The sequence below is a fragment of the Candidatus Symbiopectobacterium sp. NZEC151 genome (assembly GCF_025962655.1).
Lineage (GTDB): Bacteria > Pseudomonadota > Gammaproteobacteria > Enterobacterales > Enterobacteriaceae > Symbiopectobacterium.
On record NZ_JAGFPE010000006.1, the window covers coordinates 57,672 to 173,014 of the forward strand.

The following is a 115,343-nucleotide window of genomic DNA, read 5'->3' on the forward strand; positions in this document are numbered from 1 at the left end:
CCCATCACTTCCACGATGGAAATACGTTGGTGAGAAGAAGAGGTATCGCGCAAGCGGTCGATGGCTTCCAGAACGGTTTCCAGCGCGGTGAAATACCCAATGGTGTAGTCGGTGCCCGCCACATCGTTATCGATGGTGCCCGGCAGACCGATACACGGGAAACCCATTTCAGTCAGGCGTTTGGCACCCATATAGGAACCGTCACCGCCGATCACCACCAGCGCATCAAGACCACGGTTTTTCATGTTCTGAACCGCGACTTCACGCACATGATCGTCGCGAAACTCGGGGAAGCGCGCCGACCCTAAAAAGGTGCCGCCGCGATTGATAACATCAGACACGCTGTAGCGGTCCAACTGCTCCATGCGATCCTGGTACAAGCCCTGATAGCCATCATAGATACCGTAGACTTCCAAACCTTCCGTCAGCGCCGCGCGTACTACGCCGCGAATCGCCGCATTCATGCCTGGCGCATCGCCACCGCTCGTCAATACTCCGATTTTCTTGATCATGACAACCTCTGGACTTGTAGATGTAGTTTTGCAGGATGTTTCTATCTGACGGATCGCCGTGGCGAATCGTCGCTCACCTTTTTAAGCATATTATAACAAATGTCCCGAGCTGAATTGATTCAGGTCAGGCAAAATAATGCCGCACAATCCATTTTCTATCACATTTCTCAAACAAATACAGGCTGGATCACACCTCAATCCGTCCGCGCTGTTCTTCAGGCACGGCCGAGGAAGGGTCTTGATGAATCAAAATATCGGCACCGGGAAAGCGCTCACGCAGCGCCCGTTCCAGAGCGTCCGCAACCTCATGTGCGCGAACCAGCGGCAGCGTGTCATCCATCTCCAGATGCAGTTGAATAAAACGGGTCGGCCCTGATCGGCGGGTGCGCAGTTGATGTGCGCCATGAATGCCCGGCCAGCCGCGAATCAGCGCAACAATGGCCTGCTGCTCCTCTTCTGGCAACGCGCGATCCAGCAACGATTGCACCGCGTCATAGCCGATGCGCAGCGCGCTGTAGAGAATATAAACCCCGATCCCCAACGCAAACAGGGCATCGGCGTAGGTGATGCCGCGCCAGCTTAAGACCAGCGCCACCAGAATGGCACCGTTCATAAATACATCGGACTGGTAGTGCAACGAATCGGCGCGTATCGCCTGACTCTGCGTCTTGCGTACTACCCAACGTTGAAAAGCCACCAGCAGCAGCGTTGACACCAGAGCAATCACCGTGATGACAATCCCCACCTCTGGGGCGTACAGCGGTTGCGGCGCACTCAGCCGTTGGAACCCGGTTAGAATCAGGAACAACGCGGAACCGGCAATGAACATGCTCTGCGCAATCGCGGCCAGAGACTCTGCTTTGCCATGACCGAAAGCATGCTCATCGTCCGCGGGTTGAAGGGCATAACGTACGGCCAGCAGGTTCACCAGCGACGCGCTGATATCCACCAGTGAATCCACCAACGAGGCCAGTAAACTGACCGAGCCGGTGTACCACCAGGCGAAGACTTTAATGATAAATAACAACAGCGCCACGGTTGTCGCAACCACTGCGGCGCGCGTTACCAAACGCGCATACTGCGAATCCATCACGCACCTCGCCTCAACAAAGCATCTTATCCGATCATGACATTACTTCATTACAGCATGGCTAAACACCAGCGCATAGCGCCGAAAAATGAACAGGCACCACAGCAGCGCAACGCCGCCCAGCGCAGCCCCGACGACACCAATCTCGTTCATGCCGACATGCGTAATGATCTGATTACCCAACAGCGCACCGCCGCCGATACCCACATTATAGATGCCAGAGAACAGTGCCATGGCAACATCCGTGGCATCCGAGGCCAGCGCCAGGACTTTTACCTGCATGCCGAGGCTCAGCGCCATGATGACGATGCCCCACAGCACGCAGACGATGGACAATCCCAATGGGTTTTTTGCCATCGGCAGCAACAGCGCCATGCACAACGGCAACGCCGCGATGCTGGCCACCAGAAATCCCGCTGGATAGCGGTTGCTGTAGCGACTGAAAAGCATGCTGCCGATGATACCGGCACCGCCAAAAATCAGCAGCAGTACGGTGGTGAAGTTTTCGCTTAATCCGGCAACCCGCTGCACGAAAGGTTCGATATAGCTGTAAGCGGTAAAATGGGCCGTCACCACCAGTACCGTCAGCGCATAAATGCACAGCAGCGCCGGACGTTTGAGCAACAATGGCAGACTTTTCAGCGAGCCAGAGTGGCTGCTGGGCAATGGCGGCAACAGTTTCATCAACACCAGCAGAATCGCGAAGGCCACCACGCCAATGCCGCTAAAGGTGACACGCCACCCCATGTATTGCCCGATCAGACGACCGAGCGGCAGGCCCAGCACCATTGCCAGCGCAGTGCCGGTTGCCAGCAGGCTCAGCGCCTGCGCTTTCTTGCCCGGAGGTGCCAGACGCACCGCCAACGAGGCCGTGATCGACCAGAAGATGGCATGCGCCAGCGCCACGCCGATACGCGCCGCCACCAGCACCGAGAAATTCCAGGCCAGACCGGAAATAATGTTACACACGGCAAACAGGATAAATACCTTGATCAGCAATCCCCGCCGTTCCATATCGCTGCACACCAGCATAAAGGGCAACGACATGGTGCCCACTACCCAGGCATAAATCGTGATAATCAACCCGACCTGTGCGGCGCTCATCGAAAAACTGACGGCAATATCGGACAACAGGGCAACGGGCGTAAATTCAGCGGTATTAAAAATAAAGGCCGCCATAGCGAGGCTGATAACACGAAACCATGCTATCGAACGGGATGAAAGGGTCATGGGCTGCACACTACCAGGTATCAACAACGTAGAAAGAAAATCGGCAGCGCGTCGCGCCAACCAAAATCTGCAAAGCAGATCACATTTTACGCTGAATCGAGGCGGGTTGTGGTACTTTTTTTAGGCAGTTAAGCGAAGAACAGCGTGGATTTTAGGTGTCACTTTATGTGCAATCACCGATCAACAGGATGAATTCACCGGTTTTATCCGGCGTTTCGCTCCCTAACACCCCACTGTTTTTGAAAGCCTTTTCCTAAAACACCGCAAAAAAAAAGCCCGTCATCATGACGGGCAAAAGACAGGGATGGTGTCTATGGCAAGGAAATCAACTTCTTACTACTCTCACTACACACTACTCACTACAGGGTTACTCAGGGATTCGGTTCACTGTTCTGCCCCCCACAGGGGGGACATGGATGCTTCAGCCTGGGATAACTGCTGCCGCATCTCGTTCATTCGTTGTTGATACCGCTGTTCGAGAACTAATTTTTGTTCTGAATTCAGCAATTTATACATCTGATTGCGCACACGTGTCATTTCTATCTGGCGCTCAACCTGCGCCTGCATCAACTGTGAAATCAGTTTTCTGACGGCCGCTTCATCAAATTCTTCTGCGGTCACCAAAGTGTGCATTTTTTCTATATCATTTAAGTGCAGCACGGGCGCGTCTTGCCTTGCTTGTTGCATCAGGTCACGCATGTGTTGACGCTGTTGTTCCGTGAGTTTCACACCGTCAAACAGACCGCGCTGACTGATGGCGTTTCGCAAGGCTGCATCGCCATGGTGCCAACCGGGCAGTGACGCACTATCGCTATCGGCTACTGATGCGTTGACAACACCGAACATCAGCAATGAAATGAGAGAGATTTTTATGCGCCGTAGCATCATCACCCTCCGGTATAATGCGCCAATCTGTGAATCAATGAACACAAGTCTAAACACCTTGCTGCAAACATGCGTCAGAGGATGTAAAACTACGTAAAGTCATGGAATACCGTCGATCTATGACGTATTTTGCCCCTGGAGGTAGCCTAATCATGAACAAGATTCTGTTAGTGGATGACGACAAAGAACTCACCGCTTTGTTGAAAGAGTTGCTCGAAATGGAAGGCTTTAACGTTGTCGTTGCCCACGATGGCGAACAGGCATTAAACGTATTGGACAGTACGGTAGATTTGCTGCTGTTGGACGTCATGATGCCGAAGAAAAACGGCATCGACACCTTGAAAGAAGTGCGGCAGCAACATCAGACGCCCGTCATCATGCTAACGGCACGCGGTAGCGAACTGGATCGCGTTCTGGGGCTGGAACTGGGGGCAGATGACTATCTGCCTAAACCGTTTAACGATCGTGAACTGGTGGCCCGCATTCGCGCCATTTTACGCCGCTCATCGTGGACCGAGCAGCAGCAGACCACCGATAACGGTTCGCCGACCGTTGAAGTGGACGGCCTGCGTCTCAATCCGGGGCGTCAGGAAGCGAGCTTCGACACCGAAGTGCTGGATCTTACCGGCACCGAGTTCACGCTACTCTACCTGCTGGCGCAGCGGCTGGGACAAGTGGTATCGCGCGAGCATCTCAGCCAGGAAGTGCTGGGTAAACGTCTGACGCCGTTCGATCGTGCGATAGACATGCACATTTCCAACCTGCGACGTAAACTGCCGGAACGTAAAGACGGGCAACCCTGGTTCAAGACGCTGCGCGGGCGCGGTTATTTAATGGTTTCAACAAGTTAAAATAGGTAGCTGCGGCATGATCGACAGTTTGACTTCGCGCATCTTCGCCATTTTCTGGCTGACTCTGGCGTTGGTACTGATGCTGGTGCTGATGTTACCCAAGCTGGACTCACGCCAGATGACGGCGCTGCTGGAAAATGAGTATCGTCAGGGCGTGATGCTGGAGCAGCATATCGAAGCCGATCTTGCCGCCGATCCCCCCAACGATCTGTTTTGGTGGCGACGCCTGTTTCGCGTGATCGAAAAATGGTCACCGCCGGGGCAACGTCTGGTTTTCGTCACGAGTGAAGGGCGCATTTTCGGTACGCTGCAAAAAACCGAAATGCAAATTGTGCGTAACTTTATCGGCCAGTCCGATAATGCCGACCATCCGCAGAAGAAAAATTACGGCCGGCTCGAGCTGCTCGGACCGTTTTCCGTGCGCGACGGTGAGGATAATTACCAGGTTTACCTGCTCCGCATGGCGAACAGCCCGCAGTCCGATTTTATCAATTTGCTGCTGGACCGCCCGCTGCTGTTACTGATCGTCACCATGCTGATCAGCACACCGCTGTTGCTTTGGCTGGCCTGGAGCCTGGCAAAACCCGCGCGGAAGCTGAAAATTGCTGCCGATGAAGTGGCGCAAGGCAACCTGCGCCAGCACCCCGAACTGGAAGCCGGGCCGCAAGAATTCCTCGCCACTGGCGTCAGCTTTAACCAAATGGTCAGCGCGCTGGAACGCATGGTTACTGCGCAACAACGCCTGCTTTCTGATATTTCCCATGAACTGCGCACGCCGTTGACACGCTTGCAATTGGCTACCGCGCTGCTGCGACGTCGCCAGGGTGAGAACAACGAGCTGAACCGCATTGAAACCGAAACGCAGCGGCTGGACAGCATGATCAACGATCTGTTGGTGTTATCGCGCAACCAGCACAAGAACGAGCTGGGGCGTGAATACATCCGAGCCGACGAGCTGTGGGGAGACGTGCTGGACGATGCCCGCTTTGAAGCCGAGCAAATGGGTAAAACGCTGGAAGTGCCTTATCCACCCGGCCCCTGGCCGCTGTTCGGTAACCGTTCCGCACTGGAAAGCGCCTTCGAAAACGTGGTGCGCAACGCCCTGCGTTACTCAAACACCCATATCAGCGTCGCCTTTGCCGTTGATAATCAAGGGCTCACCATTAACGTTGACGATGACGGCCCTGGCGTTAACCCTGAAGATCGCGAACAAATCTTTCGTCCGTTCTATCGCACCGATGAGGCGCGCGATCGGGCATCGGGTGGAACCGGGTTAGGGTTGGCAATTGTGGAGAATGCGATTACGCAACATAAAGGCTGGGTTAAAGCAGGAGATAGCCCGTTAGGAGGGCTGCGTCTGACCATCTGGCTGCCGCTGAACGAACGCTAAGCGCAGAATAACGACCTGGGGTACGGCGCGTTGCGCCGCCCCGCTAGCGCATGCGCTGAATCACTTGCAACAGTTCCGCTATCGCTTCTTCCCCACCATCTTCCAATACCGCCTTACGCACGCACCCGTTGGTGTGATCGGCCAGCAATTGATTGGCGACCGCATTAAGGGCGGAGCGCGCCGCAGAGATCTGATTAAGGATATCAACGCAATAACGGTCTTGTTCGATCATCTGACCGATACCGTTAACCTGACCGTTAATCCGGTTGAGCCGGTTCAGCAGCGCTTTTTTACGCGGCTGAACCACACGGCGCACGTCCGGTTCATCGGCAGAATTGGCCGCTTCAGTGGCAGCGGCACAAAACTCGCATTTACGCGACGACGTCAAAGCCGAGTCCTTCGACAGTGTCGCGGAAGACGTCTGGGTTGGCTTTTTCTGTCTCATTGTACTCCACGTTTACCAGACCGGTGTCCAGCGTGACCTGCACACCCTGAACCCCATTAAGCGCTTCCAGCGCGTTCTTGACCTTACTGGCGCAGCCGCCGCAGGACATACCTTGGACGTTGATTGTAGCATAGGACATAAAATACTCTCCATTTCACATTGTGTGACACCGGGCGGAGCCGGAAGGCTCAGGATATCAGTCGCGCCGGGTCGGTTTCCAATGACGTAACAGCAGTGAATTGCTCAGCACCGAAATCGAACTGAGCGCCATGGCACTCCCGGCAATAACCGGATTCAGTAACGACAACGCCGCCAGCGGAATGCCCAGCACGTTGTAGAAAAACGCAAAAAACAGATTCTGTTTTACCTTGCCGAGCGTCGCACGCGACAGGCTAATGGCATCCAGCAAGCTATCGAGGCGGTTACGCATCAGCACCACGTCCGCGGTATCCAGCGCGATGTCCGAGCCCGCGCCAATGGCGAAGCCCACATCTGCCGCCGCCAGCGCGGGGGCATCATTGATGCCGTCGCCCACCATACCGACACAGCGTCCACTGGCCTGAAGGCGCTGTATCTCCGCCGCCTTGTGCTCAGGCAACACCTGAGCCACCACGTTAGTGATCCCCACCTGTTTGGCAATCACCGCCGCCGCACGTGGGTTATCCCCGGTCAACATCATGACCTCGATGCCCTGGCCTTGCAGATCGGCAATCGCGGTGCGTGCATCGTCGCGCACCTTATCGGCCAGCGCAATGTACCCGAGCAGCAGCCCGGCGCGAGCCACGGCAATCACCGTTTTTCCCTGCGCTTCCAGTTTGGCAATCTGCGCCTGATCGAGCACGATGTCATTTTCAGCCAGGAAACGCGGTGACCCCAACAGCCAGTTTTCACCGGCCACCTCACCTGTTACCCCCCGGCCAATCACCGCCTGAAACCCACTCACCTCGACGGCTTCCACACCGGATTCCCGCGCATGCTGCACCAGCGCCTGCCCGAGGGGATGCTCGGAATGCTGCTCCAGAGAAAGCGCGACGCGCAGCAGTTCAGCGTCGGCCACCGCAGCCTCTGGCAGTACGTCACTGACCGAAGGCTTACCTTCCGTGATGGTGCCGGTCTTATCCAACACCAGCACCTGCAAACGCTGTACTTGCTCTAACGCATTGGCATTGCGGAACAAGATACCGGCCCGCGCCCCTTGCCCGGTACCCACCATGATCGCCGTCGGCGTCGCCAACCCGAGCGCACAAGGGCAGGCAATCACCAGCACCGCCACCGCGCTCACCAGGCTGGAGGCCAAATCACCGCTGATAAACCAGTGTGTCAACCAGGTAAGCAGCGCGATGGCTACCACCACCGGCACAAACACCGACGAGATTTTATCGGCCAACCGCTGCACTGCGGCTTTTGAGCCCTGTGCGTCTTCGACCATACGAATGATACGCGCCAGCGCCGTATTGCTCCCCACACCGGTGGCTTTGACACGCAGCATGCCGCTTTGGTTAAGCGTCGCGCCAAATACTTCGGCACCCACCGCTTTCACTACCGGGACACTCTCGCCGGTCAGCATCGATTCATTGACCTCCGAGAGGCCATCGAGAATGATGCCGTCAACAGGAACACTCTCACCGGGACGCACCACAAAGATATCGCCGCTGTGCAGGCTGGCCACATCGCGATCCTCAATCTCACCGTCCACTTCCACATGGGCGATGGGCGGTTGCAGGTTGAGCAGGCCTTCAATGGCAGCACCGGTTTTGGTTTTCGCTCTGCTTTCCAGCAGCTTACCCAACAGCACCAGCGTAATGATCGCGGCGCTGGCTTCAAAATAGAGATGACCGTGCGGCGTGGTCAGCAGCGTGAACAGGCTGAACAGATAGGCTACGCTGGTTCCCAGCGTGACCAGCACGTCCATATTGGAGGTGCCGCTACGTAACGCGCTCCAGGCGCGACGGTAGAAATGGCGTCCACTCCAGAACTGCACCGGCGTTGCCAGCAGTGCTTGCAGCCAGCCGGGCAGCAGATGCCCGCTGCCGAAAAACATTCCGCCCATTTCCGCCATCAGCGGCACAGTGAGCACGGCCGCAATCAGAAATTCTCGGCGTTCACGCTGCCACGCGCGTTCGCGCCGTGCACGTTCTTCGCCGCGCTGACCGCCTTCGACCACATGAGCCTGAAAGCCTCCCAGCTCAATCGCACGCACCATCTGTTCCGGGCTGACCACGCCGGGGCGATAGCGCACACTGGCTCGGCTGCTGGCAAACAGCACTGTCGCATGCACATCGGGCAGGGCTTCAAGTGCCGCCTGAATACGTTCAGCGCAGCGTTCACTGCTCATGCCGGAGAGTTCCAACGTCAGAGTCTGTTCAACCACGTCAAAACCGACTTTATGAATCGCCGCGACCACATCCTGCACCGAGCTGCTTTCCCCTTGCAGCCGGACACGCGCACGCTCGCTGGCGAAATTGACGTTAGCCTCCACCCCCGGCAAGCGGTTTAACACGCGTTCAAGGCGCACAGCACAGGCCGCGCAGGACATGCCGCTGATAGGAAGGTGCAATGAGAGAGGATCGCTACCATTAGTCATTTCGTTGTTATCCTTAGACTTTCCGTTAAAAGGCTTCGATATCTGCCTTGTCGGTGAGGGGATAACATACCCCTGAGTCAGTGAATTTTATACCCCACAAGGGTATTTTTATTAGCAAAACATAGCAAAAATTTAGATATGCATTAATTTCAATATGATAGGTAACATCATTCCAGTTTTCACAAAACCATATCCAAAAAAATCATTTTTAATACGCCGTTATCCTTTCTAGCATCAGATCGATTTTCAATATACCCCCTATGGGTTTATCAAATAAAAATGAGGGACATCGTGCTGACGGCTTGCACTGTAACCCCATGAATTCACACACAACAAATTTGGATAAGGGAAAACACATGACACGCTCAGCATCACGCTCTTGGCGGCAGCCTTACTCTCTTCGGTATCATCATTTTAGACTAAGCGCGGCGGCAGTTTTTGTCGCCAGCCTGACTTGCGGTATAGAAAACGCCTTTGCTGCGGATCCCATCACCACCGATACCCCCACCACGCAACCCGCAGACGCTGACAGCGAGGGGGCGAATCTGAGGGGAATTACCGTCTGGGGACAGGCGCGCACGGAAGATACAACCTCCTATACCGCGCAGGAAACTACCGTCGCCAGCAAGTTGCCGGTAGCGCTAAAGGATATTCCACAGTCCGTCTCTGTCGTTACCCGGCAGCGTATTGAAGATCAAAACCTCACTACGCTCGAAGATGCTCTGCAACAGGTTACCGGGGTAACGGTCACCCCCAACGGCACGGACACCAGCCAATATCGCTCGCGTGGCTACGCCTTGAACAGTTCGATCGATGGTGTGCCGGTTTATAGCGGCCTTAGCGGTTCGGAGCAGTTCGATCTCGCCATCTACGACCGTGTCGAAGTCCTGCGTGGCCCAACAGCACTGCTCAACGGCAGCGGCGACCCCGGCGGTACCGTCAACGTCGTCACCAAAAAACCGCGTGACCGTTTTGCCCTCAACGGCACGCTGAGCGCAGGCAGTTGGGACAACTATCGTAGCGAACTGGACGTCACCGGACCGCTGAACGAAAGCGGTACGCTACGCGGTCGCGCAGTGGGTATTTGGCAAGATCGCGATTTCTTCTATGACCGAACCCATCAGGAAAAAAAGGTGTTCTACGGCGTGCTGGAGTACGATCTGACGCCAGACACCACGCTCTCTGTCACTTTTGCCAATCAGCTTAACCACATTAAGGCCCCCTACTACGGTCTGCCCGCTTACACCACGGGTGCGCTGCTGGATGTCTCGCGCTCGCTCAATCCAACGCCTGACTGGGCCTGGAGCGACAGCCACACGCAGGAGTATGTTGCGGGTATCGAACAGCGCTTTGACAACGGCTGGACCGCCACCAGCAAATTCCGCTATCTCGACAAAGACAGCGGCTACAAAGACAGCTTCGTCTCCTCCGGCGTGGATCCGGAGACCCACACCGTCAGCTATTGGTACAACCGCCAGTTCGACAGTGAATACCGACGCTACGGTTTGGATCTCTACGCGGGTGGCCCTTTCCGACTGCTGGGCCGTGAGCATCAGGCACTGATCGGCTACAACTATGATGACTATGAGTATCAGTACGCGGGGTATAACCGGGCTGGCGCGCGGCAAACCGGCATCAGCCTGTTCGATCCGTCCGCAGTGCGTGAATACGATGTTACCCCCACCAACGGTAACCTGACGCGAACCATTCAAAGCGGCGTCTATGGTCAAACGCGCCTGCAACTGCTCGATCCGCTCACCTGGGTCGTTGGCGGTCGCGTCAGTAACTTCACCATTCGCAACCGTAGCATCAGCCCCTCCGCACCGACAGCCTGGTCCAAAGAGTCATCGGCCAACGGAGAGATCACCCCCTACACCGGTTTGATCTACGCCGTGACACCGCAGGTTTCCCTTTACGGCAGCTACTCTGAGATTTTTATCCCGCAAGATGCGCAACGTGCCGATGGCTCCGCACTTGACCCGCGTAAAGGCAAGCAATATGAAACCGGGGTGAAAGGCAGCTTCTTCGACGGCGCATTAAACGCCTCCGTCGCACTGTTCCAAATCAATGATATCAATCGCCCTATGGTCGATTTGAACAACCCGGATTCCTACATTGCCGCAGGGGAAGTGCGCAGCCGAGGGTGGGAGACCGAAGTGAGCGGCAGTCCGTTACCGGGGTGGGACATTACCGCAGGTTACACCTTCCTGCTGACCCGCTATCTCGAGGATGACACCGAATCCGGCACCTTCAGTCTGGGTGAGCCCAAACACAGCTTCAAGCTATGGAGCCACTACCGCTTAGCGGGCGGCCAGCTTGATGGACTCGGCATCGGCGGTGGATTGATCGCAACCAGCGCCTACAGCGGCGTGCGCGGCAATTCAGACGAGCGCTCTCAAGGAGGATATGCCTTGTTCAACGCCGCCATCAGTTACCCGATCAACAAGAACCTCACGGTATCGCTCAATGGCGAAAACCTGACTGACCGCAAGTACTACGCGAGCGTCGGCGGCCTGAATACCTATAACATCTATGGCGCACCGCGTAACTTCACGCTTTCGCTGCGCGCCAAATTTTAACGCTGACTGATGATGAGCAAACCCATGTCACCCGCCACGCTGCTGCTGCGCTACTGGCGCAGCGCGGAAAAATGGCGCGCCGCCGGATTGCTGGCGCTGATTATCACGCTGGAAATGGGCACGGTGTACGCCTCCGTGGAGATCAGCAACTGGCAGCGTCACTTTTTCGATGCGCTGGCGGATTTCCACTATGCCGCCATCAGCACGCTGATGTTCACCCTGGCGCTACTGATGGCACTTTCCGTGCTGAGCAAGGCCTTCAGCGTATGGTTTACCCAGTTGCTTACCCTGCACTGGCGCACCTGGCTGGTGGAGATCTTTTTGCAACGTTGGCTACAGCATCGCGCCTATCAACGGCTGGAAAGTCAGGCGCTGACGGATAACCCGGATCAGCGTATCGCAGAGGATTTATCCCTGTTGGCGGAAAAAAGCCTGTCGCTAGGGCTGGGACTGCTCAGCAATCTGGCGAACGCCGTCTCTTTTGCGGTGATCCTGTGGGGGCTGTCAGGGGCGCTATCGCTGTCACTGTGGGGACACGATATCCGTGTTCCCGGCTATATGCTGTGGGTCGCGATTGCCTATGCACTGCTCGGCTCGTGGATTATGGAGAAGGTTGGTGGGCCGCTGGTCGCACTCAGCTACCAGCGGCAGCGTTACGAGGCAGACTTTCGCTATCAGTTGGTCCGCGTGCGTGAACACGCGGAGCAAATCGCCTTTTATCGCGGTGAAAACGAGGAAGCGCGGCGCTTGCATGCCGCCTTCGCCGCCATTCGTCGCAACTGGCGCAGCCTGATGACCTACAGCAAACGCGTCGCGTTTACCGAGACGCTCTACATCGACGCCAGCAGCTTTGTGCCTTATCTGTTCGTTATCCCGCGTTACTTTGCCAAAGAAATTACCATTGGCGGCGTGATGCAGATGAGCGTTGGCTTTTCCCGGCTGCGCACCGCGCTCTCGTGGTTCCTGTTTAACTATCAGGATCTGGCATTGCTGCGCGCAGCGCTGCAACGGCTGTGTGATTTCGACGCGGCGCTGTGCCATTCACCACACAGTGATATTCAGACTACCCCTGCCGACGATGGCATTCTGCGTATTCGCGATTTGCACCTGCATCTGCCCGATGGCTCGACGCTCTGCACATTGCCCGATACCGACGTTCTGCCAGGGGAACGCTGGATGATTGTTGGAGGTTCTGGCAACGGCAAGAGCACGCTGCTCCGTGCACTGGCTGGACTCTGGCCATACGGCAGCGGCAGCATCGCGCTGCCCGGCGGAACCCGCCTGTTTCTCCCACAAAGAAGCTATCTTCCGGTGGGTACGCTACGTGAAGCGCTGTGCTACCCCACAGGGGTATTCGATGACGCCCACTGCCGGGAAGTGCTCAGGCAAGTAAGGCTTGAGCACCTCCTTGATGCGTTGGATCAGGTGCACCCGTGGGACAAATACCTGTCCGGTGGGGAACAGCAGCGTCTGGCCTTCGCAAGCATCCTGTTACAGCGTCCGGATTACGTTTTTCTGGATGAAGCGACATCCGCCCTCGATCGCGACAACGAAACCCATCTGTATCAGTTGCTGCACGATACGCTTCCGGCGACCACGGTGATCAGCGTGACGCACCATGCCCATCTGGCGCACTGGCATCACCATCAATTACAGGTGATTGCCCAGCCCAGAAACAGCGCGGGGCCGACATCGCCCTCAACCGTCGAAAACCCAACGCCGTTGCCGTCTGCCCAGGCCTGCCTGACGGCCACGACGCACACCATCGGGGAGCAATGATATGAACACGCTGACTGTGACGTTATCCGAGGGGACGCGCCTACGTATCGAGCAGGTTGTCACCGTCCTGCTGGCGGCCCTGCTACACGCGGGGGTGATTTATTACCTATCGGCGACATCGGCGGTGGTCATGCCGCCTTCGGCCGCGCCTGCGATCAGCGTGGAACTGGCACTCAGTGCCGAAACAGGCATAACCGCAGCGGCTCCACCCGCGCAACCGGCAGAAGCGACACCGCAAGAGAGTACGCCGCCACCCGAGCCGCAAACGCCCGCCGCTGTGCCACAGGAGGCACCCGCACCGGAAGCCGTGAAGCAGCCACCGGCGAAAAAACCGGTAGCCAAGGCACAGGCCCGCAAAGCGCCAAGCGCTGAACCACAGCAAACGGCCGAGCGGAGCAATGCAACACCGGGCAGTCATGCCAGCGCCAACACGGAAGCCCCGGCGTCCGCCAGCGCGTCAACGGCATCCGAAGGTGCCATTACGCCAGCGTCTGCCACTGCGGATCACCTGAATAACCCACCGCCGCAATACCCTGCTCTGGCGTTGAAGCGCAAATGGCAGGGCACGGTACAGCTACGGGTACAGGTGCTGGAATCCGGGCGGCCGGGTGAAATCCAGATAGCACGCAGCAGCGGGCGCGACATTCTCGATCAGGCGGCGGTGGCGGCAGTCCGGCAATGGTCATTCGTTGCGGCGCGCCGGGGAGGAACACCGATGGAGAGCTGGGCCAGCTTTCCGCTCAGTTTCAAACTGCAATAGTGCCAACCGGCACTCTTGTTAACCGGGGCTGCATGGCAACCTGGCTGCGCCCTGACAATAACACTATCGAGGTGACAAATGACTCTGCTCAACAACAGCGGGTATTCCATAGAAACGTTGACGATCTGGTTACTGATCGTCTTCTCCACCCTCACCTGGTCACTGGTGATCATCAAAAGCGTACAGTTTTCACGTCTGAAGCGGCGCGACCGGCACTTCCTGCACGCGTTCTGGCAAGCAAAAGCGCTGGCAGATGTCCATGGGGAATACCCCCAGCATATGGGCGCTGCCGCCAATGTCGCCCACGCCGGGCTCGCCTCACTGGCGGTTGATAGCCCCGCCAACAGTGGACTGGCGCAGTCCATCGATTTTCAAGACCGCTTCGAGCGCGCCCTGCGGCATCAAATTCAACGCGAGAGCCAACGGCTGGAAGCCGGTCTGGCCTTGATGGCATCCATTGGATCCATTTCGCCGTTTATCGGCCTGTTTGGCACCGTGTGGGGCATCATGGAAGCGTTGCAGAGTATCAGCCAGGCAGGCAGTGCCAGTCTGGAAACCGTCGCCGGTCCGGTCGGTTCTGCCTTACTGGCTACCGGGATTGGTATCGCCGTCGCGGTTCCTGCGGTACTGGGATACAACTACTTTTTGCGTCGGGTAAAAAACGCCGTCGCCCGTTTGGATAACTTCGCCCACGATTTTTACAATGTGGTGCAAAAGAACGGCTTCAGCCTGACACCCGCGACTCAGCTCGCATCACAGTCCTGACAGGAGCACTACCATGGCATTTTCTCCCCACTCTACATCGGAATTGCAAAGCGAAATCAATGTCACGCCTCTGGTGGATGTGATGCTGGTACTGCTGGTGGTGTTTATTGTCACCGCGCCGTTGCTCACCAACGCCGTGCCGGTCAATTTGCCGAAAACAGCGGCCACCGCACCGCCCGATACGCAGCAGCCGCTGGTGGTCAGTATCGATGATAACGGCCAGTTATTCGTTGCACAGACGCCGCTGCCCCTTGAACAGTTGGAATCGCGACTGCTCGCGGCGCGTAGCGAAAATGAACGCCTTCAAGTACAACTGCGCGCCAGTGAAACGGTAAATTATGGCCTGGTGGCAAAATCACTGGTCAGTATTGAGCGCGCGGGCATTAGCAAGGTGGCGATTGTGACGGCACGCTAACCCCTCAATATGCCTAACTGAGCATAAACAGAAGCCTGCCGAGACTCGATTTCAGTCATCTGCCTGTTGTGTTTTGCTGCCCCTCCAGTAGAGTGAGCGGTATTTCCGGCTATTCATCAGGGCAGTCAGTTTGAGCAAAGCGTGGTGCAACCGCTTTGCTCCTTGTCCGTCAAACAGGAAGTGATAATGAAAGGTGTTTCCTTATTGGCTGGCGCACTTGCACTGCTTTTCAGCGGCCAGGCGTTAAGTTCAGGTGATGACGTATGCGGATTCTCCGATGCCGAATGCGGCATTGCGGCGCTGCCTTATCTGGAGCCCAATAACGACACCCGCGTCAATCTGATCCTGCTGCAAAGCAGCCGCCACCATTTGGCCCTTCCGCTGCCACAGCCATTGCCCGATCAGACACGAACCCGCGTGAACCCTTTTACCGCCTATCGCGTCATGGGGCTGACCGCCAGTGAGACCAGCGAGGACGACACCACGGCGGACAGTCTGAATCAACCCTCACCGCTGACGGTCAAAGCCAAGCAGTTAGGCCTTCCTCCCGAGGTGCAAGCGCAGATGGATACGCTGGCGCCGGAGGAAAACGAGGGCCGCCATATTTCCAACGATGTCAGCGCGGTAGAGGCCTTTTTCGATGTGCTGCTGGCAGATACCCAACTCACCGCACCGCAGCGCATCCCGTTGGCGCAGGCCCGCATCAACATGCTCGCCTCCGCAACCACGTTAGACACCATGACCCGCGATCTCGCGACGCTGCCTGCGGACGGCCATGTCGGAGAGCTCAAGCAGTATTTGATCAACGCGGTGGCTTTCTATCAGGGCCTGTTTGAACAAGCCAACAGCGGCTTTCAGTCGCTAACCACGGCCAACCAGCCGTGGGTGGCCGAAACCGCGCGCTACATGTTGATTCGCGTGTCGCTGAATCAAGCGATGGAAAATGCGCTGGATGAATACAACATGTTCAATGTCGATAAGGCTGACAAGGAACAAGGACGACGCGCGGTCGAACGTATTGATGCCTATCTGCACGCCTATCCGAAGGGCCGTTATGCCGATTCTGCCCGTGGACTTTATCGGCGCGCCTACTGGGTGATCGGCGATGAAAATGCCCTGTCGGCCCGTTATCAGCGCGTGATTGCCGCGCAGAAAGATCTGGATGCGTTGCAGACGATCAATAACGAAATCGACAATAAGCTACTGGAAAGCGGCAGCTTTATTCAGACGCCAGACGCGCCGTTGCTGATGCTGGTGCAAGATCTGAAACGGCTGCGCAGCGACAAAGGCTGGATGCAGTGGCCCGCATTGTCAGAAGCCGAGCTGATCGCCCAGCAGGCGATGTTTGACGATGCCGGTATGCAGCAGCAGTATCGCTATCTGCACGCCGCTTTCCACTATTACCAACAGCGAGATGCGGTGTCCACGCTGGCGTTGATTCCGGAAGAGACGGGCAACGACCTGACGGACACTACCGATTTCAGCCTCCAGGTACTGCGCGGTTTGGCGCTGGAGGCCGAACACGGCTGGCAAGCGGCGGAAACGCACTGGCGGCATCTGTTAACGTTGAAAACCAACGAAACGCAGCAGCAGTATCTGCAACTGTCTCTGGCGGAAACGCTGGTCAAAGCAGGTCACCCTGAGGCTATTTTTGCGTCTGACAGCCCGGTTAACAATCTGCGTTTCCGCTCTGCGGTGCTGAAAACCTCTGCCAATGCCGACCTGCTGCGCCAGCAAACCGGCGAGCAGCAAACCCATGAAGAACGCGCCGTGGCACTGCATACGCTGCTGACCCAATCGCTGGTGCACCGTGACTATGCCGCCTACCTCAAAGACAGCGAGCTGTTGCGCACCATTGCACCGTTGAAAAGCGCAGAAAACGCCAGTTGGAATATGGAAGACCTCACCGCCTTCACCTGGGATGGCAGCGATACCGAAGAGGGGTATCAGTGCCCGGCGCTGACTACGGTGGTGTCTACGTTAAATAAACGGCCTAATGACGCCCACGCCACCAACTGTCTGGCGGAATTCTTTTTCCGTACCGGCAATGAAGTCGGGTTCGATTGGGGTGAAAGCAATCAGTTGGAAGCCTTGACCAACGCGCCCAGTCAATTCAACGGGAAAGCCTATTCCCGGCTGGATGCCTACCTGAAAGTGATTGCCGATCCGCAGGCACCGCCGGAAGACAAAAGCTACGCGCTTTATCGTGCTATCTACTGCTATGCGCCCAGCGGCATGAACGATTGCGGCACGCAAGAGATCAGCAAAACAACGCGCAAAGCCTGGTTTACCCAGTTGAAAACCGAATTCAAAGGCAGCCAATGGGCCACGCAGCTCAAATACTATTGGTAGTCGCCTGCGTTCTGTTCACGAACGTCGCCCATGCTGAACGCGTCAATGCCGCCCATTATCAGGATTTTTGGTTATGGGCGGCCGTCAAACCGCAGCCAGTGCTGCATCAGGCACACACGCTCTACCTGCATCAGGGGGAAATCGCCCGCCGTCACGGGAAAACCGTGTTTTTGCGCCAGGGACTGCCTGCCAGCGCGCTGCGGGTGGACAACCTGTGGCTCTCCTACCGCATTACCATGTTGGATCTCTCGGATAAACACCTCAACCGGATGCTGAAAGCGCAGGCGCGCTGGCGCGCATTGGGTAACCAGGTGAACGGTATCCAGATCGATTTTGATGCCCGCAGCTATCAGTTGGCTCGCTACGTGAAATTTCTGCAAACCCTACGCCAGCGCTTACCCGCCGATACACAGCTCAGCGTTACCGGGCTGCTGGACTGGGCCAAAACCGGGGACGTCGGCACGCTTAACCGGCTAGGCGGCGTTATTGATGAGTTGGTGGTGCAGACTTATCAGGGCCGATCGACGGTGACACGCTATGCGGAGTACCTACCCGCGCTGCTGAAACTGCAAATTCCCTTCCGTCTCGGCCTGGTACAGCACGGGCAATGGGACGAACGCTGGCAGCACCGTTTGGCCGCGTCGCCGTATTACCGTGGCAATGTGGTGTTTCTCGTCAACCCGCCGCCAGAAAGGGTCGTGTTCAGTAAATAGACACCCGTTAGCTGCCGCCGCCAAACCCGTTCTGCCGCCATGCTTCGTAGCTGATGATGGCAACCGCATTCGAGAGGTTAAGGCTACGATTGTTCGACTGCATGGGAATGCGAATACGCTGTTCCGGCGTAAAACCGTCACGAATCGCATCCGGTAATCCCGCGGTCTCCGAACCGAACAGCAGCACATCGCCCGGCTGATAGGCGGGTTGATCGTAAGGACGGCTGCCTTTGGTGGTGCAGGCAAAAATACGCTGACCGGCTACCGCAGCCAGAAAATCCTGGTAATTTTTATGGCGGCTGACATTCGCCAGATCGTGATAATCCAGCCCGGCGCGGCGCACCTTTTTCTCATCCAGATCGAAGCCCATCGGTTCAATCAGATGCAATTTGCAGCCATTATTGGCAACCAGACGGATGATATTACCGGTGTTTGGGGCAATTTGTGGCTCATAGAGCGCAATATGAAACATGAGAATAGGTCAACAAAAGCGGTTCAGGCCGCCAGTATATAACAAGCCACCCCTGCGCCCTAGGCAGGAATTCAGACAACATGCCGCGACGTTTTTCTACCAGACGCGTACACTGTATACAGGAGGTACGCATCATGACCCGTTATCTGATCCCGATATTTTGTCTGGCCCTGGTGTCGCTTGGCACGCAGGCCAATACCCAAAGGCTCACCACCCAGCAACAACAGCAAGAAAATGGCATTCCCAGCCAGCAGCGCATGCAACAGCAAATGCAGCAAAACCAGCAGTTGCAGCAACAACAGCTGAATCAGGACATTCAGCGCCGTAGCGAGCAGCAACAGCAGGAGTTGCGGCGTCAGCTCCAGCAAAATCAGCAGCGGACTCAGCAACAAAACCCGCCCCGCTACTGACCTGCTACAGACTCACCCCCATCAGCGCCAGAATCAGCGGCGTGGTTAGCGCCGCCAGCGCCGTTGATAACAGCAGGCTGGCGGCAATCGGGCCGCCCAGCACGTTAAACTGGCGCGACATCAGGTAGAGGTTAACGCCTACCGCCATCGAACCCAGCAGAACCACCACGCGGGTTTCCATCTCTGGCAGTCCGAGCATCACCGCCAGCCCCCAGATAACCAAAGGCTGCACCAGCAGTTTGAGCACACACACCACGGCGCTGATTTGCCAGCCATCGCGCACCCGATATTCTGCCAACCCCATGCCGAGTGAAATCAACGAGAGCGGCACCGCCGCCTGTGACAGCATCCCTACCGGCTGATCAACAAAGTCCGGCAGAGAGAATCCGGTCAGGCTGAACAGCGTGCCGGATAAGATGCCGATAATCAGCGGATTTTTCAGCACCCCGACCGCCGTTTTGCCAAATCCTTGCAGCGATAGCGCTCCGTTGCGCGCCCACTCCACCGACACGGTGACCAGCGTCCACAAAATCAGGCCGTTAAACACCAACACCAGCGCCACGGAAGGCACCGCTTCTTCGCCAAGAATGGTGGTGGCCAGCGGCAACCCCAGCATGACGTTGTTGGAAAAGATACCGCTTAGCGCAAAGACCGAGCCGGAGACGCCGTCCAGATCAAACACCTTGCGGGCAACGATACGGCCAATCACGAACACGATCAGGCAACTGCCGAAAAACGCGATCAGCAACCGGGCATCCACCGGAGGACGTTTGGAGAAATCACTCATCATGCGAAACAGCATGGCAGGCAGGGCAACCGAGAAGACAAAGCGGCTGACGCCATCGGTGAACGCAGTGGGCCATTTGGCAAACCGGATCAGGCTGTAGCCAAGAATAATCAATACAAACAGCGGTAGTGAAATCACCACCTGGTGCCAAAAGGAGAGTACAAAGGGGGGCATAGGGTAATCCTTCAATGCCTCACTCAGCAGCGCCAGATAGCCTGATTAATGTAAGCGCCCACTAACAAGTTCGGCCACATCAGGCAACCTCGCACATACGGAAAGGCGCGCTATAACCGGCTTATTAGACGAATTATTATCTCCCCTGAGCATCACTCAGGGGATGTGGGCGGATTTAGCCGGCGACAAATTCCGCGCCGATTAAATCTATCCGGTCTGTACAGATGCAGTCAACGCCCCAGGCCAGCAAATCGCGCGCGCGCGCCGGTGCGTTCACGGTATAGACCAAAATGCGCAGCCCAGCCGCTTTCAGCAGCGCCACCCGTTGTGCATCCAGCAGTTCATGGTTGAGATGAATGGAAACACAGCCGAGATCGCGCGTCAGACGCAGCCAATCTTCGTCCCACTCATCCAGCAACAGCCCGCGCGGCAACGCTGGCACCGCCTGCTGTGCGGCGGCCAGTGCTTCAACGGAGAAAGAGGAGAGCAGCGGCTCAATCGGATGGTCGCGCCACAACTGTGCCGCCGCCTGCGCGACGATACGCCCCGTCAGGGTTTCCTGCCCGGTCGTGGGTTTGATCTCGATATTGGCCGCTAAACCGTACTGCTTGCAACGCGCCGCCACTTCGGACAAAAGAGGTAAGCGCTCACCAACAAATTGTTTGTTGTACCACCCACCCGCATCCAGCCCGACCAGTTTATCCCACGGCAAATCGCCCGCCACGCCCCAGCCGTTGGTGGTTCTTTCCAGCGTATCATCATGCAGCAAAAAGATTTCGCCATCCTGAGAGAGCTTGGCATCAAACTCGATCATTTTATGCCCGTGATGCGCTCCCACGTCGATGGCGGCCAGCGTGTTCTCCGGTGCCAAGGCACCGCCGCCACGATGGGCGACAATCGCCGGATAAGGCCACTGTTTTTCCATTATTCCACCCGCAATCCGCTTTCAGTATCAAAGAAATGCCACGCCTGCGGCGGCAGGGCCAGCCACAAGGTGTCGCCGCGCGCCGGGCACTGTTCATGAGAAAGGCGCACTACCACCCGCTGTTCCCCCCATGCACCGTGCGCCAGGTTATCCGCGCCCAGCAGCTCGAGGGTGGTCAGCAATAGCGGTATGCCACCCGCCTCACGCGTGGTCAACTGAATATGCTCCGGTCTGACGCCCAGCGTCAATGCCCGCCCGCCCCACTCGGGTTTTGCCACCGGTAACGGTAGGACAAACTCCGCGCTGAACATAAACTGCGTGCCGTCATCGCTGATGCGCCCGGCCCACAGGTTCATGGCCGGAGAGCCGATGAAACTGGCGACGAACAGCGAGGCCGGACGGCGATAAATTTCCGTCGGCGGCCCAATCTGCTCGGCAATCCCTTTGTTCATCACAATCACGCGCTCTGCCAGCGTCATGGCTTCCACCTGATCGTGCGTGACATACAGGCTGGTGGTGCGCAGGCGCTGATGCAGTTGCTGAAGTTCAAGGCGCATCTGCACACGCAGTTTAGCATCCAGGTTGGAGAGCGGTTCATCGAACAAAAATACCGCGGGTTCACGCACGATAGCGCGGCCCATGGCGACCCGCTGACGCTGCCCGCCGGAGAGCTCGCGCGGTTTACGCTGCAACAGCGGAAGAAGCTCGAGAATACGCGCAGCATCTTCAACACGCTGGCGGATCTGCGACTTACCAAAGCCACGGATTTTCAGCCCATAGGCCATGTTGTCATAGACGCTCATGTGCGGGTACAGCGCATAGTTCTGGAACACCATGGCGATACCGCGATCTTTCGGCTCCCGCTCGGTCACCCGTTCGCCATCGATATAAATATCACCGCTGGTGGTGCGTTCCAATCCAGCCACCATGCGCAGCAGGGTTGATTTCCCGCAGCCAGAAGGCCCGACCATCACCACAAACTCACCATCCGCCACATCCAGATCGATGGGCTGAATCACCTGTGTTTTACCGTCATAGGATTTGGTGACGGCCTGAAGTTTTAAACCTGCCATATCGTCTTATTTCTCACTATCCACCAGACCACGCACAAACCAGCGCTGCATCAACAGCACCACCAACAGCGGCGGCAACAACGTCATCAACATCGCCGCCATCACGTGGTTCCATTGGGTGGCGACATCGCCAGAGGCGATCATGCTTTTCAACCCGGCCACTGCGGTGCCAAGGTTAACGTCGTTGACGATCAGCAGCGGCCAGAGATACTGGTTCCAGCCGTAAATAAAGGTAATCACAAACAGCGCCGCCAGATTGGTACGCGAGAGCGGCAACACCATATCGAAAAAGAAACGCATCGGGCTGGCACCATCAATGCGCGCCGCCTCCATCAACTCATCCGGCAGCGTCATAAAAAACTGCCGAAACAGAAAGGTGGCGGTAGCCGACGCCATCAGCGGCAGCGTCAAACCGGTCATGCTGTCCGTCATGTTCAAATGGGCGATCACTTCCACCGTCGGGAAAATACGCACTTCCACCGGTAGCATCAGCGTTAAAAAAATCATCCAGAAGAACAGAGAGCGGCACGGAAAACGAAAGTAGACAATCGCGTAAGCTGAGAGAATCGAGACGGTAATTTTGCCGAAGGTGATGGCTAATGCCATCACGGCGCTGTTGAACAGCATCTTGCCGAACGGCGCATTGTTCGAACCGGCACCGTGGTGCCAGACATACACCAGATTGTCCCACAGCTGCGTGCCGGGGATCAGCGTCATCGGCGTTTGAAACACCGCCTGATTGTCCAGCGTTGCCGCCACCACGGCGACATAGAGCGGAAACAGAATGGCAAGTACGCCGATTACCAGCATCAAGTGGCTGAAAATATCCAGCCCGCGACGATTTTCAATCATCGGTGCACCCCTTAGTAATTGACCTTGCGTTCCACAAAGCGGAACTGAAGGACTGTCAATCCGACCACCAGCAGCATCAACACCACCGACTGCGCCGCAGAGCTGGAGAGATCCAGACCGGCAAACCCTTCACGGTAGATTTTGAAAATCAGGGTGGTTGTAGCCTGCATCGGCCCACCCGCCGTGGCGGCATCGATAATCGGAAAGGTGTCGAAAAAGGCATAAACCAGATTGACCACCAGCAGAAAGAAGCTGACGGGCGAGATCAGCGGTAGCACCAGATTGAAGAAACGGCGCACCGGGCCTGCGCCATCAATGGCCGCCGCTTCCACCAGAGAGCGCGGGATGGACTGCAACGCCGCCAGGAAAAACAGAAAGTTATAGCTTATCTGCTTCCAGATGGACGCCAGCACCACCAGAAACAACGCCTGGCCGCTGTGAGTGGCGTGATTCCAGTCATAACCCCACTGGCTTAAGCCATAGGTGATTAATCCGCCGGGGCTGAACAAAAACATCCACAGCGCGGCCGCCACCACCGGAGCCACCGCGTAAGGCAGAATAAACAGGGTTTGGTAAAGGCGGCGACAGCGCAGCACATAGTCCACCAACGCCGCCAGCAGTAACGACACGCTCATGCCGCACACCGTTACCAGAGAACTGAACACCATGGTGGTATAGAAGGCGTCCAGATAGTAGCTGTCGCTCATCAGGTGGCGGAAGTTTTCGAGGCCGACAAACTCGCTGGAGAGCCCAAAGGGATCAAGGCGTTGCGTGGAATACAACAGCGCCTGACCGGCAGGCCAGATAAAGAAAATCACCGTGATAGCCAGTTGGGGAAACACTAACGCATAAGGTAACCAGCTACGGCCAAAGACAGGGCGGGATGAGGTCATGCCACATACTCAATCAAAGAAGGGGAAAACAGGGCGACAGATGTCGCCCTTGGTTGCTGACAAACCCTTTTCTGCATGTCCGTGTTTCCCGGCGAATCACGACGAGGGGCCATTATGGGGTACATCCATGTACCCCACCCTACGGGCCAGCGCACACGCTGTTCAAATTTGCTCCAGGCAAATTTGTCGGCGGCTTACGCCGCTACGACCCCATCGCCGTACTTCACCTAACAACGGACTTTGTCATCCGTCTGGAGACGACGAGAAAGTGTCTGCAACCTTACTTGGTGGACTGCTCGAAGCGACGCAACAGTACGTTGCCGCGCTCAACCGCCGTATCCAAGGCTTGCTGCGGCGTTTTCTTACCGGTCCAGACGCTTTCCAGCTCTTCATCCACGATGGTACGGATCTGCGGCATATTGCCTAAGCGCAGCCCTTTGGTGAACGCCAACGGCGGCTTGTTCAGCATTTGACGCGTCGCAATGTCCGCACCGGGGTTCTTCTCATAGAAACCCTGCTGTTTGGTCAGCTCATACGCGGCGGTGGTGATCGGCAGATAGCCGGTCTTCTGGTGCCATTCGGCGGCCATTTCCGGCTGCGCCAGGAACTGCATAAACTGCGCTACGCCTTTGTAAGTGGCATCGTCTTTGCCGCCCATCACCCACAGGCTGGCACCGCCGATAATGGCGTTCTGCGGCGCGTTCGGCACCTCAGCGTCATACGGCATCATTCCTACGCCATAGTTGAATTTGGCATGCGCGCGGATATTCGCCAACGAACCGGACGATGCGGTAGTAATGGCGCAATCACCGTTATAGAACTTCTCGGTCGACTCGTCCTTACGGCCGTAGTAGGTGAAGTCCCCTTTCTTGTTCATGTCCTGCAACAGCTGGATATGCTTGATTTGCGTCGGCTTGTTGAATTCCAGCACCGCATCCGTGCCGTCGAAGCCGTTATTCTTGCTGGCGATCGGCAACGCGTGCCAGGCGCTGAAGTTTTCAATCTGAATCCAGCCCTGCCAGCCGCTGGCGTAGCCGCACTTCATGCCCGCTGCGCGCAGCTTGGCCGTGTACTCCGCCATTTGCTGCCAGGTTTTCGGCGGTTGTTCCGGGTCCAGCCCGGCTTTTTTGAAGGCGTCTTTATTGTAGTAAAGCACCGGCGTTGAGCTGTTGAACGGCTGTGACAGCAGGTGTCCCGTTTTCGCGTCGGCGTAGTAACCGGAGACGGTCGGCACAAACACGCTCTCATCAAAGTCGATTCCGGCATCTTTAAATACCTGATACACCGGTTTGATCGCCTTGCTCGCCATCATGGTGGCGGTGCCCACTTCATACACCTGAAGGATGGCGGGCGCGTTACCGGTGCGGTAAGCCGCGATGCCCGCCGCCAGGCTCTGCTCATAGTTGCCTTTGTATACCGGCACAATTTTGACATCGGGGTGCGATTGGTTAAAACGCGTCGCCAGTGAATCCACCGTTTTTCCCAGTTCGCCTTCCATCGAATGCCAGAAAGGGATCTCGGTAACCGCGTGAGCGTTAGCGTGATACGCCAACGTCAGCGCCACCAGAACCGCCGCATTACGCAGCGTCCGTGTCTTAAGCGCGTTAAACATGCCTGTCTCCTGCCATAAAGGTGAGCACCTGTGCAAAGGGGTGCGTATCTTGGTCGAGGGGTAACATGGCACGGACGGATGACAGCAAGATAACCAAACGATGACACCCGCATGACACCCTGACCGTCACGCTCACGTAGCAGAATTACCGACAAGATTTGTGGCTCATATCGCGAATCGGGATAAATGTTTACCGGCAGGGTGCCGATACCAAAGTAATCATCTGTTTTTTTACTCATTACCGCGTGAAAACACACAGCGAACCTGCTTTACCGACAAACTCGAAAAAAAATGGGGAACCTATGCAGCGCATACGCAACATTAAGTTGGGAACATTACTCGGTAGTGGATTTGCTGCCGTGATCATTATCGGCGTGTTGGTGGCGGGCTTTGGCCGCATGCACCTCGCCGGTTTGGGCCAAACTACCGACGGCCTCGCCAAACAGCATCTGAATAACCTGTTTGTGTTACAGGAGCTGAAAGACAACCTGAACGTCACCATTAAAGCCACACTGCGCATGCTGCTGATGACAGACAAAAAAGAGCTGAGCGACAGCCAGGCATTGATCGAAAAAACCAGCGCGCAAAACGGCAAGTTAGTGGAAAAACTGGAAGCCAATCTGCACGCGAAAGAAGTGCGCGCCATTCTGAGCGAACTGCAACAAAACCGTGTTGCCTTTGCCAAACTCGGGCGTGAAGCCGTTGGTATGACCCTGACCGACCGTCAGGCGGAAGCGGCCATACTGGTTAAAGGCCAATTGGAACCGGTGCAAACCGCCATGTTTGGCAACCTCAACACCATGATCCAACTGCAAAAAGATCTCACCGCCCAGATAGCGACCAACGCCGTGGCTGAAGCGGAAGAGGATGGTAACAGTCTGCTGATCCTCGCGGCACTCTCCGCCCTGTTAGCCGCCGTTATCGCCTGGTTTATCACTCGCCATATTAAAAAGCTGCTGGGCGGCGAGCCGATCTACGCCATGCAGGTGGTGCAAGAGATTGCGCAGGGTAATCTGGCCGTTCCGGTAACGCTCGCCGACGCGGATAACAGCAGCCTGCTGGCCGCCATGAACCATATGCGCGACAGCCTGAGCAAACTGGTGATTCAGGTGCGTGAAAGCAGCGAGTCTATCTCGACCGGTGCCAGTGAAATCGCCGCAGGCAGCACCGATCTCAGCCAGCGTACCGAAGAGCAGGCTGCCAGCCTGCAACAAACGGCGGCCTCGATGGAGCAAATCAACCAGACGCTGCGGCAAAACACCGATACGGTACGCTCCGCCACCGAGCTTGCCAACACCGCCAGCAGCACCGCCGCCAAAGGTGGAGAGGCGGTGGGCAATATCGTGCGCACCATGACCGACATTCGCGACAGTTCCCACAAAATCAGCGACATTATCACCGTGATCGACGGGATTGCCTTCCAGACCAACATTCTGGCCCTGAACGCCGCGGTGGAAGCGGCGCGCGCCGGGGAGCAAGGCCGCGGCTTCGCCGTGGTGGCAGGCGAGGTTCGCTCGCTGGCACAGCGCTCGGCATCAGCGGCCAAAGAGATCAAAACCCTGATTCAAGACAGCGTTAGCCGCGTAGAAACCGGCTCGAAGCTGGTCACCGATGCCGGAGCAACCATCGATGAATTAGTACGTCAGTCGCGCCATGTGGCCGATATGATTGATGAGATTGGTGTCACCACCCGGGAGCAGGGTTCTGGCATCCACCAGATCAATGATGCTATCACCCAACTGGATCAGGTCACGCAACAAAACGCGGCGTTGGTGGAGGAATCCAGCGGGGCGGCGGAGAGCCTGAACGATCAGGCGCGCCATCTGGTCGAACTGATGAGCGCCTTTCAGGTAGAGGGTGGCGCATTCCAGTACCGCGCGTCACCACGTACCTCAGCAACCCCCATAGCGCTGGGATATAAATAACCGCACCACGCTGCGATGTCGCCCTCATCGGCGGCATCGCTCACCGCGACATACCAGAGAAAAAATACCGCCAACGTGATACTGAATCCCCCTTGCGCGAAAGCGTCATTCTTTTTTCTTAAGTCAAATTAAAGGAGTATTTGATTACATCAATAACAAAATCACAAAACAAAAAGAAAATAAATCGGTAACCTATCAGTCAGTATTATTCCCCTTATCTGCACACTTACCTCTTTTTAGCCGTTTATTTTTCCTTAAATATTCCTAATAATGGCGCGTTATTTCGCCCAACAAAAAAATAGCGTGCCCCACGGCCGCTATTTGCATAAAGCATCCCTCCCCCTATGGCGTAAATACGGCATTACAGAAATTCGCATCCCACAGGAAATTGTTTAATTAAGGAGCGTTATGCGCATTATAAAAACCATGAAGATCGGCACCCTATTAGTCGCGGGCTTTAGCGGCGTCATTATTATCGGTCTGTTGGTCGCCATTTTAGGCCGGTCACAACTGGTATCCCTGGGAAATAATATGGAGACGCTCTCCAGCGACTCACTGGCCAATCTGCTGCTGATTCAGGATGTGAAAAGCAGCTTTGACAGTGTCGCTCGTACTGTGCGCAACATCGCCCTACAGCCGGACCGGCAAAAAAGGTTGGAGGAAAAACAGCTTGTTGATGAGCGGATCGCCCACAACACCGCCGTTTTAGCTACGTTGGATAAAAACCTGTCGACGCCTGCGGCTCGACAATCGATGGAACAGCTTAACCAAGCGCGCCCGGCCTACATACAGGCGGTTAACGAGGCACTGGCCTTGGGTCTCTCCGACGATCCCGCTGAACATGCACGCGCCGGGGACACCATTCTCAATCGCATGGTGCCTACGCAAAAGCCGGTATTTACCGCGCTGGACAGCATGGTGGAGGTGCAGAAAACGCAGGCGTTGGCAACGACCCAGAGCGCTATCGCGCAGGCCGACCGCGGCGGAAATCTGATCCTGACGCTGGCTATCGTGGCGGCGCTGGTGGGAGCATTGGTCTCCTTTCTGGTCACCCGCACGCTACGCCAACAACTGGGCGGTGAGCTTGCCTATGCGACCCACATTGCACAGCAGGTTGCCCAAGGCAATCTGGCAGTGGAGATTACGCTGCGTGCCAACGATGACCGCAGTATGCTGGCCTCGATGAACGAGATGCGCAATAGCCTGAGCGACATGGTGGATCAGGTGCGTCAAAGCAGTGAGGCCATCGCAACAGGCTCCAGCCAGATTGCCGCAGGCAGTGCCGATCTCAGCCAACGCACGGAAGAGCAGGCCGCCAGCTTGCAACAAACCGCCGCCGCCATGGAACAGATTAGTCAAACGGTACGCCAAAACGGCGAGACCGTTCGCAACGCCACGCAATTAGCCAATCAGGCCAGCACTACGGCCGCTCAGGGCGGTGAAGCCGTCAACCATATTGTGTCTACCATGAAGGATATCGCCGCCAGTTCCAGCAAGATCGGCGATATTATCGGTGTCATTGATGGCATTGCCTTTCAGACCAATATTCTGGCGCTGAACGCTGCGGTAGAAGCGGCGCGCGCCGGTGAGCAAGGGCGCGGCTTCGCCGTGGTTGCCGGGGAAGTTCGCTCACTGGCGCAACGTTCAGCGTCTGCGGCCAAAGAGATCAAAACGCTGATTAACGACAGCGTTGAGAAGGTGGATAGCGGCTCGCAGCAGGTTGAGCATGCGGGCGCAACCATTGAGGCATCCGTGCGTCAGGCGCACAACGTCGCCAATCTGATTGCCGAAATAGGCGTTACCACGCAGGAACAGGAATCGGGCATCGCACAAATTCATGATGCGATTTCACAGCTCGATCAGGTGACACAGCAAAACGCCGCGTTGGTGGAAGAATCAGCCAGCGCCGCCGACAGCCTTAACGAGCAGTCGGCCAACCTGGTTGATTTGATGCGCGTATTTCGCTTGCGCGCAGACAATCAGGTACCACGCCAATCGTTACCGCCGCAGGCACCAATAAAAACCCGCGTAACACCGACGCCCAGGCTAACGCAGGGCGCACAGTGGGAACGTTTCTAACCTAATCACAGTGGCTCCCGACACGGTATGTCATGGCGGGAGCTTCGCACCAATGAAAAGTACGTTTTTTTGATAATTTATATTGTCGCTTACTAAGCAAAATTAAATGGGCCGTGAGCCCGTACACGGGAAAATATTTTCCTTAATACAGCACAATATCTTTCAGCATTAACCCAAGCTGATGCCCCATTCTATTATTTACCGATTTTTCTCACGCTTATCTTTTCAGCACATATCCATTAATAATCATGCACAAGACGCGCGTTAAGGACGCAGCCACACATCAGGACGCTTTACCCTAAATAATTCGAGTTGCAGGAAGGCGGCAAGTGAAGGAATCCCGATGAGCTTACTCAGGTAAGTGATTCGGGTGACAAATCTGCCGGGAGCAGATTTGAACGCCGCTTGCGGCGGCCTCGTAAGAGGTGAGGCCCAGGGATGGGCCGAATAACGGACGCAGCCAACGCACCTGCAACTTGAAGTATGACGGGTATATAAGGAATAGGGACACTTATGCGATTTATTAAAACGATGAAAGTCAGCACCATGTTGGGCTCGGGCTTTGCGTCAGTGATTATCATCAGCCTGTGCGTGGCCATTCTTGGTCGCTCTCAGTTGATATCACTGGGCAATGATATGGAACTGCTCGCCAACCGTTCACTCAATAATCTGTTACTCACTCAGGAATTAAAAACCGGATTCGATGCTGTCGCCCGCTCAGTGCGCAATATGGCGCTGTATCAGGATCGTGCACGTAAACAGGAAGAGAAGCAGGTGATTGATACCACGATTGCCCGCAATACCGAGCTTCTGGAGACGCTGAATGACAACTCCACGCTCCCTGCTGGAAAGGCGTTATTGGCGCAGTTGGCCAAAATTCGTCCCGCGTATATGAATGCGGTGAAAGAAGCGGTAGCCCGGGAGCTCAGCGATAACCCGGAAGAAAAAATGAAGCTGGACGAGATGCGGCGCGCACAGTTACCGGTGTTCAAAACGCTGGATGATATGATTGATCTGCAAAAAAATCAGGCGATCAAGCTGGCCCAGCAAGCCATCGCGCAGGCTAATAATGGCGGAAACCTGATGTTGATTCTGGCGCTGCTGGCAACGGGATTGGGTGCGCTGATTGCGTTTCTGATCGCTTATACCTTGAGAAAACAGCTGGGTGGCGAGCCGGCCTATGCAACCCTCATTACCCAGCAAGTCGCTCAAGGGGATTTAGCCGCAGCGATTGCCCTGCGCCCTAACGACAGCAGCAGCATGCTGGCCGCCATGAACACCATGCGCAACAGTCTGAGCGCCATGGTGGAGCAGGTACGGCAAAGCAGCGAATCCATCGCCACCGGCTCCAACGAAATTGCCATCGGCAGTACCGATCTGAGTCAGCGCACGGAAGAACAGGCGGCTAATTTGCAGCAAACCGCCGCCGCGATGGAAGAGATAAGCCAGGCGGTGCGTCAAAACGCCGATGCAGTGCACAGTGCCGCACAGCTCGCCAACCAGGCCAGCGCCACGGCGGAAAAAGGCGGAGAAGCCGTTAACCAGATCGTGGCAACCATGAAAGCCATTACCACCAGTTCAGGCCAAATCAGCGATATTATCGGCGTGATTGATGGCATTGCATTTCAAACCAACATTCTGGCGTTGAACGCCGCCGTCGAGGCCGCCCGTGCGGGCGAACAAGGTCGCGGCTTTGCCGTGGTTGCCGGTGAGGTTCGCTCGCTGGCGCAGCGCTCCGCTTCCGCCGCCAAAGAAATCAAAACGCTGATCCATAACAGCGTAGAAACTGTCAATGCCGGCTCTACGCTGGTTGAAGAGACGGGCAGCACCATTGCAGCGTTAGTGGCGCAGGCAAGTGAGGTCGCCCATTTGATCGCCACCATCGGGGGAACCACGCGGGAGCAGGAATCGGGCATTGAGCAAGTTCACAGCGCGATCAATCAGCTCGATCGCGTGACACAGCAGAACGCTGCGCTGGTCGAACAGTCGGCCAGCGCGGCCGGAAGCCTGAACGATCAGGCAGCCCAATTGGTATCACTGATGCAAATGTTCCGCATTGCCTCAAGCGATAAGGCATTAGCGCCCCACACCATGCCGCAGAGTCCCCCTTCAGGGCGTGCACTCCCGCTACCGCAGGGTAGCCGGGAGAACTGGACACACTTTTAGCGTGTCCACCACATCACCGGCTTTCATAAACAACGGCGGTGCGCGACACCCTACTGGAGATGGTCAGTCAGGAACTGCCGTATCTGGTTCGACAACTGTGCTGAGGCGCGGTGTAGCGTAGCAAGCAACCGCTGAAAAACCAGCCTAGAACAGTGGACTCCCACCGCCATCATTCCCGCGCAGGCGGGAATCTCTTGCCGAAGAAACGCATTTATCCTGGCAGAGATCCCCGGCTTGCGCCGAGGATGACGAGAAGTAAAGTGGCTTTATCAGCAATCTCAACCACTCAACTTAGAGCGCGCGTTTCAGGCGAGCAACCGCCTCGTGCATCTGCTCATCCGTTGCGGTGGCAAACGAGAAACGCAGCGTGGCGTAATCAGGACGTTCCGGGAAGAAGAACTCACCCGGTACGAACACCACGCCCTGTTCCAGCGTTTTCTCCAGCCACTGCGTGGTGTTGAACGGCTCGCGGAAGCGCGCCCACAGGAACATGCCACCTTTGGGCTGGTTGAAGGTGATCACATCACCCAGCTCTTGTTCAATCAGCGATCCCAGCAGTTCACCCTTGTGCTTGTAGGCTTCGCGGATCTTGTCGATTTGGGTCGGCAAACGCCCCGACGCCAGATAGTACTCGGCGATGGTTTGCGACAACGAACTGGCGTGCAAATCCGCTGCCTGCTTGATGGTCGCCACTTTATGCAGCAGCCACTGCGGCAGGATCGCCCAGCCGAGGCGCAGGCCCGGTGCCAAAATCTTCGAGAAGGTGGAGGTGTAGATCACCGCATCGTTGTGACCCAGCATCTCTTGTCCCAGTTGGAACAGCGTCGGGTTACGCTCGTCGGTGAAACGCAGCTCACCGTAGGGGTCATCTTCAATGATCACAAAGCCATAGCGATCGGCCAGCGTAATCAACTGGCGACGACGCGCTTCGTTCAGCACCACGCCGCTCGGGTTACCAAAGTTTGGTACCAGATACACCGCTTTGATGCGCTGGGTGTGCAGCAGGGTTTCCAGTTCGTCCACCACCATGCCGTCTTTGTCGGATGCAACCGACATCACGCGCGCTTCCGCCAGCTCCAGCGTTTGCAGTGCCGCCAGATAGGTCGGGCGTTCCACCACCACCACATCATTCGGGTCAATCAGCGAACGCATTACCAGATCCAGCGCCTGCTGTGAGCCTGCCGTGACCACCATGTCGTCGGCGTGAGTTTTCACACCGCGCAGGGCGCACAGTTCGGCGATACGCACACGCAGCGTATCACTGCCTTCCGTCAAACCGTATTGAAACGCGTTTTTCGGCTGCTCGGTAATCGCACGCTGGGTCGCCTGGTTTAATCCTTCAAAATCGAACAAGGCATCTGAAGGAATTCCCCCAGCCAGAGAAATCACATGATCCATCTTGCTGTGTTTCAACAATTCCCGAATCGCCGAGCTTTTCAGCCTCGCCATACGCTGAGACAGTAATCCTTCCGTTGCCATTTTCATTCTCTTGATTCATCAGATAACACGATGGGCCAGACAACGCTGGCCCACCCAGACACTACGATTGTCGCGCAATAATGGCCGTTCAGACAGGGTTATCCACCGAGATAGGCAGAACGCACAGCCTCATTTGCCAGCAAGGCGGCACCGGTATCTTCCAATACTACCCGACCATTCTCCAGCACATAACCACGATCCGCCAATTTCAGCGCCTGATTCGCATTCTGCTCGACCAGGAAGATGGTCATCCCTTCTTCGCGCAGTTGAGCGATAGTATCAAAAATCTGCAAAATAATAATCGGTGCCAGCCCCAGAGAGGGCTCATCCAGCAGTAGCAAACGCGGTTGGCTCATCAAGGCGCGTCCGATAGCCAGCATCTGCTGCTCACCGCCGGACATGGTGCCGGAGCGCTGCGCACGGCGCTCATACAAACGCGGGAACAGATCGTATACCCGCGCAATGCGCGACTGATACTGCTCCTTGTCGGCAAAGAAGCCGCCCATTGCCAGATTCTCTTCCACTGTCATGCGCGAAAACACGCGGCGGCCTTCTGGCACAATGGCGATGGCTTCACGCATAATCTGCGCCGTCTGCCACTGGGTGATGTCTTTTCCATCATAAATGATGGAGCCCGCCGTCGCGCGCGGATCGCCGCACAGGGTGCCGAGCAGCGTGGTTTTTCCCGCGCCGTTGGCCCCAATCAGCGTCACGATTTCACCCTGTTCGATGTGCAGACTGACGTCATGCAGCGCCTGGATTTTTCCGTAGTGCGCCGAAACCTGATTAAATGACAACATAGTGCTTATCCTTCCCCGAGATACGCGCGGATCACGTCCGGGTTATTGCGAATTTCAACCGGTGTTCCCTGCGCCAGCGGCGTTCCCTGATTCACCACGTAGATGCGGTCGGAAATGCCCATCACCAGCTTCATATCGTGCTCGATCAGCAGCACCGACACCTGGTGACGATCGCGCAGTTCAGCAATCAGGTGATCCAGCTCTTCGGTCTCTTTCGGGTTCAGCCCGGCGGCGGGTTCATCCAGCATCAACACGTCCGGGCGCGTCATCATGCAGCGTACAATCTCAAGACGGCGCTGCTGACCGTAAGCCAGATTACCCGCCTGACGGTTTGCCAAATCAAGCAGACCAACGCGCTCCAGCCACATGGCACCCAGTTCCTGCGCTTCGGCTTCCGCGCGACGGAAACCCGGCGTTTTCAGCAGACCGGCAAACACGCCGCTTTTCAGGTGTTGATGTTGTGCCACCAGCAGGTTTTCAATCACCGTCATTTCGCGGAACAGACGCACATGCTGGAAGGTACGCACCACGCCCATGCGGGCAATCTGCTGTCCCGGCAGCCCTTCCAGATGGCGATCGCGCAGCATAATGGTGCCGCCAGTCGGACGATAAAAACCGGTCAGACAGTTAAATACCGTGGTTTTACCTGCGCCGTTCGGCCCAATCAGAGAAACGATTTCGCCCTGATTCAGGTCCAGTTCTACATTGTTGACCGCCAGCAGGCCGCCAAAGCGCATGGTCAGGCCACGAACCGACAATAAGGGTTGGGTACTCATGCCTGTTCTTCCTTCTTCTCAACCTTCAGCTTCATCTCCGGGCGCTTCATCGGCAACAGCCCTTGCGGACGCCAAATCATCATCAGCACCATCAAAGCACCCAGCAGCAGCATGCTGTACTCGTTCAGATCGCGCATCAACTCACGCGATACCACCAGCAGGATAGCCGCGAGGATCACTGCGAACTGAGAGCCCATACCGCCCAGCACCACAATGGCGAGCACGAACGCGGATTCAGCAAAGGTAAAGGATTCCGGACTGACAAACCCCTGACGCGCGGCAAACAGCGTGCCGGCAAAACCGGCAAACGCCGCACTGATGGTAAACGCCGTCAGTTTGATACGGGTTGGGCTCAATCCTAACGAACGACAGGCAATCTCATCGTCACGCAGCGCTTCCCAGGCGCGTCCCAGCGGCATACGCAGTAAGCGGTTGATGACAAACAGGGTGGCGATAACCAGCAGCAGCGCCACCAGATAGAGGAAAATGATGCGATCGCTGGGGTCATACTTCAGGCCAAACGTTTCGTGGAAGGTGCCCCAACCGCCTTCGCTGACGCGGCGGCTGAACTCCAGCCCAAAGAAAGTGGGTTTGGGAATCTGGCTGATGCCGTTCGGGCCACCGGTGAACTCAGTGTTGTTGAGCAGCAGGATACGCACAATTTCACCGAAACCGAGCGTCACAATCGCCAGATAGTCTCCGCGCAGGCGCAATACCGGGAAACCGAGCAGGAAACCGGACAATCCGGCCACAATCCCCGCCAGCGGCAGGCTCTGCCAGAAACCCAGCCCGTAGTAGTGGTTCAGCAAGGCGTAAGTATAAGCGCCAATGGCGTAGAAACCGCCGTAGCCCAGCACCAAAAGGCCTGAGAGACCGACCACGACGTTCAGGCCCAAGCCCAGCATGACGTAGATCAGCGTCAGCGTGGCAATATCCACCGAACCGCGCGACACCAAAAACGGCCAGACCACCGCAATGATAATCAGCACCGCCGCCAGCACTTTCTGACGCGGCGTACTGCCGTCAAAGCTCGGGAGCACCAGTGAGGAGCCACCGCCAGACAGTTTGCGCATTCCACTTTGGAAGAAAGGACGCAGCAGTTGGAAGAAGAACACCACCACGCAGCCAACGCCGATCAGGTTCCAGCGCACAGCATCCGCCCCGCGCACCACCAACCTGGTGCCATCCAAGCCCAGTTGCATTCCCATCAGGAACGCCGCCAGCACCAGCAGCGTGAACGCCGATATCACCGCATTTAACAGGTTGAGCTGTTTCATACTTTCTCAACCTCCGGGCGGCCCAGAATACCGGTTGGCATCACCAGCAGTACCACAATCAGCAACGCGAAAGAGACCACGTCTTTGTACTCCGTACTCAGGTAGGCACTGGTCAGCGCTTCCGCCACCCCCAGCACCAGGCCGCCAATCATGGCACCCGGAATGCTGCCGATCCCGCCTAACACTGCGGCGGTAAAGGCTTTCATGCCCGCCATAAAACCGATATAGGGGTTGATCACGCCGTAGAACTGGCCCAGCAATACGCCAGCGACCGCCGCCATCGCCGCGCCGATCACAAAGGTCAGCGAGATCACGCGGTCAGTGCTGATGCCCAGCAGGCTGGCCATTTTCAGATCTTCCGCGCAGGCACGGCAGGCGCGCCCCATGCGGGAATAGCGAATAAAGGTGGTTAACGCCAGCATGGTGATGAAGGTGACTACCCAGATGGTCACCTGCATGGTGGTAATGGTGGCGGCAAAGCCGTTGCTTTCTCCGACAACCAGTTGACCATGCACCAGCGTCGGCAGCGCCACATCGCGCGAACCTTGCGTCAGGCTGACGTAGTTTTGTAAAAAGATCGACATCCCGATGGCGGAAATCAGCGCAATCAGGCGTTTGGAGTTGCGCACCGGTTTATAGGCTACCCGTTCGATGCTCCAGCCGTAAGCACTGGCGATCACAATGGCCGCGATAAATCCGGCACCGATCAGCACCCAGCTGACGTCGATACCCATCATCATCAGTGCAGCAATAACGATAAAAGAGACATAGCTACCGATCATGTAGACCTCGCCGTGGGCGAAGTTGATCATGCCGATAATGCCGTAAACCATGGTGTAGCCAATGGCAATCAGCGCATAGGTGCTGCCCAACGTCACGCCGTTGAACATTTGCTGAAGGAAATAGAGGAACTGCTCGGACATACCTTTACCTTAGAATTAACCCTTACACCTTAAGATTTTGCCCCCACGGCCTGAAGGCGGTGGGGGCATCGGTGTTCAGGAACTGAGTGGGCGGCAGCGATTATTTTGCGCTAGAAGTGCCGTCTGCATGCCACTCGAAGATGCCAAATTCAAACCCTTTCAGGTCACCCTTTGTATCCCAGCTCAACGGGCCCATTACCGTCTCTACGGTGTTGGCTTTCAGGTCTTTTGCGATAGCTTCCGGTTCCGCACCGCTACGTTCCATCGCGGTGGTCAGAGACTGCAACGCGGCGTAGGTGGTCCAGACGAACGGCCCGGTCGGATCCAGTTTTTTCGCTTTCAGCGCATCGACGATCGGCTGGTTGGCAGGAACCTGGTCATAACGTTTCGGCAGGGTTACCAGCATGCCTTCAGACGCCGCGCCCGCGATGTTGGACAGCGAGGAGTTACCTACCCCTTCCGGTCCCATGAATTTGGTGGTCAACCCCGCCTGACGCGCCTGACGCAGAATCTGGCCCATTTCCGGGTAGTAGCCGCCGAAGTAAACGAAATCCACGTTCTCTTTCTTCAAACGTGCGACCAGCGTGGAGAAATCTTTGTCCCCGGCGGTGACGCCTTCAAACAGCACCACGTTGGCACCCGCTTTTTTCAGGCTGTCCTGAACAGAACGCGCCAGACCTTCACCGTACTGCTGTTTGTCGTGCACCACGGCGATACGCTGCGGTTTGATGGTATTGACGATGTAGTTAGCGGCAGTCGGACCCTGATCGGAATCCAGACCGGTGGTGCGCAGCACCAGCTTGTAACCACGGGTGGTCAGATCCGGTGCCGTCGCCGCCGGCGTAATCATCAGCACGCCTTCGTCTTCATAGATATCGGAGGCAGGCTGGGTAGACGAGGAGCACAGGTGGCCAATCACGTAACGGATGCCGTCGTTAATCACTTTGTTGGCAACGGCAACGGCCTGTTTCGGGTCACACGCATCGTCATATTCGACGGCAACCAGCTTGTTGCCCTTCACGCCGCCTTTGGCGTTGATGTCAGCAATTGCCTGACGCGCACCGATAAACTCCATGTCACCGTACTGTGCAACCGGGCCAGACATGGCACCGACCACGGCAACCTTGATATCTTCTGCATGGGCCATCTGTGCGAACGCTGCTGCCATACACCCTAACAGTACGACTTTACCTTTAGCTACTTTCATTCGATTCACCCTATCTGTCGTTATGGAGTACGCCTGCAAACCTGTATCAACCCGCCATACTCAATCTTTTTCTTATAAGTAAGAACAGGTTAGGCTTTTTATTAGCTATACTTCGCTAATAAGGCGTTATTTTTCATGTCATTAAACAGGAATTTTATGCTGCAAATCAACTCCCGCAATCAGAAACAAGCGGTGTAAACAGCATAAAATACCAGCCTTATAAGCCACTATTTATTTTATACATAGTTAGTTATGCTGCTTTATGCAGCGATGGGCAACTCAATACTCGAAAAATCATCGGCGAGGAAAACATTTTCCCTATTAACCGTACAGAAAAACTTACACAACTGTTTATCTACATCACTACTACATTATGCTTTAGGCTACAGCTATGCTTTATGCAAACGCATTGAGAGGGTTATCGAAATGAAGCTCGCCGTCGAATGTCTCTCGTTATTCAGCGACCAGGATAGAATTGATCTCGCCAAGATTTGGCCTCACCAGAATCTCGACCTGCTGGAACAGAGTCTTAACCTGCACCAGCGCCTGTTCGCATCCCGCTTCAATGACCGCTTACTGGCAGCGGTGATGGTGGAGATTGATGGCGAATACGCGGAACTCGATGACCTGATGGTCAGAGAAGCCACGCGCCGCCGTGGTGTCGGCTTGCACCTGATTCAGGAGGTAGTGCGCCAGTTACCGGGCGTGAAAGAATTTTGGCTGACCGCCGCAGATCACGCTGGCGTCAACGAAGCCGTGCTGGATCGCTTTATGGAAAGCTGTGGATTCTTTCCGGTGTCAGGAGGGTGGCTCTACACGCGAAGTTAACCGCTAACAACGGGGAACCTCTCCCCAATACGGCAACGGAGCCATGCCGAACCAATACGCGGGCCGCGATGGCACAACGCACGCGTATTGGCATTGTCCATCAACACCAGAGGCTCATTTCACCCTCTCTAAAAATCGCTTCTTCCATCAAGAAAACCCATTCCCTGAATAGCGGATCGGGTATATTTCCCCTTACCTACCCCACTGGAAAATTATCTGATGCAGATTAGATCTGTGAGTATGGACACGCGTAACCCTATTCCAAAACATAATATGTCCTTTATTAGTACCTACAATAAGAACTTATTAAAGTTTCAGAAAGACATTGAAAACCAGCCGGAAATGGCTGAGGAAACACGGCGAGAAATTAATAAAAAATTACGAACCGCCATAAAAGAAATCACTGAATTTTATGGTAAAAAAATAGAAAATGGGATAAATCCGGCTGCCGTGGCAATGAAAAACCTACAGTTGTTACGCATTAAATATTCGCTTACGGCAATAAAGTGTGGGGACACTGATTGGGAAGCGTTTCAAATATCGGAGTTTTTACATCGTAATATCGATGATTTTATAAAATCCTCCCATTGCACGTTAACGCTGGATGAGCAAACCACGCAGCGGATTGATTCAACGCTCAGAAATACCGTCTGGCTAAGTTGCCTTTATAATTTCTCCCGAGAACTCGTCTACCAAAACATAGACGCGCCACAGAACAGAGAAAATAAACTCTTCTATGGCGTATTCACCCGTTTAAGAACAACCGGCGTGCCCGGTAGTCTGGCCTGTGTTATCGCCAACGCACAGGCGGCGCTGACGTTATGTCGGCTCTCGTTCGGTGAGGAATGCGCACAGCAGGATGCACTGTATTGTGACGTAAAGGAGGTTGTCGAATTTTATGATGACTATCTGCAAGCCCGGCAGTCGGGAGAAGAAGTGAGCTTTCTGATGCAAAATGCCTATTTCAAACGTGAAAAAACCTTGATCCCTGCTGATACCAAACATGATATCGCCGTTAGCTACTATGAACAGGTCACTGAATATCTGTAACATCGCACAGCGCAGGCATAAAAAAACGACCGGCATCTGCCGATCGTTTTTCTTGTGAAGCGCGGATGTTATGCAGCGCTGAACTTATCGTCAGGCCTCAATCGCTGCCCGCAGTTTCTTCATGGCGTTTTTCTCTAACTGACGCACACGTTCTGCGGAAACGCCGTATTGATCGGCCAGTTCCTGCAAGGTGGATTTGTTGTCATCATCCAACCAGCGCGCCCGGATAATATGCTGGCTGCGTTCATCCAGCCCTTCCAACGCGTAGGCGAGCTTATCCGCAGCGTGGTTATCCCAGTTATCTTCTTCGATACCATCGGCGAAATCAGACGATTTATCCTGAAGATACAGCATGGGTGCCATCGCCTGACCATCATGCGGTTCATCATCCGGAGCCGGATCGAACGTCATGTCCTGCGCGGCCATACGCGATTCCATCTCACGCACATCTTTGCTGGTGACACCCAATTCACGGGCCACCAGTTCGACTTCGTCCTGATTAAACCAGCCCAGACGCTGTTTGGTCTTACGCAGGTTGAAGAACAGCTTGCGCTGCGCTTTAGTGGTCGCGACCTTGACGATACGCCAGTTACGCAACACATATTCGTGAATTTCGGCCTTGATCCAGTGCACGGCAAAGGACACCAGACGCACACCCATTTCCGGGTTGAAGCGGCGCACCGCTTTCATCAGGCCGATATTGCCTTCTTGAATCAGGTCTGCCTGGGGCAATCCGTAACCGGCGTAGGTGCGGGCTACGTGAATCACAAAGCGCAGATGCGACAGGATCAGCGCTTTCGCCGATTCCAAATCGCCCTCGTAATGCAGCCGTTCAGCCAGTGCCCGCTCTTCCTCCGCCGTCAGCATCGGATAGGCGTTGGCGGCACGAATATACCCTTCCAGACTGCCCTGGGGAACTAAGGTGAAAGTTTGCATATCTTTGGTCATTCGACCCCTCTTCAATTACGCGTGACTGAATAAAATACCGCTTTACACATCACATTAAGTACAACAAAACCGATAAACCTGACTGCCGCTTCGGCACAAGAACTTTGACCATGGCGGATGCCACGAGTTCCTTCTCTTCATCGACTGATCCTATTTTATCGCCTGACGGCGACAGATCAAGGCGAACCTGTCGATGATGTTGCCCAACGCTCGGCACGCCAGGGCACCAGAAAATCCTACCAGAAAAAAGTCATTCTGGTGTAAAGCGACGTAAATGTTGTACGGTTGCCAGCCATGCCGCCAACCAGCCAATCATTCCGGCAATCAACAGCAGCAGTAGTGATTCGTCCCAACTGAGCCCGGTCACGGCAAAGCGTGTCCCAAATACCGTCGCGACCTGATCGACCACGGCAGAGAGTTTCCAGACCAGCGCCTGCGACAAAATCAGCGACAGCAACGCACCACCGCCGCCCAACAAGGCACCGCCGTTGAGGAACGGACGTAAAATAAACCCGTCCGTCGCCCCTATCAGCTTCATGACATTGATGGTTTCACGGCGGCTGAAAATACTCAGACGCACGCTATTACCGATGACCAGGAACACGGCAACAATCATCAGGATACCGATGGTAGCCGCCACCTGACCCACCAGTGAGGTCAGCGCCACCAGGCGGGCAAACCAGCTATCATCCATACGCACTTCACTGACGCCGTGCACCGCCGCCACGCGATCGCGCAGCGAAGTCAGCGTCTGTGAGCTTTGGAAGTTTAGCTTCGGCGTAATGATGGCAACGGCAGGCAACGGATTCTCTTCCAGCATGTCCAGCGCACCGCCGAAGCCGGACCAGTTGCGGAACTCGCCCATCGCTTCATCACGGGACAGGTAGTTGACCTTCTCCACCCCGTCCTCAGCCTGAAGGGTGTTAATCACGCCCTGCGCCGCATCATTATCCAACGCTTTATCCAGATAGACCGTCAACTGCGGCGTGGGATACCACTGCTCCGCCGCTTGACTGACGTTTTTCCACACCAGATAACAGATACTCGGCAAGGTCAGGGAGATGGCAATCACCATCACAGTCAACAACGTCGCCAGCGGCTGGCGCAGCATATCCGCCAGCGTATTATCCCAGGCATAGCGCCACTGCTCTTGCCAGCCACCGCGCAGTGCTTTTTCCTTACTCACGCGGGGCTTCGCGTTACGGGAATTAGTCGCCATAAACGCCTCCCAGCATACGTCCTTGCGACAGCGTCAGTACGCGATACTGACGGCTGGCAATCAGCGTCGTGTCATGCGTTGCCATCAGCACCGTGACGCCAACGCGGTTAAATTCTTCAAACAGGCGCAAAATATCCTGAGACAGCGCATTGTCCAGGTTACCGGTCGGTTCATCCGCCAGCAGCACCGTCGGTTTGTTCACCACCGCGCGGGCAATGCCTACGCGCTGCTGTTCACCGCCTGACAATTGAATCGGGTAGCTCTTGGCTTTATCCAGCAAGCCCACCTTATCGAGTGCGGCAGACACGCGGCGGCGGATATCTTCACTGCTCGCCCCGGCAATAATCAGCGGCATCGCCACGTTATCGTAGACGGTACGATCCATCAGCAGATGGTGATCCTGAAAGATCATGCCGATCTGGCGGCGCAAGAAGGGCACCTCCTGCTTTTTCAAGCGGCTGATATTGTGCCCGCTAAACAAAATCTGGCCCGCGCTTGGGCGCTCTATGCCACAAATCAATTTCAGCAGGGTACTTTTCCCGGCACCGGAATGGCCCGTCAGAAACGCCATCTCCCCAGGGAGCAGATGGAAATCCACCCCCTGCAACGCCTGACGTCCACCGAGATAAGCCTTACTGACTTGTTCAAAGCGAATCATCCGTTTTCATCCTCTCGGGCAAGCTGTTCATCCTCACGAGACATCAGTCTTCGCGGGCAAAAAGCGCCTCAATAAAATCGTCAGCCTTAAAGGGACGCAAATCATCAATACCTTCCCCTACCCCAATATAGCGGATAGGGATGCCAAACTGATCGGCGATGGCGAAGATCACCCCGCCTTTCGCGGTGCCGTCCAGCTTGGTCAGGGTGATGCCGGTCAAGCCGACAGCATCGTTAAACAGTTTCGCCTGGCTGACGGCGTTTTGCCCGGTGCTGGCGTCCAGCGTCAACATGATTTCATGCGGCGCAGACTCATCCAGTTTTTTCATCACGCGGACAATTTTTTTCAATTCTTCCATCAGGTGCGCTTTGTTCTGCAAGCGCCCTGCGGTATCGGCGATCAGCACGTCAGCACCGCGCGCTTTCGCCGCCTGAATGGCATCAAAAATCACCGAAGCGGAATCCGCCCCCGTATGCTGCGCGACCACGGCCACGTTGTTGCGCTGACCCCAGACCTGCAACTGCTCCACGGCAGCGGCACGGAAGGTATCCCCGGCAGCCAGCATCACCGATTTACCCTGTGCCTGGAACTGACGCGCCAGCTTACCGATGGTGGTGGTTTTACCGACGCCGTTAACGCCCACCATCAGGATCACGTAAGGGGTATGCCCATCAACGTTGAGCGGTTCGTCCACCTTGTTAAGGATAGCGCCCATCTCTTCTTTCAGTTTCACCAACAGCGCATCGGCATCTTTCAGTTGCTTACGGCTGGCGTGCTCTGTCAGGTCGGTAATAATCTTGCGCGTGGTTTCCACGCCGACATCAGCAATCAATAATTGCTCTTCCAGTTCTTCAAACAGATCGTCGTCGATTTTCTTACCGCGAAACAATCCGATAAATCCGGAACCGAGATTTTCTCGGGTTTTTACCAGACTGCGCTTCAGTCGAGCGAAAAAGCCCTCTTTGGTCGGTCTTTCCTGCTCCTGTGCGACGGGCACTGGCTCAGCAACGTTCTCCGCTGCTTGCGTTATCTCTTGCTCATCTATCTCTTGTTCATTGCCACGGTCTTGCGGTTGCAGAACATCTTGTGGTGGCAGGCTGTGCTGCGATTCAGGAATCTCCGGCACTTCTGCACGCACTGACGATTCTGCACCCTGTGTCGTCTCAGCAGTTTCAACGATATCAGCGATGCGCGGCGATTCTGGCTGCTGTGCGACCGCTTGCTCATGCGCCTGCGCGGCGTGAACCTCAGGCTGCACATCAGGTTCGTCGTTTGGCGTCTCGGTGTGAACCTCCGAGACCACAGGCACATCACTGTCCTGAGGCTGCGCCACATCCTGCTGCTGTTCTGCCGCTTGCGGTTGCTCAGTACGTTCCTCTTCCTGACGTCCTAATCCCAGCCAGGAAAAGAAACCGCGTTTTTTCTCTTTTGTCATATCGCAATCGCGCCCCATGCAGCTGCTCACAGCAGCGCTTAAATAATTGAAGTCAATAGCCCGGTCAGGGGCGAGCCCAGAGTCTACCACTTTCCGCCCGGCAGCAACACGCACCATGGCAGGGCAGGTGGCGACAATCTCGGTAACCAAGTATGTCATCCCGATAACCGGGTAGGTCAAAACCGCGCGCCACCGCAGAGAAACCTGATATTAACATTTCTTCCCCTGCTAACCCTCGTTAGAATAGCGGTTACCTATTACCGATAGCGAATCTCAGCACCCGGCAAACCGGTGTTCTACAGTAAACAGACGATGGCAAAAAAAAATGCACCTGCACAGGCAGGCCAAATCCGCATCATTGGCGGCCAGTGGCGCGGACGAAAGCTGCCCGTGCCAGACAGCCCTGGGCTGCGTCCCACCACCGATCGCGTTCGTGAAACGCTGTTTAACTGGCTTGCGCCGGTCATTCAGCAGGCCCGTTGCCTGGATGGCTTCGCAGGCAGTGGCGCACTGGGGTTTGAAGCGCTGTCGCGCTACGCGGCACATGTCACCCTGCTGGAAAACGAACGCGGCATCGCCCGGCAACTGGAACAGAATGCGGTGCTGTTGAAAGCGAACAACGCTCGCATCATCAATACCAATACCTTGAACTGGCTGGCGCAGAGCGGTGAACCCTATGACGTGGTGTTTCTCGATCCCCCCTTTCGCCGGGATTTATTGAACCAGACGCTCAGTTTGCTGGAACAGCAGGGCTGGCTGGCACCCGAGGCGTGGATTTATGTGGAAACCGAGGCCGAAAATGGCGAGCTCGAGATCCCCGTTACCTGGACGCTACACCGCGAAAAAGTGGCAGGGCAAGTGGCTTACCGGCTGTATGTCCGCCAGGCTACGCCCACACAGCATGAAGAGGCAGAAGATGATTTGGATTAACCTGGGTCGGATATTGATGATCGGTGTGTGGGGCTTTTTAATCACCAACCTGATTGCGCCCTTTCCCCGCCCGCTGAACATCTTCATGATGGTTGCAATGGGGTTTACGCTGTTGATGCACGGTTTTCAGGTGCTGTTGTTACGCGCCAGCCACGGTAAAGAACAGGGGCCACTGAGCCGCGCGCTGGAAGCACGTATTTTTCTGTTCGGCGTATTTGAACTGCTGGCGTGGCAAAAAAAGATGAAGGGTGTCCAGCCCACTAGCGGGACAAAAAAATAGTCCTATGCGGGTACGAAGGACACAAAGCGTGAGCCCTGTACCTGCAACCTGCCCGTCATACCCAACGCCAGCGCCTGATACTGGGCCTCGCTCAGGTAGCAGGTGATGTTTTCTCCTGCGGGCAATAGCCTAAACGTCGCCTGATAGCGCACCGGAAGATCGGGATTCATCGGTTGCGCGCGCGTGGGGCGAGCCAGCGCTATGGCGCGCAGCGCGACGAGCTCGGCCTCTACCGTGCGCAGTGGCGCGGCATCGTCCGCTGCGCGCTGGCGTCGTTGCCGCAGGAACTGCCGCCACCCGAGAAACAGGATCAGGCTGACAACCAAAGACCACCAGTGGGATATTTCCCACGACATCAGGGCTTTTTCCCAGGAAGGAAAGGGAAAGCGGTGACATTATCACCCAGCTCGGAAATACGGGCCGCCCCTTTCTCCGTCACGGCATCAATGCGGATCACCGCTTGCAGCGGAATAAAGCTGCGATTCACGCCGGAAAACTCGGTTTTCAGCTTCTCGGTAGAAGGGTCCACCAGCAGGGTGGAGGGGCTGTCAAAAACGAAATCCGCAATCTCGATAAAACCAAACAGACTGCTTTGCACCAGCTCCCGCACGTAAAGCTGATAATTTTTGCCGTTATTCATAAATTGAATCCGGTAGAGCGCTGACTCATTGCTCATGCAAAAACCGTCCCCCTTCAGTGGTATCGCGAAGATATATATACAAAAAAACGATCATTATTGCCGCCAACATAGCATGAAGCGCGTCACTTCGCACTTGTCACACGGCGTGTTGTTCATCCCGCGTGCAATCTCCTACACTCAATGATGAAAAACCCAATAAGGTGATGAGGATACGCTATGCTCTGGTCGTTTATTGCCGTTCTGTTTTCAGGCTGGCTCTACGTCGATGCCAGCTACCGGGGGCCTGGCTGGCAACGCTGGCTGTTCAAGCCCATTACCATCGCGCTGCTGCTCGCACTGGCCTGGCAAACGCCGCTGATGAGCGTCACCGGTTACTTTATCGTGCTCGGCCTGTTGGCAACGTTAGCCGCAGATATCCTGCTGTTGCTGCCCATACAGCGCATGCTGTTCGCCATCGGTGCCTATTCCGCCTGCCACCTGCTCTACACCATCGGGTTTCTGGTGGCACAAACCTCACTCACGTTTTTCTGGCCGTTGCCGCTGTTGCTGCTGGTGATTATCGCGCTACTGCTCGCCATCCTGTGGTCACGGCTCGACACCCTGCGCTGGCCGGTCGTGGCATTTGTCGCAATGAATGCGGTCATGGTGTGGGTTGCCGGGGAACAGTACTTTGCGCTCGGCAGCAGTAATAACCTCTCCTGGTTTGCGGGCAGCCTGCTGTTATTTATCGCCCACGGCGTCTGGCTGATTCACCATTACCGTTTTCCGTTTCGCGCCCATCAGGCGATTGTGGCTGCCGGCTATTTCGCGGGCCATTTTCTGATCGTGCGGGCGCTCTATTTTTAATCAGCGCGGAGCGTCAAAAGCGCTGTGCAGCCACTGGCAGCAGTGATAAAGTCGTGGATGAGAACCACTATCATCAAACAGGAGAGCATGATGCATTCTCATCACCAGACTCACCATGGACATAGTCACCACGACCATGGTGCCAACGCGTGCTGCCAGCGCCATACGCAACACAGCAGCCACGCCGATCGCAGCTGCTGCGCGGTTAAACACAGCGCCACAACCCTCTCTGCATGCGGCACTTCACCCAACGCGGAACACAGCGCGTCTGACGGCGGAGAGAGCGGCGATTCCGGCGACCCCGACGGCAGCGACAGTGATGCCCCACCCGCTTCTGGCGTGCGCTTCAGCTGGATTATTCGTGGGATGGATTGTCCCAGTTGCGCCAAAAAAATCGAAAACGCCATCACCCCACTTCCCGGCGTTATTCAGGCAAGCGTTCGCTTCGCCACCGAAAAACTGATTGTTGATGCGCAATCCGATATTCGCACACAGATTCAACGCGCCGTAGAGCATGCTGGGTTTACCTGGCAAGATACGTCTCCTGGCATAACAGCCCCAATATCATCCGCCCCTGCCGACCCCCCTTTACGCCGTATCCTGCGTGAACACGGTTTTCTCATCCTGTTTGCTGTGCTAACCGCCGTCAGCGGGGTACTTTCGCTGTTTTCGCCACGCGCTTCAGAAATTGCCTTTATCGCCACCACGCTGCTGGGGCTGATACCGCTGCTCTCACAGGCGATTAAACTGATTCGCAGCGGCACGCCCTTTGCCATCGAAACGCTGATGAGCGTCGCCGCGCTGGGCGCCTTGTTGATTGGTGCCACCAGCGAAGCCACCATGGTCATTTTGCTGTTTATGTTGGGCGAGCGCCTGGAAGCCTACGCCGCACAGCGCGCCCGCCGCGGCGTCAGCGCGTTGATGGCGTTGATGCCAGAAACCGCAACGGTAATCCGTGCAGGCCAGCGTACTCAGGTCAGCATTGCGGCACTGCGCCCCGGCGATGTGATCGAAGTGGCTCCGGGCAGCCGATTACCCGCTGATGGCGAACTGCTGGTTCCCCATGCCAGCTTCGATGAAAGCGCGCTGACCGGGGAATCCCTTCCGGTAGAGCGCGAGCAGGGCGACAAGGTGTCGGCAGGCAGCCTGAGTGTCGATCGCCTGATACAGCTGCGCGTAATGTCCGAACCGGGCAACAGCGCCATCGACCGTATTTTGCATTTGATTGAAGAGGCCGAGAGCCATCGTGCGCCGATAGAGCGTTTTCTCGATCGCTTTAGCCGCTATTACACCCCGGCCATCATGCTGCTCGCGGCAGCGACCATTGTGGTGCCGCCACTGTTGTTCGGCGCGCCGTGGCAAGAGTGGATTTATCGTGGCCTGACGCTGTTGCTGATCGGCTGCCCCTGTGCGCTGGTGATCTCTACCCCGGCGGCCATCACCTCCGGCCTTGCCGCCGCTGCCCGGCGCGGTGCGCTGATCAAAGGCGGCGCGGCGCTGGAAATTCTGGGCACCATCAATACTATCGCCTTCGACAAAACCGGCACCCTGACACAGGGAAAACCTCAGGTGACGGATGCGATACCCGCGCAGGGCGTAAGCACGGCAGCGCTGCTGGCACGCGCTGCGGCGATCGAAGCGGGTTCACACCATCCGCTGGCGAAAGCGATTGTCCAGCACGCCCGCACGGTTGCGCCGATGCTGCCAGTGGCAACGGCACAGCGTGCACTGGCCGGCGTGGGGGTTGAAGGCGTCATCGCAGGCAAGACTATCAGCGTCAAAGCCCCCGCCAAAATCTCACCCGATGCACTCGATGCTGACTGGCGCGATCGCATTCATGCCCTGGAGAGCGAGGGAAAAACCGTGGTGGTGGTACAGGAAGAAGCGCACATCATTGGCTTGCTGGCGCTGCGTGACACCTTGCGCGCGGATACGCCGCAAGCGATTGAGGCACTGCGCACACTGGGAATTCGCTGCACCATGCTCACTGGTGATAACCCGCGTTCGGCGGCAGCCATCGCGGCGACGCTGGGCATTGACTATAAAGCAGGGCTGCTGCCCGCTGACAAAGTGGATGCCGTGCGCGAGATGAACCAGATCCACCCGACGGCGATGGTGGGCGATGGCATTAACGATGCACCGGCGATGAAATCGGCGGCTATCGGCATTGCCATGGGCGGTGGCAGCGACGTGGCGCTGGAAACTGCCGATGCGGCGCTCACGCATAATCGGCTAAGCGAACTGGCGGGCATGATTCGGCTCTCGCGCGCCACGCGCAACAATATCCGGCAAAACATCACGCTGGCGCTAGGGCTGAAAGCCATTTTTCTGGTGACCAGTCTGCTGGGGATCACCGGGTTGTGGCTCGCCGTGCTGGCTGACTCCGGTGCCACGGCGCTGGTGACCGCCAACGCGCTGCGGTTATTGCGACGAGAAAAAACACCAGACGCCGGATAACGTCAAAAGGCTACTTCTTGCGCAGGAGGTAGCGGTACGGCAGTGATGCCGTCTCCTGTGCCAGAAGCTCGTGTTCCATATAGACGCAAAAACCCGGTATATCGCGCGTGGTTGCCGGGTCATCTGCCAGAATGAGTAACGTCTGCCCGGTCTCCATCTGACGCACGGTTTTACGCACCATCATCACCGGTTCCGGGCAGCGCAGCCCCTGTGCATCGAGGGTTTTATCCGGGTTGGTGAAGGTGTCGGTCATCATTATTCTCGGCAGTGGCATAAGGGCATAGATAACGACCGCCCGGTGTGGCAGCCATCAAAACCGCCCTAGTTTACGCCGCAGATTTTCCTGCGCAACCTACGATATCGATTGCGCATAAATTCGCCATTGCAATCCCTGCCTAACAGCGTATCATGCCGCGCGCTGCTCCCGTGTCAGTCGCATTGATCCCTGTATCGGTCGCATTGAATAAGCAGCGTGAATTACGTGCCATAATGTCATTGTTAACGGCACAACTTGGGTTCCCTCACCCCAATCACTAAAAAGGTCACATTGCCATGTTTCATTTTACCGCCCAGCAGCGGCTACGTGCGCTTGTCTGGCTGTCGTTGTTTCACATCCTGATCATTACATCCAGTAATTATCTGGTGCAGTTGCCGATCTCCATCTTCGGGTTCCATACCACCTGGGGCGCATTCACCTTCCCGTTTATCTTTCTGGCTACCGATCTGACCGTGCGTATCTTTGGCGCACCGCTGGCGCGTCGCATTATTTTGACGGTGATGGTGCCCGCGCTGGTGATTTCCTATGTGGGATCCGCGCTGTTTTATCAGGGAGAATGGCAGGGGTTCAGTGCGCTCTCCAGCGTCAATGTCGTGGTTGCGCGTATCGCGTGCGCCAGCTTTATGGCCTACGTGCTAGGGCAAATTCTGGATGTGCATGTGTTTAACCGCCTGCGCCAGCGCAAGGCCTGGTGGGTCGCACCCACGGTCTCCACGCTGTTTGGTAATTTAAGCGATACGCTGGCCTTCTTCTTCATTGCCTTCTATCGCAGCACCGATGCTTTTATGGCGGCCAACTGGGTGGAGATCGCCTTGGTCGATTACACCTTCAAATTGCTGATTAGCCTGTTGTTCTTCCTGCCAATGTACGGTGTGATGCTCAATATGCTGCTCAAGCGTTTGAGTGAATCCCACAGTCATCCCGCATTGCGCGAGCCGCCCTCGGCTGAACAATGGCGCTGATGCCTGACAACCCATCCCCCGCGTGTGGATGGGTTGTCTCAGGAACCGTCCTAAATAGGTTTTGTGACAACAAAACGCTTGAGTTTCCCCAGTGAATAGGGTGCGATATAGCGGTTTACCCGTGCATGCCTGATAAAAGAGAAGGACGCTTATGCCGAAGCTAGTGAAATATCTTGGAATTACGTTGCTTGCCGCACTATTAGCCGCCTGCGACGGTAAGAAAGACGACAATGCGGGCCACGCCGGACACGATGCTCCGGCCGCGCAAACCGCCAGTCAAACCATCTCGCTGCTGTCTGGCAACATCACGTTCACGCTGCCTGCGGATATGCATGATCAAAGTGGAAAAGTGGGTTCGCAAGCCAACAACATGCATGTCTACGCCAACGATAACGGCCAGCGTGCGGTGATTGTCATTCTCGGCGACAGCAGCAACGAAACCCTGCCGGTTTTGACACAGCGCCTTGAAGATCAGCAACGCGCCCGCGATGCCAACTTGCAGGTTGTGACCAACAAATCCATTGAGATTAACGGCCATGCGCTGCAACAGCTCGATAGCATCTCCAACAGTGGCAGCGGCAAGCAGGTTTACTCTTCCGTGCTGCTGGGGAATGTGGCGAACCAACTGTTGACGCTGCAAATCACGCTGCCTGCCGATAACCAGCAAGCGGCGCAAACCGAAGCCGAAAGCATCATTCGCACGCTGACGTTGAAGTAATTATTCTGAGGCCGCTGACGCGGCCTCTCTCCTTATTATGTTCAGCTCGCCTTAACCACGTTTTTGCCCGCAATACGCCCAAACACGATGCAATCCGTCATGGCTACGCTGCCCAGACGCACCGCGCCATGCACCCCGCCAGCGGCCTCCCCGGCGGCATACAACCCGGCGATCGGCTTCAAATCAAAACCAATCACCTGCGCGTCTTTATTGATCGCCAAGCCACCCATGGTGTGGTGAACCCGCGGCCAGAGGCGCGCCACATAGTAAGGCGGCGTGATATTGGGCGCGGCATCTTTGAAAATCATACAACCCAGGTCAGGATCGTTTTCCAGGTGCTGATCCACATAGCCGTTCCAGCGCTTCACCTGTTCAACAAAAGCCGCCACTGGCATACCGTAAGCCTGTGCCACCTCTTCCAGCGTATTATAGGTTTTGAGCGAGCCATTTTTCAGCGCGCCGTTCATCTGCCCTTCATCGACCATTTTCAGCGTGTTGGTTTTGTCCGCGATAATCACCGCCGGATGCCCCAGTTGAATAATGGCATCAGCGCGCTCTTTACGGTTGCCAGTTTCTTTAAAGAAGCGCTTGCCGTTGGCAGGATCGACCATCAGTCCATACCCCACCACCCGTTCAACAAACTGCGGAATATAGCCGAAACCCTGCTCATCCGGGCTGGTCCAGGGACCGAGTTGGATCCAATCCATCTGCGTCGCCAGAGCACCAATCATGCTGGCCGCCATCAGCGCTTCTCCTGTCGCGCCCGGTTGGTTGGTGGAGGTGAACGCATCCGTCAGGCGCGGATCGTACATTTGCCGTAACGCGACCCCTTGCGAGAAGCCGCCGGATGCCAGCACCACCCCTTTGGTTGCACGGATAAACGCCACAGAGCCGGAAGCATCATCGGGGAACTTATAACCACGCCGCACTTCTGCTCCGAGCATGCGGCCTTCGCTATCAATAATCAACCGTTCCAGCTTGGTACGCTGCTCGATCACCACACCCAGTTCTTTAGCTTTCTGGTACTGTTTCACCACCAGCCCGGAACCGGAACGCTGCTTCAGTTGGTGAGCGCGTTTCACTGAATGCCCACCGTGATAATTGACCCGGTCAAACTCAGCCCCGAGGCTTTTTGCCCACTCCAGCGCCTCCACTGAGTGATCGGCGACGGTGCGCGCCAATTCGGGATAGTTCAGCCAGTTACCCGCTTTCATCATGTCCTGATACATCAGCTCCGGGGAATCCTTGATGCCCAGCGTCTGCTGCATGCTGGAGCCTGCCGCTGACAGATCGCCGCCGTTGAGTATCGAGTTTCCGCCAAACAGCGGCATTTTCTCGATAATCAGCACATTCGCCTTAGCGTTACGCGCTTCAATGGCGGCGGCTAATCCGGCGAAGCCAGTGCCAATAATCAGCACATCCACCGTGGTATCCCAGTTCTGCGGCACCGGCGCGGGGGGCGCTACCGCCGCCGCAGGGCGAGACAGCGCCATGCCGCCCAATGCGCCCATCATGATACCGGTAGATTTAAGGAAATGACGGCGCCCCTGGGGATTTGGGTCTTGCTTGGTGTTTTTACTCATAAGATTATCTCCATGTTCAGAAACATCGAATCGAGCTGAGAAAAAATCCAGTGCAATCAAAAAATAACGAAAATTGGCGTGGTGCAGCGCGCGGACAAAACGCAATGCGCGCTCGCACCTTGAATCGGCGACGATGGCCTATTTCACCATGAAAAGTAAGGGATTAAACGTGAGGCTTCGCCCAATGTAGGGAATCGGTGTCATAAAGAAAAAAGCAATTCATCCGATAACGCCTAAAACTCAACTTCAAGGAAGAAAAATGATAAAAATCTATTCTGTTCTTATGGTTACGCTCTGTCTTTGTCTAACGGGATGCCGATCTTTTGGGGAATTAGGTGCACGCGCGCAAGACCCCGTTGTCTACAGCAATCCGACTGACGCCAGTGAACACATAGCGAGAATTCGGTTTGTCGGTAATGTCACCGGCACCTCCATCCTGCAAAAAAGTAACCCAGGGCTGAAAAATCACTACCTTGTGCCACATACCATGTTGGGTTTCTATAACGAGACGCGGGATATAGGCATACCAAAGTTGACTTATCGTCCACAGGACTATAAAGGCTACTACTTCGAAATAAAGATCAGATCTGAACCGACCATCGTTAATATTTCCACTGATGCCGGTCCCCACGGTTACTGCGTGACATCCTTTCTTATCACTCCAGAAGCAGGGAAAGATTACGATCTGAATTACGACCAGAAAGAAAACAGTAAAATATGCGTTTTGCACTTTAACGAAATTGTCCGCGACCCTACGACAAGCGTGACCGTGTTAAAACCCGCACCTTATCAGGTCAAAAAGAAATATGGTCAGGGCTTCGATGACTAGTGTGCGCAAAGCCACCTATCTCCTTTCTATGGTGTTGTCAGTATCGGGGTGTGTTCTGGACAGCGTACGGTCGCATTCAACCGCGTTAGAAGATGTTGATAACGACAATCTGCACACCTTGTTTATCAACGGGAAAACCACCAAGCGCGACGTGTTAACAAAGCTCGGTCCCCCCATCAACAATCAGGGCGATATCGCGACGCCGCTATGGTTGTACCATTACCGGCACGAAAAAAAACCGCTCTTTCTGCCGAAAGTGGGCCCACTCGCGGGCCAGGACAAAACGCTATCACTGCGATTCGATGAGAAGGGCGTATTGGTAGATGCGGTTTTGATTGATAAAGCCGCTAACTAGCCATCTCGGCGTCACACCGGTTCATGGTTGAATCGGTGTGACGGTTGGAGCATACCGGCGCGGTGGATAAACACTTATTGCCGCGACGAGAGGGTGTCTTCCTGCGCCAACGTAATGCCACGGCGACTCAGACGCAGCGTCATCAGCAAACCGACGCTCACCAATACCGCCGCCGCCAGATAAATCGCCCCTACGCCGGTGTAACCCATCATTACCCCTGCCAGCGGACCGACCAATCCGAGGGACAAATCGAGAAACAGCGTGTAGGTTGCCAGTGCACTGCCCTGATTTTGCGGCGCGACCACTTTGACCGCCAGTACGCCCAGCGAGGGGAACACCAGCGAGAAACCAGCACCGGCCAGAAAAGCACCCAGTTCCGCCATCAGCGGCAGCGCGGCGCTCCAGATTAACAGCAGCCCGGTAATCTCCACCGTAAAACAGACGATAGCCACGCGCAGCCCGCCAAAACGGTTAATGCTGTTAGGGAATAACAGACGCACGCCAACAAAGGCGCAACTGAAAATGGTCAGGGTAAGCGCAGCCCCTTCCCAGTGGCGATCGGCATAGAACAGGGTGATAAACGTGGCGATCACGCCAAACCCGACGGATGCCAACGCCAGCACAATGCCGTAAACCCACACTTTGCCCAGCACTTCGCGAAACGGCAGTTTCTTGCCCGGCGTCACTTTCGCCGCCTCACGCGGCAGCGCAAGCAGCACGAACAATACGGCAATGGCGATGACGGTATACGACACCAGTTTTAACCCACCGATGTGATTGATCCATACCCCGAGCGGTGCGCCGATCGCCATCGCGCCATACGTCGCCACGCCATTCCAGGAGATCACCCGCCCGATATGCCGTGACCCCACCACGCCCACGCCCCACAGCGTCGCGCCGGTGCCAGCAAAACTTTGCCCCGCGCCCAGAATCAGGCGGCCGATGCACAGCAGCGTCAACGCCACGATGGGTGAACTGTCGTTCCAGGCCGCCAGCGCATAAAACACCCCGCTGACCACGGCACCGCATAGCCCCAGCACCACCACTTTCTTCGGCCCTTTCTCATCCGCGATACGCCCGGATTGCGGTCGGCTCAACAGCGTGGTGAAGTACTGCAAACTGATCACCAACCCCGCCCAAAAGGCGCTAAACCCCAGATGTTCATGCACATAGCCCGGCAATACCGCAAGCGGCAGCCCAATGGTCAGGTAATTGGCAAAGTTGAACATCACCACGGAAAAAATACGCAAATTAAGGCGCAGCGCGCTTGGCGCAGACTCTGAAGCAGGCATGAAAGGTTTTACTCGATTAACGGCGTGGCAGCATCAGCGCAATAGCGCCAACCAAACAGACCTCAAGCGGTCTTTAACGAGTATAAACAAGCGTCAACACGCTTTCATCGTAAATGTGCGCCATATCATCACTTGCGTGATTATTTAGTTCAAAATTTTATACATACCGAATTAAGGCGCAGGTCGTCCTGATTTTTTTCTCTGCACGTTTTTATCCTCCGGCTTGAACATCATGCATATCAAAGACACAAAGAACGCCTTCCTCTGCCGATTGTTGGTTATAATCAATCCATCGCTGTACGACGTTTGCGGTTAGCATTTTGATATAACCCGTTGATGATAAGCACTATCAGCACGTCGGTTTTTTCATTGAACAGGAGGAAATGGATGCCCGCACCGGTCGATCCGCATCGTTCAACATCCACCGCCTCATCAGCACAGCAGGCGGCTTCTTCATGGCTTTCACGCGGTAAGCGTATTGCACAACGCGTTCAGGCTATCCCCAGTATCGCGCACCTGATTCGCGCCGGGGAGCGCTTCAACGATCGGATGGGAAACCAGTTTGGCGCCGCCATCACCTACTTTTCCTTTCTGTCGCTGATCCCGATTTTGATGGTCTCCTTCGCTACCGTCGGTTTTGTGCTCGCCTCTAACCCCGATATGCTGACGCAGTTGATCGACCGCATCGTCAACAGCATCAGCGACCCCAACCTGGCGCTGACGTTAAAAAATACGGTAAAGACCGCCGTTGAACAGCGCACCACCGTCGGTATTACCGGGCTGCTGATCGCGCTCTATTCCGGTATCAGTTGGATGGGCAATTTGCGTGAAGCGATCCGCGCCCAATCCCGTGATGTATGGGAACGTAACCCGCACGAAGAGGAAAAAATCTATTTTCAGTACGTGCGGGATTTCCTCTCCCTGATAGGGCTACTGATCGCGTTAACCATCACGCTGTTTCTCACTTCGGCGGCGGGCACGGCACAAAGCGCCATCGTTTCTGCGCTGGGACTGGAGGGCATCGAATGGCTGCGGCCCCTGCTACGCGTGATAACACTCACCATCTCCATTTCCGCTAACTATTTGGTATTTCTTTGGATTTTCATGATATTACCGCGCCATAAGCCCAAGCATAAAGCGCTGCTGCGCGGCACGCTGCTTGCCGCCGTGGGGTTTGAAGCCATCAAATTCGCCATGACGGTCGCGTTGCCAAAACTCGCCAGCACCCCGTCCGGTGCCGCTTTCGGCTCGGTGATTGGCCTGATGGCCTTCTTCTACTTCTTTGCTCGCCTCACGCTGTTTTGTGCGGCATGGATTGCAACGGCGAACTATAAAGGCGATAAATCAGCAGATGACACACCACGATAACCATTAACGGGAGATCCCATGCCATTTGTTAACATCAAAATCACGCGCGATGGCGCAACCACAGAGCAAAAGCGCCAGTTGATTGCGGGCGTCACCCAACTACTGGTCGACGTCATGGGTAAAAATCCAGCCACCACCACCGTTATCATTGATGAAGTGGATACCGACAACTGGGGACTGGGCGGCGAAAGCGTCACCGAATTACGCAAGCCGAAGTCCTGATATTTCGCGCGTTGAGCACCAGAAGGATCGGGAGTGGTCAATTTTCCCGATCCAGGTCATGAAAAAATAAAACATCGTTTTAAGACTATTGACTCAATGCGCGCGAACGTTGAGACTGAAGCCCATTGCTCTGTTTTTTTCATGACCTTTTTCTTCACTTTTTCGAACGGGCCAGCTTCTGATGACCACTAAAAACATTGCCGTGATTGGCGAATGCATGATTGAACTGTCGCAAAAGGGCGCGGATCTCAACCGCGGCTTCGGTGGCGACACCCTGAACACCGCCGTGTATGTCGCTCGCCAGGTGAATACCGACGCTCTGGGCGTCCACTACGTGACCGCACTGGGCACGGACAGCTTCAGCACGGAAATGATGACGGCCTGGGAAAAAGAAAAGGTTGGTACATCGTTGATTCAGCGTCTGGACAACAAGCTGCCAGGCCTGTACTTCATTGAAACCGACGATACCGGTGAGCGCACCTTCTACTACTGGCGTAATGACGCCGCCGCGCGTTTCTGGCTGGATGGCAAAGATGCCGATGCCATCTGCACGCGTTTGGCTACTTTTGACTATCTCTACCTGAGCGGTATCAGCGTGGCGATTCTTAACCCCGCCAGCCGCCAGCGTTTGCTGACGTTGCTACGCGCCTGCCGTGCCAACGGTGGCAAGGTTATTTTCGACAACAACTACCGTCCGCGCCTGTGGCAAAGCAAAGAAGAGACACAGCAAGCCTACAGTGACATCCTCGCTTGCACCGATATCGCCTTCCTGACGCTGGATGACGAAGATATGCTGTGGGGCGAACAGCCGGTAGATGCCGTGCTGGCACGCACGCACGGTTTCGGTGTGTCTGAAGTGGTGATTAAACGCGGCGCAGATTCCTGCCTGATTTCTGAAAACGGCCAGCCGTTAGTGGATGTTCCGGCGGTGAAATTGCCGAAAGAGCGCGTAGTGGATACCACTGCGGCAGGTGACTCCTTCAGCGCAGGCTATCTGTCAGTGCGCCTGTGCGGCGGCTCGACGGAAGCGGCGGCCAAGCGCGGCCACCTGACTGCCAGCACGGTGATTCAATACCGTGGTGCCATTATCCCGCAAGACGCCATGCCTGCCTGATAACACCGCTAAAAACAGCGAAAAAGGGAAGCCAGACGGCTTCCCTTTTTATTGGGCGACGCAACCACCAGAGCACATTACTGTGCCGGCTTTGTCTGCGTTGCATCCTCCGATGGCGCGGCTGAGGCAGCCTCCACCGCGACCGGCGGCGTCATGATTTTGCTGTACGCCTCATACAATGCCTTGGTGTTCACTTCCGCTTCACCTTTTTGCTGTTTAAGCATCAGCGTAGTGTCCTGAGAAAGCTGCTGATGCAGTTCCTGATTCAGCAAAGGTAGCGTCAATTCAGAGAGATAAGCCTGGCGCAGCTTCTGATACTGTTCCGGTGCAATATCCACCACGCCGTTGCGCTGTGAGCGCAAGCGCTGCTGCATCAACACATCGGTACTGGTACGCGCATAGGTTGCAAACAGTTTGCTGAGCTCGTCACTCTTGCGCGCGATCAGCGCATCAAACGCTTGCTGCGTAAGCCCCTTGTCACGCAAGGTCACCAGCTCTTTCGCCAGGAAGGTCAACGCGGCCTCGGCGTTCTCGCTGTTGGGGCTGTCCAGATGGATGCCACACTGCGCACGGGTGTAGTACACATCGCAGTTAACGCGCACGCTGGTTTCTTTAAGCCCGCTCTTTTCCAATGCCTGCTGCACATGCCAGAACAGCGCTTCGCGCGCCACATCGCTGTGCCAGTAGCGGATGAGCGCCTGCGATTCGCGGATGGGATGCCACGGCATATCCCACACCAGCGAGAGCGTATCGCGCTTCGCTTTATCGAGCATAAAACCAATCGGTTCCGCAGGCAGCGGTGAGAGCGTCGGCATTGGGGCCGGTGCGGCGCGTTTCCCTTCCAGCGAGACAAAGGCTTTACTGATAAGCTCGTTGATCTGACGGCTTTCTACATGCCCCACCACGTACAGCGTCATCGCATCCGGGGTATACCAGGCTTTGTAAAACTGCGACATCATTTCAGCCGTTGGGCGTGCTTTAACGTTCTGTGCCGGATCGTGCGCCAGCAGAGACGATCCTTTCAAGCGATAACGCCAGGTAGGATCCTGCGGATCGGCGGGAACACTCACCACCTGATCGGCGATGCGTAACGCGTTAGCGATACTGCCGTCATCAATCTTGATGCCCCCTGCCGTTTCTGCCAGCCAATTCAACGCATCTTTGAGCAATTCAGGCCGATTATTGGGCAAGCTGAGATTGTAGGAGGTGTAATCATAAGAGACAAACACGGGCGGCAGCGGCTTCGCGCCGTTAGCCTCCGGTATCAGCAATGAAGGAAGCTGTGCGACAGGTAAGTTATCGCCCGGCGTCAGTGCCAAACGAGAAATAAGGTGCGCAAAGCCCGACTGCTGAGCGCTCTCAGCCAGCGAACCGGCGTTAACCACTAAACGTAATTCAATCCGATCCCCGGGACGCTGCGGCGTGGTCAGTAACTGCCACGTAAAACCATTATCCAGCTTTCCCTGCTGCCAGGCAGGATCGGGTTGTAGTGTTTCAGCTTGCACGCTGCCACCAGCCAACGCCAGCAACACTCCACCAACTAAGAACCCTGTTTTGGTGCCCTGCATGTGAACCCCTACTTAACTGACTATCCAACACAGTAAAAGATGATTGTTACAATAAGGCCTGTGCACTCTCTCACCGCCCAATACGCATACCCCTATCAGGATGTGCCAGCGGAAATATTACGGGGAAATCAGAGCGATCAGTTTACCCTTACGTTAGACCGCACACTTTTGCCTATGTCACTCAATACGATGAAATAATTTTGGAAATAGAGACGAAATGATGACCAATAAGCGGTTTTTGATCGTTATGCCCCCGATACAGACCGTGCACAACGCGATTGCCTGGCCGCAACCTTATGAAAAATTCCCCGTGATGGCAAGCCGCAATCACGGGGAATGATGAGAAGCGTGAACGGGGATACCCCGTTATCACTGCGCCAACGGGGCGTTGGCGCAGGGTAAAACAGATTTATGACAGTACGGTCGGTACGGACGTATCGTCTTTTTTATGCCCGGAGAGTTCTCTTTCCAGCTGCTTTTCATCCAGCTCACCCACCCACTTGGCAACCACGATAGTCGCTACGCCGTTACCGACCAGGTTGGTCAAGGCACGCGCTTCTGACATAAAGCGGTCAATGCCCAGAATCAGCGCCAGACCGGCCAGCGGCAGATGCCCAACGGCAGAGATGGTCGCTGCCAGCACGATAAACCCGCTGCCCGTAACGCCTGCGGCACCTTTCGAGGAGAGCAGCAGCACCACCAGCAACGTAATCTGATGCCAGATATCCATATGACTGTTGGTGGCCTGAGCAATAAACACCGCCGCCATGGTCAGGTAGATAGAGGTGCCATCCAGATTGAAGGAGTAACCGGTAGGAATCACCAGGCCCACCACCGATTTTTTACAACCGACTTTTTCCATCTTGTTCAGCATGCGCGGCAGCACCGATTCTGACGAGGAGGTCCCCAACACAATCAGCAGCTCTTCGCGGATATAGCGGATAAATTTGAAAATGCTGAATCCGGTAGCGCGGGCGATGCTGCCCAACACCAGGAAAACAAACAGCAGACATGTGATATAGAAGCAGATGATCAACTGGCCCAGTTGCACCAGCGAACCGACACCGTATTTACCAATGGTGAACGCCATCGCGCCGAACGCGCCGATCGGTGCCAGACGCATGATCATGTTGATCACGCCGAAAATGGTGTGTGAGAAGCTGTCAATCACGTTGAAAATGACACGCCCTTTTTCACCCAGACGGTGCAATGCGAAGCCAAACATCACCGCAAACAGCAACACCTGCAAAATGTTACCACTGGCGAACGCACCCACCACGCTCGCGGGAATCACATCCATCAGGAACGCCACCACGCCCTGCTGCTGCGCCTGCTGGGTGTAGACCGCTACCGCAGAGGCATCCAGTGTGGACGCATCGACGTTCATGCCCGCACCCGGCTGCATGATATTCACCACCAGCAGGCCGATAATCAGTGCCACGGTGCTGACAACTTCAAAGTAGAGCAGAGCGACAGCGCCGGTACGGCCCACCGATTTCATGCTTTCCATACCGGCAATACCGGTCACCACGGTACAGAAGATGACGGGGGCAATCACCATCTTGATCAGTTTAACAAATCCATCGCCCAGCGGTTTCATTTGCGCACCCAATTCCGGGTAGAAATGACCTAGTAGTATCCCTATCGTTATCGCTGTAAGAACTTGAAAATAAAGACTTTTAAAAATCGACGCTTTCATATACTTATCCTATGGTAGGGAAACACATAGGGTCGCAAACGACGCCTCTGTGACTGCGGCGAAAAGTAACATTGCGGTAACAGAGTGGAAATGTTTTATAACTTTAGTTTGTGAACGTCAGGTTAAAAATAAGAGCTGAATCACATCAGCGAGAATGCAAAAAACAAACATACAAGTAATTTTCTTGCAACATATAACGATAACAAAACCAGTCCATTTGATGTTAAAAATAGAAAAACCAATAAAATACAATTGAAATAATAAAATACCTTTATTTTGTAAGGGTAATTTTTAGTGTTATCAGACGGTAACGGGAATGGGCGATATTGTTTCAGCAGTTTATGGCGGACTAGGTCACATCCTTGTCGTTGGGCTGCGCGGCTTTATCCGTTATCTGCTGTGCTAAACGCTGCTGATTGAGGTTATAGCTGCGCACCAGCGCGCCCAGCTCATCATCGTGATGATGCTTTAGTGGCGTCAGGCGATGTTGCAACAGCTGTTCCGTCGGCACTTCCTGCAACTCGGTAATCACCGCCCGCAGCGGGTGAATCATCAAACGGTTGATGCACCAGGTCACCGCGACAGAGAGGATCAACGCCAGCAAGAAGTAAGTCGCCAACAGCATGGAAAAGGTGCTGACGATAAACTGAAACATACGGTGGGAATCCGCTTGCAGCACCAGCGTCGCCAGCGGCGCCGATGTCGGTGCCTGCGGTAGCGCATAAAGCGGCACCGCGATACGAATGGGTAATTTGAATACGCGCGCAAGCCACGCAGGCACCGGGCGTTCGCTCGGGAAGCGTGCGTGCAACGTTTGCAGGTAGCCGGGCAACATCACGTCGGCGCGGCTCAGAAATGCCACGGGCAGCAGGTTATCGAGGATCGCTTCAACGCGAACCACATCACCGCGCAGCACCGCCTCCGCCAACGGTTCACGCACGGAAAAAGCGATGCTCTCCAGTTGCCTGGCATAATCTTCACGCCGCTGCTGCACGAAGTGAAAAAGTTGTATCACAATAAACAGACTGAGCGTCACCACCGCCACGGCGGAAACCGCTGTCATCTGTTTGATTGTCAAAGAGCGTCTCAGCCGCAAACCTGTTCTCCGTCGATGGCGCTTGTTCAGTTGTGTTGCACGGTTCACCGGGCACGATCGCGCTAGTATAGGCCAGCTTAAGCGCGTCTCAATGCCCTTTTATGAACCCAATGGGATTTCATCTTAATCCGAACTGTGTCGCACCAGCGTCGAGGAGGGGAAGCGCGCAAGAAGAGTGGAAGGCAGACCCACTGTGGGTCTGCCTGATTGACCTGATGTTACTGCGGATAAGGCACCCAATCGCCGCCGTTGAGACGGATATAGACCTTGTCCTGATAGGGCATCACGATGGCATTTTCGTTTTCAGAAATGGCCTCGGTTTGTGGAAGCTCCTGCGTCAATGCCGCCCAGTCGATGGTCGGTGCCACAAAGTTTTTACCGTCCACCAGACGAGACACCAGCGTTGAGATCGCCAGGTAACTACTGGGCGTTTTGATCTCAATGGGTGCGCCCTGATGCGGAGCAGCAGCGCCAAACAGTTTCATGCCGACCGGAATATGGGTAATGCTGGGGCTTGGGATATCACGCAATCCGGACATCTGCATCTTATCCCCTTCCAGTGCGGCACCGTGCTCCGGCACCACCACCACCAGCACCTTGCGCCCCGATTTTTCCAGCACGTCGAAAAACGCATTCAACTGATCGAACAACGTCTTGGCGCGCGGCGCAAAATCCGCCGAGGTGTTAGTGCCCACCAGACGGTTGCCATCATGCAAGGGGATCACGTTGAAGAAGGTGGCACTGCGCGCTGCGCCTTGCTGAGTGGTGCCCGAGAGCCAGCGGTTGAGCAGTTCCAGATCGTTATAAATCGGTTCGCCGTCGAACGAGGTGATCTGATGGCTAATACCTTGTTGCGATAACAGTTGCGACTGCATGTCGCCCTCTTCCCGCACCTCTTTAAGGTAGTTGCCGAACACGCCGGAGTGATCCAGCATCAGCTGTGATTTAAAGCCGAGGTTAGCCAGATTATCAAACAGGTAGCACTCGCGGTTGGCCGGTTGATACAGCCCCTGATGCGACGTTTGCCCACAACTGGCACGCAGCAGACGAATTGATGCCGGGCCGCTATAAGCGGTTGCTGAGTTAAACTGGGAGAACATCACATCAAAACGTTGCCACAGCGGGTGGGTATCGAGATGGATGGCTTGCAAATCCGACCAGGAGAGCGAACAGATATTGATAATCAGCACGTCAAAGGGCTGTGCATCCGCAGGCAGTGCAGCCGGAAACGCGCTGACGCGCGATTTTTCCCGCGTATAGAACTGGTTGATGTAGGCCGTCAGGTTCTCATTGGTAGGCGGCAAGGTCGCCGCCGCCGGTGCATTCCCCGCGCTGGGGGACGCAGAGGTTCCGGAAGCCACCGAGGATGATGGCAGCAGTGCAATCGCGGGCCCACCCAGCGTTAGAATATTCAGCCAGGCTACCGCCGCAACGGTGAACACCGTAATGCGGATCCACTGCGACAGAAAAAGGTACGCCACCAGCAGCACAAAACCCGCCCCAACCATCTGCCAGTTAATAAAGCGGCTCACCAGCTCAAGTAGATAGGCAGCGCTAAAGCCCGCAACCTGACTGCCCTGACTGAGAATGCTGTTGACCCCTGGCAGCCAGGTATCGTGGTAAAACAGGGCAATCCCAAGAGGGATGGCAATAATATTGCGCGCCCGGTGCAACCCCTCAGCACGTAATGGAAACAGCAGAAACGCCAGAAATACCAGGTTTAAAAACGGGTGAAAATTCAGGTAACCAAACCACAGCAGGGCGAATTTCAACAGAAAGTAGAAATTCCACCCACCCAGTCCGCGCCAATAGCGCCAGAGCTGTTGTTTCGGCGACACATGTTGTTTCGGCGACATCGTGTTTTTTGCATCCATGTTATTTATCCGCCTGTGACTCAGCGTCGTCACGCATCCACACCCCGTCAGATTTCAGGTAGCGTGGGCGTAACAGCCGGTTTTTCCAGTACTGATAACGCGGTGAAAGGTAACGCTGCACCAGATAGCCCAGTGGGAAAAAAACCAGCGCACTCAATGCAATAATCTGGAGGATATCGCTGAGCATCATGGTGTTTTTCCCTCCGAAGATGCCTCAAACAGCGCCAACCCGATGGGCTCGCGACGAATCGGCACTGACGCCGGGCGCTCCTCACGCGGCAGCACCACGGACTGCACGGTGCTGGAGATCACGCTCTCTTCACGGGTTTGCGACAAGGATTTTACTTCGATAAGCATCTGCACATCCTGCGACCACACCAGCCGATTGCTGAAAATCTCGTTGACCGGCAGGCGAAAAATGGATTTCAGCGCCGTCTCCAGTTCATTGGGACGACAGGTCGAGAGGTAAATAAACAGACGTTGCTGTGCCACCGTCACCACATCGCCAAAACGGCGCAGTTGGCACAGCGGCAGCGCCTGTTCTGCGGTTAATCCCGGCACCGGGCGCAGCGCCACCAGAATGCCCTTTCCCCCTTCCGGCATCAGGGAGTGTTCGATCAACATGCGCACGGCGTTGCTGAACGCCACCTGTGGCAGGTAGCCCTTGAATTGCAAAGGCCGCATCGTGGTCAGTAACGTCTCGACATCGGCAGGCACGTGACGTCCAAAGCGTTGCCCCTGTACGCTCTCCAACCGCGCCAGAAAGCGGGATAACGGTTCGGAATGAGCCACAACAATATTGGCACCGCAGGCGAGCAGCAGCCGTTCATCGCTGGATCGCAAGCAAGGCCGCATCTCGCGAATCATGATTTTCAAGGCGTTGCCACGCTGACGGCGCAAGCTGTGCACCCAACGCGCCAGCATGTCCACATCCTGCGTTTGTTGCAGCGCGAAAATCAGCGTCGCGGAGTGCGTGAGCTGGGCTTGCTGCGCCAGTTCGGCGTTACTGTCCAGCAGTTGCCAGTGGTCGGATAATGCAGGCGCGCCTTCCAGCACGCTGCGCTCCGCATAAAACAGGTTTTCATCGTTCAGGAGCGGCGTGATGGACGCAGGATCGTCGTCCTCATCGCGCAACAGTTGCCATCCCTGGGTTTGCGGCGTCATCAACACCGCCAGATTGGCGTTAATGCCACCACCTTCACTCCACCAGGCGATCAGATATTGGGCGCGATCCTGCTGCCATTGCAGGTGCGCCAGGCCATACAGGGTACGGTGCTGCGTGGTCAATATTCCGCGCAATCGCCCTACGCCGCTGCCGTGGGCCACCACCACCAACGCACACTGCCGCTGCGCCAACCAGGCCGCCGTATGGGTAATCCAACGCTGAAGCTGTTCGGTAGAAAAATCCTTCCACTGCGTCGCGGGCAGCAGCAAAACAAACAGGCGCTGACGCGGCGCGATGGCTCGGGTGACGTCATTGGTCAAGGCCATCAATGCCGCTTTGCTCTCCGCCAAACGGTAGCGTGAGAACTGGGCCAGCGCAGTGGGTAATAAGGGAGTAAAAGGAGCGTCATCTGCGGCGCCGCTGCGAATAAGGGTCACGCGCGCCTGTTCTGATTGCGCACCAATGCATTGCCGACAAAGTAATTCGGCATCCACAGATCTGTCACAATTAATCCAGTACAGTCCAGGAACCTGCATGGTGGTTAATTCATCCTGGAGTTCCCGAAGCCCTAATAAAAAGCGTGGCACCATGGGTGTTGTCTTTATCGTTAAAGAGATGGAATAACACGTTGCACGCAGGCCGAACCACGTAGAACAGCACTACGCACAGTCCCTTGTTGAACCGTTCTTTGCAAGTACCGAGTATAGTTACGCTATTCACAAATAACAAAAATTGCGCCGCCATAATAGGAAAACATTTTTTCACGATTACTCGCGAAATTTTTACCAATTCTGAAAAAGTGTTCTATTACTTAATAGGTAATATTCCGACTAATGACAAGGGTATAGCGCTGAGTTCTCACTCTGGAATACCAGAGACGAGAGGGCGCGGGAATGTATTTGTCAGCTAACTATTAATAGCCTAAATAATTCGCGTTGCAGGAAGGCGGCAAGTGAGGGAGTCCCGATGAGCTTACTTAGGTAAGTGATTCGGGTGAGCGAACGCACTGCAACGTGAAGTATGACGGGTATGTTATTTGAATAAGCATCCTTGAGAGGCATAGGGAACCGTGGAAAATAACGCTACTCACCAAAATGCTATTACTCTCGCCGACCATCATGACGATTTGAATGTGTTGCGCCGCGCTTTTTCCTTGCCACCCATTGCTTATATCGATATTTCGCATCAGGCGCGTCTGACACAGATGATGGCTCGTTGGCCATTGCTGGCTGAATTGGCACATTTCCCCGCCACTGAATCACAGCACACTGAACCACAAGGATAACAGGCATGCCGGTGATTGCGATGCAGGGGATTCGTGGCGGCGTTGGGACAACGTCGCTGACGGCAGGTTTGGCCTGGGCACTTGAGCAACTTGGCGAGCCGGTGCTGGCTATTGATTTCTCGGCGGACAACCTGCTGCGCTTTCATTTCAATATGCCCGCGCACAATACGCGCGGCTGGGCGCGCGCCGAGCTGGACGGCGACGCCTGGCATCGTGGTGCCATGCAATATCTGCCCAAACTGGCGTTTATCCCTTTTGGCACTCTGGCGCCAGAAGAGCATGAAACGCTGGCCCTGCGCCTGCAACACGTGCCCTCTTTTTGGCGTGACAATCTGCGCCATCTCGCCGGGCTTGGCCGCTACCGTTGGGTTTTGCTCGATCTGCCCGCCGGGCCTGCCACACTGGCGGTTCAGCAAGCATTGGTGCAGGCAGACACCGTGTTTACCGTTATTGTGCCTGACGCCAATTGTCATATCCGTTTGCACCAGCAAACGCTGCCCGCCGACGGCCATTTTTTAGTGAACCAATTCGTCACCATCAGCACATTGCAGCAAGATCTGCATCACCTGTGGCTGCATACCTTGCCTAACCTGCTGCCGCTGGTCATCCACCGCGATGAAGCGGTCGCCGAATCCCTCGCCAGCAAACTGGCCACTGGGGAGCACAGCCCGCAAAGCCTCGCCGCAGAAGAGATGCTGACGTTAGCCAACTGGTGCCTGATCAATCTGACGACGGAGGCGCCATGAGCACGGTGCTCAATCTGCTGCTGGTGCCCCCGGCCTATTCGGCGGTACGCCAGCGCTACCGTGACTTTCTCAAACAGGGGGCCACCCTGTTCACGGCAGGCATGGGCACGCTGTTGTCGGTGTTGGCCTGGACGTTTTTGCGCCTTGAGTCGCCCAGTTGGCAGCGGATTCGTAGCCAAAGTGCCTTCTGGTTTCCCCATATTTCCCCACATCGACCTCGCCCCGCCGATCCGTTGCGTTATCTGGCGCAGGGGCTGTGGCTGCTGGTGGTACGTAACGGGCAGATCCCCGCCGCCCGGCGTAATCTGTTTTCGGCGCTGCCGCGCTGGCGTCAGCGCTATCTCAATATGATGCAGCAACTGCCGCAGCGCATGGGTATCCAAGAGGCGTCCGCTGATACCCAGAAACCGCCGGTATCGGCGTTGGAAACGCTGCTGTTGATTCTTCTCGCCCTTGCCACCACCGCGCTGGCGATATTGTGTATCACCCAGCCGCTCGATCTGCTGGCGCAGTTTATGTTTATGCTGCTGCTGTGGGGCATTGCCATGTTGGTGCGTCGGGTGCCGGGACGGTTGCCGACGCTGATGATGATCGTGCTGTCGCTGACCGTTTCCAGCCGCTACCTGTGGTGGCGTTTTACGTCCACCCTTAACTGGGACGACCCGCTCAGTCTGATCTGTGGCTTGCTGTTACTGCTGGCAGAGACCTACGCCTGGATAGTACTGGTGCTCGGCTTCTTCCAAACCATTTGGCCGCTCAATCGCCAGCCAACGGCCCTGCCCGAAGACAGCCGGGAATGGCCCACCATCGACATCATGGTGCCGACCTACAATGAACCGCTGAGCGTGGTCAAACCCACGCTTTACGCGGCATTGGGCATCGACTGGCCGAAAGATAAAATCAATATCTACCTGCTCGACGATGGCAATCGCAAAGAATTTAAGGCGTTTGCCAACAGCGTCGGCATACACTACATCGCGCGCCCGACGCATGAACACGCCAAAGCGGGCAACATCAACCATGCGCTGAAACAGGCGCACGGCGAATTTGTCGCGATCTTTGACTGTGACCACGTGCCGACACGCTCATTCCTGCAACTGACCATGGGCTGGTTCCTCCGAGACCGCAAGCTGGGCATGCTGCAAACGCCGCACCATTTCTTCTCGCCGGACCCGTTTGAACGCAACCTGGGCCGCTTCCGCCGCACGCCGAATGAAGGGACATTGTTCTACGGGCTGGTGCAGGACGGCAACGACATGTGGGATGCCACCTTCTTCTGCGGCTCCTGCGCCATTCTGCGCCGCACCGCGCTGGATGAGGTGGGCGGCATTGCCGTGGAAACCGTGACTGAAGATGCGCACACCTCGCTGCGTTTACACCGACGCGGTTACACCTCCGCCTATATCCGTATCCCGCAGGCCGCCGGGCTTGCCACCGAAAGCCTGTCGGCGCACATCGGCCAGCGTATCCGCTGGGCGCGCGGCATGGTGCAGATCTTCCGGCTGGACAATCCGCTGTTCGGCAAAGGGCTGAAGCTTGGGCAACGTCTCTGCTACGCCAACGCCATGCTGCACTTCCTGTCCGGCATTCCGCGTTTGATTTTTCTGACGGCACCGCTGGCCTTTCTGCTGCTGCACGCTTACATCATCTATGCACCGGCACTCGCCATCGCACTGTACGTGCTGCCGCACATGATCCACTCCAGCCTGACCAACTCACGCATTCAAGGCCGCTATCGCCACTCGTTCTGGAGTGAAGTGTATGAAACCGTGCTGGCGTGGTATATCGCGCGGCCTACCACCGTCGCGCTGTTCAACCCGCACAAAGGCAAGTTCAACGTTACCGCCAAAGGCGGGCTGGTCGAGGATGTGCACGTTGACTGGATCATCACCCGCCCTTACCTGTTTCTGGTGGTGCTCAATCTGTTCGGTCTGGCCTTCGGTGCCTGGCGCATAGTGTATGGTCCGCCGGAAGAAGTGATGACGGTGATCATCAGTCTGGTGTGGGTGGCCTATAACATGACGATACTCGGCGGTGCCGTCGCGGTTTCCGTGGAGGCTAAGCAGGTACGCCAATCGCATCGCGTTGAAATCGCTCTCCCGGCCGCCATCCTGCGCGCAGACGGATTCCATTACTCCTGTACGCTACGCGATTATTCCGACGGTGGCGTCGGCATCGAGATGCATGCCGACGGCCTGTTAAAAGAGGGTGATAAGGGGTCACTGCTGCTGAATCGCGGCCCGCAGGAATACGCATTCCCGTTCGAAGTCACCCGCGCTTTCGGCACCAAGATTGGGCTGAAGATGGTCAATCTCTCGATACAGCAGCATATCGATTTTATTCAGTGCACCTTCGCGCGCGCCGACACCTGGGCGCTGTGGCAGGACAGTTTTCCGGAAGACAAGCCGATGGAAAGCCTGGGGGACGTGTTGGCATTAGGGTTCAGGGGCTATTTGCGCATGGCGGATTATGCGCCGCCGATGATTCGCGGCGTGTTTGTCGCCTTCACCTCTGCCATCGCCTGGTGTGTCTCCTTTATCCCGCGCTATGTCGGGCCGCCCCCGGCATTTGTGCCAACGGAACAGGCGTAACGCGATGCAGCTAAACACAACGGCCAGCACGGCCCTAACCGTGATGATGACATGATGACAAAAAAAATAACCTGGTTTACCGCTCTGGCTCTGGGCATGGTGCCGTTGTCTCAGGCTGAAACCGCAGCCCCACCGCTCATGCAGGCCGACAGTGCTGCGGCCACCCCCGTTGCCAGTCAGCAGTTGGGGTTTAAGCAACTGGCACCTGCGCCGGGCAGTTTCGCGCTGAAGGGAACCTCCCCTGTCGGCTATATCCAGTTTGGCGTGCGTCATGATGAAGTGGTGACGCAAGCGTCGCTCCAGCTGGAATTTACCCCCTCACCGACATTGACGCCGGTCGAATCGCATCTCAAGGTCTATCTCAATGAGGTGTTGATGGGCGTCGTTGCCATCACCAAAGAGCAAGTGGGCCAGCCAACGCGGGCAACCCTGCCGTTGGATCCGCGTTATATCACCGACTTTAACCGCGTGCGGCTGGAATTTGTAGGGCATTACAAGAGTTTATGCCAAGACCCATCGAGCAGTAGCCTGTGGCTGAATATCAGCCAGGCCAGCTCGCTCAACTTGCAGATGCAAAAGCTGCCGCTAAAAAACGATCTGGCGGCATTCCCCATTCCGTTCTTTGATGCCCGCGACAACCGGCCGCTTACGCTGCCCATGGTGTTTAATCAGCAGCCCGACCTGGGACAGCAGCAGGCTGCCGCGATCCTCGCCTCCTGGTTCGGTGCCCGCGCTCAGTGGCGTGGTCAATCCTTCCCGGCACTGTTCAATCAACTGCCCGACAGCCACGCGGTGGTGTTCGCCACCAATGCGCAGCGCCCGGATTTCCTGCGCGATTACCCGCCGGTCAATGGCCCGACGGTTGAAGTCATCAGTCATCCGCAGAACCCTTACGTTAAGCTGCTGCTGGTTCAGGGCCGCGATGACAATGACCTGATTACCGCCGTCAAAGGGATCGCACAGGGTAACATCTTGTTCCGAGGGCAGAATGTCAGCGTCGATCGCGTTGAGCAACTGGCACCGCGCCAACCCTACGATGCCCCGAACTGGATCCGTACCGATCGCCCGATGACGTTTGCCGAATTGCAGCAATATCCGGAGCAATTACAGAGCAGCGGCATCGATCCCGATCCTCTGATGATGACGCTGAATTTGCCGCCGGACCTGTTTCTGATCCGCAGCAAAGGTATCGATATGCACCTGAAATATCGCTATACCGCACCGCGCACGCTGGATGGATCGCGTCTGGCCGTCAACCTGAACAACCAGTTTGTTCAGGCCTTTAATCTGGTCCCCGAACGCGAGAAAAACGCCCTGCTGCTGCGCTTGCCGATTACCCAAGGGTTATTGGATTCGGATAAAAACCTGTCCATTCCGGCGTTAAAACTGGGCACCGTCAACGAGCTTCGCTTTGACTTCGATTACGCCACGGTCACCACCAGCAATATCTCGGCGGATCGCTGCGAAACTATCGCGCCTATCGAAAATCATGCGGTTATCGATGGCAACTCCACCATCAACTTCTCTGGCTATCGCCATTTTATGGCGATGCCGGATCTGCGCGCCTTCGCCAATGCCGGTTTCCCGTTCAGCCGGTTGGCCGACTTGTCGCAAACCGTGACGCTGATTGATAAAGCGCCCCCTGCGGAACAGGTCAGCGCGCTGCTGAATGCCATCGGTAATATCGGTGCGCAAACCGGCTATCCGGCGTTGGCGCTGCAACTGACCGACGACCCGGCGCAGCTCAGCCAGGTGGACAAAGATATTCTGTTGATCGGCTCACTGCCAGAATCGCTGCGCGACGAAGCCAAGGTCGGGTTGCTGACTGAAACCACCAAGAGTTGGGTCAAGATGCCGGTACGCCAAACCACGCTGCCGGATGAAGGCTCACCCAAAACCGACGGCAGACCGGACAGCAGAACCGACATTCGCGCCGAAACCGCCATGGCCACGATTATCGGCACGCAGTCCCCCTATTTTGCCCAGCGCAGCCTCGTCGCGTTACTGGCAGACAGCCCGCAGGGCTACACGCTGCTCAACAATGCCCTGATCGACAGTACCAAACGCGCCACGGTTTTCGGCTCGGCGGCCGTCATCCGCGATTCGGGCGTCAGCAGCTTGCGCGTAGGGGATATGTACTACGTGGGCCACCTTCCGTGGTGGGAACGCGTCTGGCACGCACTGGCGCTGCATCCGCTCTGGCTGGCTGGCATGTCCACCCTGGTCACGATCATTTTCGCCTGGCTGCTGTGGCGTGGCCTGAAAGTGCTCAGTCGTCGTCGCCTCTCCGCTGACGAGAAGGATTAACCGATGGGTATCCTGTGGCGCGCGCTGTTGTTGACGCTGCTGCTTAGCGGTCACGCTGTGGCTGCCACAGGCGTCTGCCACTGGCCCGCGTGGGAGCAGTACCAACGTGATTACATCAGTACGGAGGGGCGCGTTATCGACCCCTCCACGCCCAGCCAGATAACCACGTCCGAAGGGCAGAGCTACGGCCTGTTTTTCGCGCTGGTGGCCAATGACCGGGCGATGTTTGAAAAGCTGCTGCAATGGACCGAGGACAATCTGGCCTCCGGCGATCTCAGCGCTCACCTGCCCGCCTGGCAATGGGGCAAAAAGATACCGCAGGTCGATGATTCGCCGTGGGGCATCTTAGATCCCAATTCCGCCTCCGATGCCGATTTGTGGATTGCCTACAACCTGCTGGAAGCCGGGCGACTGTGGCAAAGCCGTCGCTTTCTGACGCTCGGCACGCTGCTGTTGCAGCGCATCGCCCATGAAGAAGTGGCCGATATTCCCGGTCTGGGCGTAATGCTGCTGCCGGGTAAAGTCGGGTTCGTGCACGGTGACCGTTGGCGGCTTAATCCCAGCTACCAGCCGCCGCAGTTGCTCGCGCGTTTCTCCACGCTAAACGGCCCGTGGAAAGCGATGCATGCGGTGAATCTCAGGCTGCTGAAAGAGAGTGCCCCCCACGGTTTCTCACCCGATTGGGTGGTTTGGAACAAGCAACAGGGTTGGCAATCGGATGAAACCAAACCCAATATTGGCAGTTACGATGCGATTCGCGTCTATCTGTGGGCTGCCATGCTGCCAGAAGAAAGCCAAGAGCGTGCTGCGCTCGTCGCCCATTTCCAGCCGATGGCGGCCCTGACGGCACAGTCGGGCACGCCGCCCGAGCGGGTAGACACGGCGACAGGGAAAGCGCAAGGAACGGGCTCTGTCGGTTTCTCCGCCGCGCTGCTGCCGCTGCTGGCAGCCACCCCGCGAGCGCGTGATGTTCAGCGCCAGCGCTTGCGCGACGCACCGCCGGACAACAACGCCTATTTTTCTGCTTCTCTGACGCTGTTCGGTCAGGGATGGGATGAACAACGTTACCGATTCAATCAACAGGGTGAACTTTTACCTTCCTGGGATAAGCAATGCGCAACTTCACCATAATAAGCGCCGGGCTGTTTTCAATGAGCCTGACGATGATTTCGCTCACTGCCGGGGCCGATACCGTGACGCCCAGCGCCTTTCTTATGGAGCAGGTCAGGCTGGGTGAAGCAAGCAACCGCGACGATCTGGTACGACAAACCCTGGCACGTCTGTCGTTGATTGATCCAGACAGTCCGGACGTGATCGCCGCACAGTTGCGGCTGGCGTTGCGTCAGGGCGATCAGGCGCAGGCACGGCAGCATCTGGAGAGGCTGCACAGCGTCGCGCCGAATTCCGAGCAGTACCGACAGTCAGCGATGATGCTGGCCCTCACACAACAGGATACGCGCCAGAAGCTGGAACAGGCGCGGCTGCAAGCCACCGCCGGGCGTTACGACGAGGCGAAGAAAGCCTACGACGAACTGTTCCACGGCGAACCGCCAACGCTCGATCTGGCCGTTGAATATTGGCGTCTGGTCGCGCGGTTGCCGGGGCAAGAGCCCACAGCCATTCAGCAACTGGAGGCATTGGATAAACGCTATCCCGGCAACGTCAATTTACGACTGACACTGGCACGCCGCCTGTTCAGTCAGGATCGCGATGCCGAAGGCTATGCGCTGCTGGAAAAACTGGCGGATGACCCCATCGGACGCAGTCAGGCAGCAGGCATGTGGATGGAAATGGTCAAACGCATGACGGTCTCTGCGCAAAGCGTCGCGCAACTTGACCGTTTTCTCACCGTGTTTGTCGACGACCCCAGCGTTGCTGGCGCGCAGCAAGAGCGCGATCGGCAGCAAAAGATGCTGGCCGATCCTGCCTATCAAGCGCGGCTGCGCGGATTGGCAAGCGTCGAGCAAGGGGCCAGCGGCAGTGCGGCTATCACAGATTTGAATAAGGCGCTGACCGAAACCCCCGACGATCCCAACCTGATTGGTGCACTGGGCATGGCGTATATGCGCAGCGGCGATCGCCCCAAAGCCTTGGCACTGTTCCAGCAAGCGAAAACGGCCGACATCAATAATGAAAACAGCGACAAATGGGATGCGCTCATTAAAAGCACCCGCTACTGGCTGGAAATTGATGCTGGCGATCGCGCACTGAAAGCCAATAATCTGGCGCAGGCGCAACAGCACTATCAGCAGGCCCAACAGGTGGACAGCAATGATGCCTACGCCCTTGTCGGGCTCGGTGACGTAGCTGGCGCACGACAGGATGACGCCGCCGCCAAGCGTTTTTATCAGCAGGCATTACAGCGGGAACCCACTAACAGCGGTGCGATTCGCGGCATGGCCGCCCTCTATGGCCGCCAATCGCCACAGGCGGCGCTCGCTTATATCAACAATCTCCCTGCGGCCCAACGTCAACCGCTGCAAGAGACGTTGACCGCACTCAAGCGCGATATCACCACCCAGCAAGCCGATAGTCTGGCGGAACAAGGGAAATGGCGCGAGGCGGCAGAAACCTATCAACAGGTCTATCAGCCCAGTGCCGATGATATCTGGTTGCCCTATCACTACGCACAGGTGCTGCGCCAGCTCAACCAAAACGCGCAGGCAGATGACATCATGCAGCGGATGGCTCATACGCCCCCCGCCAGCCCTGAGCGTGCTTATGCTTACGCACTCTATCTTTCAGCAACCGAACGTGAGGCACAGGCGCTGGCGCATTTGCACACGCTGCCCGAGGCGCAGTGGAGCGACAACATGCGAGAACTGGCGCAACGGCTCACCATGGAGCGCACGCTGGCGCATGCCCAGGCACTGTATGATGCAGGCAATGAGGCCGGTGCCGTCAGCTACCTGCAACAGCAGCCCGCCGATACCCGTATTTCGTTGATGTTGGCAGACTGGGCGCTGCAACGGGGCAATGCCGCCGATGCGTTGACGCGCTACCGTAAAGTGCTGGCACAGGACGCACAAAACGCAGATGCCCAGTTAGGGGAAGTGGAAGCGTTAATCGCCGCCGGACAGCGCGATGAGGCACGCCAGCGTTTGCACGCGCTAAACATTGCCGATGACAGTTCGCTCAATACCCAGCGTCGCGTCGCCAATGCCTGGTATGCCGTTGGTAACGTGCCGTTAGCCAATCAGACGCTGCAAGCAGCCAAAACCAGCGCGCAGAAAGCGCCCCCGAGCCAGATTAAAGCGTGGATCCACCGCGATGCGGCGCGTCTGGAAACACAGCAGGGCCAATCCGCCGAGGCGCAGGCCGATTACCGCCAGGCGATGGTTGCCAGCGGTATCAGCAGCGTGTCGCCACAGGATAACGACGGCTACACCCGTTTGACGCGCTCACAGCAGAATGACGACTGGCTGCAACGCAGCATTCGTGCCGATGCGGCCGAACAGTATCGGCAGCAGGACATCAACGTGACCCTCGGCCACGATTACTGGCGCTCCAGTGGCACTAACGGTATCTCCAATCTGAAAGCGCACAATACGATATTGAACGTCGATTTTCCGCTCTATCAGGGCCGTGGCTTCGTGCGCACCGATACCATCACGATGAATGCGGGACGCTTTAACACCAACAGCAACGGGGCATTCCGCGAGGTGTTTGGCACCTGCGCCACGCTGGATTGCTACAGCGGCAGAACGCAGAAAACCTCTGGCACCGGCGTCGCCGCAGGCTGGAAAAACGATCGCTGGACGGCGGATATTGGCACCACGCCCATCGGGTTCGAGGTGGTAGACGTGGTCGGTGGCGTCAGCTACAGCGGTGACTGGCAACAGTTGGGCTGGACGGCTACGGCGTCGCGCCGCCCCATCTCCAGCTCACTGCTGGCCTTCGGCGGCGCTAACGATCCCATTACCGGCACCACCTGGGGTGGCGTGCGCGCCACCGGTGCCAGCCTGGGGCTCAGCTACGATCGCGGTGAAGCACACGGCGTATGGAGCGATTTAAGCTTCCACCAGATTACCGGGAAAAATGTGGCAGATAACCATCGCGCCCGCGCCATGGCCGGTTACTACTATAAACTTATCAATGAAGATAATCGCCGCCTCACCGTCGGGGCGAGCACCATGTGGTGGAGCTACCAGAAAGATCTCAGCGGCTATTCCCTCGGGCAAGGGGGCTATTACAGCCCGCAGCAGTATGTCTCGTTTGGGCTTCCCATCAATTACCGCCAGCGTACCGAAAACTGGTCGTGGGAATTGGGCGGCACCGTCTCCTGGTCTTATGCCAAGACCAAAAATCAGCGTCGTTATCCGTTAGGCAGTCTGGTCAGCAGCGCCGGATTAACCGCCGATGAACGGGATCGCATCGAAACCGGCAGCAGCAGTTCCGGCGTCGGCTACACGCTGCGCGCCTTGATCGAACGTCGCCTCACGTCGCACTGGACGCTGGGCGCCGCCATCGATATTCAGGAAGCAAAAGATTACACGCCGAGCCACGGCATGCTCTATCTGCGTTACTCATTCGCGGGTTGGCAAGGGGATTTGGATAGCCCGCCGCAACCGCCAACACCGTATTCAGATTTCAAATAGCGCGCAACCTCCGCGCCGTGCCGTAAAAAATCGCACGGGCGGAGGAAGGCACTACACCTCTCTCGTAAAGTAAACAAGCCACAGTTTCCTTACCTCTTCGACGTAAAAACGGATAGGATGACGCGTTACGCAAACCACCCAGGGATGCGTGCGTCAAAACCAATAAGAAAAACCTATGGCAACGGGTGTAATAATGCGTAGAAGTGAAAAGATCATCAGTGACTACCTTGCCCTCTCCCCGAAAGAGCAGATCGCCTATCTGCGCAGTTTTAATCAGAATCTTGACGCAGAGCTATGCGATTTCTTTCTGTGCATCGCCCTCGACAAGGCACAAGAGACGCCGCTGCGCAAAGAAGCGATGAATGTCATCGGCCTGTTCAAAGGCCACGGCAACGACAACGCCATCAAAAAAGCGCTGTATCATCTGATACGCACGCCGAACACGGATATCCAGATTCACGCCATCGGCGCATTAGGGTTGATGCACATCGATGAGAACGATCTGCGCTATATCGCTCACCTTGCACAGCACAGTGAGGATGAACGGGTGCTGGCCGCAGCCAACGCATTTATCGCCAATCGACGCGATGTTGCCAGCGCGTTGTAAGGTATGACTTATTGATTCGATACAGACAACGCATTAGCGATAACGATCACACTTTTGTACCTTATGTCTCATACCAACACATGAGGATAACGTGATGTCTGTCATTAACACGCAAGTCAAACCTTTCAAAAACCAAGCATTCAAAGACGGAAAATTTGTCGAAGTCACCGAAAGGGACATCGAAGGCAAATGGAGCGTGTTCTTCTTCTATCCGGCTGACTTCACCTTCGTTTGCCCGACCGAACTGGGCGACGTGGCTGACCACTATGCAGAATTCAAGAAACTGGGCGTAGAAATCTACTCCGTGTCCACCGACACCCATTTCACGCACAAAGCCTGGCACAGCAGCTCTGATACCATCGCTAAAATCCAATACACCATGATCGGTGACCCGACAGGCCAACTGACGCGTAACTTTGAAAACATGCGTGAAGATCAAGGTCTGGCCGACCGCGGCACCTTTATCGTTGACCCGCAAGGCATCATCCAGGCCGTAGAAATCACCGCCGAAGGCATTGGCCGTGACGCCTCTGACCTGCTGCGCAAAGTAAAAGCGGCACAGTACGTTGCTTCCCACCCCGGCGAAGTGTGCCCGGCCAAATGGCAGGAAGGCGAAGCCACGCTGGCACCGTCTCTGGATCTGGTTGGCAAGATCTGATTTTTGCCGCGCGTTATCGGGTGCCCCGCACCCGATTAAGACTGACGACTGGCCTTTTCGGTACATCCGAGTTTCCCGGCAAATCACGCCGTGGGGCACTCCGGCGGCTTACGCCGCTACGACCCCATCGCCGCACTTTGCCTAACAGCAGGCACTGACAGTCGTCTGATTCCCTCCGCTTTGTCGCACCACGTAAGGATGACCCATGCTCGACAACAATCTGAAAAACCAGTTAGCCGCCTATCTGGAAAAATTAACCAAACCTGTCGAGTTAATCGCCGCGCTGGACGACTCGGCTAAATCCGCTGAAATTCGCGCGTTACTGACAGATATCGCGAGCTTATCACCGCAGGTGACCTTCAAAGAAGATTACGCCAGCGCAGAGCGTAAGCCCTCATTTCAGATAACCAATCCCGGCTCCCACAGCGGTCCGCGTTTCGCCGGTTCACCGATGGGCCACGAATTTACTTCGCTGGTGCTGGCACTGCTGCAAACCGGCGGTCATCCGGCGAAAGAGACGCAGGAACTGCTGGAGCAGGTGCGTGACATCGACGGCAGCTATCATTTTGAAACCTTCTATTCGCTGTCATGCCACAACTGCCCGGACGTGGTTCAGGCACTGAACCTGATGGCGATCCTGAATCCCAACATTACCCACACCGCGATTGACGGCGGCGTCTTCCAACAGGAAGTGCAGGATCGCAACGTGATGGGGGTGCCCACCATTTTCCTGAATGGTGAACACTTCAGCCAGGGCCGCATGAGCCTGGGTGAAATCATCGCGAAACTCGATACCGGTGCCAGTGACAAACAAGCGGCCAAGCTCAACGCGCGCGCCGCTTACGATGTGCTGATTATTGGCAGCGGCCCGGCAGGCGCAGCGGCAGCGGTGTATTCCGCACGTAAAGGCATCCGCACCGGCCTGATGGGCGAGCGTTTTGGCGGCCAGGTGCTGGATACCGTGGATATCGAAAACTACATCTCCGTACCAAAAACCGAAGGTGCCAAACTGGCTACCGCACTGAAAAGCCACGTTGATGACTACGATGTAGATGTGATTGACCTGCAAACGGCCAGCAAGCTGATCCCGGCCAAAGCGCCCGGCGAACTGCACCAGATTGAAACCGCCTCCGGCGCAACGCTGAAAGCCCGCAGCATCATCCTTGCCACGGGCGCACGCTGGCGCAACATGAACGTGCCTGGCGAAGATCAGTACCGTACGCGTGGGGTGACCTATTGCCCACACTGCGATGGCCCGCTGTTCAAAGGCAAGCATGTTGCCGTCATTGGCGGGGGCAACTCCGGCGTGGAAGCGGCTATCGATCTGGCGGGCGTGGTGAAGCACGTTACCCTGCTGGAATTTGCGCCCGAGCTGAAAGCGGACTCGGTGTTGCAGGCAAAAGTACGCAGCCTGCCGAACGTTGATATCATTCTTAGCGCACAGACCACGGAAGTGAAAGGCGACGGACAGAAAGTGACAGGCCTGAGCTACCTTAATCGTGTCGACGATACGCAACATTCGTTAGCGCTGGAAGGGATCTTCGTGCAGATCGGTTTGCTGCCGAACACCCAATGGCTGGAAGGCAGCGTGGAGCGCAACCGCATGGGCGAAATCATCATCGATGCCAAATGCGAAACCACCGTTAAAGGCGTATTTGCCGCCGGTGACTGCACCACCGTGCCTTACAAACAAATCATCATCGCCACCGGTGAAGGTGCGAAAGCGTCGCTGAGTGCGTTTGATTATTTGATTCGGTCCGCGTAACGCGCATTGGCGAGTACCGTGCAATGTGTCGTGCTTGCAGGCTCGCTGGTTCTTCGCAACACACCCGCTGAGGCGTCCAATCCCACCTCAGCGGGTCTATTAGTCTTGAATAAACCTGCCTTAGAAAAAGACCAGCCTGATATCTTGGCTGGTCACCCCTGATGTTATCGGCTTTCAAAAAAAAGAATTATATTTTTATCGGTGTTTCGAAGAGAAATATAACTGAGGGAGGCGGATAAGTAGAGTGGAGAAATTACTTCATTGAGGGAGTAAAAATCACTTAATGTGAAGATAGCCGATGACAATTTTTGGTTTGTCATCGACTACGACGGTTCTGTACACATCACGCCTCTAAATCCTGCTCATAATCTTTTTTGAAACCTATTTTCTTATAAGTCATGATGCGTTTCGGTACATAACGGTGCAAATTTATCTTTTCACAGAAGAGCTTAAAATCATCCTGATGGCTAACACCCGCTTTAGCGTACATCGCTGCCAATCGGTTCTCAACCGTACGTGCTGAAATGAAAAGCGCAGAGGCAATATCTTTACAGCTCATCCCTTGCAACCGGAAGAAAATAATTTCACACTCTTTTTCGGTAAACACATCGTCTGGTTTATTAAGCAGTAATGAACCGGGCAGTTTACCCTTAACAAAATCGTTGGGTGTAAACACCTCTAAGTATTTCAAGGAATGGAATGCACCGATACACCGATTCTCTTCATCATAAAAGGGAACTTTACGACAAATATAAGGCATATCGACAGCTTGAGGGTGCAACTCCAGCATGACCTGAGGCTTGCGGGTGGCAACCAGGTTCCTGTCCTGCACACGCCATTCCTCCAAGGTATCTCCGTTTTCAAACAGACAAGACGGAATTTCATAATCATAGCGGTCTATAATTTCACTTGTCGATCTTAACCCCGCTAATTTAGCGAACGCGAGGTTGGAATACAAAACCGGACCGTCTGGCGTACGAATACAATAAGGGTCAGGCAAAAGGTCCAATGAACGTGTCAACATTTTCGGAATAATGATATCTTGACGTGTATTTTTCTGAGAATCTGGCATAATCTGTTCTCCCTTTGAGATAAAATAAATCGTAATTATCACATCTGAAGAACAAATTATATCAATAACAGATTCCCGTTTAATTACTGTTGTTGGATGGTGTTTTTTATCGTTAAACTTCTTACGATGCCGATGATTTTCCTGCACGTCTTATCACAACAAACAATATATTTCAGAATAATCTCTTTTTTACCGCACAATTCCAAACAATTAAAACAACTCGCTATAATTTTGGGTACTATGCTCTCAACGTACTCCGTCGTTAAGCCACTTACACAGCGAAGGCGAACGCCAACATCATTCACCTTCGCTGGCTACCTTAAGTGCTGGTTTGTCTTTGCAACGTCAACAATCCCTTGCCTTAATCGCAGGTAGCTACAGACCAATTTTCTACGATCTCGGGGATGCTTCGCAATCACAGGTGATCTGGTGATTGCCAACCCCGTTTCTGGCACTTTGCGTTATTCCGGTGAGAAGTGTCGTAAAATCTGTCATATCACTCAGCAAGAACATTGTGCCAAGAGTCAGCGAGAAGCCATAAACTGGAAACAGTTTGAAGCTCATTTTCTTCGTTAAGATTGAACAAGGCTTCTTGAAAAGAAACATTCATACCATTTAAATTCATCATTTGGTTGGATTTCACATAACTAAAACTGCTTCTTAGCCGTTCTAATTGAGGAGGGTTATTTAAGTATCTTTTTAAGTTTCTTTCCGCTTCGTCAAATGAGGTGTAAAAATCAAAGGTTTTTAATTCACCATCCTTATTCCTCATTTCAAAATTACCTTGGCAAAAGTAGCGCTCCAGTATAGATGAATCAACTACGGGCATATTGTTGATTTTTATTCCTGCCGCATGAGGTACACTGGACAAGTAGCAAAAAATGACATTTTCTGGCTTCAGGTCAAATATAGCATTTTTATCATGAATTTCTCTAAATCGATCATACTCAGAAAGGAAGAAATTTATCTTTTGTTTGGCATTTGAACCTTTCATCTCATTTAAATTATTATGATACCCCATAACACCTGTTCTGTAGATAAACGACTTTGCCTCTATCAAAAGATAAGTTTCACCGATCCTTATAATAATATCTATTTCTTCATTTTCTTTCCCCTTTGACTGCTTAAACCCGAGAGCCAACACACGGCAAAACCCTGTCTGTAGTATTTTGTTATTATAAATCTGATCAGCTATTAGCTTTGCGAAAAACTTTTCAAAGAACTTCCCCTTTTTCAGCTCTTTTATATTTAGTTGAGTTTTTACTACTTCATCAATAACTCTAGTAATTTGCCCTCCCATGAAAACACCCAAACTAATATAATAACTCCCATCTATCTCATAAATTGGCTTGAGATAAAAATCAGATAATTTACGCTTACTGTTAGTATGAAGTTCAACTAATTGCTCGGCTTTTAATTTGCTAATATTTATACAATACGTTAAAATATTAACTAATTCATCTTTAGAAAAAATTACGGGCTGATTAAATCTTCCTTTTTTTAAAAAACACTTGATTATACAAGTTGACAATCTAATAAAAACAATCCAAAAATACCGCACATCAAACAATGTCAAATGTTGAAAATCATTTAAAGGAATATTTTCATAACCTCTATAGTAAAATGGGTGTTGATTTAGTATCAATTGATGCTGAATGGAAGTATCCTCATCAGGTTCATCATAAATGATATTAAACCTATCATTTGTAATGAGAATATCACTTGGCATAAATTTTATTTTTGGATCAACAAATCCTCCATCACGATATGCTCCATGCAATAATTGTAACAAATGATCTTTGAATCGTTGAACGGCAATTTTCTCGCCAAAGTCAACATCACAATCACTAGGGGATAGTATGATCCCATCCTCGTTATTTTTAAATGTCCAATTTGATTTTGTTATCTTCTCCCATTGATTTTGCAAATAAATCCTTTTGGAAGCTAAGCTGTATAATTCATGATATATATCTTTTTGTTTATATCTTACAACCTTTTGATCTGATATTTTTATACATAATTGACTCGATTCATGAATAGTTTCCAATAAAGAATCAAGGTTTTCCGTGAAACGGCCATTTTCACTATCTAGGAATAAATTAAGAATCAAATTTTGTTGATAAACCATGATCTCGTGCTCTGAGACCCCATTAATAACCTTAACTAATCTCGCGCATTTTTGGTCAATTTCTCTCAGTAACTCCCCAATAATTAAACCATCATTAAAAAGGCTAGATGTATTTCTTTCTTTAAGATCGAAAACCTCTGACCATTTTTTTGAATCAAAGAAGAAAGATGTTGGTATATATTCTTTTTCTTTCATATTTTATCCATAAATATTTATATTGTTAAAATCAAATCGCTATCAATTCAAAATATATGAATAACATCATTCATTCAATATATTTAATCTTTAAAATTTTTGAAACCAATCAGACTCCATATTGTTTTTATAGAGATAATAAGCTTGGACGCCATTTCTAACCTAATGAGTTCCTGATATAAAATTGAATATATTGATAGCCTTTGAACATACGTTAGTCCAAATGAATATAAATCCCCTCAGATATGAGCAGTTTCGATAAGAAGGGGAACTCTCGGAGGCGTCAATCCCGGGGTCTTTGAACAGCCCTCGCCGTAAGGATATTTTTTATCTAGTGTCGTGGAGCCAGTCCAAAGGCTACCTCCGCTTGAGCAACCATTGATTCAGTACGGATAGATACGGTAAAAATAGGTGCGCTAAGGCTATGACATAAAAAAGACGCGTAGCGCGCCGGGTGCCGCCAGTCAGTTACACGGGGTGAGATACTCGGTTACCGATCTTGCGGCAACCAACAGACTATACCCTACACATTTGAGCGGCAGCAAGCCGCTTCTATTCTATTCTGGTTTCGGCGATCGCAGGGATGCTTCGCAATCACGAGTAAGGTGGGTGCTCTACTCTCTGATGATTCATCACAGGGACAGGTCACACCATCACTGGCCCTGCGTTAGGTTTATTTTCCCAGGAAACCTGGAATAGACGATGTGGCAGTGGCTGCTTTTGCCTCGCTGAGAAGTTTCTCCCAGTCATCTGGCGGTTCGCCTGCTTTTAACATCCCTGCAAACACCTTATAGGCGTCTGTCTTTGAACCGTAAGCGCGAAGCGTATCGAAATCGTTTACCCAACCGATAATGATAATCTTATGCTCCGCGCTGCAACGATAGAACAAACGGAACTGCGACAAGAACTTTGCGCGGAACCAATGTTTGAATTCATCGCCTAAAGTGTCTCCCTGACGGTATTGCGCGTTGAGGGGGTCGGCTGCTATCCATTCCTCAATCACACGCTCAATCGCATGTAGGAGCTTTGTTTCCTTCTTGCCAAGGTATTCGCTGGGCTTTGCGGCCTTTAACTCAGTAACCTTTTGGGCAAGTTCTGCAATCTGCTGCAAAAAGCATGAATGAAAGCAGATTTTCCAACCATTTACTGCTAAATACTCCATGTCTCACCGCCTTGCTTTTTTAGTTAGTCATCAGTAAGCGGCGCGTCTAAATCGACCTCAACTCCAGCAGTTAATGCTTTGATGCTTTCCCAGAAAGCCACCGGTACAGGGTGAATGTTCTGTGGGTTTTTCTTCATGTCGTTTTCGAGAAAAGTCAGAAACTGCGATACAACAGGGTCATCCTGTTCTTCTTCCTGTCGGGACATGATGACTTTGCCGCCTGCAAGCAAGGTGTACTTAATGTACTCACCGGGCTTGAGATGCAAAGCATCGCGTATTGCTGCCGGAATCGTTGTCTGGCTGCGTTCGGTGAGTCGAGACTCAGCGCGCAGTGACACGTCCGCCGTATTAATTTGAATAGTCATTGATTGAACCCTGCATAAGTTGCGCTTACTCGGATGAGCACGACAATTGTAATGCAGATGCATTGCACAATGCAAATGCATTAATCTTACTAAAAACAGACTTTGAACCGACGGTTAACCTGCTCCCCGTTGATTGACACACAGTGGTAATGACCATTGCAGCACCAAACGGTCGGACTGCTGGGCATCAGGTCTGCTATGCATGAGCAACAAACGTAACGTTCGTTCATCTAACAATAAGGCACTGGCATCAAGAACGCTGGTACTCTTTCTCCCCTCAGGCCGATACAAACCGCTACGACCATTTTCCTAAGAGAGAGAATGATGAACTATCAGGAGACATTGCAGCAGTTATTATTAAACGACCCGATAAGAATGAAGGCTCTGCGCGCTGCGCGGGGGTTAACACTGCGTGATGGCTGGATCGGCGCTGGGTTTGTGCGGGATGCCGTGTGGGATCACCGGCACGGGTATGGGCAAAGGCCGGTATCGGGTGATGTGGATGTTGTCTGGTTCGATGCCGAACGCGATGATCCGGCTTACGATCGCGACCTGCAAGAGAAACTGGGTCAACAAACACCTGAGTTCAACTGGTCGGTGAAGAATCAAGCCAGAATGCATCAACGTAACGGTAATGCTCCTTATCGCTCAACAGAAAATGCGCTGCTGTATTGGCCTGAGACCGCAACGGCTGTCGCCGCCAGAGTGGGAGATAACAATATTATTGAGATTCTAGCGCCCTATGGGCTCGACGATCTGTTTGAACTGCGTCTACGACCGACGCCGCCTTTTGAGCATGACAAGTTAGCTGTTTTCAGGCAACGCGTCGTTGCAAAACGGTGGATGGAGCGTTATCCCCTGTTGCAGCTTATCGCTCCCGCCTAATCACAACAGGTGAATGCGGAATTATCATTATTTACTCATTACTTATTGACGGTTGAGGCCGATATTTTAATCCAGACACTGGTGCATGCAGTCAATGAACATGTTCATCGCAGGGCTCACCGTTCTGCCTGCATGATAGGCACAAAGCGCAGTAATCGATGGCGGAGTCTCGGAAAATGGCAGCTCCTGCAACTCGCCCGATGCCAGTTCCCGCAACACACTGAAACGTGGCAAAAACGAAATCCCCAGATTACTGGCCACACATTGCTTTATGCTCTCAATGCTCCAGAGTTCAATGGTGTTCTCAAGCGTTATCTTTCTCTCGCGAAGCGCAGACTCAAAAATTTGTCTGAACACACACTGAGGCTCATTGATAATGAAGCTGACCGGAATGTGCTGCTCCCTTTGCGTAAAATCGACGTGCTGAAGCTGCGGGGATGCAACAAGCACCAGCTCCTGTTGCCCGAAATATTCCATGTGCAGCGCATCATCATTTCCGACGCGATAAAAAACGCCCAGATCCGTATGGTCAGCCAGCAGAGAATCACGAATGACATAGCAGTTAACCGACTGAAGCGACAGACGAACTTTTGGCGCTTTTTCCCTGAATAACCGGAGAACGTCCGGCATTTTATAGGCCAGCAGCGTTTCCCCTACCATGATCCGCAAATCCCCGGCGATATCTTCCTCACGGGAAGAAATCTGACGGATCCCGTCCAGTACACGCGTCAGTTCCCTCACCCTTGGCAGCAGTAATTTCCCGGCAGGTGTTAATACCATACGGCGACCCACTTTCTCAAAAACCGGGTACGCCAGTTCCTGTTCTAACTGCTGGATCTGAAAAGTAATGGTCGATTGGGTACAGCACAGTTTCCGGGCGGCTTGTGCAAAAGAGCCCTCCTCAACCACCGTTTTGAAGGTAATGAAGCGACGCAGATCCATACAGCTCCCAAACATATCGAAATATTGAAAATCTGACATTGAAAACATTCGCTTTTTTGAATGTTTCTGGGCGGATAATATGCGGCAGGACTAAGGAGATCACAAGTGACATCAACCATTATCAGTGGGTTTTTAACCTACACATTGATTACTGCATTGACCCCCGGCCCCAACAACATCCTGGCGCTTAGCTCGGTAAATCAGTATGGCCTGCGCCGCAGTATTCGCGTGTTGATGGGCATGAGCGCGGGGTTTCTAGTGCTTATGCTTGCCTGCGGCGCGTTTACCTTTACGCTGATTAGCCTTCTTCCTTCATTAACCCGATGGCTGGTCTGGATCGGTGCGGGATATATCCTCTGGCTGGCATGGCGCATTGCGACCCATGCGCCAACCACAGCAAACGGCAGCGGGCACCCTCTCAGTTTTTGGGTAAGTTTTTGGCTGCAATTTGCTAACGTTAAGATCATTCTTTACGGTATCACCGCCTTGTCTGCATTCGTTTTACCCTATACACAGGATATTTTTTGGGTAACGGCAGTCAGCATCCTTTTGGCGGTGATTGGCTGTGTGGGAAATCTGGTCTGGGCGCTGGCGGGGCATCTGTTCCAGTCGCTTTTCCGCAGGCATGGTCAGGTGGTCAATCTGGTGCTGGCTTTGTTGCTGGTTTACTGTGCCGCCCGGATGTTTTTCTGACGCATTCTGAATTGCCCAGCCGTTCAGGGAGATGACGAAACCCAAAAGCTTCATAGCGTCGAACATCATCCTTCCGTTCGTCGAGCGTTTCGAGATAGCAGGCGCGGTAATTCAAGCAACCGCTTTAGACGATTTCCGCATTCAATAGATCGGTACCGTAAGAGTTGTCGATGGTGCACAGCCAACGGTTATCGCTTTCCTGGCGAAAGACATAGGTAGCACGACGCGTTGTCTCTACCGTCCCACCTTGTCCGTCGGGGAAACGGAGCAATGTTTCCATAATAACCAGCGCATTTCCGCCACCTTCAATGACCTGCATTTCGCCCTGTTTCACGACAAGTTGATCCTGAAAGTAATCAGAGATGGCAATAAAGGCTTTCCTGATGTTCTCTTTTCCTTTCACGATCATGCCTGGCTTAACCACCAGCGCGGCGTCTTCAGAATAGTGATCCATCAGTGAGTCAAAGTCTCTCTTGGAGATCGCCACATCACAGGATTCAATGATGTGGCGTAACGGATGTGAGTGCATGCAAATCTATCCTGCTAAGTGACTGTCCGTGTTTACTCTATCACCAAGTCACCCGCATGATCAGATCCGGTTATTCATCTCAGCACAGGGATATTATGGCTATCACGCCGCCGACACCTGCCACTCACGCCCCGGAATCGCCTCCAGCAGTTGCCGGGTATAGGCATGCTGCGGCTGCTGATACACCTGATAGGTTGGCCCTTGCTCCACAATCTTGCCGGATTTCATCACGATAATGCGATCGCACACTTGTGCTGCCACGCGCAGATCGTGGGTGATAAAAATCAGCGACAAGCCCAGACGTTGCCGTAAATCCGCTAGCAGCGCCAGCACCTGCGCTTGCACAGAGACGTCTAACGCCGATACCGGTTCATCAGCCACCAGAATCTTCGGTTCCACCGCCAGTGCACGCGCCAAACCAATGCGCTGACGCTGGCCGCCGGAGAATTCATGGGGATAACGGTGTATCGCGCCAGCGTCCAATCCCACCAGCGCAAACAACGCTTTGACCTTCTCCAGCGCCTGCGCGCGCGGCACACCGCGAATCAACAGCCCTTTGGCAGCGATTTCGCCCACCGTTTGACGCGGGTTCAACGAGGCAAACGGATCCTGAAACACCATCTGAATATCCCGGCTCTGTTCACGCAGCGCGCGAGATTTCAGTTGGGCCAGATCGTGCCCGTCAAAGTGAATTTCGCCGGAATCCGGCTGATATAACCGCACGATGCAGCGCGCCAGCGTCGATTTGCCGGAGCCGCTTTCACCGACAATACCCAGCGTACTGCCCTGTGGCAGCGTCAGGCTGACATCCTGCACCGCAGCCACCTGCCGCTGGCGACGACGAAACAGCCCCGGCTCGCGGAAGGTTTTATTGATGTTTTTCAAGGTGAGCAGCGCGGACTGTTCCTGCGTCGGACGCGGCAGCGCCGGATGCAGCGACGGCACAGCGGCAATCAGCGAACGGGTATATTCATGGCGTGGTGCATACAACACTTGCGCCGCCGGGCCTTGCTCCACCAGTTCACCGTGGCGCATTACCGCCACGCGATCGGCAATATCAGCCACTACCCCGAAATCATGGGTAATGAACAGTACTGAGGTACCGCGCCGCTGCTGTAACTCACGAATCAAGCGCAGAATCTGTGCCTGTGTGGTCACATCCAGCGCGGTCGTCGGTTCATCCGCGATCAGCACCAGCGGTTCGAGCGCCAGCGCCATCGCGATCATCACGCGCTGGCGTTGGCCGCCAGAAAGCTGGTGCGGATAGGCACGCACCGTGGCGGTCGGTTCGGGAATATGCACATCTTCCAGCAAGCGCAGCACGCGCGCGTCCACGTCCTGCTTGGTCAGTTTGGGGCGATGGATAAGAAACATTTCGGCAATTTGGTCACCTACCCGGTGCAGCGGATTAAGCGCCGTCATCGGGTCCTGAAAAATCATGCCGATACGCGCACCGCGCCACTGACGGAGCTCTTCTTGCGTAAGTTGCAGCAGGTCACGCCCTTCAAAGGTAATGCTGCCCTGTGTCGGTTGTACCCGCTCCGGCAGCAAACCCATAATGGCGCTGGCGGTCATGGATTTGCCCGATCCGCTCTCGCCTACCACGCACAAAATTTCGTTATAGCGTAAGTCCAGCGACAGGTCGCGCAACGCCCAGGGGCGATCGGCATCCGGCGGCAACGCCACGCTGAGATGATTAATGGATAACAGTACGCTCATCGGTTTCTCAGCCTTGGGTTCAATGCATCATTCAGCCCCTGTCCCACCAGAGAGACAGCGAGCACGGTCAATAAGATAGCCACGCCGGGAATGGCAGAAACGTACCATTCCTGTCGCAATACGCTGCGTCCACCACCAATCAGGTTGCCCCACGACGGCACGTTGGGATCGGACAAGTTCAGGAACGCCAGCGCGCTCTCCAAGAGAATCGCCACCGCCATGATCACACTGGCGTACACCACGATGGGCGGCAGTGCGTTAGGCAAAATCTCTCTGAACACGATGGGCATGTCACGCATCCCCAATGAGCGCACCGCTTGCACAAACTCGCGGTGGCGCAGTGACAGAAACTCGGCCCGCGTCAACCGCGCCGCAGGCGGCCAGGAGACCACGCCAATCGCCAGAATCACCGTTGACAGCGTAGAACCAAATACCGCCACCAACACCAGCAGCAACAAGAAGTTAGGCAGGATCTGAAACGCTTCGGTCAAGCGCATCAGCATGTCGTCTACCACGCCGCCGTAAAAACCGGCCAACGCGCCTACCACGATGCCAATGACGATGGCGATCGCTGTCGCCACCACGCCAATGGTGAGAGAGACGCGCGCGCCGTGGAAGATCTGCGCAGCAATATCGCGCCCGGTATGGTCGGTGCCGAACAGGAAGCGGGCGTTATGCAGTGGCCACTGCAACGGACGCCCAGCCAAGCGCAGCGGATCGGCCGGGAAAAACCAGCCCGCGGAGAGCGCCATGCCGATCACCAGCACCAACAGGATCAAACCAAACAGCGCGCTCGGGCTGCGCGCATAGCGTTTAAAAAAGTTCACCATCAGCCTTCACCTGCAATACGGGGGTCCAACCGGGCATACAGCAGGTCCACCAGAAAATTGATTGCTATCACTAACAGCGCAGAGACAAACACAATGCCGAGCAGGGTGTTCAAGTCACGCTGCATCACCGACTCATAGGCCAAGCGTCCCAGCCCTGGCAGAGCGAACACGCTCTCTACCACGACCGACCCGCCCAGCATGGTGCCGGTTTGCAACCCAATCAGCGTCACCAGCGGCAACAGCGCATTACGCAGCACGTGGCGTACCACGATGCGCGTCTCCGGCACGCCTTTGGCACGGGCGGTACGCACAAAATCCAGCGTCGACACTTCCAGCATCGATGCGCGCATAATGCGCAGATAAATCGCCAGAAAAATCAGTGCCAGTGTTAACGTCGGCAGCACCAGATGGTGGGCGATATCCAGCACTCTGGCCCAGCCCGTCAGCCCGCTGGCGATGGTTTCAAAACCGCCGGAAGGGAGCCAATCGAGGTAGATGGAAAACAGGAAGATGCCCATCAGCCCGAACCAGAATGAGGGCGTGGCGTAGCAGATCAGGCCCAACAGGGAGATCACCGTGTCCTGCCAGCGGTTAACCCGCCGGGCAGACACAATGCCCAGCACCATCCCGACCGGGATGGCAAAAGCGAGTGAGGTCCCCATCAGCAGCAGCGTGACAGGCAAACGCTCAGCAATCACACTGGCGACCGGTTTGCCGTAAATGGCCGACTGCCCGAGATCGAGGTGCGCCAGCCGCCACAGATAGTCCCACAGCCGTACCGAGGTAGATTGATCGAGCGCATAGTAGCGGCGCAGTTCCTCAATCATGGTGGGGTCGGCACCGCCGACCTGTGCCACCAGCGCATCAACGGTATCGCCCGGTGCCAGTTGCAGTAGCAGAAACAACCCGACCAGAATCAACAGCAGCGCGGGTAGCGCTGCTGCCAAGCGGCGACCGCTCAGCAGTAACAGCCTCATCGGTGATTAACCCTCTAACCAGGTGTCATGCCAACTGCTGGAAGGCCAGCGCGCGGTGTTCAATGCGTTCTTCACCTTCTTATTGATGACGGTGAGGAACTGGCGCTCGGTGGCAAACCACACCGGGAATTGCTCGTTCACCTGCGCGACCAGCGTGGCATACAGCTCACGGCGCTTCTGCGGATCGACTTCTGACGCGGCATCATCAATCAGCTTGTCGATAGCATCAGACTGCCAGCCATATTGGTTGGTCCAGGGCGCCCCCGCCGGGCTGCCGGAACGCAGCCACACCGTGGTGGAAACCGCCGGATCGCCGCGATACTGGTGCCAGCCGGTGGCGATATCAAAATTGTGTTCTTTGTAGACCGCCGTCAATGCACCCGCGTAGTCGTAGTTGGCAATCTCCACTTTGATGCCCACTTCCGCCAGCGATTGCTGAATAAAGGTGGCAAACAGCGGCACGTCTTCACCGTTAACAATCTGCACCAGCTTCAGTGTGAAGCGCGTGCCGTTAGCCTGGCGGCGGTAGCCTGCTTCATCCAGCAACGCCTCTGCCTTTTTACGATCGAACGGATAGGGTTGCTTGCTGTTCGCCGGATAGAAGTTGGTGGCGGTAGACGGAATAATGCCGGTGGCGGGCTTACCTTGCCCATACAGGAAGTTTTCGATAAAGAACGGCACATCGATGGCGTGAGCAATCGCGCGGCGCACGCGAATATCGGCAATCTCTTTACGCCGGAAGTTAAATTCCACGGTGTTGTTGAAGATGTTGCCTTCAGAACCGCGCGGCGTGACCTCGAAATCCGGGTGGCGTTGCAGGCGATCCAGATCGGCCAGTGAGAGCTGCGAGTAGGCACTTAGCTGTACCTGCCCGGTTTCCAGCGCGGCGGTAGCGGCGGATTTGTCAGTGATAATGCGCCATACGATACGCTCAATGTAAGGCTGCCCTTCGCGCCAGTAGTCCGGGTTGCGCGTGGCGACGATGTATTGTCCGCGTTCGTACTGCACAAACTTGAATGGCCCGGTGCCGATGGGCGCGGTGTTGGCCGGATTCTCCAGCACGTTGGTGTTTTCGTACACGTGGCGTGGCACTACATAGCCGAGATCCGCCAGCGCACGCAGCAGCAAGCCAATCGGCATTGGGCGTGAATAGTTGAACACCACGGTGTGGTCATCCGGCGTCTCTACCGTTTCCAGATACTGTTGCACCGCAGTGCCGTAGTTCAGGTGTTTTTTCCACAATTCCAACGCATTGTATTGCACGTCGCTGGCGGTAAACGGCTTGCCATCGTGCCATTTAACGCCCTGACGCAGCGTAAAGGTAATGCGTTTGCCGTCCGGCGAGGTTTGCCATCCTGTTGCCAGTTGCGGCACCACGTTGCCCAGCGCATCCAAGTCCACCAGAGATTCGATAATCTTGCTGGTGACGATGTATACCCCGGTGGAGGCGCGCAGCGCTGAGTTGAGAATACGCTGCTCAGAAGCCAGATGTACGCTCAGCGTGCCCCCTTTCACCGGGGTGCCCGCTGCCGTTGCACCGGTTCCCTGTGCGGCAGATAAATAAGAGGTAAAGGGCAACGTCGCCGTCACGGCGGCGGTCGAAAGCAATAAGCGTCTGCGGGTAATATTCATGAATCGTTACTCGAATTAAGAGGAGAATAACGCAGAGCATAAAGTCAGTAATAATTATTATGTAAATGATGTTTCGTCATATCGAAAGAGGAATTTGGCATATATCAATTTTCGCATCGCTATATTCATTTTTCAGATAAGCAAAGATAAAAAAATTACTATCTAACTAGGGTTAATCTCTTTCTAATGTTCGAATCCTATTTTTAATTCCGCGAGGGAAACCATGGCTACATTACGCTGGGATCACGCCGTACATTATGTCAACCACCTGGATGACGCGATTGCTACTTTTACCGATAACCAGCTGGTTGCGTTTCCCGGTGGTGCACACCCCGGTTGGGGCACTCACAATGCGCTCAGTTATTTTGGCCTGACTTACCTCGAATTCCTGAGCATTCGTGATGCGCAGGAGCTGGAACAAGCGCAAGACTTTCTGCTGTCTCAGGACGCAAAGCGCTTGCTGCCGGAACAGCAGGTGCTCTACCGCGTGGCATTGCGCAGCGATGACATTGATACCACCCATCAGGCATTGCAGGAGCAGGGGTTAACCCTGTCGCCGATTGTGGATGGCAAGCGCCACGACAAACAGGGCAATCTGATCGAGTGGCGCATCTTCACCATCAGCGGTGATTTCCAGGGCGTGCCTTATCCCTTTGTCCTGCAATGGAAAACCAATGACGCCGCCCGTCTCGATTTCCTGCGCACCAACAATATCGACAGACCGCACCCGGTGGGTCAGGCTCGTCTTCAGGCGGCCATCTTCACGGTGCAGCATCCAGAGCAAGTGGCACAGCACTGGCAAAAGCTGTTCCAATTCCCAGCCAGTGAACACACGCCGACTACCCTGTATATCGATGAACAGCAATTTATTTTCCAAGCGGGTGAAGAGAACCGCCTCACGGCATTGCAAATCGCCACCGATAATGACGCCGTTAAAGGTCAATCGGTAACGCTGGGCGGCGGCGAATATCAATTTGTTTAATATTCACTCACTCGATTAAATAATTATCAGATAAAAAGACAGCACCATGAATAAAAAAATTGGTTTTATTGGCTGCGGTAATATGGGCCGCGCCATTCTGTTAGGGTTAATTTCCAGCCAGGTTGTCTCGCCGCAGCAGATTATTGCGTACGACATCATTCCTGATATTACCGCCGGGCTTGTCAGCCAACACGGCATTATCGCGGCAACCAGCAATGCCGACCTGGCCCTTCAGGCGGATATTATCTTCCTGGCCGTGAAACCGGATGTGATTGATGCCGCGCTGCACGACATTGCCGCATTGCTCAACCCTAACCAGATTCTGGTCTCGATTGCCGCCGGTATCTCGCTTGATGCGATCGGTGCCGTGGTAGGCGCGGAGCGCAAAGTAGTGCGCGTCATGCCGAACACCCCCGCACTGGTGCGTGAAGCTATCTGTTCCGTGACACCCAACGCCCAGGTGACCGCCGAAGAACTGGCACAGGTCAATACGCTGATCGGCAGCATTGGCCGCTACGAACAGGTGCCGGAATACCTGATCCACGCCGTCACGGGCGTCGGCGGTTCAGCACCCGCCTTTGTGTTTATCCTGATTGAGGCGATGGCCGACGCCGCAGTTGCCGGCGGCTTGACGCGCAAACAGGCGTATCAGTTTGCCGCACAAACCGTGTTGGGCTCCGCCAAGCTGGTGCTGGAAAGCGGGCAGCATCCCGGTGTGCTGAAAGACAACGTCTGCTCCCCCGGCGGCACCACCATTGAAGGTGTCGCGGTGTTGGAAGACAAAGGTTTCCGCGCGGCCATTTATCAGGCGGTACGCGCCAGCACCTTGAAGTCCGTGCGCCTGTCGCAAGACACCAAACCGGCCTGATTTTCATTCGATCGAGAGAAATGCTATGGCACACATTCATTTTATTGGTGCGGGACAAATGGCAGAAGCCATTATCCGCGCCGCACAGGTCAACCCGGCGCTGACTGACGCGCAATTCAGCATTGAAGATATTGATGCCGAGCGTGTCGCCACCCTGACGCACACCTACGCGTTGCCGACCCAAACGTCGGATAGCGCGTTGGCGAACGCAGATTTGGTGGTGATTGCCGTTCGCCCGCAGGATGATATTCCGGCCGTGGCGCAGCGTATTAACCAGCTTGCCTCAGCGCACAGCACGGTTATCTCCATTGTGGCCGGGGTTACGCTGGCGCAGTTGACGGCACTGTTGGGTGAAACGCGCGCCATCGCCCGCGTGATTCCGAATACTCTGACCGACACCGGCTATGGCTATAGCGGCGTGACGCTCAATCAACATGCGCAGGCTGAAAAGCTTGATGGGTTCTTCACCGCATTCGGCAAAGTGCTGTATCTGGAGGAGCGTCTGATCGATGTCTTCACCGGCTTTGGCGTGGCGGGACCGAACTATATTTACTACTTTATCGAATCGCTGACCGATGCCGGTGTGCTGGCAGGGTTGCCGCGCCCGCTGGCAACCAAGGTGGTGCAGGAAAATCTGCTGGGCGCAGTAGAAATGCTACGTTTAAGCGGAAAACACCCACGCCAACTGCTGGATATCAACAATTCGCCCGCAGGCGTCGGCATGCACGGCTTGTATGAACTGAATAACAGCGATTTTGCTGCCGGGCTGCAACGCAGCGTACTGGCGGCCGTGAAACGTACCACCGCGCTGGCGAATTCACGCTAAACGTCAGGCTGCCAGGGTCTGGTTAGGTGGTTCGCTCTACGTTGGGCTGTATGCACGAACGCCTCGCGCAGCCCAACGACCACTTGTTGCGCAGGTAACTACTCTCGTAATCCCCTCCCTGACAGACACGTAAAGTCGCCACTGACAGTGGTACTAAAAGCTGGAGGGGCTGCATTATGAATGATAAAAAAAAGCCCACATTGTGGGCTTTAATGATTCGAGTAAGGGAATGTTATTTTAAGAATGCTTCAATAATTCACGTCGGGCCAACTCAGCGATAAATCCGCTGCGGCTGGAAAACTCACCGTTACTGCTAACATAATCATCAATGCGTTTTAAAAGATTTTGCGGCAAAGTAATGTTCAACTTTATTGCTTTACCTTCATATTTAGTGGTATCGATATCAACGAAACCCCATATGCCACCCTGGCAATCTTCATCATCTTTGTAATCGTTGATATTTTTGGCGCTCGGCACTTCCCGACCTTTCTCACTTTGATATTCCAGATACGCATCAATGGCAACATGAGCTTCGGCGATCGCCTCGTCGATAGTGTCACCAGCGAAATAACATCCCACCACGTCCGGTACAAACCCGGAGTATGTGCCGCTATCGGCCTGGTGTAAGTAAACTGGATATTTCATACGCGATTTCCTCTCTTAAAAAGCAGCGTGCGTCGCACGCTACTGTACAACTTATTTTTCGCCCAACTGCTTTAGGATTTTGTGCAACGTACCCGTCGCTAAATCCTTAGTCGGATGAGGCACCACTATCGGCTCTTGTTCACCTTCTTTTTCAAAGAGGTGATGTGAGCCTCGTGTGCGGACGTGTACCCAACCGGCCTTTTTCAACTTCTTTATGAGTTCTTCACTTTTCATCCATTCCCCTTTGTTATCGAATCGTGGGTATCATACCCACCAGAACAGGAAGGCGTCAAGTTTTTGGTGGGTATAGTGGGTATAAAAAGCAAGGCGGATTGTAGGATAAATTGTCTGAAACAGGCCGCAGTTAACATACTGCACGCATACCGTGCGCAATGTGCTCGACCAGCACGAAAATACCTTGCCTGCGCCAAGCCATGGATGGTAAGAAAAATAACGTCACTCCCCCCTAAACCCCGCCAACGGGGAATAGTCGTATTGGATTAACACCAGGATTCACCATGGCTTTGTTTGCCTCACCGGGCGCAGACTCTTTGCTGCGTCAACGTTCTTTCGTTGCATTTTGGCTGGCCCGCACCGCGTCTATGTTTGGTTTTCAGATGCTCAACATCGTAGTGAGCTGGCAAATCTACTCTGTCACTGGCCGCGCGTTCGATCTGGGCCTGATTGGTCTGGCGCAGTTTTTACCCTCCGTGCTGCTGGCGCTGCCCGCCGGGCATATTGCCGATCAGTTTGACCGTCGACGTATCGTGTTAATCGGCCAGTTCGTGGAGTGGTTCGCCATCGCGCTGTTGGCGATACTGGCTTTTACCCAGCCGCCCGATGAGTTAACCATTCTTGGGCTGGTGCTGCTCATTGCCATCGCCAAAACCCTGGAAGCCCCGGCAATGCTTTCCATGCTGCCTGCATTGGTGCCCCCCAACATGCTGGCGCGCGCCATGGCGGCAAACTCGGCTGCCGGACAAGCCGCGATGATGGTCGGCCCGGCGCTGGGCGGACTGCTGTACGTGGCGGGCGCAGGCACCGTATATCTCGCCGCCGCGCTGCTGTATCTGATCTCCATGTTGATGGTCAGCCGACTGCGCTATGTGCAAGAACCTGTGCGGCGCGTACCGGCCAGTTTCGCCACACTGTTTGCTGGCGTGCGCTTTATCCGTGCCCGACCTGATGTGTTGGGCGTGATTTCTCTCGATCTGTTTGCCGTATTGCTGGGCGGGGCGACGGCGCTGTTGCCCATCTTTGCCAAGGATATCCTGCACACCGGTCCGTGGGGATTGGGGCTGCTGCGCGGCGCACCCGCCGTTGGGGCGCTGCTGATGGGCTTTTGGCTCACCCGCCATGCGATGGAACGTAACGTAGGCAAGATTATGTTCGCCTCCGTGGCTGGTTTTGGTGTCGCAACGCTGGTTTTTGCCCTGTCCACTCAACTGTGGCTGTCGTTACTGGCGCTGTTTGCCCTCGGGGCATTTGATATGGTGAGCATGGTGATTCGCGCCTCACTGGTGCAGCTTGATACCCCAGACGACATGCGTGGTCGCGTGAGTGCGGTCAATTCCATTTTTATCAATACGTCGAATCAACTGGGCGAGTTTGAATCCGGTCTGCTGGCGGCGTGGTTGGGTGCGGTGCCCGCAGCGGCGCTTGGCGGCATTGGCACGCTGTTGGTGGTGGCACTGTGGATGAAATGGTTCCCGTCACTGCGCCAGCGTCAGCGCTTGCATAACGAACCTGCGCAGGAGGCCAGTGCGGCCTAGCGTATTGAACACCCGCCTCTCGCAATCAGTGGGGAGGCGGTGTGTTGGTGATAAGTCACATCAGACGGGCAAAGCCGTCACGAATTTCCTGCTCGGGCAATTCCAGCCCGATAAAGACCATGATGCAACCGCGCGTTTCTTCCGGCAGCCACTCTCGGTCCCAATCCGCGCTGTACAGGCGCTGCACGCCCTGAAACAGCAGACGGCGATCGTCACCGTTGATGGCGAGAACGCCTTTGTAACGCAGCAGGTTATCGGCATATTTGAGCAAAAAGCCTTCCATCGCATCCGATAACGCCGCAAAATCCACCGCGTGATCCAGTTCCACCACGATAGACTCCACGTTGTTCTGCTGTGGTGCCACGAAACGGAACAGCGGCGCTTTCACCGTCAGTGTGTCGTTAAGCATAAAGCCATCGACGTTGAACAACAGGCTGAGATCGATCTCGCCGTTGACCACGGTATAAATCGGCGCGCGCGCATTGATACGCTGCAAGCGCTGTAGCAGGGCGTCATCCTGACCTGCCACGTCGGTTTTGGTCAGCAAGATGCGATCGGCGTAACCAATTTGCGATTGGGCGATAGTGAACTGATCGAGCTGTTGCTGCGCGTGCACCGCATCCACCAGCGTGATGATGCCGTCCAGCATAAAGCGTTCGCAAATCAGCTCATTGGAGAAGAAGGTTTGGGCAATCGGGCCGGGGTCGGCCATGCCAGTGCACTCAATCACCACGTGATCGAAATCCAGTGCGCCTTTATCGATACCGTCCACCAGATCGAGCAGCGCATCCGCCAACTCATTGGCGCGGGTGCAGCAGATACAACCGTTGCTGAGCGTGGTAATGGTGCTGGCACGTTCGCCAATCAGCGCATCATCAATCGGCACCTCGCCGAACTCATTCTCAATAACGGCAATTTTATAACCATGGTCGGCATTGAGAATATGCCGGAGTAGCGTGGTTTTGCCTGCCCCAAGAAACCCGGACAGAATGGTGACATGAATCGGCTGCGTCATCGCGGCTCCTGATAATAATGCGTTTTCTTCCTGTGCTGGACGAGGTTAACAGCAGCGCATGCCGCCTTTGCCGTCGCCGCCGTAGCGAGCTTGCTGCCGCTCACGGAAGAACTCTTCGTAGGTCATCGGTGGTTGATCGGGATGGTTGGTCTGCATGTGCTGAACATAGGTTTCATAGTCCGGAATCCCAATCAGCATGCGCGCTGCCTGTCCCAAATACTTTCCCGCTTTGCCAAGGTTGCCAAACATAGCTGGTCTCCTAAAAAAACTACCCCGTATATATCTTATACGGGGTATGGCGACTCGTCATCTTTCCCGCCGCAATCTGCGGCGGGAATCAGCCTATCAGTGACCGTTAGAGATCTTCACGCCGCCTGCCGGAACCGGGATATAATCGGTTTCGCCATCGGTACGCTTATCTTCCTGACGCGCTTCAATCGCCACTTTCACACCGTAGGCAATGATGCTGTACACCACGAACAGGAACAGGATGCTCAGGCCCGCGTTGGTGTAGTTGTTGATAACGATGTGGTTCATGTTGGCAATCTGCTGTGCACTCAGGTCAGCACCGCCCTCGGCAATCTTCTGTTTAAACATGTTAGCCATGTAGAAGAAGCCTTCCAACTGCGGGTTGTCGCTGAACAGTTTCAGGCCCAGCGCCCAAGTGGTGCAGATCAGCAGCCACACAGCAGGCACCACGGTGACCCAAATGTACTGGGTGCGTTTCATCTTGATCAGCACTACCGTACCCAGCACCAGCGCCACAGCGGCCAGCATCTGGTTAGAGATACCGAACAGCGGCCACAGGCTCTTCACGCCGCCCAGCGGATCGACCACGCCTTGATACAGCAGGTAGCCCCACAGACCCACGCAACCTGCGGTACCGATGATACCCGCCACCAGTGAATCGGTTTTCTTCAGGAACGGTACGAAGTTACCCAACAGGTCTTGCAGCATGAAGCGGCCAGAACGGGTGCCTGCGTCCAACGCGGTCAGGATAAACAGCGCTTCGAACAGGATACCGAAGTGATACCAGAAGCCCATGTTGGCACCAGGAATAATCTGGTGGAACACGTGCGCAATACCCACGGCCAGCGTCGGCGCACCGCCTGCGCGGTTCAGAATCGACGGTTCGCCGATGTCTTTCGCCGTTTGCATGATCTGCTCAGGAGAGATAACGAAGCCCCAGGAGCTAACGGTCGCTGCCGCGTGCGCAGAGACGTCTTGCAACTGCGCCATGATCATCGGCGCATCTGCCGTACCCAACTGGTGCAGGTTCGGCATGGTGATGCCCAACGCCGCCGGCGGGGTGTTCATGGCAAAGTAGAGGCCCGGCTCAATGATGGACGCTGCCACCAGTGCCATCACCGCCACAAAGGATTCCATCAGCATTGCGCCGTAACCGATAAAGCGCGCGTCGTTTTCATTCGCCAGCAGTTTCGGTGTAGTACCGGAAGCAATCAGGGCATGGAAACCAGACACCGCACCACAGGCGATGGTGATGAACAGGAACGGGAACAGGGTGCCTTTCCATACCGGACCGGTGCCGTCAACGAACTGCGTCACCGCAGGCATTTTCAGATCCGGGTTCAGGATCACGATACCGATAGCCAGACCAACGATAACGCCGATTTTCAGGAACGTTGCCAGGTAGTCGCGCGGTGCCAGAATCAACCATACTGGCAGCAGAGCGGAAACAAAGGCATAACCCACCAGGGTAAAGGTAATGGTGGTGTCTTTAAAGGTCAGCGCCGGGCCCCAGTACGGGTCGTGAGCTACCACGCCGCCAAACCAGATAGCCATCACCAGCAGCACGATACCGATAACGGACACTTCCGCTACGCGGCCTGGGCGCAGGTAGCGCATATAGATACCCATAAACAGCGCGATCGGCACCGTAGAACATACGGTGAACACGCCCCACGGGCTTTCTGCCAGCGCTTTCACCACGATCAGCGCCAACACCGCCAGGATGATGATCATGATCAGGAAGCAACCGAACAGCGCGATGGTGCCCGGAACCGGGCCCAGCTCTTTCTTGACGATTTCACCCAGCGATGCACCGTTACGACGAACGGAGAGGAACAGCACCATGAAATCCTGCACGGCACCGGCCAGCACCACACCCGCCAGCAGCCACAGCGTGCCCGGCAGGTAGCCGACCTGCGCTGCCAGCACCGGCCCTACCAGCGGACCTGCGCCTGCGATAGCCGCAAAGTGGTGACCGAACAGCACGTTGCGGTTGGTAGGCACATAGTTCAGGCCATCGTTGTTAACCACCGCTGGCGTAGCGCGGCTCGGGTCCAACTGCATGACTTTCTGTGCGATATAGAGACTGTAGTAGCGGTAAGCCACCAGATAGACGGACACGGAAGCGACGATAATCCACAGTGCGCTCACGTGTTCGCCACGGCGCAATGCAACCACGCCAAGGCAAGATGCCCCGATGACGGCAAGCATCACCCAGGGAATGTGTTTGAGTATGGTACTGCTTTTCATAAGACATCCTTCAGGCAAATTAAGTCTTAATGGTCTGTTTTTTAATCTTTATCGAACAATATCGAGCATCCACCACGCCGTTGGCGTCCGTGTTGGACAAGGCAGGAATTGTTGACTGTGTGGGGTGTGGTGATGGCGCGACGATACGGTAATGCGAGCGAGCGCGCAGAACCAATTTGTATCGACGGTGGCATAGCGTATTAAGCGGTTAGAATTACACGCTAAGCGGTTGGGGAGAAAAACAGCGTCAGGCACGCAGCGTCACATTCAGTGTACCGGCGGCAGCGCTTTTACCTGCAAGGCACGAATTTCAATCGTTCTGCGGTATTCCTCGAGCGGCATATGACTGCCAATGCCCAGCGAGGCAAATCTCGGTTTTTGCTGGAGCACCCGGGAGAAAATTAACCTGCCATACCTTTTGATATCGACCCGCCAACCGCTTTCATGCTGGCGGACCACCACATCCATGTTGATGAAGCGCATCACATCCAGCGGCAATGTGGTATCGGTTAATCGAACCTTTTCGCCCCCCTCATGGGTATCCACAAAGTACACGTTATTCACTCTGCCGAGTGCCAGCGAAGTATGACCTTCCCCATCGGTTAAGGTAAAAAAGTGGATTTCCGGGTAATAGGCATTTACGCGTATAGAGAAATGCACCCTGGCGTTGTGGGCAGGCATTTTACGTTTCAGAAACAGGTTTAGCGCATTGCAGCTATCACTCACCTTGGGAATATCCAATATCAGGCTATTGATACCGTTAACCGACTCAAAATAGGCCAGCAGGCAGGCATGCAACTGACGGTAGGTAGCGGGCTGCATGCCGCCGCCGTGCATATCGCTGACCAGTTTGAATCCGCGCAGCCCGGCAGGGGAAAGCGTTTTCAGGTTGATTTCATGGCAGGATTTTATCGCAGCGTGAGGGGCTAAAGGGATAGCCCGTTCACGCCGGTGCACCTCTCGGGTCGCTTCGGGTTGTTGCGTGGAAGCACCTCCACGCGTAAGGCAGGCATGATAGATAAGCTTAGCGCCTCCCAGTAATACCGTACTTACTGCGCTGCCAACCGCACCGATAATCACGTTGTTGCGCACCGCTGCACGCCGAGTAGACAGCGCCGTTGTGACAACCGCCCCCGCCACCACAGGAAGAACAGCCTCACTGTTGGCAATTTTCACCGCAGATGAGCGCAGGGGAAGGCTTTCCAGTCGAAGATGGGCGATTTTATCCGCATTTTGCGCCATGCACGAAAGCTGATGCCAGTAAGCATCAATCCGGATTAACAGATTGGCAAAAAAGACCGGGACGCGCAGCAGACTGCGCTGAGGCGACGGTTCTTGTATCATCCAAAATCGGGTGGAAATTGCCAAAAGCCCAAGCGCCAGGTAAATGGCATGAGAAGCAGGATTATGATCGTGAGACAGAAACTGGGAAAAATAAGATATTCCGGTGTAGTCGAGCAGCGTTTGCTTAATGAAATCAGCCAAATGGGCAATCACATTCCCTTCACTGAGCATATCAACCGCGACCATCCCCAGCGTATTGAGCAATGCCAGATCGATATCCCTTTTCTCGGTGACCGAAATATACAGGCTGTGGGCTACTGCGATAACCCCGAGCGGCAAGCCGGGCAATAGTCGCGCCAATCCCGTAGCAATAAGCGCATTCTGCTTCATATCACCAAGATACTGGATCATCTTTTTGATAGCGCGCCGACAGTCTTCGGTAAAGGGCACCAGATGCTCCGCTTTTTGTGCCGGTGGGCGTGTATCCGGCAGCGATCCATCGCGCGCATCGAACCAGATGTCCTCAACGCACCGTTGCTCCCATGCATCAAACCATAACTCGTGATGACCTGCATCGGCAGGCGCTGGCAAGGGCGCATTGGCACAAGAGCGAGCAGAACATGAAGCCGCATGCATAGATTAAATCCTTTTTAAACTATTCATACATTGCTATGAGACGGAGCGAGAGACATTGCCGTTTTGCTGCAATTTTACGGTCTTCCCACCGGTATCAGATTGCAGAAAAGCGGCATAACAACAGGGTGTGATGAGGTTTGGTTAAGATGCGCTACGCGTCCGCGCCAGCACGGCAAGGCGCCCACCAAACACATTGACCAGCAGTCCCACCATGATCAGCAGCGCACCAGCCACCTGAAGCAGCGTCAGGTGTTCATCAAGAAACAGCGCAGCGCTCAGCATACCAAACACCGGCACCAACAGCGTCAAAGGAGCAACGCGCCAGGTTTCATAGCGCCCCAACAGGCTGCTCCAGATACCAAATCCCATGATGGTGGCAACAAACGCCAGATAACCGAGCGCCAGCACCGTGCTCATACGCACGTTGGTCAGGCTGGCAACGATCGCCGCCTGACCGTCGAACAGCCAGGAGCACAGGAAGAATGGCCCAATCGGCACCAGCGCACTCCATACCACCAGCGACATCACATTCAAACCCGCACCGTGGCGGCTCATGATGACTTTATTGCTGATATTGCCGAACGCCCAGGAGAGCGCGCCGCCCAACGTCAGCAGCATCGTGAGCAGCGTCAACCCGGTGGTGGTCTGGTTCAGCATGCCGCCTTCCGCCAGCACAAACATGCCTAGCGTAGCAATGGCAATGCCGAGGAAATGGTTCCAACGCAGCGCCTCACCCAGCAGCAGCGCCCCCAGCAGCAGGGTGAAAAACCCTTGTGCTTGCAGCACCAGCGAGGCAATGCCCGCTGGCATACCCAGTTTTATCGCCAGAAACAGAAAGGCAAACTGGCCGAAACTGATGGTCATGCCATAGGCGACCAACCAGCGCAGCGGCAAGCGGGGGCGCGGCACAAAAAAGACGGCAGGCAGCGCCACCAGTGTAAAACGAAGCCCCGCCAGTAAAAACGGCGGCATCCCCTGCAACCCGACCTTGATAACCACAAAATTAACGCCCCAGGCAACCACCACACACAGCGCCAACAGCCAATCTTTTACTGACATTTTATTCCCCAGCGAGTGAGCGACAGCCCCGTTCGCGCGCTTTCATCGTCCTAAAATGAAACATCGCTCACAAAAACACAAGTAAGCGAATCTTATGACTATAGCGCCTTCCCCCTGGCTGAGGGGGGGATTATCAACGTTTTAGCAAAGGTCTTTCGCCTGCGTGGGGATAAAAAAAGAAAACAGAGTGGCCTACAATGGGGAACGGTTTCCGGTTGGCGGCCAGGTTTTGGTCGTCGCTAACGCCGCGCAAGGCACGGCGTCCATTCCTCGGAGGAAGGTTTCTGTATGAATATTGATCTGTCAGGAAAAACGGCGTTGGTCACCGCGTCCAGCGGCGGCATTGGGTATGCGATTGCAGCAGGGTTGGCGGAAAGCCATGCCGAGGTGATCGTGAATGGCCGCAGCAGTTCATCGGTAGACGCAGCGCTGTCCCGTTTGCAACAGCAGTTCCCGCAGGCTCGTCTTCGCGGTGCGGTGGCCGATCTCGGCAGTGCCGAAGGGGTAACGGCGCTGCTGGATCAGGTGCCGTTCGTGGATATTCTGGTGAATAACGCCGGTATTTATGGTCCGCGTGATTTCTATGACACCGATGATGCGGTGTGGGAAGACTACTGGCAAACCAACGTGATGTCGGGCGTTCGCTTGTCACGCGCTTTCCTGCCGGGCATGGTGGCGAAACAGTGGGGACGGGTGGTGTTTATCTCCTCCGAATCCGCGCGCAACATCCCTGCCGACATGATCCACTACGGCGTATCGAAAACGGCGCAGTTGGCGCTGGCGCGCGGGTTGGCAAAACGGGTCGCGGGCTCTGGCGTGACGGTGAACAGCGTGCTGCCGGGTCCTACGATTTCCGACGGCTTCGCCACCATGATGCAAGACGACGTGGCGCGCACCGGTAAATCCCTTGAGGTACTGGCGCGGGAATTCGTGATGGCGCATCGCCCCAGTTCGGTTATCCAGCGCGCTGCCAGCGTGGAAGAGGTCGCCAACATGGTGGTCTATATCTGTTCGCAGCAGGCGTCTGCCACTTCGGGCGCGGCGCTGCGCGTTGATGGCGGCGTAGTCGACGATATTCTGTGATGAAAGGGCCAGGGGTGTCCCTGGCCCTTTCATCATCCCTGATGCAACGATGCCAGAAAGGCGCGCCAGCCGCCGAACGCGGTGATATCGCGAGCGCCTTCCAGACCTTCTGCCGTACAGATAAAGCCGGTGCACCACTGCCCATCGGCCAATTGTACCTGCCCTAACCCCAATGGGGCCGGGATGCCCGCCAGAAACGACCCCACTTCCGCACTGGGCAATTCCCATACTTCAACCTCGATGGCCGCACCGCCGTCACGGGCTCTGACCATGCCGGGGCGCAGCGGCGGACAGCCCGCCAACGCATACAGCCGATAATCCGGCGCGCTCTGCGTGCATTGCACACAGCGTCCTCCCCGGTTAGTAAGCTGGTGATTGAGCGGCTGCCCGGAAAGGTGCGCCCCACAGACTACCAGCCGCTGGCAATCGTGAGTGGCTACACGCACCGGGGCTGCGGTGGTTAAACCGGCACCGCCCACCAACGCGGCCCCCTGCTGGCGTTGCAGAGCATCGGCCAGACTCAGAAGGTACTGATCGGTAAAGGCGCGACCGAACAGCGTGACGCCCCATGGCAGCCCGTTTTGCATCTGCCCGGCGGGCACCGCCACTGCCGCATAATCCAGCATATTCATGAAGTTAGTGTAATAGCCCAAATCGCTGTTACGTTTCACCGGCTCCTCGGCCAGTTCCGCCAGCGTCACGGCTCTCGGGTAGGCAGGCGTCAATACGCAGTCCAGACCGTCCACGATCGCGTCACATTGCGCTTTGAGCTGCTGCACGCGGTATTGCGCGCGGAAGGTATCCGCCGCGCTGTAGTGTGGCGCGCTGGCCAGCACATTACGAATCACCGGCAACACGGCGTCGGGCTCGGTTTCCAACAGCGTTTGCGCCGTGATATAGCGTTCCGCCACCCACGGCCCTTCATACAGCAAGCGCGCTGCGGCCAAAAACGGCGTGAAATCAATCTCAACCGCAACGCCACCCAGAGCCATCAAGCGCGCTTTGGCGGCGGCGAACAGCACAGGGCTCTCCGCGCAGCCGAAAAATTCCAGCTGTTGCGGCACGCCAAAGCGAAAACCCGTGCGCGGTTTACCAAAGGCCGCACCGTTGTTCCACTGGGGATTACGGCGGGAATAGTCATCTAACACATCGTAGCGGGCCGTTAACGACAGCAGCTGACTGGCCTCTTCCGCACTGGTGGTGAAGAACGTCACGCAGTCCAGCGTGCGACAGGCAGGCACCACGCCTGCCGCCGAGAGCAGCCCTTTGCTGGCCTTCAGCCCCACCAGATTATTGAGCGCGGCGGGCACGCGGCCACTGCCTGCGGTATCGGTGCCCAGCGCAAAGCTGGCAACGCCGAGTGCCACCGCCAGCGCCGATCCTGCGCTGGAGCCTCCCGCCGGATAATCAGGATGGACGCTGTTGCGGCACGCGCCGTAGGGTGAACGGGTGCCATTCAGCCCGGTGGCGAACTGATCGAGATTGGTTTTGCCGACCGGCACCGCACCCAGCGCAATCAGTTGTTCAACCAGCGTGGCGCTACGTTCTGGCACATAGGCAAAGGCCGGGCAGGCCGCCGTGGTGGCGATGCCAGCAATATCAATGTTGTCTTTGATGGCGAACGGAATGCCGTACAGCGGCAGCGCATCCGGCGATTTCCCGTCCAATGCAGCGAGATAGGGCTCCAGCTCCGCTTCGCTAAACAGATGAATATAAAGCGCATAATCAGCATTCAGCGTCAGCGCACGTGTGCGCAGCCGGTGGCACAGCTGGCGCGGCGTTAACTTTCCCGCCTGATAGGCGGCGCGCAGCGTCGACAGACGTAAATCGAACGAAGTTTGCATCACGGTTACTCCTTCTCCATCACCATCAAACACTGCCCTGCCCGCACCGGTGAGCCCGGCTGGACATCCAGCACCCGCACTACGCCGTCACAGGGCGCTTTTACCGGAATCTCCATCTTCATCGATTCCAGCACCACCAGCACCTCACCTGCTGCGATGCGCTGCCCGGCCTCAACCAGTACCTGCCACAGATTCCCCGCTATCGGGCTTTCCACCGCGGTTTGCCCCGGCAGCAACGCTTGCCTTTCCGGCGCGTGCGCCACGGCATCGTCCGTTTCCGAGTGATCCAGCCCGGCCGCTATCCAACGTTCGCGTTCAGCGTTAAAGGCCGCGCGCTGCTGTAGACGAAAAGCCTCAATGCTGTCGTGTTCCCGCTCCAGAAAGGCCTGATAATCCGCCAGCACCAGTTCATGCTGCTCTATCCGCAGCGGGTAGCGCCCCAGCGGAAAATCCCGACGAATTTGCGCCAGCTCTTCAGATGAGACGGGATAAAAACGAATCTGATCGAAGAAACGTAGCAGCCAGGGTTTACCGTGGAAGGCCTCAATCTGACGATAGCGGTTCCACATCTGCAAGGTGCGCCCAATCAGTTGGTAACCGCCCGGCCCTTCCATGCCGTAAACACACAGATAGGCCCCGCCAATCCCCACCGAGTTCTCCGCCGTCCAGGTGCGCGCCGGGTTATATTTGGTGGTGACCAGCCGATGACGAGGATCGAGCGGCGTCGCCACCGGCGCGCCCAGATACACATCTCCCAGCCCCATTACCAGATAACTGGCCTTAAACACGGTGTCATACACCGCATCGATATCAGGCAGATCGTTGATGCGTCGGATAAATTCCAGATTGCTCGGGCACCAGGGCGCGTCTTTACGCACCGTAGTCATGTATTTCTGGATGGCGGTCTGGCAGGCGGGATCGTCCCAGGAGATCGGCAGATACACGATACGCGAAGGCACCCGTAAATCCTGCGTCGCCAGGACCTGCTGCCAGTCTTGTTGCACCTGCGTGAGCAGCGTGCTCAGTGAAACGCGCTCGGGCTGGTAGTGAATCTGAAGCGAACGAATGCCCGGCGTCAGGTCGATAACCCCGGCGATCTGCGCGGCCTGCAAACGCTGCATCAACACATGGCCGCGAAAGCGTAACCGCAGATCCAGCTCCGGCTCGCCAAACTCCAGCAGCAGGTTGGTATCGCCGCTCAGTCGCGCCACCAAACGCTGCGCGCCTTCTCCCTGATTCAGTACGATAGGAGAAGCCAACGGTTCGGGCTGCCACTCAATCGCCTCAGGCTGTAACTGCATCAGCGCTGTGGTTCGCGCCTGTACCAGCGCACGCGCGGTGCTCACAGAGACCGGAACAAAGCGCACCTTGTCGCCCGCTTTAAGTTGGCCTATCTGCCACAAATCCGCCTCGATCACCGTTACCGGGCAGACAAAGCCCCCCAGACTCGGGCCATCCGGTCCCAGTATCACCGGCATATCTCCGGTAAAATCCACGGCGCCGATGGCGTAGGGGTTATCGTGAATATTGGAAGGATGCAGCCCCGCTTCACCGCCGCTGTCGCGCGCCCAGCACGGTTTCGGACCAATCAGCCGCACGCCGGTGCGGCTGGAGTTGAAATGCACTTCCCAGTCGGTGGCGAAGAAGGTGTCGATATCTTGCGGCGTAAAATACTCCGGCGCGCCGTGCGGCCCATAGATCACCCGCAAGGTACGCACCGGCGCTAAGTCAGGCAACACATCCGGCGACAAACGGGCATCCGCGCTGCGGTCTTGAAGCGCCTCAAGGTGCAGCACATCGCCGCCACGCAGCGCACGTCCCCCGTGCCCACCGAACTGCCCAAGCGTGAAGGTGCTTTTGCTGCCCAGATAATCCGGCACCTGAATGCCGCCGCGCAGACAGAGATAACTGCGCGCGCCGGCGCCCGCGATGGAGCCCAGCGTCAAGGTTGCTCCGGCCGGAATAAACAACAGCGCGTGCATCGGTTGCTCAACGCCATCGAGAGTAACCGGCAACGCAGCCCCCGTCACCACGGCGACCGCATCGCAATTGAAACGCAGCGCCGGACCGGTCATGGTCACCTCCAGCGCTGCCGCGTCTGTCGCATTGCCCAGCAACTGATTGCCAAGGCGCAGCGCGCGATCGTCCATCGGGCCGGAAGGCGGGATGCCTACCGCCCAGTAGCCCAAACGGCCTGGATAGTCCTGCACGCTGGTTTGCGTCCCGGCACTCAGCACCTCCACCGTGGTAGCCTGATAGGCCAACCCTTCCAGACAGCGCGTCCACGGGTTGCCCGACGCAAAGGGCGCATCGGCCAGAATCTGGCGCAGGTAGCCCCGGTTGGTTTCCACGCCGTACAGCGTCGTTTGCGCCAGTGCGCCATCAAGCGTTGCCCGCGCCGCGTCGCGCGTTTCGCCCCAGCCAATCACTTTCGCCAGCATCGGGTCAAAATAGGGCGGTATTTCACAGCCGCTCTCAATCCAGGTATCGATACGCAACGCGTTATCCGGCGTGGACGGAAAGGCCACCGCCGTCAGCAACCCCGGACAGGGCTGAAAATCACGACCGGGATCTTCGGCATAGAGGCGTGCCTGAATCGCGTGCCCACGCGGTTGCAGCGTGCGCGCCAAGGTTGCCAGCGGCGGTAAATCGCCCGCCGCCAGTTGTACCATCCAGCGCACCAGATCGACGCCCCAGACCTGCTCTGTCACGCCGTGTTCCACTTGTAAGCGGGTGTTTACCTCGAGGAAATAGAAACGCTGTGCGTCGTTGTCATACACAAACTCCACCGTTCCGGCACTGCGATAATTGACCGCCTGCGCCAGACGAATGGCAGCCGCGCACAGTTCGGCCTCCATGCCTTCGGGGAGATGGGGTGCGGGCGTTTCCTCCAGCACTTTTTGATTACGCCGTTGAACCGAGCAATCGCGCACGCCCAACGCCAGCACGTCGCCGCATCCATCGCCGAACAACTGCACTTCCAGATGACGCGCGCGCGCAATGTATTTTTCGACAAACACCCCGGCATCGCCGAAGTTGTTCTGCCCAAGACGCCGCACGCTGTCGTAGGCATCGCGTAATTCCGCCTCGCCGTGACACACGCGCATGCCGATACCGCCACCGCCCGCGGTGCTTTTCAGCATCACCGGATAGCCCACCGCCTGTGCGGCAGACAGCGCCTCATCGATATCCGCCAGCAGCGCAGAACCTTCCAGCAGTGGCAGCCCGCGCTCCTTCGCCAATGCCCGTGCCGTATGCTTCAGGCCGAACAGACGCAGTTGTTCGGGCGTCGGCCCGATAAACGCGAACCCTTCCCGCTCACAGGCTTGGGCAAACGCGGCATTTTCCGACAGAAAACCGTAGCCGGGATGAATAGCCTCGGCACCGCTTTGACGCGCGGCACGCAGTATTTTATCGACTGCCAGATAGGTGTGCGTCGCCGGACCCTCACCCAATAACACGGCAATATCGGCATGCTGCACATGCAGGCTGGCACTGTCCGCGTCGGCGTACACCGCCACATTGCCCACCGCAAGTTCGCGCAGCGTGCGTTGAATACGACAGGCGATCGCTCCACGGTTGGCGATTAAGACCTTGTTAAACATGTGAGATACTCTCGGCAATGGCGGGCCGTCCCGCCATGAAACGTGGCACCATGGTCGTCCATGGCGGGCATAAATCAGTTACGCCTTGTTGAAGGTATGCAATGCGCTGATTTATGCGATAAAAAAACGTTTGTATTGCTGTTCACTTGTCGATGTATCTACCGGCAAGCGTGCCGCGTAGTGGCATGCCCGTGCCGTCACCAATCGGGCCACACCGTCTACCATCACCATGACACTGCGCCGTATCACGCCCATACCAGCACCTCGACCGGCGTAGGATCCCAGCCGTTACAGGGGTTGTTTAACTGAGGGCAGTTGGATATCAGCACCACCACATCGGTTTCCGCGCGCAGTTCCACATATTTACCCGGTGCGGAAATGCCGTCCTCAAACGTCAATCCCCCCGCCGGTGTCGCGGGTACATTCATAAAAAAGTTGATGTTGGCAGCGATATCACGTTTGGAGAGGCGGCCATCGTGCCCGCAGGCGCACAAAAAGTTGTCGCGGCAACTGTGCATATAGCGCGTCTCCACGCCATAGCGCACCGTATTGCTCTCCTGCGCGCAGGCCCCGCCCAGCGTGTCATGACGTCCACAGGTATCGGCAACAATCGTCAGCAGTGGGTTGCCCAGATTGGAGTAAAGTACGCTGCCGGTGGTGAGATAAAGGTTATTCTGGCGACGCAGCGTGCGCTGCGCGTCGTAGCGTTCACGCAGATTGGCGGCGGCATAGAACAGCGTATCGACCGCCTGATTGCCTTGCAGATCCAACAGGCGCAAGGTTTGCCCCTGTTTAACATCACACACATAGGGTTCGCCCGCAGGGATAGTATGACGCCACAGCGCCTGCTCCGGGTGTTTCTGGCTGGCGGTCATGTTCATCGTGCGGCTCCCTGAAGAAATAAACGATCGGTGTTATGAAACGCGCGCGTATTCTCCGCGCACGCCTGACGGCACACCTGCGCGATGGCATCGTCACCGATGTGATACCAACTCAGTTCAACCGGCTTGGGTGCGTAGTGTGGATGGGGATCGAGTGGATGTTGCAGCGCGGTAAGCACCACCAGCGTATCCATCGGGGCATAGAGTTCGAGGTAATCCCCCGCTCGGCTATTGTGCGGCTGGAAAGCAAACGCGCCGTTGGCATCCACCGTCACTTTGCTGAACAGGTTGAGCACCATCAGCAGGTCTTCCAGCCCGAGATTCCATTTGCCCATTTCCACCAGCAGGTTATCTGCGCCATTGCGGTAAAACCCATTACGCTGCTCCTGATAGCGACCCTGACCGTATTTTTCGTTGACCTCAGCGGCGTTCAGCACGCCGCCCAGGCCATCGTGCCAGCCACAGGTGTCTTCGGTGATCGCCGCCAGCACCCGTCCCATATCGGAATAGAGACAGTGACCCGCCGTCAGCTTGGCGGTGTGCTGCCCCTTAAAGGTATCGGGCAAGTTCAGCCGTTCGCTATGCGCGGTGGCGTTGAACAGCAGCAAGCTGACATTCGCGTCGCCTTGCAAATCGGTGATGCGCAGTTGCTGACCGCGCGGCAGAACAAAAGAGGTATGCCCGCCGCCAGGCACCGTTTCCTGGTATAACGCGGCAGTGGTTATCGACGTCATGCTATGTCCTTATCAGGGAAAAGCGCGGACGCCACCGTCGCAGAGACGGGCGTCAGTCGCTCAGAATTCAGGGGAATGTCGTAGGTAATGCGTGCGCCGTAGGCGTTAGGGGCTTGCGGGTCGTTCCGCACCTTGTCAAATACCAACAGGCGAGTGCCGAGGCTGAAACCCTCAGAGAGATCGTGCGTCACCATAAACACCGTCAGCCCGGTTTCACGCCACAACTCCAGCAGCAGCGCGTGCATATCCTTGCGGATACCGGGATCCAGCGCGCCAAAGGGTTCATCCAGCAGCAGGATACGCGGCTGCATGATAAACGCCTGCGCAATCGCCAGCCGCTGTTGCATGCCGCCGGAGAGCTGCCCCGGATAGCGATCCAGCGCATGGCCCAGCCCGACGCGGTGCAGCATCTGCGCGGCGGCCTCACGCGCCTCACGTTTGCGGCGACCAAAGAAACGGCCAAGGAAGCGCGCATCGCGCAGCTCAAGACCGATGGCAACGTTATCCAGCACACACAGGTGCGGAAACACCGAGTAGCGCTGGAACACCACGCCGCGCGTAATGTCCGGTTCTTGCGCCAACGGCTTTCCTTCCAACAACAGACTGCCGCGACTCGGTGCCTCCTGCCCCAGCAGTAAGCGTAAAAAGGTGGATTTGCCGCAGCCGGAAGCGCCCACCAGCGTACAAAACTCACCCTGCGTAATGGTCAGGTTGAGCCGTTCCAACACCACGTGGTCGCCGTAGGTTTGCCACAGGTTAACGATTTGGATATAGCTCATGCGCGCCCCCCTTCCACCGACCACGGGAAGCAGCGTCGATTCAGGTAGCGCAGGGCATAGTCCATCAGCCATGCCAGCAGCGTAATCCACACCACATAGGGCAGAATCACATCCATCGCCAGATAGCGCCGCACCAGAAAAATACGGTAGCCCAGACCTGCCGTAGCAGAGATAGCCTCAGCCGAAATCAGGAACAGCCAGGCAGAGCCGATCATCAACCGCAGCGACACCAACAGACGCGACAGCAATTGCGGCAGCACCACGCGCAACAGCAGCGTCCAGCTGTTTGCCCCCAGCGTTTGTGCCTTGATCAGTAATTCGACCGGGATCTCGCGCGCACGCTGCTCCAGATCGCGCGCCAGAATCGGCGTAATGCCAATCACGATCAGCATCACCTTCGACAGCTCATCCAAACCAAACACAATGAACAGGATGGGCAGGATAGCCAGCGGCGGCACCATCGACAGCACGGTCATCAGCGGTGAGAACGTGGCGTTGAACAGCGGAAAAATACCGGTTGCCATCCCGACACAGAGCCCCAGCAACGCGGCAATGCCCAGCCCAAGAGCGAGCCGCGTCATGCTGGCTGCGGTATCGCTCCACAGCAGATAGTCACCGCTGCGTTTGTCCGCCGTAAAGGCAACGCGTTCTATCGCCTCGACCATTTGGTAGCCACTGGGCAACAGCTTGTCGCCGGGGTTTTCCGCTAAACGCAGCGCCGACCCCATGAAATAGGCGGCCAGCAGCAGAATAAACGGCAGCAACATCAAGACAATCCGACCGCCGCGCTGCGGGTGACGATTAATCAAACGCATCCGGTTTCTCCCCTGGCGTACATCGCGTTATGGCAGCAAAGCCTGTTGAACATAAGCATCGTCAAAACGCAGTTTGATGTTGCTCGGGTTGCCGACCACCACGCCACCGGGAAACGCGATACCGACCGCATCCGCGCTGCGTGCGCCTTCGCCCAGCAAGCCTTTATCAAAGGAGAACTGCGCGACGCGCTGCATGGTTTTCGGCAAGTCACTGCTGGTGAAGAAGGTCAGCATCTGCTGCGGGGTGTGAAACAGGTGCGTGGTTGCCAGTTGCTTTTGATAGCCCGGCAGGTCGGTGCCTGACGCCTGCGCCATGGCCGTGAGCGCGGCGGTGTCACCCGCTTTCATCAGCCCCATGATTTCAAACCAGGCACCGGTCAAGGCGTTGCCCAGCGCCGGGTTATCTTTCAGCGTCTGGGTGTTAACCACCATCAGATCGATAATTTCACCGGGGATTTCGCGGGAGCTGAATACTTCGGTGGTATCGGGAACGGCGTTGATGGCCGAGAGTTGCGGGTTCCAGGCGACAGCCGCCTTCACGCCGGAGGTGGAAAACGCGGCAACGATATCCGCATCAGAGGTATTGACGATGCGCACGTCCTTTTCTGCCAGCCCGGCATGTTCCAGACCGCGAATCAACAGATAGTGAGAAACCGACAGTTCCGGCAGGTTAATGCTCATGCCTTTCAGGTCGGCCAGGGTTTTCCCTTTGCCTTTCACCACCACGCCGTCATTGC

Annotated in this window: 101 protein-coding genes and 1 pseudogene (2 of these 102 cut by a window edge); 42 read left to right on the forward strand and 60 right to left on the reverse strand. The window is 55.6% G+C overall.

Going from position 1 to position 115,343, the window contains the following annotated elements; all coding sequences use genetic code 11:
• The 4 genes from pfkA to cpxP all read right to left on the reverse strand — a co-directional run.
• Positions 1-512: the 5' portion of a 6-phosphofructokinase gene (gene pfkA / locus J5067_RS17410; protein WP_264651644.1), read on the reverse strand. 451 nt of this gene lie to the left of the window's left edge; the window shows 512 of its 963 coding nt (coding positions 1-512); it begins with the start codon at positions 510-512; its stop codon lies beyond the left edge, outside the window.
• A 187-nt stretch (positions 513-699) separates the two neighbouring features.
• Positions 700-1,602, reverse strand: coding sequence for a CDF family cation-efflux transporter FieF (gene fieF / locus J5067_RS17415; RefSeq protein ID WP_264628697.1), 903 nt, complete (start codon positions 1,600-1,602; stop codon positions 700-702).
• A gap of 42 nt (positions 1,603-1,644) precedes the next feature.
• Entirely contained in the window at positions 1,645-2,832 is a 1,188-nt protein-coding gene (locus tag J5067_RS17420) for a sugar transporter (RefSeq protein WP_264645138.1), read from the reverse strand.
• Positions 2,833-3,216: 384 nt separating this feature from the next.
• The gene (gene cpxP, locus J5067_RS17425; protein ID WP_264651645.1) at positions 3,217-3,762 is read right to left on the reverse strand and encodes a cell-envelope stress modulator CpxP; all 546 of its coding nucleotides are present in this window, start codon (positions 3,760-3,762) and stop codon (positions 3,217-3,219) included.
• A gap of 107 nt (positions 3,763-3,869) precedes the next feature.
• Here cpxP and cpxR point away from each other — a divergent pair, with 107 nt between their 5' ends.
• Positions 3,870-4,568, forward strand: coding sequence for an envelope stress response regulator transcription factor CpxR (gene cpxR, locus J5067_RS17430; protein WP_222159118.1), 699 nt, complete (start codon positions 3,870-3,872; stop codon positions 4,566-4,568).
• A gap of 16 nt (positions 4,569-4,584) precedes the next feature.
• Positions 4,585-5,958: an envelope stress sensor histidine kinase CpxA gene (gene cpxA, locus J5067_RS17435; RefSeq protein WP_264645139.1), complete on the forward strand. Its 1,374-nt coding sequence runs from the start codon at positions 4,585-4,587 to the stop codon at positions 5,956-5,958.
• A 43-nt stretch (positions 5,959-6,001) separates the two neighbouring features.
• Here cpxA and J5067_RS17440 read toward each other — a convergent pair whose 3' ends face one another.
• From J5067_RS17440 to J5067_RS17450, 3 genes are read right to left on the reverse strand one after another with little or no spacing between them, the layout of a single operon-like run.
• A complete protein-coding gene (locus J5067_RS17440) occupies positions 6,002-6,346 on the reverse strand; it encodes a metal-sensitive transcriptional regulator (RefSeq protein WP_319801687.1) in 345 nt (114 codons plus the stop codon).
• The gene (locus tag J5067_RS17445) at positions 6,330-6,542 is read right to left on the reverse strand and encodes a heavy-metal-associated domain-containing protein (protein WP_264645140.1); all 213 of its coding nucleotides are present in this window, start codon (positions 6,540-6,542) and stop codon (positions 6,330-6,332) included. Before J5067_RS17445 ends, J5067_RS17440 begins: the two co-directional genes overlap by 17 nt.
• 57 nt (positions 6,543-6,599) lie before the next feature.
• Positions 6,600-8,987, reverse strand: a complete 2,388-nt coding sequence (locus J5067_RS17450; RefSeq protein WP_264645141.1) for a heavy metal translocating P-type ATPase — start codon at positions 8,985-8,987, stop codon at positions 6,600-6,602.
• Positions 8,988-9,343: 356 nt separating this feature from the next.
• Here J5067_RS17450 and J5067_RS17455 point away from each other — a divergent pair, with 356 nt between their 5' ends.
• The 7 genes from J5067_RS17455 (at position 9,344) to J5067_RS17485 (ending at position 18,350) form a co-directional block, all read left to right on the forward strand.
• Entirely contained in the window at positions 9,344-11,566 is a 2,223-nt protein-coding gene (locus J5067_RS17455; RefSeq protein ID WP_264627640.1) for a TonB-dependent siderophore receptor, read from the forward strand.
• 9 nt (positions 11,567-11,575) lie between these two features.
• Positions 11,576-13,345: an ABC transporter ATP-binding protein/permease gene (locus tag J5067_RS17460; RefSeq protein WP_264651646.1), complete on the forward strand. Its 1,770-nt coding sequence runs from the start codon at positions 11,576-11,578 to the stop codon at positions 13,343-13,345.
• 1 nt (position 13,346) lies between these two features.
• Positions 13,347-14,105 (forward strand): energy transducer TonB, encoded by a 759-nt coding sequence (locus tag J5067_RS17465; RefSeq protein ID WP_264651647.1) that lies wholly within the window; start codon positions 13,347-13,349, stop codon positions 14,103-14,105.
• 78 nt (positions 14,106-14,183) lie between these two features.
• Positions 14,184-14,870, forward strand: a complete 687-nt coding sequence (locus J5067_RS17470) for a MotA/TolQ/ExbB proton channel family protein (protein ID WP_264645144.1) — start codon at positions 14,184-14,186, stop codon at positions 14,868-14,870.
• 13 nt (positions 14,871-14,883) lie between these two features.
• Entirely contained in the window at positions 14,884-15,285 is a 402-nt protein-coding gene (locus J5067_RS17475; RefSeq protein WP_264628665.1) for a biopolymer transporter ExbD, read from the forward strand.
• Positions 15,286-15,471: 186 nt separating this feature from the next.
• A complete protein-coding gene (locus tag J5067_RS17480; RefSeq protein ID WP_264651648.1) occupies positions 15,472-17,637 on the forward strand; it encodes a hypothetical protein in 2,166 nt (721 codons plus the stop codon).
• Complete coding sequence (locus tag J5067_RS17485) at positions 17,607-18,350, forward strand: DUF3142 domain-containing protein (RefSeq protein WP_264645146.1); 744 nt, start codon at positions 17,607-17,609, stop codon at positions 18,348-18,350. Before J5067_RS17480 ends, J5067_RS17485 begins: the two co-directional genes overlap by 31 nt.
• Before the next feature lie 7 nt (positions 18,351-18,357).
• On the opposite strand, the gene J5067_RS17490 is transcribed toward J5067_RS17485, so the two are convergent.
• Entirely contained in the window at positions 18,358-18,822 is a 465-nt protein-coding gene (locus J5067_RS17490; RefSeq protein WP_264645147.1) for a tRNA (cytidine(34)-2'-O)-methyltransferase, read from the reverse strand.
• 134 nt (positions 18,823-18,956) lie between these two features.
• On the opposite strand from J5067_RS17490, the gene J5067_RS17495 reads away from it, so the two are divergent.
• Positions 18,957-19,232 (forward strand): DUF2756 domain-containing protein, encoded by a 276-nt coding sequence (locus tag J5067_RS17495; RefSeq protein WP_264645148.1) that lies wholly within the window; start codon positions 18,957-18,959, stop codon positions 19,230-19,232.
• A 4-nt stretch (positions 19,233-19,236) separates the two neighbouring features.
• Here J5067_RS17495 and J5067_RS17500 read toward each other — a convergent pair whose 3' ends face one another.
• From J5067_RS17500 to ugpB, 6 genes are all read right to left on the reverse strand, one after another.
• The gene (locus J5067_RS17500) at positions 19,237-20,193 is read right to left on the reverse strand and encodes an AEC family transporter (protein WP_264645149.1); all 957 of its coding nucleotides are present in this window, start codon (positions 20,191-20,193) and stop codon (positions 19,237-19,239) included.
• 175 nt (positions 20,194-20,368) lie between these two features.
• On the reverse strand, positions 20,369-21,118 hold the full coding sequence (gene ugpQ / locus J5067_RS17505; protein WP_264651649.1) for a glycerophosphodiester phosphodiesterase: 750 nt from the start codon (positions 21,116-21,118) through the stop codon (positions 20,369-20,371).
• Positions 21,118-22,191: a sn-glycerol-3-phosphate import ATP-binding protein UgpC gene (locus J5067_RS17510; protein WP_264645151.1), complete on the reverse strand. Its 1,074-nt coding sequence runs from the start codon at positions 22,189-22,191 to the stop codon at positions 21,118-21,120. Before J5067_RS17510 ends, ugpQ begins: the two co-directional genes overlap by 1 nt.
• A gap of 6 nt (positions 22,192-22,197) precedes the next feature.
• Positions 22,198-23,043: a sn-glycerol-3-phosphate ABC transporter permease UgpE gene (ugpE, locus tag J5067_RS17515; RefSeq protein WP_264645152.1), complete on the reverse strand. Its 846-nt coding sequence runs from the start codon at positions 23,041-23,043 to the stop codon at positions 22,198-22,200.
• An 11-nt stretch (positions 23,044-23,054) separates the two neighbouring features.
• On the reverse strand, positions 23,055-23,936 hold the full coding sequence (gene ugpA, locus J5067_RS17520) for a sn-glycerol-3-phosphate ABC transporter permease UgpA (RefSeq protein ID WP_264651650.1): 882 nt from the start codon (positions 23,934-23,936) through the stop codon (positions 23,055-23,057).
• A gap of 280 nt (positions 23,937-24,216) precedes the next feature.
• Positions 24,217-25,548: a sn-glycerol-3-phosphate ABC transporter substrate-binding protein UgpB gene (gene ugpB, locus J5067_RS17525; RefSeq protein WP_264651651.1), complete on the reverse strand. Its 1,332-nt coding sequence runs from the start codon at positions 25,546-25,548 to the stop codon at positions 24,217-24,219.
• A gap of 302 nt (positions 25,549-25,850) precedes the next feature.
• Here ugpB and J5067_RS17530 point away from each other — a divergent pair, with 302 nt between their 5' ends.
• From J5067_RS17530 to J5067_RS17540, 3 genes are all read left to right on the forward strand, one after another.
• Positions 25,851-27,473, forward strand: a complete 1,623-nt coding sequence (locus J5067_RS17530; protein ID WP_264651652.1) for a methyl-accepting chemotaxis protein — start codon at positions 25,851-25,853, stop codon at positions 27,471-27,473.
• Between the two features lie 408 nt (positions 27,474-27,881).
• Positions 27,882-29,552 carry a methyl-accepting chemotaxis protein gene (locus tag J5067_RS17535; protein ID WP_264651653.1) on the forward strand — a complete coding sequence of 557 codons (1,671 nt, stop codon included), beginning with the start codon at positions 27,882-27,884 and terminating at the stop codon, positions 29,550-29,552.
• Between the two features lie 513 nt (positions 29,553-30,065).
• On the forward strand, positions 30,066-31,718 hold the full coding sequence (locus tag J5067_RS17540) for a methyl-accepting chemotaxis protein (RefSeq protein ID WP_264651654.1): 1,653 nt from the start codon (positions 30,066-30,068) through the stop codon (positions 31,716-31,718).
• A gap of 291 nt (positions 31,719-32,009) precedes the next feature.
• Here J5067_RS17540 and J5067_RS17545 read toward each other — a convergent pair whose 3' ends face one another.
• The 6 genes from J5067_RS17545 to J5067_RS17570 form a co-directional block, all read right to left on the reverse strand.
• Complete coding sequence (locus J5067_RS17545; RefSeq protein ID WP_264645310.1) at positions 32,010-33,197, reverse strand: PLP-dependent aminotransferase family protein; 1,188 nt, start codon at positions 33,195-33,197, stop codon at positions 32,010-32,012.
• 98 nt (positions 33,198-33,295) lie between these two features.
• Complete coding sequence (gene livF / locus J5067_RS17550) at positions 33,296-33,997, reverse strand: high-affinity branched-chain amino acid ABC transporter ATP-binding protein LivF (RefSeq protein ID WP_222159097.1); 702 nt, start codon at positions 33,995-33,997, stop codon at positions 33,296-33,298.
• Positions 33,998-34,002: 5 nt separating this feature from the next.
• Positions 34,003-34,773, reverse strand: coding sequence for a high-affinity branched-chain amino acid ABC transporter ATP-binding protein LivG (gene livG, locus J5067_RS17555; RefSeq protein WP_264645162.1), 771 nt, complete (start codon positions 34,771-34,773; stop codon positions 34,003-34,005).
• Positions 34,770-36,050: a high-affinity branched-chain amino acid ABC transporter permease LivM gene (locus J5067_RS17560; RefSeq protein ID WP_264645163.1), complete on the reverse strand. Its 1,281-nt coding sequence runs from the start codon at positions 36,048-36,050 to the stop codon at positions 34,770-34,772. The genes livG and J5067_RS17560 overlap by 4 nt, the downstream gene beginning before the upstream one ends.
• Positions 36,047-36,973 carry a high-affinity branched-chain amino acid ABC transporter permease LivH gene (gene livH / locus J5067_RS17565; RefSeq protein WP_264626545.1) on the reverse strand — a complete coding sequence of 309 codons (927 nt, stop codon included), beginning with the start codon at positions 36,971-36,973 and terminating at the stop codon, positions 36,047-36,049. The genes J5067_RS17560 and livH overlap by 4 nt, the downstream gene beginning before the upstream one ends.
• Before the next feature lie 100 nt (positions 36,974-37,073).
• Positions 37,074-38,180 carry a branched-chain amino acid ABC transporter substrate-binding protein gene (locus J5067_RS17570; protein WP_264645164.1) on the reverse strand — a complete coding sequence of 369 codons (1,107 nt, stop codon included), beginning with the start codon at positions 38,178-38,180 and terminating at the stop codon, positions 37,074-37,076.
• Positions 38,181-38,606: 426 nt separating this feature from the next.
• Between J5067_RS17570 and panM the strand changes: the two genes are divergently transcribed.
• A complete protein-coding gene (panM, locus tag J5067_RS17575; RefSeq protein WP_264645165.1) occupies positions 38,607-39,008 on the forward strand; it encodes an aspartate 1-decarboxylase autocleavage activator PanM in 402 nt (133 codons plus the stop codon).
• Positions 39,009-39,242: 234 nt separating this feature from the next.
• Positions 39,243-40,058: a hypothetical protein gene (locus tag J5067_RS17580; protein ID WP_264628414.1), complete on the forward strand. Its 816-nt coding sequence runs from the start codon at positions 39,243-39,245 to the stop codon at positions 40,056-40,058.
• Between the two features lie 90 nt (positions 40,059-40,148).
• Here J5067_RS17580 and rpoH read toward each other — a convergent pair whose 3' ends face one another.
• The 4 genes from rpoH to ftsY all read right to left on the reverse strand — a co-directional run bounded on the left by rpoH (position 40,149) and on the right by ftsY (position 44,318).
• On the reverse strand, positions 40,149-41,006 hold the full coding sequence (rpoH, locus tag J5067_RS17585) for an RNA polymerase sigma factor RpoH (RefSeq protein ID WP_264645168.1): 858 nt from the start codon (positions 41,004-41,006) through the stop codon (positions 40,149-40,151).
• Positions 41,007-41,256: 250 nt separating this feature from the next.
• Positions 41,257-42,225: a permease-like cell division protein FtsX gene (gene ftsX, locus J5067_RS17590; RefSeq protein ID WP_264645169.1), complete on the reverse strand. Its 969-nt coding sequence runs from the start codon at positions 42,223-42,225 to the stop codon at positions 41,257-41,259.
• Positions 42,215-42,883 (reverse strand): cell division ATP-binding protein FtsE, encoded by a 669-nt coding sequence (gene ftsE, locus J5067_RS17595; protein WP_264645170.1) that lies wholly within the window; start codon positions 42,881-42,883, stop codon positions 42,215-42,217. The genes ftsX and ftsE overlap by 11 nt, the downstream gene beginning before the upstream one ends.
• Before the next feature lie 43 nt (positions 42,884-42,926).
• Positions 42,927-44,318 (reverse strand): signal recognition particle-docking protein FtsY, encoded by a 1,392-nt coding sequence (gene ftsY, locus J5067_RS17600; protein ID WP_264645311.1) that lies wholly within the window; start codon positions 44,316-44,318, stop codon positions 42,927-42,929.
• 312 nt (positions 44,319-44,630) lie between these two features.
• Between ftsY and rsmD the strand changes: the two genes are divergently transcribed.
• Both rsmD and J5067_RS17610 read left to right on the forward strand, forming a co-directional pair.
• Entirely contained in the window at positions 44,631-45,248 is a 618-nt protein-coding gene (gene rsmD / locus J5067_RS17605) for a 16S rRNA (guanine(966)-N(2))-methyltransferase (RefSeq protein ID WP_264645171.1), read from the forward strand.
• Positions 45,235-45,528 (forward strand): DUF1145 family protein, encoded by a 294-nt coding sequence (locus J5067_RS17610; protein WP_264645172.1) that lies wholly within the window; start codon positions 45,235-45,237, stop codon positions 45,526-45,528. The genes rsmD and J5067_RS17610 overlap by 14 nt, the downstream gene beginning before the upstream one ends.
• A gap of 2 nt (positions 45,529-45,530) precedes the next feature.
• Here the strand turns inward: J5067_RS17610 and J5067_RS17615 are convergent, their stop codons facing one another.
• Together J5067_RS17615 and J5067_RS17620 are read right to left on the reverse strand one after the other, a co-directional pair.
• Entirely contained in the window at positions 45,531-45,884 is a 354-nt protein-coding gene (locus tag J5067_RS17615) for a DUF2500 domain-containing protein (RefSeq protein ID WP_264628985.1), read from the reverse strand.
• The gene (locus J5067_RS17620) at positions 45,884-46,204 is read right to left on the reverse strand and encodes a DUF1820 family protein (RefSeq protein ID WP_264645173.1); all 321 of its coding nucleotides are present in this window, start codon (positions 46,202-46,204) and stop codon (positions 45,884-45,886) included. Before J5067_RS17620 ends, J5067_RS17615 begins: the two co-directional genes overlap by 1 nt.
• A gap of 180 nt (positions 46,205-46,384) precedes the next feature.
• On the opposite strand from J5067_RS17620, the gene J5067_RS17625 reads away from it, so the two are divergent.
• Complete coding sequence (locus J5067_RS17625) at positions 46,385-47,014, forward strand: lysoplasmalogenase (RefSeq protein ID WP_264645174.1); 630 nt, start codon at positions 46,385-46,387, stop codon at positions 47,012-47,014.
• Positions 47,015-47,104: 90 nt separating this feature from the next.
• Complete coding sequence (locus J5067_RS17630) at positions 47,105-49,471, forward strand: zinc/cadmium/mercury/lead-transporting ATPase (protein ID WP_264651726.1); 2,367 nt, start codon at positions 47,105-47,107, stop codon at positions 49,469-49,471.
• Positions 49,472-49,481: 10 nt separating this feature from the next.
• On the opposite strand, the gene tusA is transcribed toward J5067_RS17630, so the two are convergent.
• Entirely contained in the window at positions 49,482-49,724 is a 243-nt protein-coding gene (gene tusA, locus J5067_RS17635) for a sulfurtransferase TusA (protein ID WP_264626834.1), read from the reverse strand.
• 299 nt (positions 49,725-50,023) lie between these two features.
• On the opposite strand from tusA, the gene J5067_RS17640 reads away from it, so the two are divergent.
• Together J5067_RS17640 and J5067_RS17645 are read left to right on the forward strand one after the other, a co-directional pair.
• On the forward strand, positions 50,024-50,710 hold the full coding sequence (locus tag J5067_RS17640; protein ID WP_264651655.1) for a 7-cyano-7-deazaguanine/7-aminomethyl-7-deazaguanine transporter: 687 nt from the start codon (positions 50,024-50,026) through the stop codon (positions 50,708-50,710).
• Between the two features lie 151 nt (positions 50,711-50,861).
• Positions 50,862-51,428, forward strand: coding sequence for a DcrB family lipoprotein (locus tag J5067_RS17645; protein ID WP_264645176.1), 567 nt, complete (start codon positions 50,862-50,864; stop codon positions 51,426-51,428).
• Between the two features lie 41 nt (positions 51,429-51,469).
• Here the strand turns inward: J5067_RS17645 and J5067_RS17650 are convergent, their stop codons facing one another.
• Positions 51,470-53,011, reverse strand: coding sequence for a flavocytochrome c (locus tag J5067_RS17650; protein WP_264651656.1), 1,542 nt, complete (start codon positions 53,009-53,011; stop codon positions 51,470-51,472).
• 259 nt (positions 53,012-53,270) lie between these two features.
• Here J5067_RS17650 and J5067_RS17655 point away from each other — a divergent pair, with 259 nt between their 5' ends.
• Together J5067_RS17655 and J5067_RS17660 are read left to right on the forward strand one after the other, a co-directional pair.
• On the forward strand, positions 53,271-53,840 hold the full coding sequence (locus J5067_RS17655; RefSeq protein WP_264651657.1) for a hypothetical protein: 570 nt from the start codon (positions 53,271-53,273) through the stop codon (positions 53,838-53,840).
• Complete coding sequence (locus J5067_RS17660; protein ID WP_264628803.1) at positions 53,833-54,195, forward strand: hypothetical protein; 363 nt, start codon at positions 53,833-53,835, stop codon at positions 54,193-54,195. The genes J5067_RS17655 and J5067_RS17660 overlap by 8 nt, the downstream gene beginning before the upstream one ends.
• A gap of 74 nt (positions 54,196-54,269) precedes the next feature.
• On the opposite strand, the gene J5067_RS17665 is transcribed toward J5067_RS17660, so the two are convergent.
• Positions 54,270-55,487 carry an MFS transporter gene (locus J5067_RS17665; RefSeq protein ID WP_264645180.1) on the reverse strand — a complete coding sequence of 406 codons (1,218 nt, stop codon included), beginning with the start codon at positions 55,485-55,487 and terminating at the stop codon, positions 54,270-54,272.
• Between the two features lie 387 nt (positions 55,488-55,874).
• Here J5067_RS17665 and yhjD point away from each other — a divergent pair, with 387 nt between their 5' ends.
• The 3 genes from yhjD to J5067_RS17680 all read left to right on the forward strand — a co-directional run bounded on the left by yhjD (position 55,875) and on the right by J5067_RS17680 (position 58,191).
• Positions 55,875-56,855, forward strand: a complete 981-nt coding sequence (yhjD, locus tag J5067_RS17670) for an inner membrane protein YhjD (RefSeq protein WP_264645181.1) — start codon at positions 55,875-55,877, stop codon at positions 56,853-56,855.
• Positions 56,856-56,873: 18 nt separating this feature from the next.
• Positions 56,874-57,077, forward strand: coding sequence for a 4-oxalocrotonate tautomerase family protein (locus J5067_RS17675; RefSeq protein WP_264626822.1), 204 nt, complete (start codon positions 56,874-56,876; stop codon positions 57,075-57,077).
• Between the two features lie 181 nt (positions 57,078-57,258).
• A complete protein-coding gene (locus J5067_RS17680) occupies positions 57,259-58,191 on the forward strand; it encodes a sugar kinase (RefSeq protein WP_264645182.1) in 933 nt (310 codons plus the stop codon).
• Positions 58,192-58,268: 77 nt separating this feature from the next.
• On the opposite strand, the gene J5067_RS17685 is transcribed toward J5067_RS17680, so the two are convergent.
• The 6 genes and pseudogenes from J5067_RS17685 to bcsE all read right to left on the reverse strand — a co-directional run bounded on the left by J5067_RS17685 (position 58,269) and on the right by bcsE (position 66,183).
• Positions 58,269-59,759, reverse strand: coding sequence for a pitrilysin family protein (locus tag J5067_RS17685; RefSeq protein WP_264651658.1), 1,491 nt, complete (start codon positions 59,757-59,759; stop codon positions 58,269-58,271).
• A gap of 409 nt (positions 59,760-60,168) precedes the next feature.
• Positions 60,169-61,458 carry a dicarboxylate/amino acid:cation symporter gene (locus tag J5067_RS17690; protein WP_264645184.1) on the reverse strand — a complete coding sequence of 430 codons (1,290 nt, stop codon included), beginning with the start codon at positions 61,456-61,458 and terminating at the stop codon, positions 60,169-60,171.
• A gap of 397 nt (positions 61,459-61,855) precedes the next feature.
• Positions 61,856-62,554, reverse strand: a pseudogene (locus tag J5067_RS17695) (adenylate/guanylate cyclase domain-containing protein); the annotation flags it as partial.
• Positions 62,555-62,772: 218 nt separating this feature from the next.
• Positions 62,773-64,410: a cellulose biosynthesis protein BcsG gene (gene bcsG / locus J5067_RS17700; RefSeq protein ID WP_369076106.1), complete on the reverse strand. Its 1,638-nt coding sequence runs from the start codon at positions 64,408-64,410 to the stop codon at positions 62,773-62,775.
• 19 nt (positions 64,411-64,429) lie between these two features.
• On the reverse strand, positions 64,430-64,618 hold the full coding sequence (gene bcsF / locus J5067_RS17705; RefSeq protein ID WP_264645187.1) for a cellulose biosynthesis protein BcsF: 189 nt from the start codon (positions 64,616-64,618) through the stop codon (positions 64,430-64,432).
• Complete coding sequence (gene bcsE / locus J5067_RS17710; protein WP_264651660.1) at positions 64,615-66,183, reverse strand: cellulose biosynthesis protein BcsE; 1,569 nt, start codon at positions 66,181-66,183, stop codon at positions 64,615-64,617. The genes bcsF and bcsE overlap by 4 nt, the downstream gene beginning before the upstream one ends.
• A 479-nt stretch (positions 66,184-66,662) precedes the next feature.
• Between bcsE and bcsR the strand changes: the two genes are divergently transcribed.
• The 9 genes from bcsR (at position 66,663) to ahpF (ending at position 80,150) form a co-directional block, all read left to right on the forward strand.
• Entirely contained in the window at positions 66,663-66,878 is a 216-nt protein-coding gene (bcsR, locus tag J5067_RS17715; RefSeq protein ID WP_264645189.1) for a cellulose biosynthesis protein BcsR, read from the forward strand.
• Between the two features lie 5 nt (positions 66,879-66,883).
• Positions 66,884-67,624 carry a cellulose biosynthesis protein BcsQ gene (gene bcsQ / locus J5067_RS17720; protein ID WP_264651661.1) on the forward strand — a complete coding sequence of 247 codons (741 nt, stop codon included), beginning with the start codon at positions 66,884-66,886 and terminating at the stop codon, positions 67,622-67,624.
• Positions 67,621-70,215 (forward strand): UDP-forming cellulose synthase catalytic subunit, encoded by a 2,595-nt coding sequence (bcsA, locus tag J5067_RS17725; protein WP_264651662.1) that lies wholly within the window; start codon positions 67,621-67,623, stop codon positions 70,213-70,215. The genes bcsQ and bcsA overlap by 4 nt, the downstream gene beginning before the upstream one ends.
• Positions 70,216-70,269: 54 nt before the next feature.
• Positions 70,270-72,522, forward strand: a complete 2,253-nt coding sequence (bcsB, locus tag J5067_RS17730; protein ID WP_264651727.1) for a cellulose biosynthesis cyclic di-GMP-binding regulatory protein BcsB — start codon at positions 70,270-70,272, stop codon at positions 72,520-72,522.
• Between the two features lie 3 nt (positions 72,523-72,525).
• The gene (gene bcsZ, locus J5067_RS17735) at positions 72,526-73,653 is read left to right on the forward strand and encodes a cellulose synthase complex periplasmic endoglucanase BcsZ (RefSeq protein ID WP_264651663.1); all 1,128 of its coding nucleotides are present in this window, start codon (positions 72,526-72,528) and stop codon (positions 73,651-73,653) included.
• A gap of 32 nt (positions 73,654-73,685) precedes the next feature.
• Positions 73,686-77,120, forward strand: a complete 3,435-nt coding sequence (bcsC, locus tag J5067_RS17740) for a cellulose synthase complex outer membrane protein BcsC (protein ID WP_264651664.1) — start codon at positions 73,686-73,688, stop codon at positions 77,118-77,120.
• Between the two features lie 193 nt (positions 77,121-77,313).
• The gene (locus J5067_RS17745) at positions 77,314-77,727 is read left to right on the forward strand and encodes a HEAT repeat domain-containing protein (RefSeq protein ID WP_264651665.1); all 414 of its coding nucleotides are present in this window, start codon (positions 77,314-77,316) and stop codon (positions 77,725-77,727) included.
• Positions 77,728-77,821: 94 nt separating this feature from the next.
• The gene (gene ahpC / locus J5067_RS17750; RefSeq protein ID WP_264624372.1) at positions 77,822-78,385 is read left to right on the forward strand and encodes an alkyl hydroperoxide reductase subunit C; all 564 of its coding nucleotides are present in this window, start codon (positions 77,822-77,824) and stop codon (positions 78,383-78,385) included.
• A gap of 205 nt (positions 78,386-78,590) precedes the next feature.
• The gene (ahpF, locus tag J5067_RS17755; RefSeq protein WP_264651666.1) at positions 78,591-80,150 is read left to right on the forward strand and encodes an alkyl hydroperoxide reductase subunit F; all 1,560 of its coding nucleotides are present in this window, start codon (positions 78,591-78,593) and stop codon (positions 80,148-80,150) included.
• 343 nt (positions 80,151-80,493) lie between these two features.
• Here the strand turns inward: ahpF and J5067_RS17760 are convergent, their stop codons facing one another.
• The 4 genes from J5067_RS17760 to J5067_RS17775 all read right to left on the reverse strand — a co-directional run bounded on the left by J5067_RS17760 (position 80,494) and on the right by J5067_RS17775 (position 85,072).
• On the reverse strand, positions 80,494-81,222 hold the full coding sequence (locus J5067_RS17760) for a PAS and helix-turn-helix domain-containing protein (protein ID WP_264627540.1): 729 nt from the start codon (positions 81,220-81,222) through the stop codon (positions 80,494-80,496).
• 496 nt (positions 81,223-81,718) lie between these two features.
• Positions 81,719-83,545 carry a hypothetical protein gene (locus tag J5067_RS17765; RefSeq protein WP_264627539.1) on the reverse strand — a complete coding sequence of 609 codons (1,827 nt, stop codon included), beginning with the start codon at positions 83,543-83,545 and terminating at the stop codon, positions 81,719-81,721.
• A gap of 673 nt (positions 83,546-84,218) precedes the next feature.
• Positions 84,219-84,707 carry a type II toxin-antitoxin system YhaV family toxin gene (locus J5067_RS17770; RefSeq protein WP_264651667.1) on the reverse strand — a complete coding sequence of 163 codons (489 nt, stop codon included), beginning with the start codon at positions 84,705-84,707 and terminating at the stop codon, positions 84,219-84,221.
• A 23-nt stretch (positions 84,708-84,730) separates the two neighbouring features.
• Entirely contained in the window at positions 84,731-85,072 is a 342-nt protein-coding gene (locus tag J5067_RS17775; RefSeq protein ID WP_264627537.1) for a type II toxin-antitoxin system PrlF family antitoxin, read from the reverse strand.
• A gap of 324 nt (positions 85,073-85,396) precedes the next feature.
• Here J5067_RS17775 and J5067_RS17780 point away from each other — a divergent pair, with 324 nt between their 5' ends.
• A complete protein-coding gene (locus J5067_RS17780) occupies positions 85,397-85,957 on the forward strand; it encodes a nucleotidyltransferase family protein (protein WP_264627541.1) in 561 nt (186 codons plus the stop codon).
• Positions 85,958-86,023: 66 nt separating this feature from the next.
• Here J5067_RS17780 and J5067_RS17785 read toward each other — a convergent pair whose 3' ends face one another.
• Entirely contained in the window at positions 86,024-86,899 is an 876-nt protein-coding gene (locus J5067_RS17785; RefSeq protein ID WP_264651728.1) for a LysR family transcriptional regulator, read from the reverse strand.
• Positions 86,900-87,004: 105 nt separating this feature from the next.
• Here J5067_RS17785 and eamB point away from each other — a divergent pair, with 105 nt between their 5' ends.
• Positions 87,005-87,592, forward strand: a complete 588-nt coding sequence (gene eamB, locus J5067_RS17790; RefSeq protein WP_264651668.1) for a cysteine/O-acetylserine transporter — start codon at positions 87,005-87,007, stop codon at positions 87,590-87,592.
• Between the two features lie 124 nt (positions 87,593-87,716).
• Here eamB and J5067_RS17795 read toward each other — a convergent pair whose 3' ends face one another.
• The 5 genes from J5067_RS17795 to J5067_RS17815 form a co-directional block, all read right to left on the reverse strand.
• The gene (locus J5067_RS17795; RefSeq protein ID WP_264651669.1) at positions 87,717-88,121 is read right to left on the reverse strand and encodes a nuclear transport factor 2 family protein; all 405 of its coding nucleotides are present in this window, start codon (positions 88,119-88,121) and stop codon (positions 87,717-87,719) included.
• Between the two features lie 102 nt (positions 88,122-88,223).
• Complete coding sequence (locus J5067_RS17800) at positions 88,224-89,840, reverse strand: ABC transporter ATP-binding protein (RefSeq protein ID WP_264651670.1); 1,617 nt, start codon at positions 89,838-89,840, stop codon at positions 88,224-88,226.
• Entirely contained in the window at positions 89,837-90,670 is an 834-nt protein-coding gene (locus J5067_RS17805) for an ABC transporter permease (RefSeq protein ID WP_264645203.1), read from the reverse strand. Before J5067_RS17805 ends, J5067_RS17800 begins: the two co-directional genes overlap by 4 nt.
• Positions 90,670-91,647: an ABC transporter permease gene (locus J5067_RS17810; RefSeq protein ID WP_264645204.1), complete on the reverse strand. Its 978-nt coding sequence runs from the start codon at positions 91,645-91,647 to the stop codon at positions 90,670-90,672. The genes J5067_RS17805 and J5067_RS17810 overlap by 1 nt, the downstream gene beginning before the upstream one ends.
• Before the next feature lie 6 nt (positions 91,648-91,653).
• Positions 91,654-93,279 (reverse strand): ABC transporter substrate-binding protein, encoded by a 1,626-nt coding sequence (locus J5067_RS17815; protein WP_264651671.1) that lies wholly within the window; start codon positions 93,277-93,279, stop codon positions 91,654-91,656.
• A gap of 223 nt (positions 93,280-93,502) precedes the next feature.
• Between J5067_RS17815 and J5067_RS17820 the strand changes: the two genes are divergently transcribed.
• The 3 genes from J5067_RS17820 to J5067_RS17830 are packed head-to-tail and all read left to right on the forward strand — an operon-like array spanning position 93,503 to position 95,955.
• Positions 93,503-94,261 (forward strand): VOC family protein, encoded by a 759-nt coding sequence (locus J5067_RS17820; RefSeq protein WP_264651672.1) that lies wholly within the window; start codon positions 93,503-93,505, stop codon positions 94,259-94,261.
• Between the two features lie 46 nt (positions 94,262-94,307).
• On the forward strand, positions 94,308-95,129 hold the full coding sequence (gene proC, locus J5067_RS17825; protein ID WP_264651673.1) for a pyrroline-5-carboxylate reductase: 822 nt from the start codon (positions 94,308-94,310) through the stop codon (positions 95,127-95,129).
• Positions 95,130-95,154: 25 nt separating this feature from the next.
• Positions 95,155-95,955: a pyrroline-5-carboxylate reductase gene (locus tag J5067_RS17830; RefSeq protein ID WP_264645208.1), complete on the forward strand. Its 801-nt coding sequence runs from the start codon at positions 95,155-95,157 to the stop codon at positions 95,953-95,955.
• Positions 95,956-96,192: 237 nt separating this feature from the next.
• Here the strand turns inward: J5067_RS17830 and J5067_RS17835 are convergent, their stop codons facing one another.
• Both J5067_RS17835 and J5067_RS17840 read right to left on the reverse strand, forming a co-directional pair.
• Positions 96,193-96,600, reverse strand: coding sequence for a type II toxin-antitoxin system HicB family antitoxin (locus J5067_RS17835; protein WP_264651674.1), 408 nt, complete (start codon positions 96,598-96,600; stop codon positions 96,193-96,195).
• A gap of 51 nt (positions 96,601-96,651) precedes the next feature.
• Positions 96,652-96,834: a type II toxin-antitoxin system HicA family toxin gene (locus J5067_RS17840; protein WP_264651675.1), complete on the reverse strand. Its 183-nt coding sequence runs from the start codon at positions 96,832-96,834 to the stop codon at positions 96,652-96,654.
• 284 nt (positions 96,835-97,118) lie between these two features.
• On the opposite strand from J5067_RS17840, the gene J5067_RS17845 reads away from it, so the two are divergent.
• Positions 97,119-98,372 (forward strand): MFS transporter, encoded by a 1,254-nt coding sequence (locus J5067_RS17845; RefSeq protein ID WP_264651676.1) that lies wholly within the window; start codon positions 97,119-97,121, stop codon positions 98,370-98,372.
• 55 nt (positions 98,373-98,427) lie between these two features.
• On the opposite strand, the gene yjiA is transcribed toward J5067_RS17845, so the two are convergent.
• From yjiA to J5067_RS17870, 5 genes are all read right to left on the reverse strand, one after another.
• A complete protein-coding gene (yjiA, locus tag J5067_RS17850) occupies positions 98,428-99,387 on the reverse strand; it encodes a GTPase (protein WP_264651677.1) in 960 nt (319 codons plus the stop codon).
• Between the two features lie 45 nt (positions 99,388-99,432).
• Positions 99,433-99,636: a YbdD/YjiX family protein gene (locus tag J5067_RS17855; protein ID WP_195313178.1), complete on the reverse strand. Its 204-nt coding sequence runs from the start codon at positions 99,634-99,636 to the stop codon at positions 99,433-99,435.
• 96 nt (positions 99,637-99,732) lie between these two features.
• A complete protein-coding gene (locus tag J5067_RS17860) occupies positions 99,733-101,886 on the reverse strand; it encodes a carbon starvation CstA family protein (protein WP_264651678.1) in 2,154 nt (717 codons plus the stop codon).
• Between the two features lie 267 nt (positions 101,887-102,153).
• On the reverse strand, positions 102,154-103,806 hold the full coding sequence (locus tag J5067_RS17865) for a hypothetical protein (protein ID WP_264651679.1): 1,653 nt from the start codon (positions 103,804-103,806) through the stop codon (positions 102,154-102,156).
• Positions 103,807-103,947: 141 nt separating this feature from the next.
• Positions 103,948-104,865 carry an EamA family transporter gene (locus tag J5067_RS17870; protein ID WP_264645214.1) on the reverse strand — a complete coding sequence of 306 codons (918 nt, stop codon included), beginning with the start codon at positions 104,863-104,865 and terminating at the stop codon, positions 103,948-103,950.
• Positions 104,866-105,153: 288 nt separating this feature from the next.
• Between J5067_RS17870 and J5067_RS17875 the strand changes: the two genes are divergently transcribed.
• The gene (locus J5067_RS17875) at positions 105,154-105,948 is read left to right on the forward strand and encodes an SDR family NAD(P)-dependent oxidoreductase (protein WP_264645215.1); all 795 of its coding nucleotides are present in this window, start codon (positions 105,154-105,156) and stop codon (positions 105,946-105,948) included.
• 32 nt (positions 105,949-105,980) lie between these two features.
• Here the strand turns inward: J5067_RS17875 and atzF are convergent, their stop codons facing one another.
• From atzF to J5067_RS17915, 8 genes are all read right to left on the reverse strand, one after another.
• Positions 105,981-107,792, reverse strand: a complete 1,812-nt coding sequence (gene atzF, locus J5067_RS17880) for an allophanate hydrolase (RefSeq protein ID WP_264651680.1) — start codon at positions 107,790-107,792, stop codon at positions 105,981-105,983.
• Positions 107,793-107,797: 5 nt separating this feature from the next.
• Entirely contained in the window at positions 107,798-111,397 is a 3,600-nt protein-coding gene (uca, locus tag J5067_RS17885) for an urea carboxylase (RefSeq protein WP_264651681.1), read from the reverse strand.
• 111 nt (positions 111,398-111,508) lie between these two features.
• Entirely contained in the window at positions 111,509-111,652 is a 144-nt protein-coding gene (locus J5067_RS17890) for a hypothetical protein (protein WP_264627701.1), read from the reverse strand.
• The gene (locus J5067_RS17895) at positions 111,643-112,278 is read right to left on the reverse strand and encodes an urea amidolyase associated protein UAAP2 (protein ID WP_264651682.1); all 636 of its coding nucleotides are present in this window, start codon (positions 112,276-112,278) and stop codon (positions 111,643-111,645) included. The genes J5067_RS17890 and J5067_RS17895 overlap by 10 nt, the downstream gene beginning before the upstream one ends.
• Positions 112,275-113,012, reverse strand: coding sequence for an urea amidolyase associated protein UAAP1 (locus tag J5067_RS17900; protein WP_264651683.1), 738 nt, complete (start codon positions 113,010-113,012; stop codon positions 112,275-112,277). Before J5067_RS17900 ends, J5067_RS17895 begins: the two co-directional genes overlap by 4 nt.
• Positions 113,009-113,791 carry an ABC transporter ATP-binding protein gene (locus J5067_RS17905; RefSeq protein WP_264627698.1) on the reverse strand — a complete coding sequence of 261 codons (783 nt, stop codon included), beginning with the start codon at positions 113,789-113,791 and terminating at the stop codon, positions 113,009-113,011. Before J5067_RS17905 ends, J5067_RS17900 begins: the two co-directional genes overlap by 4 nt.
• Complete coding sequence (locus J5067_RS17910; RefSeq protein ID WP_264627697.1) at positions 113,788-114,606, reverse strand: ABC transporter permease; 819 nt, start codon at positions 114,604-114,606, stop codon at positions 113,788-113,790. The genes J5067_RS17905 and J5067_RS17910 overlap by 4 nt, the downstream gene beginning before the upstream one ends.
• A 27-nt stretch (positions 114,607-114,633) precedes the next feature.
• Positions 114,634-115,343, reverse strand: partial view of a putative urea ABC transporter substrate-binding protein gene (locus J5067_RS17915; RefSeq protein ID WP_264651684.1) — the 3' portion only. 343 nt of this gene lie beyond the right edge of the window; only the last 710 of its 1,053 coding nucleotides appear in the window; its start codon lies off the right edge, out of view; the stop codon is at positions 114,634-114,636.

What these genes read in the sequence shown, in the direction of transcription:
- bcsB (WP_264651727.1), top strand. Translation starts at nt 70,270, where the DNA reads ATGACAAAAAAAATAACCTGGTTTACCGCTCTGGCTCTGGGCATGGTG.
- J5067_RS17625 (WP_264645174.1), top strand. Translation starts at nt 46,385, where the DNA reads ATGCTCTGGTCGTTTATTGCCGTTCTGTTTTCAGGCTGGCTCTACGTC.
- J5067_RS17500 (WP_264645149.1), bottom strand. Translation starts at nt 20,193, where the DNA reads ATGCCCCCCTTTGTACTCTCCTTTTGGCACCAGGTGGTGATTTCACTA.
- J5067_RS17645 (WP_264645176.1), top strand. Translation starts at nt 50,862, where the DNA reads ATGCCGAAGCTAGTGAAATATCTTGGAATTACGTTGCTTGCCGCACTA.
- J5067_RS17680 (WP_264645182.1), top strand. Translation starts at nt 57,259, where the DNA reads ATGACCACTAAAAACATTGCCGTGATTGGCGAATGCATGATTGAACTG.
- ahpF (WP_264651666.1), top strand. Translation starts at nt 78,591, where the DNA reads ATGCTCGACAACAATCTGAAAAACCAGTTAGCCGCCTATCTGGAAAAA.
- J5067_RS17570 (WP_264645164.1), bottom strand. Translation starts at nt 38,180, where the DNA reads ATGAAAGTAGCTAAAGGTAAAGTCGTACTGTTAGGGTGTATGGCAGCA.
- bcsQ (WP_264651661.1), top strand. Translation starts at nt 66,884, where the DNA reads ATGCCGGTGATTGCGATGCAGGGGATTCGTGGCGGCGTTGGGACAACG.
- J5067_RS17775 (WP_264627537.1), bottom strand. Translation starts at nt 85,072, where the DNA reads ATGACTATTCAAATTAATACGGCGGACGTGTCACTGCGCGCTGAGTCT.
- J5067_RS17895 (WP_264651682.1), bottom strand. Translation starts at nt 112,278, where the DNA reads ATGAACATGACCGCCAGCCAGAAACACCCGGAGCAGGCGCTGTGGCGT.
- J5067_RS17450 (WP_264645141.1), bottom strand. Translation starts at nt 8,987, where the DNA reads ATGACTAATGGTAGCGATCCTCTCTCATTGCACCTTCCTATCAGCGGC.
- J5067_RS17660 (WP_264628803.1), top strand. Translation starts at nt 53,833, where the DNA reads ATGACTAGTGTGCGCAAAGCCACCTATCTCCTTTCTATGGTGTTGTCA.
- J5067_RS17445 (WP_264645140.1), bottom strand. Translation starts at nt 6,542, where the DNA reads ATGTCCTATGCTACAATCAACGTCCAAGGTATGTCCTGCGGCGGCTGC.
- J5067_RS17815 (WP_264651671.1), bottom strand. Translation starts at nt 93,279, where the DNA reads ATGAATATTACCCGCAGACGCTTATTGCTTTCGACCGCCGCCGTGACG.
- bcsE (WP_264651660.1), bottom strand. Translation starts at nt 66,183, where the DNA reads ATGGTGCCACGCTTTTTATTAGGGCTTCGGGAACTCCAGGATGAATTA.
- bcsC (WP_264651664.1), top strand. Translation starts at nt 73,686, where the DNA reads ATGATTTCGCTCACTGCCGGGGCCGATACCGTGACGCCCAGCGCCTTT.
- tusA (WP_264626834.1), bottom strand. Translation starts at nt 49,724, where the DNA reads ATGACCGACACCTTCACCAACCCGGATAAAACCCTCGATGCACAGGGG.
- ftsY (WP_264645311.1), bottom strand. Translation starts at nt 44,318, where the DNA reads ATGACAAAAGAGAAAAAACGCGGTTTCTTTTCCTGGCTGGGATTAGGA.
- J5067_RS17875 (WP_264645215.1), top strand. Translation starts at nt 105,154, where the DNA reads ATGAATATTGATCTGTCAGGAAAAACGGCGTTGGTCACCGCGTCCAGC.
- J5067_RS17745 (WP_264651665.1), top strand. Translation starts at nt 77,314, where the DNA reads ATGCGTAGAAGTGAAAAGATCATCAGTGACTACCTTGCCCTCTCCCCG.
- J5067_RS17785 (WP_264651728.1), bottom strand. Translation starts at nt 86,899, where the DNA reads ATGGATCTGCGTCGCTTCATTACCTTCAAAACGGTGGTTGAGGAGGGC.
- J5067_RS17455 (WP_264627640.1), top strand. Translation starts at nt 9,344, where the DNA reads ATGACACGCTCAGCATCACGCTCTTGGCGGCAGCCTTACTCTCTTCGG.
- yjiA (WP_264651677.1), bottom strand. Translation starts at nt 99,387, where the DNA reads ATGACGCAGCCGATTCATGTCACCATTCTGTCCGGGTTTCTTGGGGCA.
- ftsE (WP_264645170.1), bottom strand. Translation starts at nt 42,883, where the DNA reads ATGATTCGCTTTGAACAAGTCAGTAAGGCTTATCTCGGTGGACGTCAG.
- J5067_RS17760 (WP_264627540.1), bottom strand. Translation starts at nt 81,222, where the DNA reads ATGCCAGATTCTCAGAAAAATACACGTCAAGATATCATTATTCCGAAA.
- J5067_RS17480 (WP_264651648.1), top strand. Translation starts at nt 15,472, where the DNA reads ATGAAAGGTGTTTCCTTATTGGCTGGCGCACTTGCACTGCTTTTCAGC.
- atzF (WP_264651680.1), bottom strand. Translation starts at nt 107,792, where the DNA reads ATGCAAACTTCGTTCGATTTACGTCTGTCGACGCTGCGCGCCGCCTAT.
- J5067_RS17490 (WP_264645147.1), bottom strand. Translation starts at nt 18,822, where the DNA reads ATGTTTCATATTGCGCTCTATGAGCCACAAATTGCCCCAAACACCGGT.
- J5067_RS17805 (WP_264645203.1), bottom strand. Translation starts at nt 90,670, where the DNA reads ATGGTGAACTTTTTTAAACGCTATGCGCGCAGCCCGAGCGCGCTGTTT.
- J5067_RS17865 (WP_264651679.1), bottom strand. Translation starts at nt 103,806, where the DNA reads ATGCATGCGGCTTCATGTTCTGCTCGCTCTTGTGCCAATGCGCCCTTG.
- J5067_RS17460 (WP_264651646.1), top strand. Translation starts at nt 11,576, where the DNA reads ATGATGAGCAAACCCATGTCACCCGCCACGCTGCTGCTGCGCTACTGG.
- J5067_RS17530 (WP_264651652.1), top strand. Translation starts at nt 25,851, where the DNA reads ATGCAGCGCATACGCAACATTAAGTTGGGAACATTACTCGGTAGTGGA.
- J5067_RS17830 (WP_264645208.1), top strand. Translation starts at nt 95,155, where the DNA reads ATGGCACACATTCATTTTATTGGTGCGGGACAAATGGCAGAAGCCATT.
- J5067_RS17835 (WP_264651674.1), bottom strand. Translation starts at nt 96,600, where the DNA reads ATGAAATATCCAGTTTACTTACACCAGGCCGATAGCGGCACATACTCC.
- panM (WP_264645165.1), top strand. Translation starts at nt 38,607, where the DNA reads ATGAAGCTCGCCGTCGAATGTCTCTCGTTATTCAGCGACCAGGATAGA.
- J5067_RS17900 (WP_264651683.1), bottom strand. Translation starts at nt 113,012, where the DNA reads ATGACGTCGATAACCACTGCCGCGTTATACCAGGAAACGGTGCCTGGC.
- bcsA (WP_264651662.1), top strand. Translation starts at nt 67,621, where the DNA reads ATGAGCACGGTGCTCAATCTGCTGCTGGTGCCCCCGGCCTATTCGGCG.
- yhjD (WP_264645181.1), top strand. Translation starts at nt 55,875, where the DNA reads ATGCCCGCACCGGTCGATCCGCATCGTTCAACATCCACCGCCTCATCA.
- ugpB (WP_264651651.1), bottom strand. Translation starts at nt 25,548, where the DNA reads ATGTTTAACGCGCTTAAGACACGGACGCTGCGTAATGCGGCGGTTCTG.
- J5067_RS17890 (WP_264627701.1), bottom strand. Translation starts at nt 111,652, where the DNA reads ATGGGCGTGATACGGCGCAGTGTCATGGTGATGGTAGACGGTGTGGCC.
- bcsF (WP_264645187.1), bottom strand. Translation starts at nt 64,618, where the DNA reads ATGATGCTCAGCGATATCCTCCAGATTATTGCATTGAGTGCGCTGGTT.
- J5067_RS17780 (WP_264627541.1), top strand. Translation starts at nt 85,397, where the DNA reads ATGAACTATCAGGAGACATTGCAGCAGTTATTATTAAACGACCCGATA.
- proC (WP_264651673.1), top strand. Translation starts at nt 94,308, where the DNA reads ATGAATAAAAAAATTGGTTTTATTGGCTGCGGTAATATGGGCCGCGCC.
- ugpE (WP_264645152.1), bottom strand. Translation starts at nt 23,043, where the DNA reads ATGATTGAAAATCGTCGCGGGCTGGATATTTTCAGCCACTTGATGCTG.
- J5067_RS17495 (WP_264645148.1), top strand. Translation starts at nt 18,957, where the DNA reads ATGACCCGTTATCTGATCCCGATATTTTGTCTGGCCCTGGTGTCGCTT.
- uca (WP_264651681.1), bottom strand. Translation starts at nt 111,397, where the DNA reads ATGTTTAACAAGGTCTTAATCGCCAACCGTGGAGCGATCGCCTGTCGT.
- J5067_RS17510 (WP_264645151.1), bottom strand. Translation starts at nt 22,191, where the DNA reads ATGGCAGGTTTAAAACTTCAGGCCGTCACCAAATCCTATGACGGTAAA.
- livF (WP_222159097.1), bottom strand. Translation starts at nt 33,997, where the DNA reads ATGTTGTCATTTAATCAGGTTTCGGCGCACTACGGAAAAATCCAGGCG.
- J5067_RS17485 (WP_264645146.1), top strand. Translation starts at nt 17,607, where the DNA reads ATGGGCCACGCAGCTCAAATACTATTGGTAGTCGCCTGCGTTCTGTTC.
- J5067_RS17860 (WP_264651678.1), bottom strand. Translation starts at nt 101,886, where the DNA reads ATGAAAAGCAGTACCATACTCAAACACATTCCCTGGGTGATGCTTGCC.
- fieF (WP_264628697.1), bottom strand. Translation starts at nt 1,602, where the DNA reads ATGGATTCGCAGTATGCGCGTTTGGTAACGCGCGCCGCAGTGGTTGCG.
- J5067_RS17535 (WP_264651653.1), top strand. Translation starts at nt 27,882, where the DNA reads ATGCGCATTATAAAAACCATGAAGATCGGCACCCTATTAGTCGCGGGC.
- J5067_RS17620 (WP_264645173.1), bottom strand. Translation starts at nt 46,204, where the DNA reads ATGAGCAATGAGTCAGCGCTCTACCGGATTCAATTTATGAATAACGGC.
- J5067_RS17470 (WP_264645144.1), top strand. Translation starts at nt 14,184, where the DNA reads ATGACTCTGCTCAACAACAGCGGGTATTCCATAGAAACGTTGACGATC.
- J5067_RS17545 (WP_264645310.1), bottom strand. Translation starts at nt 33,197, where the DNA reads ATGGCAACGGAAGGATTACTGTCTCAGCGTATGGCGAGGCTGAAAAGC.
- rsmD (WP_264645171.1), top strand. Translation starts at nt 44,631, where the DNA reads ATGGCAAAAAAAAATGCACCTGCACAGGCAGGCCAAATCCGCATCATT.
- J5067_RS17870 (WP_264645214.1), bottom strand. Translation starts at nt 104,865, where the DNA reads ATGTCAGTAAAAGATTGGCTGTTGGCGCTGTGTGTGGTGGTTGCCTGG.
- ahpC (WP_264624372.1), top strand. Translation starts at nt 77,822, where the DNA reads ATGTCTGTCATTAACACGCAAGTCAAACCTTTCAAAAACCAAGCATTC.
- J5067_RS17795 (WP_264651669.1), bottom strand. Translation starts at nt 88,121, where the DNA reads ATGCACTCACATCCGTTACGCCACATCATTGAATCCTGTGATGTGGCG.
- J5067_RS17690 (WP_264645184.1), bottom strand. Translation starts at nt 61,458, where the DNA reads ATGAAAGCGTCGATTTTTAAAAGTCTTTATTTTCAAGTTCTTACAGCG.
- ugpA (WP_264651650.1), bottom strand. Translation starts at nt 23,936, where the DNA reads ATGACCTCATCCCGCCCTGTCTTTGGCCGTAGCTGGTTACCTTATGCG.
- J5067_RS17650 (WP_264651656.1), bottom strand. Translation starts at nt 53,011, where the DNA reads ATGAGTAAAAACACCAAGCAAGACCCAAATCCCCAGGGGCGCCGTCAT.
- J5067_RS17765 (WP_264627539.1), bottom strand. Translation starts at nt 83,545, where the DNA reads ATGAAAGAAAAAGAATATATACCAACATCTTTCTTCTTTGATTCAAAA.
- J5067_RS17475 (WP_264628665.1), top strand. Translation starts at nt 14,884, where the DNA reads ATGGCATTTTCTCCCCACTCTACATCGGAATTGCAAAGCGAAATCAAT.
- J5067_RS17465 (WP_264651647.1), top strand. Translation starts at nt 13,347, where the DNA reads ATGAACACGCTGACTGTGACGTTATCCGAGGGGACGCGCCTACGTATC.
- bcsZ (WP_264651663.1), top strand. Translation starts at nt 72,526, where the DNA reads ATGGGTATCCTGTGGCGCGCGCTGTTGTTGACGCTGCTGCTTAGCGGT.
- J5067_RS17615 (WP_264628985.1), bottom strand. Translation starts at nt 45,884, where the DNA reads ATGTCGTGGGAAATATCCCACTGGTGGTCTTTGGTTGTCAGCCTGATC.
- J5067_RS17420 (WP_264645138.1), bottom strand. Translation starts at nt 2,832, where the DNA reads ATGACCCTTTCATCCCGTTCGATAGCATGGTTTCGTGTTATCAGCCTC.
- J5067_RS17630 (WP_264651726.1), top strand. Translation starts at nt 47,105, where the DNA reads ATGCATTCTCATCACCAGACTCACCATGGACATAGTCACCACGACCAT.
- J5067_RS17810 (WP_264645204.1), bottom strand. Translation starts at nt 91,647, where the DNA reads ATGAGGCTGTTACTGCTGAGCGGTCGCCGCTTGGCAGCAGCGCTACCC.
- J5067_RS17845 (WP_264651676.1), top strand. Translation starts at nt 97,119, where the DNA reads ATGGCTTTGTTTGCCTCACCGGGCGCAGACTCTTTGCTGCGTCAACGT.
- J5067_RS17665 (WP_264645180.1), bottom strand. Translation starts at nt 55,487, where the DNA reads ATGCCTGCTTCAGAGTCTGCGCCAAGCGCGCTGCGCCTTAATTTGCGT.
- J5067_RS17820 (WP_264651672.1), top strand. Translation starts at nt 93,503, where the DNA reads ATGGCTACATTACGCTGGGATCACGCCGTACATTATGTCAACCACCTG.
- bcsG (WP_369076106.1), bottom strand. Translation starts at nt 64,410, where the DNA reads ATGTCGCCGAAACAACATGTGTCGCCGAAACAACAGCTCTGGCGCTAT.
- J5067_RS17675 (WP_264626822.1), top strand. Translation starts at nt 56,874, where the DNA reads ATGCCATTTGTTAACATCAAAATCACGCGCGATGGCGCAACCACAGAG.
- J5067_RS17770 (WP_264651667.1), bottom strand. Translation starts at nt 84,707, where the DNA reads ATGGAGTATTTAGCAGTAAATGGTTGGAAAATCTGCTTTCATTCATGC.
- J5067_RS17685 (WP_264651658.1), bottom strand. Translation starts at nt 59,759, where the DNA reads ATGCAGGGCACCAAAACAGGGTTCTTAGTTGGTGGAGTGTTGCTGGCG.
- cpxA (WP_264645139.1), top strand. Translation starts at nt 4,585, where the DNA reads ATGATCGACAGTTTGACTTCGCGCATCTTCGCCATTTTCTGGCTGACT.
- J5067_RS17655 (WP_264651657.1), top strand. Translation starts at nt 53,271, where the DNA reads ATGATAAAAATCTATTCTGTTCTTATGGTTACGCTCTGTCTTTGTCTA.
- livH (WP_264626545.1), bottom strand. Translation starts at nt 36,973, where the DNA reads ATGTCCGAGCAGTTCCTCTATTTCCTTCAGCAAATGTTCAACGGCGTG.
- ftsX (WP_264645169.1), bottom strand. Translation starts at nt 42,225, where the DNA reads ATGGCGACTAATTCCCGTAACGCGAAGCCCCGCGTGAGTAAGGAAAAA.
- J5067_RS17905 (WP_264627698.1), bottom strand. Translation starts at nt 113,791, where the DNA reads ATGAGCTATATCCAAATCGTTAACCTGTGGCAAACCTACGGCGACCAC.
- J5067_RS17910 (WP_264627697.1), bottom strand. Translation starts at nt 114,606, where the DNA reads ATGCGTTTGATTAATCGTCACCCGCAGCGCGGCGGTCGGATTGTCTTG.
- ugpQ (WP_264651649.1), bottom strand. Translation starts at nt 21,118, where the DNA reads ATGGAAAAACAGTGGCCTTATCCGGCGATTGTCGCCCATCGTGGCGGC.
- J5067_RS17540 (WP_264651654.1), top strand. Translation starts at nt 30,066, where the DNA reads ATGCGATTTATTAAAACGATGAAAGTCAGCACCATGTTGGGCTCGGGC.
- J5067_RS17640 (WP_264651655.1), top strand. Translation starts at nt 50,024, where the DNA reads ATGTTTCATTTTACCGCCCAGCAGCGGCTACGTGCGCTTGTCTGGCTG.
- rpoH (WP_264645168.1), bottom strand. Translation starts at nt 41,006, where the DNA reads ATGACCAAAGATATGCAAACTTTCACCTTAGTTCCCCAGGGCAGTCTG.
- livG (WP_264645162.1), bottom strand. Translation starts at nt 34,773, where the DNA reads ATGAGTACCCAACCCTTATTGTCGGTTCGTGGCCTGACCATGCGCTTT.
- J5067_RS17560 (WP_264645163.1), bottom strand. Translation starts at nt 36,050, where the DNA reads ATGAAACAGCTCAACCTGTTAAATGCGGTGATATCGGCGTTCACGCTG.
- cpxR (WP_222159118.1), top strand. Translation starts at nt 3,870, where the DNA reads ATGAACAAGATTCTGTTAGTGGATGACGACAAAGAACTCACCGCTTTG.
- J5067_RS17800 (WP_264651670.1), bottom strand. Translation starts at nt 89,840, where the DNA reads ATGAGCGTACTGTTATCCATTAATCATCTCAGCGTGGCGTTGCCGCCG.
- J5067_RS17840 (WP_264651675.1), bottom strand. Translation starts at nt 96,834, where the DNA reads ATGAAAAGTGAAGAACTCATAAAGAAGTTGAAAAAGGCCGGTTGGGTA.
- J5067_RS17855 (WP_195313178.1), bottom strand. Translation starts at nt 99,636, where the DNA reads ATGTTTGGCAACCTTGGCAAAGCGGGAAAGTATTTGGGACAGGCAGCG.
- J5067_RS17610 (WP_264645172.1), top strand. Translation starts at nt 45,235, where the DNA reads ATGATTTGGATTAACCTGGGTCGGATATTGATGATCGGTGTGTGGGGC.